Raw genomic sequence first — 113290 nt, forward strand, 5'->3', positions numbered from 1 at the left:
CCGATCCGATTGCGCAAAGGTCGAAGCCTGGGCGTCCAACACTCGCTGGAACTCGGAATACCCCTCCTGGTAGCGCCGCGAGGCAATCGCCAGGGAACGCTCGGCCGCTGTCAGAGATTGATCCAGAATCGCCTGGCTGGTCCTGGTTTGCGCGATCCTGTTGGCGGCGTCCTCAATCTGCCGAGCAGCGTTCAGTACCGTGCTGCGATAGGCCTCCAGAGCCTGCTGCAGGCGCGCGTCCTGCACCCGCACATTGTTTTTCAGGCGACCATAGTTGAACAGATTCCAACTCAGCGCAGGCCCCACTGCCAGACTGGTAACGTTGTTGGCCGTGCCCAGGCTGTTACCCGACCAGCCCAGCGAACCAAACAGCGATATGGCCGGATACAGATCAGCTTCTGCCACGCCGATCTGTGCTGACTGGGCAGCGGCGGTCCAGGCTGCCGTGCGCACATCCGGGCGTCGCAACAACAAATTGGCAGGGACATCCTGCAACCCGGTCACCGGCATCTCCGGTAGCGTGCTGTCGACACCGCTTAGCTCCGGCACATCGTTGGGCGCGCGCCCCAACAGAGCACTCAAGGCATTGCGCTGCTGCTGCAATGCCAGGCGCAAACCGGGGATGGTCGCCTGGGTGGCCAGGTATTGGGATTTGGCCTGCTGCAGGTCGAGTTCGGAATCCTGCCCCTCGTTAAACAGGCGCTCGGTAATATCGAAGCTGCGCTTTTGCAGCGCAACGTTGTTTTCCGCGATCTCGATGCGCTGCAAGGTGGTCTTGTAGCCGTAGTACAGCGTGGCCACCTGGGCGGCGAGTAACACCTGTACATCCTGCTGATTGGTTAGCGAAGCAAAATAGGCTGCGTCGGCGCTTTCCAGGCCGCGCCGAAAGCGCCCCCAGAAATCCAGCTCCCAGCCCAGATCGAAAGAAATATCGCCGGTTTCAACACTTTGACTACTACCACCGCTGCGCTGCTGTACATAAGCTCCGGTCGCATTCAGCTGCTGTACTTGCGGATAGTTCAGACCCGCGGCGATCCCCTGCAGCGCGCGGCTCTCCAGAATACGGAGGCCGGCGACCCGCAGACCCGGATTTTCCTCCCTTGCCTTGCGCATCAGATCACTCAGCACCGGGTCATTGAAGCGAGTCCACCAAACCTCCAGCGGCGCGGCGCGGCGGTCAGCGCCTGCCTGGCCTTGCATATCCGGCTGCCAGGTCGCCACCCAGTCCGGCTCCGGCTCCTTAAATTCCGGCCCTAGCGGAGCGCAGGCGGTGACTGCCACCGTAGCCAGCACCAATGCGCCGCGCAGCAGGTCATACCGACGATGACACTTCACTCGAGCGGAGAGTCCTTGCCTGTTGCTGGCTCACTCTCGTACACCCAGGCAACAAACACCTGATAACCCACCGCCAGAATGACCGCGCCCACGAACAGGCCTACCAGGCCACTGGTGACCATTCCGCCTAGCGCGCCCAATAGAATGACTGGCATTGGAACGGCCAAACCACGGCCTAACAACAAGGGTTTTAAAACGTTGTCGACCAGTCCGGCTGCCAGCAGATAAACACTGAGCACAATGTTGGCAACCACCCCCCCATCACCCGCCATCCACAACCAGGCTATTGCCGGGATCACAAAGATGGCTGCAGGTAACTGCATTATGCCCAACACCAGCACACCCAGCGCCAGCAAGCCGGCCGCCGGAATGCCGGCGATCAAGAAACCAACGCCGAGCAATACCGACTGGATAAAGGCCACACCCACCACACCCACGGCCACCGAACGGATAGTGGCGACCGACAAGGCGTGCAGTTCCGGGCCCACCTGCGGCCCACAAATACGGCTGAAAATGCGTCGTGTGCTATCTGCGCCGGGCTGCGCATACGCCAGCATGATGCCGCCCACGATGAAGGCCGCGAGAAAACTCAACATGGTTTTGACCGCGCCACCCAGCGCCGCCACTGCGCGACGGGAGAATTCACGTAACTGTTCTTCGTGTTGCGAGGCAAACAGCATGGCGTTGTCCGAGGCAGCGCGCCAGGTAGCATCCACCCGCTCGCCAACGAGCGGCCAGTTGGCCACGTTTGGGCCCGGGCCACGAATGGTCAAGGTGCCGTTCTGCAGAGCTTGGTAACTGCTCATTGCGTGATCAACCAGCGACAGGGTCAACAGCACAGTGGGCACGCCCAATACCAGCAAAATACAGAGCACCAGTAGCGTCGCTGCCCGACCGCTACGCCCGCCCATGCGCTTGACCAGCTTAGCGTTCAGGGGATAAAGCGACACAGCCAGTATCACCGCCCATGCCATCAGACCAAGAAAAGGCGAAAAAACCCGCATGGCCAGATAGACCAGAAACGCGATCACACCCAAGCGAATGGCAATATCGATTATCGGCGTAGTAGGCGCGGGGTTACCCGGTTTGAGTTCGTCCATCGGCTTTCGAATCCTTTTCCATGGGCCACGGCCAGTTACGCTGGCCAGCTGAAGTCATACTTGAGCAAGTTACGACTATTTGCTTCAGCGCCAAGCAATGCCAGCGACCTTAAATATAGACCACTTCCAAAAGGTGGGATGGGCAATTCGGCGCAAATGTTCAGCCTTGTGTGATCGCTATTCGCCCTTTCGGTGGGCGCATGCTTATGACCGTAAAAGCTCCATCCGGAGACGTCCTAGACTAAAGTACGATGCCGCTCGGTCGTCGGCAGTGCGGCACCTGCGAAGGGTCAAGATCAGGCCTTCTACCCGCAACGTCCGGCCCAGCCACATGACGTTTTGATGACGGTAATACTATCGTCGTAAGGCCGCTTCACTGATCGCATGCTTTATTGAGTGCGCGCCATCGCAGCGCACCGACTCACATCAGGAGAACAACAATGAAGCATGTGAAACCCCACGCCCTGGCTGGGGCTGTCGCCCTGGCACTGGGCGCCACCACGGCCGGGCAAGTCCAGGCCAGCGGCTTTGCCGACGATGCCAGCGCCAACCTGCAGCTACGCAACTTCTATTTCAACCGAGACTTCCGCGACCCGGGAGCCCAGTCCAAGGCAGAGGAATGGGCACAGGGCTTTATCTTCAAGGCAGAATCCGGCTTTACCGAGGGGTTTATCGGGTTTGGCCTGGATGTGTACGCTGGCCTGGGCGTAAAGCTCGACTCAGCCGATGAACGCGCAGGCAGCGGTCTGCTACCCAACAGCTTTGGCGATGAAGGCCCAGGCAGCTACAGCGAAGCGACGGCCGCCGCAAAAGTGCGCCTGTCGCAGAGCGTGCTGAAAGTCGGCGGGCTGATGCCCAAGCTGCCGATCGCCTCATCCGGCGACCTGCGCCTGCTGCCGCAGGAGTTCACTGGCGCCAGTCTGGCGGTCAACGAAATCGACAACCTTGACCTGCAAGCGGGTCAATTGCGTGAAGTGAACTACCGTAATAGCACCAACTCCGAGGATATTCGCGCCACTGTGGGCGGCAGTGCTGACCGCTTCAACTATCTGGGGGGCAGCTACGCCTTCAACAGTGACAATACCAAGATTGGACTCTGGGGCGCCGAGTTGGATGACGTCTACGAGCAGACGCTGATCAACCTGATACACAATCAACCCGTAGGTGATTGGGTGCTCGGTGCCAATCTGGCCTACTTTGATACCGGTGATGCCGGCAGCCAGCCGCTGGATATCGATCACAAGATGAAGTCCCTGATGCTTTCGGCGGCCACCGGCGCGCATACCTTCCGCCTGGGTTATCAGCACAGTGATGGCGACACCGCCTTCCCCTATCTCGCCGAGACCGATCCTTACATCGCCAACTACGTGCAGATACTGGATTTCACCCGGGCAGATGAAAAGTCCTGGCAGGCGCGCTACGACATCAACTTCGCGACGCTCGGCGTACCCGGACTGAGCGCCTTTACCCGCTACGTGCAAGGTGACAACTTTACAGTCGGCACTAGCGAGGGCAGCGAATGGGAACGTGACATCGACATCAGCTATACCCTGCAAAGCGAGCCGCTGAAAAACCTGTCGGTGCGCTGGCGCAACGCCATGGTGCGCTCCAACGCTACCCGCGATATCGACGAGAACCGCTTGATCCTGAACTATTCGTTCGCGCTCAAATAGGCTGCTCCCGACCGACTTCAAGCCCCCCTCTGCACCAGAAGCCGGTCGTGCTTTGCGGTGACCCTGGTCACCGCATTTTTTTGCTTTACCTGCAGGTCAACTCTTGCCGTCTGCCGAACCCGCCAGCACGATCGCCGCCCATTAAAAAACGCGCCGAAGCGCGTTTTTTTACAGCAAGACAACTCGTCAGAAACGTTCAATCTCGGCGTCAGTGCGCAATTGCTCCTGCGCAGCGCTGAAATCCTGCTGACCAGACTGACCGGCGATGAACTGCTGATACTGTGAACCGGCACCGTCCTCCGCCTGCACATCCTCTGCGGTCGCTACGCCACGTAGCGCCACCAACCAGTACCCACCAGCGGGCTGCTTGATACGCGCAAACACCGGTTGCTCTGCGGTCGGCTTGGGCAAGCCAAACACGTTACGCAACAGGGGCGTGGGGATTTCGCTGGAAGAGCGCCCTACCGCTTCATATTGTTGCCATTCGGCTTCCTGCTGCTCGGCAACCGCTTCGACGGACAGGTCACCCGACCTCAGGCTGGCGATGAATTGATCGGCCTGCTCCGCCGCAGCCTGCTCGGCCTTGTCGTAGGCGATCAGCTCACTGATCTCCTGCTTGACGTCGTCCAGCGGGCGCTGCTCCGGTTTCATATGCTGTTTTACCCGCACCACCGCCACAGTATCGGCATCCAGCTCGATCAACTCACTGTTGTAGCCGTTCTTCAGCACGTCGTCACTGAAGGCAGCATTCATCACCTTGGGATTGCTCGCCAGACCTTCACCACCCAAACGCTCTACCGGGCCGAGGGTTTCGATCTTCAGGTCAAGTGCCGCGGCCGGCTCAGCCAGGTCAGACGCTTCGTGTGCCAGATTCGCCAACTCCTGCGACGCATCAACAAACTCGCGTTCGACCTGCTCCGACTTCAACTCCTGTACCAACTGTTCGCGCATTGATTCCAGCGTGGGGACTTCTGGCGCCTTGAGGTCGGTCAGTTTGATCAGGTGATAACCGTAGCTGGTACGCAACGGAGCAGACACTTCGCCCTGTTGCAGAGCAAAGAGCGCGTCATCGAAGGATTGATCAAAACTCCCTTTGATCACATAGCCCAGATCACCGCCCTCACGCGCACTGCCGCTATCGTCGGAGACGTCAGCAGCAACTGCGGCAAAGTCCTCGCCTGCGCTGATGCGCTCGGCGGCGGCCTCGATACGCGCCTTGGCGTCGGCGTCATCCGCCTCGTCAGGCACTTCGACCAGGATATGCGATGCGCGGCGTTGTTCTGCCAGATTGCCGATCTCACGCTGGTACAGCTCGTTCACGGCGTCTTCGCTAACATCAACCCGGTCAAAGAAGTCAGCCCGCGACAGCGTCAGCGTATCCAGTACTACCTGCTCAGGCGTCATGAACTGCTGCGCGTTACTGGCGTAGTATTGTTCGATTTCCTCATCCGACACAGCCACGCTGGAAGCGTCACCCACCGGCACATCGATCACCGAAAAATCACGCGTCTGGTTTTCCAGGTCAGCCAGTTGCTTGCGCTCGGCAGGCGTGGCGAAGGCCGTTGCTTCATAGCCGTTGCGGTACTGAGTGATCAGCAACTGCTGACGCACCAGATCACGGAACGCCAAACGTGAGGGCATGCCCATATTGCGGATGACGATATCGAAACGGTCGCTGTCGAACTTGCCGTCAACCTGGAAGTCCGGCGTAGACAGAATCAATTGATCGATCATCTGGTCGGACACATCAAAGCCAGCTTCTTCAGCGCCCTGGATCAATACCGCCCGCTCAATCAGACCATCCAGCACACTGGTGCGCAGGAAGCGCTCATCAATCATGCTGGGATCAAAGTTGTTGTTGCCCATCTGCTGCAATTGCTGAATCAATTGACGGCGTTGCAAGGCGACGGCCTGTTCCAGCTCCAGCTTGGAGACCACTTCTCCGTTTACCTCAGCAGCCTTCTCAGCGTCGCTGGAGAAACGACTGATCGACTCCCAGCCCGTCAACGCGAAAATCAGCACAATGACGCCGACGATCACCTTAGCGACCCAGCTTTGCGCATTGTCCCTCATGTTTTGCAGCATCATGCCCCCGAATTCTGTTTAACCTGTGCGCTCAGCATCAGGTCTTTGCCGCTCAAACCTTGAGTGGCCTTTCTCGCTTTCCAACAAAAAAGGCGCATCCGGTAGATGCGCCTTTCTGGTAACTGACGGAGTCATCTGTGTGACGTTATCGGCCTGATGGCCTGTGCGTCCTGATGACCCCGTAGCATGCCTTGGCCCTGGGGAGTCGGCATGTCACATCAGATCAGGGACGCAATTAGTTCACAGCGTCCTTGAGTGCCTTACCTGCTTTGAAACCAGGAATCTTGGCAGCGCTGATTTCAATCGGCTGACCAGTCTGCGGGTTACGGCCGGTGCGTGCAGCACGCTCCTTAACAGCGAATGTACCAAATCCTACCAATACAACCGAATCACCATCCTTCAGCGCACCAGTAACGGACTCAATGACGGCGTCCAGAGCACGACCGGCAGCAGCTTTAGGAATATCGGCGGATGCGGCGATAGCATCAATCAGTTCAGACTTGTTCACTCTAAGTCCCCTTATTTAATTCAATGAATTGTTAGTCATTATGTAAGCTTGTGGTCTTAGCAAAGCTGTGGCCAGTCAGCATACCTGCTTAGGTCGAAGCACGCTTTATAGCAAGCGGTCAAAAACCGTGTCAAGGAATGCCTGAGGTAATCCGGGACCGGTTAGCAAAACGCTTTCACACTGGACGCGCTTCACTCACCGGACCCTAATCGCCTCAGTGAGTACTGATGCGTCCTTTCTCATCAGTCTCGCGATTGTCATCCTTTGCAACCATCTCTTCAACCCCTTCTTTCAAGGGCTCCGGCATGTATTGCAGCGCAATCTGCAACACCTCGTCAATCCATTTCACAGGTTTGACGTCAATATCCTGTTTGATCCGGTCAGGAATTTCCTTCAGATCACGCACGTTGTCGTGCGGGATGATGACGGTTTTGATCCCGCCACGGTGTGCCGCCAGCAGCTTCTCTTTCAGGCCGCCAATCGGCAATACCTGGCCACGCAGGGTGATCTCACCGGTCATGGCGACATCGGCTCGCACCGGAATTTTGGTCAGCGATGACACCAGTGCAGTACACATGCCAATACCCGCACTGGGGCCATCCTTGGGCGTCGCGCCTTCCGGCACGTGAATGTGTATGTCATTGTTTTCATGGAAGTCTGCCTTGATCCCAAGGCTGGCTGCACGACTGCGAACCACGGTCAGCGCGGCGCTGATCGACTCCTGCATGACATCACCCAGCGAGCCGGTCTTGATCTGCCGTCCCTTGCCTGGCACCACTACAGCTTCCAGGCTCAGCAACTCGCCGCCAACCTGGGTCCAGGCCAGTCCGGTTACCTGCCCTACCTGGTCGGCCTCTTCCGCCAGACCGTACTTGAACTTGCGTACTCCCAGGTAATGCTCAAGCATGGTTTCATCCAGGGCCACGGGCTTGGGCTTTCGCTCCCCAGCCTGCTCCTTCACCACCTTGCGGCAGACTTTGGCGATCTGACGCTCCAGCCCGCGCACACCGGCTTCGCGGGTGTAATAACGCACCAGGTCCCGCAGCGACGCTTCACTGAAGGTCAGCTCATCCTTTTTCAAGCCGTTATTCTTGACCTGCTTGGGCACCAGATAACGCTGCGCGATGTTGATTTTCTCGTCTTCGGTGTAACCCGGAATACGGATGATTTCCATGCGATCGAGCAGCGGTGCCGGAATGTTCATCGAGTTGGAGGTACAGATGAACATCACATCCGAGAGATCGTAATCCACCTCCAGGTAGTGATCGTTGAAGGCGTGATTCTGCTCTGGGTCAAGAACCTCAAGCAGCGCGGAAGACGGATCGCCGCGCATGTCCTGCCCCATCTTGTCGATCTCATCGAGCAGAAACAGCGGGTTCTTGACGCCGGCCTTGGTCATTTTCTGAATCAATTTACCGGGCAACGAGCCAATGTAGGTGCGCCGATGACCGCGGATTTCTGCCTCATCACGTACGCCGCCCAGCGCCATACGCACAAACTCGCGATTGGTTGCTCTCGCAAGGGATTCACCCAGCGAGGTCTTGCCCACACCGGGAGGCCCAACCAGACAGAGCACAGGGCCCTTCAGCTTGCGCACACGCTTCTGTACGGCAAGGTACTCAAGGATACGCTCCTTGACCTCCTCCAGGCCGTAGTGGTCTGCCTCAAGCACTTTCTCGGCACGTTGAATGTCATGACGCACCTTGCTGGATTTCTTCCAGGGCACGGCAGTCAACCAGTCGATATAGGAGCGCACTACAGTCGCTTCTGCGGACATCGGCGACATCATTTTCAGTTTGTTGAACTCGGCATTGGCTTTGCTCAGCGCCTCTTCCGATAAGCCCGCGTCATCGATCTTCTTGCGCAGGTCGTCAAACTCGCTGTGCCCTTCATCCAGGTTACCCATTTCCTTCTGGATGGCTTTCATCTGTTCGTTCAGATAGTACTCGCGCTGGCTGCGCTCCATCTGCTTCTTGACCCGACCGCGGATGCGCTTCTCGACCTGCAGCAGATCAATTTCGCCATCCAGCACACCCAGCACATGCTCTACCCTCTCACGCAGCGGCAGAATCTCGAGAATCGCCTGCTTCTCTTCCAGCTTCAACGACAGGTGCGCCGCCATGGTATCGACCAAACGGCCCGGCTGATCAATGCTGGAGAGCGATGAGACCACCTCGGAGGGGACTTTCTTGCCTAACTGCACAAACTGCTCGAACTGGCTCATCAAGCTGCGGGTGAGAACTTCCGCCTCACGCTCGTCGAGCTCGCTTTCGCTTAGCAGCTCCACCTCGGCACTCTGGTAACCCTCAACCTCGTCGAGGGAGTCGATGCGTGCGCGCTGCTCACCCTCCACCAGCACCTTGACGGTGCCGTCAGGCAACTTCAGTAACTGCAGGATGGTGGCGACGGTGCCCATGTCGTAAAGCCCGTCGCGCGCAGGATCATCCTCAGCCGGGTCGCACTGGGCTATCAGCAATACCTGCTTGCCGCCTGACATTGCCTGCTCGAGCGCCTGAATGGATTTGTCACGCCCGACAAACAGCGGGATGACCATATGGGGATACACCACCACATCGCGTAATGGCAGTAGCGGGAATTCGCTAAGAGTCGTCATGGCTGAGGCTCACTCGCTGAGGGGCGCTTGCGTAACACTGCGCCGGAAGAAAAAAAGTCCATGAATTCAAGATGGGGGCTGGGAAACGAAAAAACAAGCGGAAAGACGGTAATAATATTGCCGCATTTTGCCTGCAGCAAAAACGACTGCGCCGCCAAAGTGGCGGCGCAATCAACAGCTTGCAGATCAATCCTCAGGCATTGCCTTCGGTGGCTGCTCCGGCGTTTCGTAAATCAGCAATGGTTTGGCTTCACCACTGATCACGTTTTCGTCGATTACCACCTTACTGACATGCTCGGCTGACGGAATCTCATACATGGTTTCCAGCAGCACACTTTCCAAGATCGAGCGCAAACCACGGGCACCGGTCTTGCGCTCCAGCGCACGGGACGAAATCGCCTTGAGTGCGTCGGTGCGGAACTCCAGCTCTACCCCTTCCATGTCGAACAGACGCGCATATTGTTTGGTCAGCGCATTCTTCGGCTCGGTCAGAATCTGGATCAAGGCTTCTTCATCCAGTTCGTTAAGAGTCGCAATAACCGGTAGACGACCAACAAATTCCGGAATCAGGCCGAACCGCACCAGATCATCCGGCTCGACGTCCTTCAAGGTGTCACCTACCTTCTTGCCGCCGTCCTTGCTGCGCACGGTGGCGTTGAAGCCAATGCCGCTGCGCTCGGAACGGTCACGGATAACCTTCTCAAGCCCAGCAAAAGCGCCGCCACAGATGAACAGGATATTGCGCGTATCCACCTGCAGAAATTCCTGCTGCGGATGCTTGCGACCACCCTGCGGCGGTACCGAGGCAACGGTACCCTCGATCAATTTCAACAGCGCCTGCTGCACGCCCTCACCCGATACGTCGCGGGTAATTGAGGGGTTGTCCGACTTGCGCGAGATTTTGTCGATCTCGTCGATATAGACAATACCCATCTGGGCCTTCTCTACATCGTAGTCGCACTTCTGCAGCAACTTCTGAATAATGTTTTCTACGTCTTCACCTACATAACCCGCTTCAGTAAGCGTGGTTGCGTCGGCGATGGTAAAAGGCACATTGAGCAGGCGTGCCAGGGTTTCTGCAAGAAGAGTCTTGCCCGAACCGGTAGGGCCGATCAGCAGGATGTTGCTCTTGCCCAGCTCGACTTCATCTTTACCCTGACGCTGATTCAACCGTTTGTAGTGGTTGTACACCGCCACAGACAACACTTTCTTGGCGCGCTGCTGACCAATGACGTACTGATCCAGAATGGAACAGATTTCCACCGGCGTCGGCAGCTTCTGATTGCTGTTCTCAGCCTGACTTTCCTGAACTTCTTCGCGAATGATGTCGTTGCACAGATCAACGCACTCATCGCAGATAAACACGGAGGGGCCGGCAATCAGCTTGCGCACTTCATGCTGGCTCTTGCCGCAGAAGGAGCAATACAGCAGCTTGCCGTTGTCGTCACCCTTCCCAGTCATATCGGTCATCGAAAACCCCTACTCTTGAATCGCTCTTGAATATAAAGATGGGGGCAATGTGCCCACATTGCAAGTGCGACCCGATCAACATGCACCAGACAAACCCCACTGCTGACCACGCGCTTGCGCGTGGTCAGCAGCATCATCAGCTGATTCGGGGGTTGTTGGCGTGAAACAAATAGTTACTCAGCGCTTGGACGCGATTCGAGCATCTGGTCGATCAGACCGTACTCTACCGCCTCGGAGCCACTCATGAAGCGGTCACGATCGGTATCACGCTCAATCACATCAAGCGGCTGCCCCGTGTGGTCAGCCAGCACCTTGTTCAGACGCTCACGGATGAACAGGATCTCGCGCGCATGAATCTCGATATCCGAGGCTTGACCCTGAAAGCCGCCCAGCGGCTGGTGGATCATCATCCGCGCATGCGGCAGGCAATAGCGTTTGCCCGGCGCACCGCCAGCCAGCAACAGAGCACCCATGCTGCAAGCCTGGCCAATACACAAAGTGCTGACGTTGGGCTTGATGAACTGCATGGTGTCGTAGATCGCCATGCCCGCGGTGACAGAGCCGCCAGGCGAGTTGATATACAGGTGAATATCCTTGTCCGGGTTCTCCGACTCAAGGAACAGCAGCTGCGCGACAACCAGATTGGCCATGTAGTCTTCTACCTGACCCACCAGGAAGATGACCCGCTCTTTCAACAGCCGGGAATAGATGTCGTAGGAGCGCTCACCACGGGCGGATTGTTCGATAACCATTGGTACCAGACCGCCGGCGGCCTGCACGTCCGGTGGAAACTGCGTAAAGCTGTTATGGGTCATGGATTCCTGTCACTCCAAATATGCATGTCGCGAAAACACGAGAGCCAGCCCGAAGGCTGGCTCTAGTTAGCGAAAAACGGCAACGAGATTACTCGTCTGCGCTGTTCTCTTCCGCTTCGCCGGCTTCAACCTGTGCAGGCTGCGCAGGCTTAACGGCTTCCTCGTAAGCTACCTTCTTGTCGGTAACCTGCGCCTTCTGCAGCACAGTATCCACCACTTGTTCTTCCAGCACAACCGACTGGATCTCGCCCAGCTGTTGCTCATTCTGGTAGTACCAGTTGATTACCTGCTCAGGCTCCTGATAGGCAGCAGCGAGCTCTTCGATCATGGCGCGAACGCGATCGTTGTCGGGCTTGATATCGTTCTGCTTGACCACTTCAGCGACAACCAGACCCAGGCTGACGCGACGCTTGGCCTGCTCTTCGAACAACTCAGCCGGCAGCTGGCTAGCCTGGATGTTGGCACCACCAAACTGCTGCACAGCTTGCTCGCGCAGACGGTCGATTTCGTTGGCAACCAGCGCCTTGGGCACGTCAACGGTGTTGATTTCCAGCAAACCGTCCATGACCTGAGCCTTGACCTTGGTCTTGATCGCTTGCTTCAGCTCACGCTCCATGTTCTTGCGAACTTCAGCGCGGAAACCTTCGATACCACCCTCGGTAACGCCAAACTGGGCGAAGAACTCCTCGTCCAGCGCTGGCAGTGCAGGTTCTGCCACGGCTTGCACGGTTACGTCGAACTCGGCAGCCTTACCGGCCAGATCCAGGTTCTGGTAATCTTCGGGGAAGGTCACGTTCAGGGTCAGGTTGTCACCCGCCTTGGCGCCAACCAGGCCTTCTTCAAAGCCGGGAATCATGCGACCAGAGCCCAGTACGATGTTGCTGCCATTGGCAGTACCACCCTGGAACGCTTCGCCATCAACCTTACCGACGAAGTCGATGGTCAGTTGGTCGTCATTCTGCGCCGCGCGCTCAACAGCCTCAAAGCGGGTGTTCTGCTTGCGCAGGGTTTCCAGCATGGTATCCAGGTCGGCGTCGGTCACTTCGGACTCAAGGCGCTCAACACTGATGCTACCGAAATCAGCCAGGGCGACTTCAGGGTAAACTTCAAAAGTGGCGATGTATTCGAAGTCCTTGCCCTCTTCCATGCTCTTGGGCTCAACACTCGGCGCACCGGCCGGGTTCAGCTTTTCCTGCATGATGGCTTCATAAAAGGAAGACTGGATCACTTCACCGATCACTTCCTGATGAGCAGAAGCACCGAAGCGCTTGCGGATGACGCTCATCGGCACCTTACCAGGACGGAAACCATCTACACGGGCGCGCTGCGCGGTCTGCTGCAGACGCTTTTTGACCTCGTTTTCAATACGATCGGCAGGAATGCCAACGGTCATGCGGCGCTCGAGGCCGGAGGTGGTTTCAACCGAAACTTGCATGGAGAGTCCTCGTTGAACGATCAAATTAAATTAGTGATTTAGTAAAAGCCGGGTAGTCTAATCGCTTAAGCAATAGAAGTCATCACCAGCTTGGCAGGCGAGCAATAACCTGATTCTTATCCAACATGATGGGCCTGCAAAAGCTCTTCGAACTCGAGGATAGGCATCGGCCGAATGGGGTTCTACCCCGTTACTGCGGACATTTCTGAAAAGAGGCGCAATGTGCCGAAGGAGTGTTCATGACCAAACGCAGAAAATACAGCCCCGAATTCAAGCGCGAAGCCATCGCGCTATCTCGCCAACCAGGCACAAGCTGCCGACAGGTAGCTTTGGAAATAGGCGTTAATCCCAACATGTTGACCCGATGGGTACGTGAAGCGAATGAAGAGCCGAGCAAGGCCTTCAAGGGCTCTGGGGCGGCCCGTGATGAGGAGCTTGCCAACCTGAAGCGGGAACTGGCGCAGGTAAAAAAGGAGCGCGATTTTTTGCGCGAAGCGGCAGTGTTCTTTGCAAAGGAGTCGTCCTGAGGTATCAGGCGATTCAGCACTGTCGCGACCAGTTCCCCATACGCCTTATGTGTCGCTGTCTGAGGGTTTCTGCCAGCGGCTATTACGCCTGGGTATCTCGACCGCTCTCCAGCAGAGCAAAGGCTAACCAGCGTCTGCTGAGGCGGATCAGAGAGATTCATGATGACAGTGGCGGAATGCTTGGGTCGCCCCGTATGCACGAAGACTTAGCTGCTGAAGGCGTTGCAGCCAGCCTGAATCGGGTTGCAAGGCTAATGGCTAAGCACGGCATTCAGGGTTGGCCCCGCAGGAAGCGAGGACGTCTCGGACGTGCATCGAATCGGCCACAAGGTATTCGAAATCACCTTGAACGGGATTTCTCCGCATTGGAACCTGATACCAAATGGGTCACTGACATTACGGAGATCTCCACCCAGGAAGGAAAGCTATTTCTCTGCGTGGTTCTGGATCTGTTCAGCAAGCTGATCGTCGGCTGGTCTATGCACCACCGGCAGGATCGACAGATGGTAATTAGAGCCGTGCAAATGGCTGTGTGGCAACGTCAGGGCGAAACACCTGTGATATTGCATTCTGACCGCGGCAGCCAGTTCACCAGCGGCGATTACCAGCGTTATCTTGGCAGTAACCATTTGGTTAGCAGTATGAGCGTGGTTGGCCATTGCGGAGACAACGCAGCCTGTGAAGGGTTCTTCGGCATGCTGAAACGTGAGCGAGTACACCATCGGCGTTACCGAACGCAGGACGAGGCAAGAGCTGATCTGTTTGAATACATCGAGCGGCTCCATAACCCCAGGATGCGACGTAGAGTTGCTGCTCAGGATCGGAAGCTCACAGCCGTTTTATAACCGTCCGTGGAAACGGGGTAGAACCCATGGAATAAATAGCCTTGAAAAACCTTACACCCTTTATCGAGCAACCAGTCGAGCTCGGCGACCGTTTCCACCCCTTCGGCAATACATAGCAGATCCAGCTGGCTAGCTAATTTGAGGATCACCTCAACGATGGCAGCGTCTCGCGCGGAAAGCGTTATATCTCGCACAAAGCTCTGATCAATTTTGAGCTTATCAATAGGCATTTTTTTCAAATAACCCAGAGAACAGTACCCGGTGCCGAAATCACCCAGGGAGAGCCTTACGCCCATTTCGCGCAACTCGAAGAATACCTGCTGCGCATGCACCAGATTATCGATAAGAGCGCCTTCAGTAATTTCCAGCTCGATCCTGTCTGGCGTAAGGTCTTAACTTGCAAGGGGCTCTACCCCGTTACTGTAAAATCAAGGTGCGCTGGCAAAGGACAGATCAAATACCACGTAAAAACAAAAAAACAGGTGACCAGCAACGTTTCTATGAAGTCAGCCGCACGAACTCGCTCAGCGAGTCAGCTAGTCACCCACCCGCACTCCGACAAAAACCAGCGAAATCGCGGCTAGAAGGATTAGCATGCACGCAACCAACTACAGGGAAAGTACGTAATGAGATGGATAAGGTTCAAACCGTTTTTCGCAAGTGTTGGAGTCATGGGTTACGCCATTTTCGGGGCTTGGACCGGAAAACTGTTCGTCATACTCCCCAGCAGAACCCCTGGTGGCTTAGATATAGAAGGCGAAAACATAATTTGGGGTTTTGTCTTTTATTGCTGTATCTCAGCTGCCTTCTTGGTTTACAGCTTTCCATCCACAAAGCCGGGGAAACGCCTAATCAGCATAAGCTCCGACGAGGAAGGCATAGCACGGGCGTTTGGCGGCTTTTATAAACGAGCCCACCACCAGCTTGCACTAGGACTTGTTGTCATCGGCGCAGCGATCATGTTCGCCGGACTTTTTTATGCCGCGCATTGATGATGCTGTACTCTGCCAGCAAGGAATACACTTGCAAGCCCGCCCCGCTAGCAGTAATACGTCAATTGAAGCAAAAAAGCCGCCTGAAGAGGGCGGCTTTTGCTGACGCATTCCGATACACGTAAACCAAAGAAAAGATGGTGCGGACGGGGAGACTCGAACTCCCACACCTCGCGGCGCCAGAACCTAAATCTGGTGTGTCTACCAATTTCACCACGTCCGCATAACGCTGGAACAAAAATGCCAGACCGCAAGCCTGGCATTTTCGAAGAATAATGGGGTGGACGATGGGGATCGAACCCACGACAACAGGAGTCACAATCCTGTGCTCTACCAACTGAGCTACGCCCACCACTACTCACTTCAACACTCCACACCTTCGCGCAATGGCGCACCCGGCAGGACTCGAACCTGCGACCATCCGCTTAGAAGGCGGATGCTCTATCCAGCTGAGCTACGGGCGCCTGTTGCACACACTAGATGATGAAGCATCATCGGCATGTCCGACTGACCTTTTGTGACGATCATTCGGTGGAGCCTGGTCGCCTTCCAAACCGGTATCGCTGTGTTTGTGAAGCGGGGCGAATAATACTGAGCGCACTGCCCCACGTCAACGCCGGAGACTGATTTTTTTAATCAGAAGAGGAGCTTAACGCTAATCGACGGCGCAATTGCGCAGCCGCTGCCGGGCATTTGCGGCAATTGCACGACGGATTCGTGATCGCCCTTTTGCCTGCAGCCCCCGCCGTGCGACAATGCCGCCAATTTTATCTGCGTCAGGAACCCCATGAACGCCCAGCTCATTGATGGCAAGCAGATTGCTGCCAACCTCCGTAAGGACATCGCCGCCAAAGTAGCCGAACGCCAAGACCGCGGTCTGCGCCTGCCAGGCCTGGCCGTGATTCTGGTCGGCAGTGACCCGGCCTCCCAGGTCTACGTTTCCCACAAGCGCAAGGACTGCGAGGAAGTCGGCTTTATCTCGCGCTCGCACGACCTGCCCGCCAGCACCCAGCAGAATGAGTTGCTGGACTTGATCGACGCGCTGAACGACGACCCGGAGATTGACGGCATCCTGGTACAGCTGCCGCTGCCCGCGCACCTCGAAGCATCACAACTGCTGGAGCGTATTCGCCCCGACAAGGATGTGGATGGCTTTCACCCCTATAACATCGGCCGCCTGGCCCAGCGCATGCCGTTGCTGCGTCCATGCACCCCGATGGGCATCATCCGTCTGCTGAACAGCACTGGTGTTGACCTGTACGGCCTGGACGCCACCGTGGTCGGCGCTTCAAACATCGTGGGCCGTCCGATGGCGTTGGAGCTGCTGCTGGCTGGTTGCACCACCACCGTTACCCACCGCTTCACCAAGAGTCTGGAAGATCATGTGCGCCGCTCGGATTTGGTGGTGGTCGCCGCTGGCAAGCCAGGACTGGTGAAAGGTGAGTGGATCAAACCCGGCGCCATAGTGGTCGACGTGGGTATCAACCGCATGGAGGACGGCCGCCTGGTCGGCGATGTGGAATTTGCTGCAGCTGCCGAGCGAGCGAGCTGGATCACACCGGTGCCCGGTGGCGTTGGCCCGATGACCCGCGCCTGCCTGCTTGAGAACACCCTGCACGCCTGTGCCCATCTGCACGACTGATTTGCAACCTCGCAAGCTGAAACGCCCAGCCAGAGTGCTGGGCGTTTTGCGTTAGAGGTTACCGGTCTTGCCGCCATCGACCGGCAGATTGATTCCGGTGATGTACGCCGCCGCAGGCGATGCCAGAAACCCCACCGCATTGGCAAACTCCTGCGGCTCGGCAAAACGCTGCACCGGGATGCTCGCCGCCATTGCCTGGGTGACCTGCTCCACCGTCTTGCCGCTGCTCTTAGCGCTATGCTCAATCAGGCTATCGAGGCGCGGGGTGCGCGTCAGGCCAGGCAACACGTTATTGACGGTAATGCCGTCTGCCGCCAGCTCTCCGGCCAGCGTCTTGGCCCAGTTACCCATAGCTGCGCGCACCGTGTTGGAGACACCCAGATTGGGGATCACCTGCTTAACCGAGGTAGACAGCACATTCAGGATGCGCCCGTAGCCCGCCGCGCGCATGCCCGGTAACAGTAGCTGTAACAGCACCTGCGCGCTGACCATGTGCTGCATAAAGGCATCGGCGTAGGCTTGCGGGTCAGCCGTATTGGCCGGGCCCGGTGCCGGGCCGCCGGTGTTATTAACCCATATGTGCAGATCACCTCCCTGCTCCAGCTCGTAACCCACCACCTCGGAGAGAGTGGCGCGATCATGCGCGTCTACCGCGAGAAAACCGTGCTCCTGGCCATGCTCTGCTGGCAGGCGCGAACACAGCGCCTGGAGCTTGTCAGCCGAGCGCGCCAGCAGCACCACCTCCGCGCCCTGCTGCGCCAGTTGTAGCGCACAAGCCTCACCCAACCCCTGACTGGCGCCGCATACCAGCGCCCGCTTGCCTGACAGATCCAGATTCATGACGAATTCCCTATCGAATGAGAAATAAAAAACCAGACTAGCACGCCGCACATACCGCGCCAGCTGGCGCTGCTGCATGAACGATGAGCTATTCACCGCGTGCATCAGACTTGGCCAGGCACGACCCATAACCGACAAAAACAACCCGGCGCTCAGCCGGGTTGTGATGAAGAGAACGGGCCGTTTAGAAGGTATCAGCCGGCACCCGCACCCAGCCTTCCATCAAAATACGCGCACTGCGGCTCATGATGGCCTTGGTCACCTGCCAGTCACCCGCCACCTGTTGCGCTTCAGCGCCCACCCGCAGCGCTCCTGAGGGGTGACCAAAGGTCACCGCCGTGCGCTCGCCACCACCTGCGGCCAGATTCACCAAAGTGCCCGGAATGGCGGCCGCAGTGCCAATCGCCACCGCGCAAGTGCCCATCATGGCGTGATGCAGCTTGCCCATCGACAGCGCGCGTACCAGCAGGTCGACGTCGCTCGCATTGACTTCTTTACCGCTGGACGCCTTGTAGCTCTTGGGCGGCGAGACGAAGGCGATCTTGGGCGTATGCTGCCGCTTGATGGCGTCTTCTGGCGTGCTGATCAACCCCATACGCAGCGCACCGGCAATGCGAATCTGCTCGAAACGAGCAAGCTGCACCGGATCACTATTGATGTCTTCGCGCAGCTCGGTGCCCTGATAGCCGATATCCTCGGCATTGACGAACACAGTCGGAATACCCGCAGTGATCATGGTGGCCTTGAAGTTACCAATACCCGGGACGTCCAACTCGTCGACCAAGTTGCCGGTGGGGAACATCGAGCCACCCTCCTCACCCTCGTCGGAGGGATCAAGAAACTCCAGCACGATTTCTGCCGCAGGAAAGGTCACACCGTCCAATTCGAAATCACCGGTTTCCTGTACCTGCCCATTGCTGATCGGCACGTGGGCGATGATGGTTTTCTGAATATTGGCCTGCCAGATACGTACGGCACAAACGCCATTTTCCGGAATGCGCGACTGGTCTACCAACCCGGCATGGATGGCAAAGGCACCTGCACCGGTCGAAAGATTGCCGCAATTGCCACTCCAGTCGACAAAGGCGCTGTCGATGGAGACCTGACCATACAGATAATCGACGTCGTGATCCGGCTGGCTGCTGGCCGACAGAATCACGCACTTGCTGGTGCTGGAGGTGGCGCCGCCCATGCCATCAATATGCGCGCTATAGGGGTCGGGGCTGCCAATGATGCGCATAAAGAGCTTATCGCGGGCCGCGCCTGGAACCTGACAGGGTTCGGGCAGGTCTTGCAGGCGGAAGAAGACGCCTTTGCTGGTGCCGCCGCGCAGGTAGGTGGCGGGAATGCGGATTTGGGGGGCATTGGACATGCTGTTTGCTCCTGGCGCTTTTTACAGGCGGCGCGATGACAACTCATGCCGCTCGTGTGTTGTTCAATATCGGTTTCGCCTTTATGGCGAGTCGGGGGAAATGCTTGTCCATTTCCCCCAACACCCCCTAGGACACCCCAACTACGCGGCCCTGCGGGTTCGCTGCGTTGCTCGATCCATCGGGCGCACCTGGAAACTCGCTTCGCTCAAACAGTCCAGGCACCTTAATCCCGATGGCTCTGCGCTACTCGCCCGCGTAGACGGGGACTTGAGGTCCGTGCATAACATTTGAGCTCTTTGCTCGTTTACCTAGAACCAAACCTGGAATTTAAAAAAGCCCCGGCTTGGGCCGGGGCTTTCGATTACACCGCTTCGGCCAACAGGTCCTTGGCGAATTTTTGCAGAATGCCACCGCTGGAGTAGACCGAGAGTTCTTCGGCGGTATCCAGGCGGCAGAGGACCGGCACGCGGGTGACCTTGCCGTTCTGGTGGGTGATCACCAGGGTCAGCGGGGTGCGCGGTGCCGGGGTGCCTTCCACGTCGAAGAGCTCGGTACCGGTCAGCCCCAGGGTCTTGCGCGTGGTGCCTTCCTCGAACTGCAGCGGCATTACGCCCATGCCGATGAGGTTGGTGCGGTGAATGCGCTCGAAGCCTTCGGCAACAATTACCTCTACCCCTGCCAGCGCAACGCCCTTGGCTGCCCAGTCACGGGATGAGCCCTGGCCGTAGTCGGCGCCGGCAATAATGATCAGCGGTTGCTTGCGCTCCATGTAGGTTTCAATCGCTTCCCACATGCGCATCACTTGGCCTTCCGGCTCGACCCGCGCCAGCGAGCCCTGGATCGGCTTGCCCAACTCGTCAGTGACCATCTCGTTCCACAGCTTGGGATTGGCCAGGGTGGCGCGCTGCGCTGTCAGGTGGTCGCCGCGGTGAGTGGCGTAGGAGTTGAAGTCCTCTTCCGGCAGGCCCATTTTATGCAAATACTCACCGGCGGCGCTATCCAGCAAAATGGCGTTGGAAGGCGACAGGTGATCGGTGGTGATGTTATCCGGCAGGATCGCCAGCGGCCGCATGCCCTTCATCGCGCGCTGACCGGCCATATTGCCCTCCCAGTAAGGCGGACGGCGAATGTAGGTGCTTTGCGGGCGCCAGTCATACAGCGGTGGCGTCTTTGCCTCGGTCTCGCGAGTGATGTCGAACATCGGGATGTAGACCTCGCGGAACTGCGAGGGCTTGACCGCTGATTTGACGATAGCGTCGATCTCTTCATCCGCCGGCCAGATATCTTTCAGGGTAATCGGATTGCCTTGCTGGTCGTGGCCCAACACATCCTTTTCGATATCAAACCGAATGGTGCCGGCAATCGCGTAGGCCACTACCAACGGCGGCGAAGCCAGAAAGGCCTGCTTGGCGTAGGGGTGAATGCGACCGTCAAAATTGCGGTTACCCGAGAGCACTGCTGTGGCATACAGGTCACGCTCGATCACTTCCTGCTGAATCACCGGGTCCAGCGCACCGGACATGCCGTTACAGGTAGTGCAGGCAAAGGCGACCACATCAAAACCCAGCTGCTGCAACTCGGGCAGCAATCCAGATTCTTCCAGATACATTTTCACGGTCTTGGAACCCGGCGCCAGTGAGCTCTTGACCCAGGGCTTGCGGATCAGACCCAGGCGGTTGGCGTTGCGCGCCAGCAACCCCGCGCCAATGATGTTGCGCGGGTTGGAGGTATTGGTGCAACTGGTGATGGCCGCGATGATCACCGCACCATCGGGCATCAAGCCCTCTTCGTTTTCCCACTGGCGCGCGATGCCGCGATTGCCCAACTCGGAGACCGGCAGCAAGGCATGCGGGTTGGAGGGGCCGGCCATGTTGCGGGTAACCGTGGACAGGTCAAACCGCAGGACCCGCTCGTAATCCACCTCTTGCAGGGTATCTGCCCAGAAACCGGCTTCCTTGGCGTACTGCTCGACCAGAGCGACCTGCTCGTCTTCACGGCCAGTCAGCTTGAGGTATTCAATGGTCTGCTCGTCAATAAAGAACATGCCCGCACTGGCGCCATATTCAGGCGTCATGTTGGCGATGGTGGCGCGATCGCCCAGCGACAGGCTGTTGGCGCCAGCACCGAAGAACTCCAGGTAGGCACCCACGACGCGCTCGCGGCGCAAAAACTCGGTGAGCGCCAGCACCAGATCGGTACCGGTAATACCGGGCTTGAGCTTGCCAGTCAGCTCTACGCCGACGATGTCGGGCAGGCGCATCATGGACGGATTGCCCAGCATCACGTTCTCGGCCTCCAGCCCGCCCACGCCCACGGAAATCACGCCCAGCGCGTCCACCATGGGCGTATGGCTGTCAGTGCCCACACAGGTGTCGGGGAAAGCCACACCGTCACGTACCTGCACCACCGGCGACATCTTTTCCAGGTTGATCTGGTGCATGATGCCGTTGCCCGGCGGAATCACATCCACGTTATCAAACGCGGTCTTAGTCCAGTTGATGAAATGAAAGCGATCTTCGTTGCGGCGATCCTCTACCGCACGGTTTTTCTCGAAGGCGTTTTCCTCAAAACCGGGGTGCTCCACGGCCAGCGAGTGGTCAACGATCAACTGGGTCGGCACTACCGGATTAACCTTGCTCGGATCGCCGCCCTGCTCGGCAATAATGTCGCGCAGCCCGGCCAGATCAACCAGTGCGGTCTGCCCCAGGATGTCGTGACAGACCACGCGGGCCGGATACCAGGGAAAGTCCAGCGTGCGCTGACGATCGATCAGTTGCTTGAGTGACGCCGTCAGATCTTCCGGCGCGCAGCGGCGTACCAGTTGCTCGGCCAGCACGCGCGAGGTGTAGGGCAGTTTTGCCCAGGCGTCTTGTTTGATCGAGTCAACCGCTTCGCGAGTATCGAAGTAGTCCAGCGCCGTACCCGGCAGTGGCTTGCGGTATTGGCTGTTCATTACTTGCGATCCTTGAGCGGCACAAAGGCCACGTCTTCAGGGCCTACATAATTGGCGCTGGGGCGAATGATCTTGCCGTCAATGCGCTGCTCGATAACGTGACTGGACCAGCCGGCGGTGCGCGCAATCACAAACAGCGGCGTGAACATCGCCGTGGGAACACCCATCATGTGATAGCTCACGGCGCTGAACCAGTCGAGATTGGGGAACATTTTCTTGATTTCCCACATCACGCTTTCCAGGCGCTCGGCGATGTCGTACATCTTGGTGTTGCTCTGCTCTGCCGAGAGCTCACGTGCCACATCCTTGATCACCTTGTTGCGCGGATCAGAGACGGTGTAGACCGGGTGGCCAAAGCCGATGACCACTTCCTTCTTCACGACGCGGGCTCGGATATCGGCTTCGGCCTCATCCGGGGTGTCGTAGCGTTTCTGAATCTCGAAAGCGACCTCGTTGGCGCCGCCATGCTTGGGCCCGCGCAATGCGCCAATGCCGCCAGCAATGCACGAGTGCATATCCGAACCCGTGCCGGCGATCACCCGACTGGTAAAGGTGGAGGCATTGAATTCGTGCTCCGCGTACAAAATCAGACTGGTGTGCATCGCACGCACCCAGGATTCGCGCGGCGCCTCACCGTGCAGCAGATGCAGGAAATGACCACCAATCGAGTCGTCATCGGTTTCCACATCAATACGCTTGCCGTTGTGGCTGAAGTGATACCAGTACAGCAGCATGGAACCGAAAGACGCCATCAGCTTGTCGGCAATGTCGCGGGCGCCGGGATGATTGTGATCATCCTTCTCGGGTGACACACAGCCCAGCACAGAGACGCCGGTGCGCATGACATCCATCGGATGCGCCGATGGCGGCAGCTGCTCCAGTGACGCCTTGAGTGCGGCGGGCAGACCGCGCAATGCGCGCAATTTTGCCTTATAGGAGGCCAGCTCCGCAGCGGTCGGCAACTTGCCGTGCACCAGCAGATGGGCGATCTCTTCAAACTCGCAGGTGTTGGCGATATCCAGAATATCGTAGCCGCGGTAGTGCAGGTCGTTGCCGCTGCGGCCTACGGTGCACAGTGCGGTATTGCCGGCGGCGGTGCCGCTCAGGGCAACAGATTTTTTTGGCTTGAAGGTCGGATTCGGATTCTCGGGGGTGGCGCTCATTATCAGGTCTCCTCTCGGATCATTCTTGTCTTGTTGCGCAGGCCCAATGGCCTGCACCTACATAACAGCGCCGCGAGCGCGGCGCTGCCTGATGAATTACTTCTTGCCGGCGGCGAAGAGCGCGTCCAGCTTCTGCTCGAACGCGTGATAACCAATCCGGTCGTAAAGCTCGGCGCGGGTCTGCATGCTATCGACCACCGCTTTCTGATGGCCTTCGCTGCGGATCGCGGTATACACGTTCTCTGCCGCCTTGTTGGCCGCCCGGAACGCCGATAGCGGGTACAGCTGAATGGCCACGCCAACCGAGGCCAACTCGTCGCGGGTAAACAATGGGGTGGCGCCAAATTCGGTGATGTTGGCCAGTACCGGCACGTTCAGTTCCTTGACGAAGCGCTCGTAGGTCGGCAGATCGTAGGCGGCCTCGGCGAATATGCCGTCGGCACCCGCCTCGACGTAGGCCTTGCAGCGCTCAATGGCGGCATCCACGCCTTCTGCCTGAATGGCGTCGGTACGCGCAATCAGGAAGAAATCGGGGTCGGTCTTGGCATCCACCGCCGCCTTGATACGGTTGACCATCTCTTCGGTCGAGACAATCTCTTTGCCTGGGCGGTGGCCGCAGCGCTTGGCGCCCACCTGATCCTCGATATGCGCCGCAGCGGCGCCGGCCTTGATCAGGCTTTTGACCGTGCGCTCAATGTTGAAGGCACTGGGGCCGAAACCGGTGTCGATATCCACCAGAAGCGGCAGATCGCAGACATCAGTAATACGGCGTACGTCGATCAGCACATCTTCCAGGGTGTTGATCCCCAAGTCCGGCAAGCCGAGCGAGCCGGCAGCCACGCCGCCGCCCGACAGGTAGATAGCCTTGAAACCAGCACGCTTGGCCAGCAGTGCGTGGTTGGCGTTGATCGCACCAATAACCTGCAACGGACTTTCGGCAGCCAGTGCCTCGCGAAAACGTTTACCCGGGGTGTTCGACATCAGACTTTCCCTCCTGAGGAAGTGGAGGCCTCGCCCTGCTCCTGCAGGCGACGCTCAATATTGCGACGTGAGGCACTGATATGGCGGCGCATCAGCATTTCCGCCAGCTCGCCATCACGATCAGCAATGGCTTGAATAAGATTATGGTGCTCGGCAAAGGCCTGTTGCGGCCGCTTGGGCGTGGTCGAAAAACGGTAGCGGTACATGCGCACCAGGTGATACAGCTCATCACAGAGCATGTTGCTCAGCGTGCGATTCTTGCTGCCCTGCACGATCAGATAATGAATATCCAGATCACCTTCCTGCTGATAGTAGGATTTGTTTGCCTTAAGACCGCTGTGCTGCTCGTGCATGGCCAGCACATCACGCAGCCCCTGTATTTCTTCATCGGTCATGTTCTGCGCGGCCAAGCGGCAGGCCATGCCTTCCAGCGCTTCGCGCACGTGGTACAGCTCAATCAACTCTGCATAGCTGAGCGACACCACCCGCACGCCGGCGTGCGGAATGCGCACGACCAGCCGACGCCCCTCAAGGCGGCGAATTGCTTCGCGCAGCGGGCCACGGCCAATGCCGAACGTAGTAGAGAGATATTGCTCGCTGATACGCGTGCCAGGGGCAATATCACCCTTGACGATAGCCGCCTGAATCTGGCGGAAGGCACCGTCAGACAGTGTTTTGGTGGGTTCTTCCAGTTCAATATCTGTCAATTGTAGACAATCCATAATTGAGATTTGGAAAACACGCGAATTTTGCGCCCTCACCCCCACTATTGTCAACAATGCAGACTGTGATTCCTGGTCTATGCTGCTCTATAAGGGCCGCCGGAATGGAACTTGAGCAGGCAACGGCCGTCGGATTGTCGACAATCTGCAACCACACCCTGCGTGCTCATAGCTACACAGAACCTGTACCCAGCCTCTACGAGGCGGCGCAGGGTCATGCTAAGATGCCGCCAGCGTGCCGCGCCTGCTGCCAGCTTTTCAGGGCAACGCCGACTTAAAACAGACGTTGAGAAAACTATGCATTCAATAAATCTGCACCTGAAAATCCTGATTGCCGTGCTCGTTAGCCTAGGTGTGCTCATCACCGGATACCAAATCTACCTCCTCGATATCCCGGTCACCGAGGACGAAACAGATGACATCTGGAGTCTGGATGCCAAGGTTGAATTCAGAGCCACCCCTGGCACCCCAATCAAGGCGCAGTTTTATATTCCCCCGTTGAATCAGGACTACGTCAGCCTCAACGAAAGCTTCATCTCCAACAACTATGGCGTCAGCGTCAACAGCCAGAATGGCAACCGTCGCGTTACCTGGTCATCGCGCCGTGCCAGTGGCACCCAGACCCTTTATTACCGCCTGGTGCTGACCCAACGCTACAGCGAAGAGCAGCTTGCTGCCGCGCCGCCGCCACCGCGCCAACCGATTCCGCTGGAAGGTCCTGAGCAGATCGCAGCCGATGCGCTGATTAACCCGATCCGCCAGCATTCGGCCGACATCGAAACCTTCATCAGCGAAACCATTCGCCGCGTCAACGATATTACCGACGACAACGTCAAGCTCCTGCTCAACGGCGGCACCAGCGCCATGGACAAGGCACGGGTCATCGATTTGCTGCTGTCCAACGCGCGTATCCCGCTGGAAATGGTGCACACCATCCGCCTGGAGAACACCGAAGCGCAGAGCCCGGAGCTCTGGCTGCGCAGCTACAATGGCGAACGCTGGCTGTACTTCCATCCGGAAACCGGCCAACAGGGCATGCCCGACAACCGTCTGGTCTGGTGGACTGGCCCCGAGCCGCTGCTGGCGATGGAAGGTGGCCGCCAGAGCAGCGTGTCATTGACCGTAACCAACAGTGAAATGAATGCCCTGCGCCTGGCCAAACTGACTACCGAGAACCGCGCCTCGGCGCTGCTCGACTATTCGCTGTATGGTCTGCCACTGCAGGCACAGCGGGTTTACCAGGTGATGATCATGATCCCCATCGGCGTACTGGTGATCCTGATCCTGCGTAACCTGATCGGCATGCAGACCCTGGGAACCTTTACCCCGGTACTGATTGCACTGGCGTTCCGTGAAACCGAGGTTGGTTGGGGTATCGCGCTGTTTACCTTGATCACCGCCCTGGGTCTGTCGCTGCGCTCTTACCTTGAACACCTCAAGTTGCAGATGCTGCCGCGCTTGTCCGTGGTACTGACCTTTGTGGTCCTGGTGATCGCGGCCATCAGCCTGTTCAGCCATAAACTGGGCATGGAGAAGGCACTGGCGGTGTCGCTGTTCCCGATGGTGATTCTGACCATGACCATTGAACGCCTGTCGATCACCTGGGAAGAGCGCGGCGGTATCCAGTCGCTCAAGACCGCCCTGGGCACCCTGATCGCCGCGACTTTGGCACACCTGCTGATGACCATTCCGGAGTTGACCTATTTCGTCTTCACCTTCCCTGCCGTGCTGTTGATCCTGGTTGGCTTCATGCTCGCCATGGGCCGCTACCGTGGCTACCGCCTGACCGAACTGATGCGCTTCAAGGCGCTGACCAAGGGCTGAGGAGTCGACATGTTCTGGAAAACCTGGAAGGCACTGGCTGCCAATGGCGTAATGGGCATCAACCGCCGCAACGCGGATTACGTGCTCAAGTACAACAAGCGCCATTTGTATCCGGTGGTGGATGACAAGATCCTGACCAAGGAACGGGCCATGGCGGCTGGCATTCACGTGCCGGAGATGTATGGCGTAATCGAGACCGAAAAGGACTTCGATACCTTCGACGGCATCGTCGCCAACTACCGCGACTTCGTTATCAAACCGGCGCAGGGCGCAGGCGGTGATGGCATTATCGTAATTGCCGACCGCTTTGAGGGTATGTTCAAGACCGTCTCAGGCAAGATCATCAGCCGCGACGAGATTGGCCATCACATCTCCAGCATTCTGTCCGGTCTGTATTCGCTGGGCGGTCACCGCGACCGCGTACTGATCGAATACCGGGTAACCCCCGACCAGATCTTCAAAAGCATCAGTTACGAAGGTGTGCCGGACATCCGCATTATTTGTCTGATGGGCTACCCGGTCATGGCCATGCTGCGTCTGCCCACGCGGCAATCGGGCGGCAAGGCGAACCTGCACCAGGGCGCGATTGGCGTTGGCGTCGACCTGGCCTCCGGTGTGACCCTCAAGGGTACCTGGCTGAACAAGATCATCAGCAAGCATCCGGACACCACCAACCCGGTCGACGGCGTGCAACTGCCCGACTGGAATGGCTTCATGAATCTGGCCGCCTCCTGCTACGAGCTGTCCGGGTTGGGCTATATCGGCGTGGATCTGGTGCTTGATCAAGACCAGGGCCCTCTAATTCTTGAGCTCAATGCGCGCCCCGGCCTGAACATCCAGATTGCCAACGATGCAGGCCTGACCGCCCGTTGCCATAAGGTCGAGCATCATCTGGCCGAACTGAAAAAGGCCGGCAAGACCGAAACCGCAGAAGAGCGCGTGGCTTTCTCGCAGCTGCATTTCGGCATGCCGACCAGCGCCGAACCCTCCGAGCCGCAGCCCGACCCTGCCACCGCGTAAGGTCAGGCGCGTCCGGCCATGCCTGAATACCAGTTAACCGAAGTAAGCTACCAGGCTGATCCGCTCCCGCGGCTGATCAGCCTGCGCGGGCTTGGCCATCCGGTGCTGCTCGATTCGGCAGACAACCGCTCGCACCTGGGACGTTACAGCGTGCTTGCCGCGGCGCCCTCTACGGTAGTTTCCAGCCGCAACACACCCGATGCCCTTAGCGAGGTTCGTGCTCGATTGCAGGTCCTGGGCCCGGCGCGCTGGCCAGCCGGCCAGGCGTTGCCCTTTGGCGCGGGCGCGTTGGGTTACCTCAGTTATGACCTGGCGCGCGAACTCGAAAACCTTCCCAGCCTGGCGGCTGACGACATCGCCCTGCCCTGCATTCAGCTGGGTATCTACCGCTGGAGCCTGGTAAGTGATCATCTGCAACAGCGCTGCTGGCTGGTGTGTCACCCAAGCCTGCCTGAGGCCGAACGCGACAAGGTGCTCGCCCGCCTACAGCAGGCGCCTTCTGAGCCAGCGGAATTTCAGCTGGACGCGCCCTTTCACGCCGAGCAAAGCAAAGCGCAGTACGCCCAGGCGTTTGCGCGCATCCAGCATTACATCCAGGCCGGCGACTGTTACCAGATAAACCTGGCGCAACGCTTCTCCAGCCGTTACGCGGGTGACCCTCTTGAAGCCTACCGATTACTGCGCAGCGCCAGTCCGACGCCCTTCTCCGCCTACCTGGAAACGCCCGACGCCTGCCTGCTCAGCCTCTCGCCGGAACGCTTTCTGCAGGTTCATGACGCGCAGGTTGAGGCCCGACCGATCAAGGGCACCCGTGCCCGTGGCAAGACACTAGCAGAAGACCAGGCACTTGCCAGCGAGCTGCAGCATTGCCTGAAGGATCGCGCCGAGAACCTGATGATTGTCGACCTGCTGCGCAACGACCTTGGCCGTAGCTGTGTGCCGGGCAGTATTCGCGTGCCGGAGCTGTTCAGCCTGGAAAGCTATCCTAACGTGCATCATCTGGTCAGCAGTGTGACCGGCACCCTGCGCACCGACTGCGATGCAATCGAACTGCTACGCAGCTCATTCCCCGGCGGCTCCATTACCGGAGCGCCGAAGATACGCGCCATGCAGATCATCGAGGAGCTCGAGCCGGTACGCCGTAGCCTGTATTGCGGCGGCGTGGGCTATATCGGCTGCGAAGGGCAAATGGATTTCAATATCGCCATTCGCAGCCTGGTTTGCGCCAATCAGCAGGTTTACTGCTGGGGCGGCGGCGGCATTGTCGCCGACTCTGACATTGATGCCGAGTACCAGGAAACCCTGACCAAGGTGGGCAACCTGCTGAACGCCCTGCCCATCAAACCTGATTACTAATGTCATTTGGCCTTTGATCGCGACCACGCCGGTGCCTACGTTCCGCGCCTCGCCTGGTCAGTTTCCCGGCAGCAACGCGGTTCGTAATGAAACCTCAGCAGACCCTAGCCAGCAGCCAACAAAAGCCCGCTGTCAGCGAGACTGACAGCGGGCTTTTGTTGGTACCGCAAAGTGGGCGAAGGCAGCGCCAATTTAGACCGAAGCGGCGGTGCCGACTTCGGGGCTAGCGCCCTCCTCGTCCAGCACCTGCGCATCATGGGCCATCGAGGCTTCCATCTTCTGCCGATCTGCGACAAAACTACGCGAGGCCACGATCAACGCCGCCATCGCCAGCAGCAGCGCAACCGGTATCAACAGCATGGCATCATGCAGGCCCTGCGCCTTGAACGCTTCGCTCATCTCTGCCGCCCCGGCCGCCGCTTGCGCCGCCTCGGCGAAGTGATCCGACAGCAGCCCTACTACCAGCGGCCCCATGCCGCCGCCGAACAGATACAGACCCGCGAAGAACAGCGCCACGGCGGTCGCTCGCAGACGCGGCTCGATCACATCCTGAATCGCGGTATACACACTGGTGAAGTAGTTGTAGGAAAACAGCCAGCCAAAGGCGAAAACGCCGACAAATACGCCAATCGCAATCTCGCCTGCCAGCAAGGCATAGCCAGTGGCCAGGGCCGAAATCAGCATACTGATGGCACCAAACCAGAGGCGACCCGTAGCCCAGCGCTGGTGCACCTTGTCGGCCACCCAGCCGCCAAGGGTCAGACCAAACAGACCGGTCACACCGACAATAACGCCAGTGGCCACCGCCGCTTGCTGCAGCGGCATATCGAAGTAGCGTTGCAACATCGGCACCATGAAGGTGTTGCAGGCGTAGGAGGCAAAGTTGTAGGCCAGCCCCGCCATGGTTAGCCACCAGAAAGTGCGCACGGCGAAAATTTTGCGAATCGGATTGGCCACCGGCGCCGAGCTGGTCTTGACCACTTCAGCTGCGCCGCGAGCCGGTTCTTTGATAAAGAAGATGAATATCGCCAATATCAAACCCGGCACCGCAGCAATATAGAAAGGTGCCCGCCAGCTGCCGAACGCCTCAACCATGGCGCCCACGGTGAAAAAGGCCAGCAGCAGCCCCAACGGTAAACCGAGCATGAAGATACCCATCGCCCGCGCGCGCTTGTGGGCCGGAAACAGATCGCCCAACAGGGAGTTAGCCGCTGGCGCGTAGCTCGCTTCGCCAATGCCCACGCCCATACGAATCAGCAGGAAGCTCCAGAAGTTCCAGGCTGCGCCGGTCAAGGCGGTGAAGCCACTCCAGGCCACCAGGCCCCAGCCCATGATCTTGCGCCTTGAGCCAATATCCGCCATGCGCCCCAACTGAATACCGGCCAGCGCGTAGACCACGGTAAACACGGTACCGCCCAAGCCAAGCTGGAAGTCACTCAGATCCCACTCCATCCGCAAGGGTTCGATGATGATGGCCGGAATGGTGCGATCGAAAAAATTGAACATGTTAGCGAGAAAAAGCAGGAAGAGGACCCGCCACGCATTCTTGGCTTGCTGGGACTGCTGCATGGTAGCTACCTTTTATTTTTTGGTCTGAAACGCGTTACCCAAAGCCCTTAGCGCCGGAGCAGCACGGGGTCTGAAAGGCAACATCAGTCGATCATCAATAGCATTGCAGGCAGTCTGGACTATCCCCGCAGCCCCCGGAAGCAATCCGCAGCCACATGATATACAGATCATCAACTGGGTGAATGGCAACGATACCTGGAATCCGCCATAGAGCCTCTGGCTTGTGTGCGCCAAGGTCTGAACTAAACTCTCAGAGCGCACGCACAAACCGGACGTCGCCGCCATCGGCTTTACATCAACAGGACACTGCACATGACTCGTTCTTTCCGCGCCAGCACCCGCACCGCTCTCGCACTTGCCTTACCCGCTCTGGGCATCAGCTCTGCGGGTATGGCAGATACAGACAGCGCCGACCTCGCCAAATCGCTGTCCAACCCGGTTGCCGACCTCATCAGCGTGCCATTCCAATACAATTACGATCAGAATATCGGCCCGGATGACGACGGCCATCGCTCTACACTGAACATTCAGCCAGTCATACCCTTCTCGCTCAGCGACGACTGGAACCTTATTTCGCGGACTATTCTGCCCATCATCAGCCAGAGCGACGTTGCGCCCGGTGCGGGCAGCCAAAGCGGCACCGGAGATGTGGTGCAGAGTCTGTTCTTCTCGCCCAAAGAACCCACAGCCAATGGCTGGATTTGGGGGGTTGGCCCCGTATTTCTGCTGCCTACCGGCTCGAAGGACGAGTTGACAGCAGACAAATGGGGCGCTGGCCCCACCGGTGTCGTACTGCGGCAGCAAGGCCCTTGGACCTATGGTGGGCTGTTCAACCACATTGTCGACTTCGCCGGCGACGACGACCGCGGCGATATCAGCAGCACCTTCCTGCAGCCCTTCATGACCTACACCACGGCCGACGCTGTCAGCTATACGCTGAACTCGGAAAGCACCATCGACTGGGAACACCACGACAGCGCAGTGCCGATCAACGCCATTATCAGCAAGGTTGTTCCCATCGGCGGCCATCCGTTCAGCTTTGGCGGTGGTCTACGCTACTGGACCAAGAGTACTGACAACGGCCCTGAGGGGCTGGGCCTCCGGTTCCAGATAGTTGCGCTGTTTCCCAAATAGCCGTTATAGCGCCCCTGCCTCCCAGCTGATGCCCGGGCGCAGCTGTTTGCGTCATCTACCGAGGTGACGGCCTTGCCCGAAGCCGTGCCCAGCAGCCAATGAAGTAAACCGCACACGGGCAAAGGCAACGGGTTTCCTGATAAACTCGCCCTCCCGGCACAACCTTCACGCTCCCCTACACCATGTCGCATGCATCCCTGAACAAACCAGCCGCACTGTCACGCCGCTTCTCCGTCGCGCCCATGATGGACTGGACGGACCGTCACTACCGCTATTTTGCGCGCCTGATCACTCGTCGTGCCTTGCTGTACACAGAGATGGTCACCACCGGCGCTGTGCTGCACGGTGATCGCCAACGCTTTCTTGGCTACAACGCCGAGGAGCAGCCGCTGGCGCTGCAGCTCGGCGGCAGCAACGCGGGCGAGTTGGGGCAATGTGCATCGCTAGCCGAGCAAGCCGGGTTTGCCGAGGTGAACCTGAATGTCGGCTGCCCGAGCGATCGAGTGCAAAACAACCTGATTGGCGCCTGCCTGATGGCGCATCCGCAACTGGTGGCTGATGCCGTCAAGGCGATGCGCGATGCTTGCACCATTCCGGTGACCGTCAAACACCGCATCGGCATTAACGGTCGCGACAGCTATGCCGAGCTTTGCGATTTTGTCGGCCAGGTACACGAGGCCGGCTGCACTACCTTCGCCGTACACGCCCGCATTGCCATTCTTGAAGGTCTGTCACCCAAGGAGAATCGTGACATTCCGCCGCTGAAATACGAGGTGGTACACCAGTTGAAAAGCGACTTTCCGCAGTTGGAAATCCTGCTCAATGGCGGGCTTACCGATCTGCACATCATGCAGCAGCATCTAGAGGACCTGGATGGCGTGATGGTCGGGCGCGAGGCCTATCACAATCCCTACATGATGGCCCAGGTAGATCAACGTTTTTATGGCGACGACACCCCAGCCCTGTCGCGCCTTGAAGTCATGGCACAGATGCGTCTCTACATCGCCCGTCATATCGAACAGGGTGGCGTCATGCACCACGTCACCCGGCACATGCTTGGGCTTTTCCAGGGCCTACCCGGCGCCCGCCACTTCCGCCGCCAATTGAGCACCGCCATTCATCAGACCGATCAACCACTGGCGTTGTACGACCAGTTGCTGAGCGAGATGGTGCAGCGGCTGCAGCCGCGCGATTGCGGGCCAGAACCTGCATGAGGTAAGGTCAGGGCATACCTTCTACGCCGATGGAATGCCATGAGTTCAAAACTGCAAAGCCTCAAGCAACACACCCTGATCGTTGCCGACACCGGCGACATCGAAGCCATCCGCAATTTGCAACCCGTTGATGCCACCACCAACCCCTCGCTATTGCTGAAAGCCGCCGAGCAGGAAAGCTACAGCCCTCTGCTGGACCAGGTCATCGCCGAGTCAGCCAGCAGCGCCGCCCCTATCACCGAGGCTTGCGATCGCTTTGCGGTCGCCGTTGGCAGCGAAATCATCAAGCTGATTCCCGGCCGCATCTCCACCGAGGTGGACGCACGCCTGTCGTTTGACCGCCCCGCCACGCTGAAGAAAGCCGTCGAGCTGATCGAACGCTACGAGCGTGCCGGCGTCACTCGCGACCGCGTGTTGATCAAAATCGCCTCGACCTGGGAAGGCATTCAGGCCGCCGCCGAACTGGAACGTGAAGGTATTCAGTGCAACCTCACCCTGCTGTTCTCATTCGCCCAGGCCAAAGCCTGTGCCGACGCCGGTGTATTCCTGATTTCACCCTTCGTGGGGCGCATTTACGACTGGTATAAAAAACAGGAGGCGCGTGATTTCAGCGGTCTGGAAGATCCAGGCGTGCAGTCGGTTGCGCGCATTTACCGCTATTACAAGCAGCACATGTACAACACAGTGGTCATGGGCGCGAGCTTTCGCAACAGCGGGCAGATCGAAGCGCTGACCGGTTGCGACCGACTGACCATCAGCCCGGCGTTACTGCAAAGCCTTAAAGATGAGCAAGGTGAGCTGAACATCTCACCGCTGCTGAGTAGCGACTCCAGCGATGAACGCGAGGTGCTTAACGAGGAGCGTTTTCGCTGGCAGCACAATGAAGACGCGATGGCCACAGAGAAGCTCGCCGAGGGCATACGCGCCTTTGCGGCAGATCAATTGAAACTGGAGAAACTGATTAAGGCGCGGGCCGCACGGTCAGGCGTCTGACTCCAGGGCACTGACGAGGTCACGGAAGGCCTCGCGGTTGCTGTCATTCAACTGCATCAGAATATGGTGCGCTTCCAGCACCTTTTTCTTCACCTTGTCTTCAGACAACATCTGCCCCGGCAAATCCTGCAGTTCAGCGCAGGTTGGCGTGGTTTCCGGCACTATATTGAACACTTGATCAAACCCCATGCTCTGCAGGAGGCGGTTCATGTCGTCGTGATTGGACACCAGCGTGGGTAGAAAACCGACTTTCTGCTTCGACAGGATCGACAGCTTGGCCAACAGGCCAAGAGAGGTACTGTCGATCCCCTCGGTTTCGGTCAAATCGATCACGATCGACTCGAAACTCAGCACACTGAAGATTTTTTCGATATAGGCGTCCAGCGCCGCACACAGCGTCAGCCGGACGTCACCAATGAACTTGAGTACAAAGGTGCCCTGCGATTCCGCAAACTGGATCTTGCCAGTAGTCATCATTATGCGTTCCTGCCTAACACCAAAACGGAAATGTCATCCGGCATGGTCTTGTTGGGATCAAGCCCCAGACCTGCCAACAGGCCGCGCAATTCACCGTTGGACTCGGCAAACAACTGCGGCAAACGTGCTTCCTTCTCTTTCAGGGTAGTCCCTGACAGGCAATCCAGCACGCCATCCGAGCATAAAGCCAGGCTGAACTGGTCAGGCAACTCAATGACCTCGTTGTGATACTCGGCGTCTTCGAACAGCCCGACCGGCCGCCCCTTGCCCTGCAGATAATGTGCTTCACCGCCGGTAAACATGACCGGCAGCGGCAGATGCCCACCAATACTGTAGGTCAGCGTCTTTTTCTGCTCATCAATCACGCCGCCCAGCATGGTCACGTGCTTGCCCAGCTTACAACTGATCAAACTGCGATTGATGTGCCCCAGGACATCCGAGGGCTTGAACTCGATGCGCGCGGCATTATCGGCCTTACGCTGCTCATACATCAACCGGGTCGTCATGAATTTCAGCAGCACGGTCACGAACGCCGAAGACGAGCCGTGACCAGACACGTCAGCCAGGTAGAACGCCAGCTGGCTGTCAGAAACACGGAAGTAATCGACAAAATCGCCAGAAAGATAAAGAGAAGGAATCAAGCGATGTTCAAAACGGTACTCGCCACTGCTCCAGGGCGTCGCCGGGAGCATGTTGAGCTGCACCTGGTGACCCGCAGCCTGGTCGTCACGCAGCTCCTTGAGGTGATTTTCCAGCTCGCGGTTGGCGCGCTCCAGGCGTTCGCGAATACGCTGGTTCTCAATGCGCAGACGGGAGCGGTCCAGTGAACGACGCACCGCGTGCTCCAGCACCACAAGGTCGTCCAGCGGTTTGATCAGGTAATCACTGGCGCCCAGGCGCAGCGCCTCGACCACGTCCGCCATGATGCCATCGGCAGACACCACTATCACCGAGGTGTCCGGGTCGCTTTCGGTAATCTGACGCACCAGCTCGAACCCACGACTATTGCCCAGGTGCAAATCACAGAGCACCAGCGCCGGGCGCTGGGTCGTGAACACGGCGAGTCCTTCGCTGGCATCACGGGCCTGCAGGACGTCATACCCACCACGTTCCAAATGCGCTGAAATGCGCTGCCGAACGTGATCATCGTCGTCAATCACCAGCAGTGTCGTGCCTGGAAGCTGCATAGAGTCCCTACGTCAATGTCATGGAGCGCGGCTGGAGCCATGACCACAGGGTTGAGTACCAGATCAGGAGAAACCTGATGTTTTCAAGGGGCAAACAGTACTCCCATCCGATGCAGCAAGCAACCGTTAGCCATGGCGCCCGGAATGCTTGTCTCCGGGCACACTCGGCACTAGGATGTTGCAAAAAGAACAATCGGGATTCTGTTTCGCCCAAGCCGGAGTAGACCATGTCATTTCACGACCAGCAGTACAGCGAAAAGCGTGACTTCATGCGGATGAAGATGGAGACCACCGCGACGCTGACGGTTCTCGCCGACAACCTGACCCATTCGGTTCAGTGTCAGGACCTGTCCAATCAGGGGGCCCAGGTGCTCTGTCCTGAAGGCGTGAGCGAGGGCGCTGCGGTGGAGCTGAACATCCCCTCTCCCACACCGGGAATGAAAGGACTGCAAGCCAAAGGTGTGGTAGTGCGCTGCCAGGCCGAGGAATCCGGCGGCCACGTTATTGGCGTTAAATTCGACAGCCTCGACTGAGGCTGTCCACATACCAGAGGCACGCGCAGCAAAAGCGCCATGCCAGCTCGGGGTCAGAACTCGTCCGGTACGTTGCCGTCTTTGACTTTATATTCGCGATTCTGCAGGTAGGCGTTGCGAATAAAGGTATAACGATCCCCGCGAATCAAGCGCTCCTGCTCCAGAAAGGACGCCCGCTTGTCGATCATCTCCAGCCCGAACAACTGGTTACGCACGCGGATATCGTTCATGTAACCGGTGTAGGTGTAATTGAAGAAGTTTTCCGGAAATTTTGAACTGAAATCGCGCAGTGTGCTTGGCCCGATAAAGGGCACCATCAAATAAGGGCCGCTGTCGACGCCCCAAGCGCCCAGCGTTTGCCCCAGATCTTCATCGTTACGCTGCAAACCCATGCGAGTCGCCACATCGACTGTACCCAACCCCCCTAGCAGGCTGTTGAACAGAAAACGGGACATATCCACACCCGCCTCGCGAAACTTGCCTTGCAAGCCATTATTGACGAAGTTCATCGGCTCGGTGAGGTTGTTGAAAAAATTGCTCACCCCATCGCTCAGAAACTCAGGCATGACGGCATCGTAGCCCTTGGCGACCGGTTTGACCGCATAGCGATCCAGAGTGTCGTTGAAAGCGAAGCTGATGCGATTGGCTTTTTCCCATGGATCGGGATTAGGGTATTCAGCCTCGTAATCATCGTAGGAATCGTCGGCAAAAACAGGTGTAATACCGGTTAGCGTCACTAGCGACAGCAATACCGCACCAGCACCTGTACTGGAAAATCTCATCAGCACGTCTCCGTTTTCAGCTCTGAACAACCGACAGCGTCCTGATGCCGCCAGCCGGGCGTGCCAGTGTAATGCAAAATAACCGTATAAATCAGCGATTTTACTATGACCGAAGACAACAAGCCTGTGCTCTACCGCTGTGAACTACCCGTACGCTACGGCGATATGGACAGCAACCAGCACGTCAACAACACCCGTTACTACCAGTATCTGGAAGAAGCCCGCATCCTCTGGCTGGATGGTCTTGGCGCGCAGCGCCGCGAAATTGGGCAGGGCCTGGTGTTGCTCAGCTGCACACACTACTTTCTGCGGCCAGTGGTCCACCCCTCCATCGTGGTGGTCGAATTGATCGCCGGCGATGTGGGTAGAACCAGTCTGACGCTGGAACACCGCCTTTATGTCAAAGGGCAACCCGAACTGGTCGGCTATGGCGACGTTAAAATGGTCTGGATTGATGTGGCCACCCAACGCCCCATTCCGGTGCCCGACAGCGTTCGCGTGTCCATAGGTAAGGCGCCGCTGGCGGAGAGCTGAAACAGCCTGTCATCAAGGCGCAACAAAACTGTCAGATCATAACGGGTCACATTGCAGCGCTGCGGGCATGCCGGCAACCACTGCAACCGTCAAGGCGTTGCCAGACAAGGACATGGCCCATGCCCCACCCTCAGATCGAGGCAGTAATCTTTGATGTCGCCGGCACCCTGCTGCCGTGCGATGCCCATCGCACCACCAGCACCAGTCTGTTGCCCGAAGCGGCAGAGCTGCTCAGCCACCTCAGCGCCAACCAGCAGCGCATTGGCCTGCTGACCCAGCAGCCCCTGCAGCTACCCTCTGCCCTTGATCATTATCCTTGCCTCTCGACGGAACAAACACGGCGTGGGGCACCTGCTCCGGATCTTCCTGTGCTCGCGGCCATCGCACTGGAGAGCCACGCCTTGCGCCAGTGTGTACTGGTCAGCGGCTCCGCCGCCGGCATAACGGCCGGGTTGAATGCCGGTATGTGGACCGTCGGCACAGCGCTGAGCGGCAGTCTTGAGCACGCCACCATGGCTGACTGGCAGGCCATGCCCGCCGCTGAACGCGACCAGCTGCGCATGCAAGCCACTATTACCCTGCTCAACGCCGGTGCACATTATGTCATTGACGCTGTAGACGAGTTGGCGCATTGCCTGACCGACATCGCCCAGCGCTTGCACAAGGGTGAGCGGGCTTAATTCGGGCGGACGCGGAGCCGCGCACAGGTTATAGTGTGAAAAACCGCAACTGGAGTAAGCCATGCCCACACAGCGTCTGAAAGCCCAACTGGAATCGCTGCAGGATACGCTCAACGACCCGAACGCCGAGCTGACCGCCGAAGAGCGCGAAGCCCTGCAGAACATGGCAAATAATATTTATGCCCGACTGCTCACCAAGGAAAGTGAAGACCAGCCCGAGGAAGATCCTACCCTGGTTGACGGGGTAAACCTGATGGCCGAACAATTCGCCGTGCGCCACCCTACCCTCGCCGGCACCCTGCGCAGTGTGATGCAGACACTCTCGGACATGGGCATCTGAGCCCGTAGCCAGGCAGCCCAACGAACAACGCCGGCAGAATTGCCGGCGTTGTAGTTTCAGCTACACTGGTTAACGCATGATGCCTACTGCCGCGCCAGCCGCAGATTTTCCGGCACACCGGCACGCGTGGAACGATAGGGGTTGATGTCCAGCCCACCACGGCGCACATAACGCGCATAAACCGTCAGCTCCCCTTCGCCGAGCACCCTGCGCAGATCAAGGAAAATCCGCTCAACGCATTGCTCGTGAAAGTCCGCGTGCTGGCGGAACGAAATCAGATAGCGCAACAGCGCTGCACGATTCAGCTGGGGTCCGCGATAACTGATCTGCAGGCTGCCCCAATCGGGTTGCCCGGTCACCGGACAATTGGACTTGAGCAAGTGGCTGTGCAGCTGCTCGGACACCTCGACCTGCGGCAGGTTCAGCGCCAGCAACGAGCGATCGTATTCGTAACAGTCCACCGTCACATCCAGGTCATCAATACAGTCGCCCGCCAGCGGCAGCATGCCGCCCTGGTGTAACTGCTGCATACTGAGCAAACGCACCATGACCGGCCCCTGCGCTGCCACCGAGAGGTCGGTTTCCAGCGTTTGCTGCACTTCCTGCCGATCACGGAACACCGTCTGGTTGAACGAGTTCAGGTACAGCTTGAACGACTTGGACTCGACAATCCGCGCCGCCTTGATCGGAAATACGAACTCCGCTGCGGCGACCTCGGGCTTGCCCGACGGCGTCAGCCAGGACAACTCATAGCAATTCCAGATATCCACCCCGTGAAACGGCAGCCTGGCCGCGTCCAGTCCCAGCTCCTGCCACTTGGGCTGGCGCGCAATCGGGAACAGCAATGAAGGCGTGTATACGCTGACATAGGCGCTGGACTTGCCAAGCGGGGACAATTCCGCCGGGTGTTCTGACATGCTCAAGGTCTCCAGAGTATTAACCCGCTGGCAAGGCACCAGCGGGCAGGTCGCTTATTGTCGCATGCCGGTACCGCGCACCAGCAACCAGTAACTCAGACTGTACAGCGCCACGGTAAACACGGCCATGATGATCAGCGCAGTAGCAATCGGAATATCCGACACACCCAGAATGCCGTACCGGAAAGCATTGACCATGTGCAGAATCGGGTTGGCCATCGACAACCCCTGCCAGAACGGCGACAACAGGTGAATCGAGTAGAACACCCCGCCCAGGTACGTCAGCGGAGTCAGCACGAAGGTCGGTACGATGGATATGTCATCGAAGGTGCGCGCGAACACCGAATTGATGAAGCCGCCAAGGGAAAACACCAGCGAGGTAAAGAACACCACACAAATGGTCAACCCGATGTGATGAATCTGCAGGCGGGTAAAGAACATCGACATCAGCGTAACGATCAAACCCACTGCCAGCCCGCGTGCCACACCACCAAAGGTGTAACCCAGCAAGATCACGTGCGGTGAGACCGGCGCCACCATCAGCTCCTCGATCGAGCGCTGAAACTTGGTGCTGAAGAAGCTGGAGGCCACGTTCGAATAACTGTTGGTAATCACCGACATCATAATCAGCCCCGGCACGATGTAATCAATGTAGGCAAAGCCGTCCATCTCGCCGATGCGCGAGCCAATCATCTTGCCGAAAATCACGAAATACAGCGCCATGACGATACCCGGCGGCAGTAGCGTCTGCGGCCAGATACGGGTAAAGCGCTTGATTTCCTTGAACAGAATGGTGGTAAAGGCCACCCAACTACTACGCCAATGCGTCATCTCACGCGACCCCTTTCTTGTCAGCGTTCTCATCTACCAGCATCAGGAATAGCTCTTCCAGGCGGTTACTTCTATTGCGCAGGCTCTGTACCTTGATGTCCAGCCGGCTCAGCTCGGCAAACAGCGCATTCAAACCCTGCTCCTTATCCACTTGCACCGCCAGCGTGTGCTCATCCACCAGCTCACAGGGGTAACCGGCGAGCTCGGGGGCCGATTCAAAGCAACTGGTGCAGTCGAGCAGAAAGGTCTCGACATGCAGCTCGCTCAGCAATTTGCGCATGCTGGTGTTGTGAATGATCTGCCCCTGATCGATGATCGCGATGTTCTTGCACAGCTGCTCGGCTTCTTCCAGATAATGCGTGGTCAGCACTATGGTGATGCCCTGTGCATTGATCTCCTGCAGAAACTGCCACATGGAACGGCGAATCTCGATATCCACACCGGCGGTGGGCTCATCCAGAATCAGCAGTTTCGGCTCATGGATCAGTGCCCGGGCAATCATCAGGCGACGCTTCATCCCGCCCGAGAGCATGCGTGAAGGTACATCACGCTTGTCCCACAGCCCCAGTCGCTTGAGATACTGCTCGGCGCGCTGCGTTGCCTCGCGGTGAGGGATACCGTAATACCCGGCTTGATTCACCAGAATATCGATGGTCTTTTCAAACTGACTGAAGTTGAACTCCTGCGGCACCACGCCGATGCAGCGTTTGGCCGCCAGCAGATCGGTATCAATGCTGTTGCCGAAGATGCTGACCTCACCGGCAGATTTGTTCACCAGTGAAGAGAGAATGCCGATGGTTGTCGACTTGCCCGCGCCGTTGGGGCCCAGCAGCGCAAAGAAATCGCCTTCGCGCACCTCCAGGTCGATGCCCTTGAGCGCGCGCATGCCGTTGGAATAGGTTTTTTCCAGCCCGCTGATACGAATAGCTGCAGTCATGCAGATGCCTTAAGCCAGTGAAGTGGTGATCTGACTATGGGGGCAAAGCGCGCGGAATCAACCCCACAAAGCGCCGCGCGCCAGGGTTTTTGCAATACCCTGAAACACTTACAAATTTGCTACAAATGTGACCGAGCGGTCGATTGTGGCTCACAGGGAGACATCGTATCCTCGCCGGCACAACAACAAGCAACCCCGGAGACTCCCATGGCCACTACGCCGGATACCCCGGTTGAGGCGACCGATACAGCCAGTCGCATCACCCCAGCCTATCGCCGTTACGCACTGATCCTTCTGGTGCTGGCGTACACCTCCAGCCACATCGACCGCAACATCGTGGGCATCCTGATCGAACCGATCAAGGCCGACCTGATGCTGTCGGATACCCAGATGGGCTTTTTGTCAGGCATCGCCTTCGCGCTGTTCTACGCCACCCTGGGCATTCCGATTGCCGTTTTCGCCGACCGTTCCAACCGCCGCAACATCATTGCCTGGTCCATTGCGATTTGGAGTGCCATGACCGCCGTCTGCGGCACCGCACAGAGCTTCTGGCAACTGGCTATCGCCCGCGTCGGCGTCGGTATTGGCGAGGCCGGTTCCGGCCCCTCCTCCCACTCGATGATCGCTGACCTCTACCCCAAGGAAAAGCGCTCCAGCGCCATGTCGATCTACGCCCTGGGCGTTTACTTCGGCATCATGCTGGGCTTTTTGATTGGTGGCTTTGTCGCTGAGTGGTGGGGCTGGCGTGCCGCGTTCTTTATTGTCGGCGCTCCCGGACTACTGATCGCCCTGCTGGTGCGCTACACCATGATAGAACCGCCACGCGGCTTTGCCGATGGCGTCAAACCGCCGCCGCTGGGCAAGGTAAACGTACGCGCCGGCTTTGCCTCGCTGTGGCGAGTCCGTACTACCCGCCACGTGGTCTGCGGCGTAACCCTGACCGCACTGGTAGGCTACGGCACCATCGTCTGGGCACCGGCCTTCCTGATTCGCAGCCACGGCATGACGCCGAGCGAAGTCGGCATGTTCCTCGGCCCGGTCTTGGGCATCGTCGGCGGCCTGGGCGCCTACATCGGCGGCATGCTGGCTGACCACCTGGCCGCCAAGGATGCGCGCTGGAATGCCTGGATTGTGGGTATCGCCAAGATGCTGTCCATCCCCTTCATCTGCGCCTTCTATCTGGTCGACAACACCTATCTGGCGCTGGCGTTCTATATGCCTGCAGCTTTCCTCGGTGCCTTCTATCTCGGGCCCAGCTTCGGCATGATTCAGAGCCTGACACCGCTGCGCAGCCGCGCGCTGGCGTCGGCCATCATGCTGTTTATCCTCAACCTGTTTGGCTTGGGCTTTGGTCCGCAGCTGATTGGTATTGCCAGCGACGTCATGCGCGCCTGGTTCGAAAGTGAGAGCCTGCGTTATGCGCTGTTGGCCGCCACCTTCGTCAACGTCTGGGCCTCGGCGCACTACTACCTGGCCGGTAAAACCCTGAAGCAGGATACCGACAACCTGGTCGGCTGATCCGCAAGCACCTCCTGGCGGTTGCGCATGGCAATCGGAACCGCCGGGCCTCTTCCCTGTCCATTGGTATAACGTCTGTCAGCACCGGCGCCTGCAGTGAAAGCGTCTATGCTGACAGCTGGACCTCCGGAAGAAGGAAAACTTCATGCTGACTCTGCTTTGGCTGCTCGGCCTGGTGCTGTGCATTGCCGCCCTCGCCTACGTCCGAACCTCGCTGTTGAACGCCTGCCTGGGTGTAGGTGCCTACCTGCTCGCGATGACCCTGTTGGGACCGGCCCCCTGGGTCATTGACCTGGTGCTCTGGGTCGTCTTTTTGGCGATTGCGATCCCGCTGAACATCCCCGATGTGCGCCGCAATCAGATCTCCGCCCCCCTGTTCAGCTGGTTCAAGAAAGTACTACCACCGCTGTCCGACACTGAACAGGAAGCCCTTGATGCCGGTACCGTCTGGTGGGACGGCGAGCTATTCAGCGGCCGCCCTGATTGGGGCAAACTGCACAGCTTCCCCATCCCACGCCTGAGCGCCGAAGAGCAGGCCTTTCTCGACGGCCCGGTGGAAGAGCTTTGCCGCATGACCAACGAGTGGGAGGTCACCACCGAGCGGCAGGACCTGTCGCCTGAAACCTGGTCCTACATCAAGGACAACGGCTTCTTCGGCTTGATCATCCCCAAGGAATACAACGGCAAGGGCTTCTCCGCCTACGCCCACTCGCAGATCGCCATGAAGCTGGCCAGCCGCAGCGGTGACCTGGGCTCCACCGTCATGGTGCCCAACTCGCTTGGCCCGGCCGAGCTGCTGATGCATTACGGCACCGAAGAACAGAAGCAGCATTACCTGCCGCGCCTGGCCGCCGGACAGGAAATCCCCTGTTTTGCCCTCACCGCGCCAGAAGCTGGCTCTGACGCCGGCTCAATGACCGACAAGGGCATCATCTGCAAGGGCCAATGGGAAGGCGAAGAAGTGATCGGCCTGCGGGTCACCTGGGAGAAGCGCTATATCACCCTCGGCCCGGTCGCTACCGTGCTTGGCCTGGCCTTCAAGGCCTACGACCCCGACCACCTGCTGGGCGATGAGGAATCGCTGGGGATTACCCTGGCACTGATCCCCACCGATACCGAGGGCGTCAAGATCGGGCGTCGCCACTTCCCGCTCAATGCCGCCTTCATGAACGGCCCCAACTCAGGCAAGGACGTGTTCATTCCCATGAGCTACCTGATCGGTGGCCAGGAGCGGATCGGCCAGGGCTGGATGATGCTGATGAACTGCCTGTCCGTCGGGCGTTCCATTTCGCTGCCTGCCGGCGGCACAGGCGCTGCCAAGATGGCCAGCATGACCACCGGCGCCTACGCCAGCATCCGCCGCCAGTTCAACCTGCCAATTGGTGAGTTCGAGGGTATTCAGGAAGCGCTCGCCCGCATTGGCGGCAACACCTACGTGATGAACGCCACCCGCACCATGACCGCCGGCGCTGTCGATCTGGGTGAGAAACCTTCGGTACTCTCGGCTGTGGTCAAGTACCACGTGACCGAACGCATGCGCCAAACCGTCAGCGACGCCATGGACGTGCACGGCGGCAAGGGTATCTGTATGGGGCCGAGCAACTACCTGGGCCGCGCCTATCAGTCGGTGCCCATTTCCATCACCGTGGAAGGCGCCAATATTCTCACCCGTAGCATGATGATCTTCGGTCAGGGCGCCATTCGCTGCCATCCCTTTGTACTCAAGGAGATGCAGGCCACTCAGAATGAGGATCAGAACGCGGCGTTGACCGAGTTCGACGACCTGCTGTTCCGTCATATCGGTTTTTCGCTGAGCAACGCCTCTGCCAGCCTGCTGCTGGGGCTGACCGGCGGCCGTCTGGCCGACACGCCGGACTACCCCGCCACGCAAGCCTACTACCGCCAACTGTCGCGCTTGGCAGCTGCCTTTGCCACCGTCACCGACTGCACCATGCTGATGCTGGGCGGCGAGCTGAAACGCCGTGAGCGCATTTCTGCACGGCTCGGCGACGTGTTGAGCTATCTGTACCTGGCCAGCGCTACGCTCAAGCATTTTGACGATCAGGGTCGCCACGAAGAGGATCTACCCTTTGTCCAGTGGGGCGTAGAAGACCTGCTGTTCAAGATCGAGCAAAGCCTGCACGAGGTGCTGCTCAACTTCCCTGATCCACGCATGGGTTGCCTGCTGCGCGTCGTGGTCTTCCCGCTCGGCCGCCGCCTCACACCACCTGCAGATGCGGTGGGCGCGGAAGTCGCCAGACGCTTGATGACGCCCGGCGCCGCGCGTGACCGTCTGCTGGATGGCTGCTATCAGAGCACCGACCCGAATGACGTCACCGGCCTGGTCAACACCACTCTGGAAAAGGTGCTGCTCGCCGACCCCATCGAAGCGCGCCTTGCCAAGGCCATTCACAAGGGCGAACTGGAGCACGACAGCGATGCGGACATGCTCAACGTGGCAGCCGAATCCGGCGTGATCAGTCCCGACGAAGCCGAGCTGGTGCGCGAGGCCCGCATCGCCCGCCGCGCCGTGATCGACGTGGATGACTTCTCCAAGGAAGAAATGGACCCCACAGCGCGCCAAGCAAGCGCCAGCCCGGCGAAAACGCGCAAATCGGCCAAGAAAGCTGACAATAACCCGGCAAAAACCGCACCCTCAGAGCAGGAAGCGATGCTTGAGAACCAACCCTTCCCGCCACCGGAAGATAAAGCCTGAGCCAATGTTCTGGCGTGTCGGCAGCAGCCACGCGCCAGACCATGCTTTCTGTTAGACTCCCGCGCCAGAGTAATCAGGAGTCCCGCCATGACCACCCCGCTTAGCTACCACGCCTATCACCTTGCCCTGCTACAAAGCCTGTACGACACGCTGCGCGCGCAATCGGCCCTGCTGGAACAGGTGCCGGAAGAGAGCAACGAGCTGTTTATGGAACGCTTCAACGAGCTGCTGGAACAGCTGGAGCAAGGCGATCACGACAGCCTGTACCTGGGCCAGGACATTCTCTGCCAGATCATCAGCCGCTACCCGCAAATCGCCCACCTGATCCCCCGCGACCTGCTCTGGTATTTTGGTGGCGACTGCCTGCACTTCATGCCCGACGAAGAAATCGCCCAGTACCAACTGCTGGATGAGCACCGTGCCGACGCTGAGGCGCGCGGTGAAGCTTTCGATTGGCAACAAGCCCGGCAACTGATTCAAAGCAACTGAGGCTCGCACCATCCCAACGCCTGCGGCGAGCCGCGCCCGGTCAGCTCGAGTTTCACCTTGACCGGCATCGGTGCGACGCCGCTAGCCGGGATGGTACCCAGCCCTTCCAGATAGCCACCTCAAAGCCTCGCACCGGCTAGCCGCCAGCCGGCAACGCCGAGCTCCGTCTCGACCCGCAACCTCAAGCGCACCGGCACAGCCCGAGCAAGAACCCAGCCTCTCTGACATACCAGCAAGCGGCAACGGCCAGGCAGGTAGTTTTCTTCAGGCACAAAAAAAGCCGCTACATGAGCGGCTTTTTTGTTATTTCTGGGGGGGGGGAAGCGAGACGCGAACTCGCGAGGCTACGCGCCCCGCCCCGACCACGGCAATGCCGTGCTCTACCACTGAGACCTGCGCCAGCGAGCAAATCTCAGGCACAAAAAAGCCGCTACGTGAGCGGCTGTTTTGTTACTTCTGGGGGGAAGCGAGACGCGAACTCGCGAGGCTACGCGCCTCGCCCCGACCTCGGCAATGCCGTGCTCTACCACTGAGACCTGCGCCAGCGACCAAATCGCAGGCACAAAAAAGCCGCTACGTGAGCGGCTGTTTTGTTACTTCTGGAGCGGGAAACGAGACTCGAACTCGCGACCCCGACCTTGGCAAGGTCGTGCTCTACCAACTGAGCTATTCCCGCAAAACTGACGCCGTGATGGCGTCCCCTAGGGGACTCGAACCCCTGTTACCGCCGTGAAAGGGCGGTGTCCTAGGCCACTAGACGAAGGGGACGTATCCGGACTTCTCTGTGCCGAGGTGTTAACCCTGGCTACTTGCTGCGTGTTGTTCGCTGCAAGTGGCGCGCATTTTATGCATGGTCTGAAATATCGTCAACCCCTCAACCCAATCTTTTTTCAGGTTTTTTTCATCTTCGTCAGCAACGAGCCACCCCACCGCTCGTCAAGCGCTTGTGTAATGAGGGCTGGACCCAAAAACCGGGCCCTGCACAACAAGCCGACCAGCGGCGGAAAAAAGCTTGTCGCCTCAAGCTGTCTCAGCCATGATGCTAAAGTGATAGTTCACTGACTGTGCGACCATTGTTTCAAATAGGTTGGCAGTCTTGTAAACGGAGCATTGCGACCCGTAGCCACAGGCAAGGTTGCATTGGCTCAGGACGTTTAGGCACACAAGAAGAGAGACAAACACGTGTCCCCACTCCTAATTGGCGGTTTATTGGCTGCCGGACTTCTGGTTCTGGTCAGCATCGGCTTTATCAGTCACGGGCTTGAGCGCGCGCGGCTGGAGCGCGCCAGACAATCTGCCGAGGTGTCCGCGCGCATCAAGATCGGCAACAGCGTCATGGCCTCCCTGCCCGGCCAGTTTCTGCCGGCGGAGCTGGGCACCTTGCTACTGCAGATTGAAGTGCAACTATTGGAAAAGCTGGCTCGCATCAACAAGAACGCCGGCGACGTCAGTCAGCGCCTGGCCGCCTCGCGCGCGCAACTTGAGCAGAACCAGGTGCCCAGCAACGCTCCCGTTACCCTGGACTCCGAAGCCAAGGGCAAGGAAGCGCGCATCCAGCTGGAGAATCTCTACAAGCAGCTGCAGCAGGCGCAGGCTGACGGCCTGATCGACAAGGCCACGCTGACGCACTGGTCCAGCCAGATTCGCCGCTTTCTGGTCGCCGCCAACCTGGACACCTTCAACGCCACCGCCAAGCAAGGCATGCAGCAGGGCAAGCCGCGGGTCGCCAAGCTGCAATATGAGCGTGCCATCGCCTACCTGACCAAACTGAACAACCCGGCCTTTAGCGAGCACCTGAAGCAATACAAGGCTCTTCTGCAACGCGCCGAGGCTGCCGTTGTAGCGCAAGATCAGTCAGCCAGCGGCCAGCCGAGTGAACTGGATGCAGGCCTGCAGCAAATGGAAAGCGCCGACGACCAGTGGAAGAAAAACGCCGTCTACGACGATTAGAACCAAGACGCCCCGTGGCCAGCTAGTGCTGGCCACTCCTCCCGATAACGACCCCATATGGAATTCCAATGGCCCTGACCCTCTACGGCGCCATACTGTCGCCCTACGTACGCAAGATTCGGATCCAGCTCGCAGAGCAGCAGATCGAGTACCAGCACAAGCACATCCCGCCACGCGACAAACCGGATTGGTATACCGATATCAGCCCGCTTGGGCGCATTCCCGCGATCCAGGATGGCGACTTCAAGCTGGCCGACTCCGCCGTCATCGCGCAATACCTGCATGAAAGCCGCGGCGGCCAACCGCTGTACGGCACATCACCCGAGCAGGCGGCCCGGGTTCGCTGGCTGGAAAAATATGCCGATTATGAGCTGGCCCCCTACAGCACCTTTGCGCTGTTCTTTCAGCGTGTGGTGGCGCCAAACTATGGTGAACAGCCTGATCAAGCCATGATTCAGGCCGCGCTCGACCATCATCTGCCACCTCTGCTCAACTACCTGGAAGCAGAGCTCGGCAACGCGCCCTTCTTTCTCGGCCAACAGTTCAGCCTGGCAGATATTGCCGTGTGCACGCAGCTGATCAACATGGCCCATGCCGGCGAATTGATTGACGAGTACCGCTGGCCCGGCCTGTCTTCGCTGCTTAGCCGCGTCACTTCGCGGGCCAGCGTTTCGGCCATTCTGCCAACCGAGCACCAGCAGGTTGCCAAGCTGACCGGCCGCCTCTGAAGCGGTAAGCTACCGGGCGGCGCGGCCATCTGCGCAGCCGGGCCCGGTAGCACTTCAGCGCCGTCAAAAACGCCAATACGTTGCTGCCACCCAACCCGCGTAACCGTGCGACAATGCACCGCCTCGGCTGAGCGATCCGCGCTGTTACGGCATGCTGTCACCCTGATGGCGATAGTGCGCTAAGCTTTTGCCAAGAGATTGCCGATAAGGATCGCAGCAACCCATATGGATATCCGCCTCACCAACCGCCTGTCCTTCAAGCAAACCCGCATGGGCGTGCTGGGCGCTTTCATTCTTGGCACCCTGCTGGGCCTGATTCAGGTGACCGTTGATTACCATTCCGAAGATGCCGCCATCGATGAAGCGGTGCAGGCCCAGATCAACGTCAGCCTCGGCCCCGCCTCGCGTATTGCGTACAACATTGATGCTGAACTTGCCCTGGAACTGGTTAACGGCTTGCTGCAGGCGCCGCCGGTGATCCGCGCGGAAATCATCGATAACAACGGCATCGCCCTGGCCAGCGTCAGCCGCCCCATGGCCACCAGCCGTTACCGCGTGGTCAGCGATGCGCTGTTCAAGCGCCGCCGCGACTACTCACATCCGCTCTATGTAGAACACGCACCCAATGAGCTGCTGGGCCACCTGGTGATCGAAGTGGATACCTTCCACCAAGGGGCAAGCTTCCTGCGCCGCGCCGGCCTGACCATGTTGTCGGGCTTTATTCTCAGCCTGGTCCTGTCGCTGATTCTGATGGTGCTGTTCTACGGCATGCTGACCAAGCCCCTGGTGCGCCTGATCAACGACCTGCTGAACATGAAGACCGAGGGCGAACGCAGCCGCCTGCCCTGCCCTGATGGTCACGAGCGCGACGAAATCGGCGCTTTGGTAGAGGTAATCAACCGTCAGCTGCAGAGCATCGACGTCAACATGCGCCAGAAGCTGCGCGCCGAAGAGCGTCTGCGCAAATACCTCGAAGAACTCGAAAGCATCGTCGAGTCTCGCACCAATGAGCTGCAGGAAACCAACGCCCAGTTACGCCGCTCGAACCAAGACCTGGAGTACTCGCGCGAAGAAGCGCTCGATATGGCCCGCGCGCGCTCGGCCTTTCTGGCCAACATGAGCCACGAGATTCGCACCCCCATCAATGGCCTGCTCGGCATGATCGGCCTGACGCTCGACAGCCCGCTGAACAACGAGCAAAAGCAGCAGCTCTCCATAGCCTACGACTCTGGCAAAGTGCTGGTGGCCCTGCTGAACGACATTCTCGACCTGTCCAAGTTTGAAGCCGGCAAGTTGCAGCTAGAGCGCATCCCCTTCGATCTGGGCGCACTGCTCGAAGAAACTGCCAGCCTGCTGTCACAGAATGCCGGCAAGCAGGATATCGAACTGACCTGTCGTATAGATCCACGCCTCCCGGGCATGCTGCTCGGCGACCCCACGCGTATCCGCCAGATCGTCAGCAACCTGCTGTCCAACGCGCTCAAGTTCACCGAGCAGGGCCATGTGGCCCTTACTCTGAACCTTGAGCGTGGTGGCAGTGCCGATCAGCAGGTGCGTATCAGCGTGTCGGACAGCGGCATTGGCATCGCCGAAGAGGCGCTGGAAAGCATCTTCTCGCCCTTCACCCAGGCCGACGCGCATATCTCCCGTCGTTTTGGCGGCACCGGGCTGGGTCTTGCGCTGTGCCGCAGCCTGACTGACGCCATGGGCGGCGTGCTGACCGTCACCTCGACCCTCGGCCAGGGCAGCAGCTTCAGCGTGTTGATCCCACTCGCCAGCCACGACCAGCAACCCGTTTTTCCCAAGCCCGCAGCACGTTCGGTACTGATCTGGAATCAAAGTGGCCACCTGCAGGGCCAGGTGCTCAACGAACTGCTGCGCAGCTGGGGTATGGATTGCACGGTCATGGATTACCAACTGCTCAGCCCCTTGCCTCAGGTACCGGACGGCAAAGACTTCTGGCTGCTCGACAGCCCGACCCTCGCGCAACGACTACAAGGGCTGGAACCCGAGACGCCGCGACTGCTGGTGTGCAGCTACAGCCGACTGCTCTCAGCCGAGAAAGCACACAAACTGGGTATTCTGCAGCAGGTCGCGGCGCCGCCGGCCCGCCGCCGCCTGGCGCAGGCGATAGACGAGCTGTTCGGCATTGTGCGAGAAAGCCAGCCCACCACTGAAAATATCGCCTTGCCGGCCGGCCAAAGGCTGCTGCTGGTGGAAGACAACGCGGTGAACCAGATGGTTGCCAAGGGCATGCTCAGCCGCCTGGGCTATGAAGCGGATCTGGCCGAACATGGCGAGATCGCATTGCATCTGCTGGAGGAAAACGACTACGCGCTGGTGCTGATGGATTGCAACATGCCAGTTCTCGACGGCTACGAGACCAGCCGGCGCATGCGCGCCGACCCGCGCTGGCAGAATCTGCCGATCATCGCCCTCACCGCCAACGCGTTGCACGAAGACCGCCAGCGCTGCCAAGAGGCCGGCATGAGTGACTACCTGGCCAAACCTTTCAAGCGTGAAGACCTGCAGGCCATACTGCAGCGCTGGCTTAGCAACCCTTCAGCCGATTGAGCGGCTGAAGAGTGCCTAAGGCCTAGCCGAGCAGCGCCTCAATATCCGCCCGCAGATCTTCCGGCTTGGTGGTTGGGGCGTAACGCTTGACGACTTTGCCCTGCGCATCGACCAGAAACTTGGTGAAGTTCCACTTGATGCCCTTACTGCCCAGCAACCCTGGCGCCTGCGACTTGAGCTGCACAAACAGCGGGTGCGCGCTGTCGCCGTTGACGTCAACCTTCTTGAACAGTGGGAAGCTGACGCCGTAGTTCAGCTCGCAAAACTCGGAGATCTGCCCCTCATCACCCGGCTCCTGCGCCCCAAACTGATTGCACGGAAATCCGGCTACGCGCAGCCCCTTGGCCTGATAATCCTGCCACAGCGCCTCAAGCCCCTTGTACTGCGGGGTGAAGCCGCATTTGCTCGCGGTGTTGACCACCAGATACGCCTTGCCATCCAGCTCTGCCAGGCTGCTTTCACGGTTATCGATGGTGGTACAGGGGATCTGCAGCAGTTGTTCAGCCATGACGACAATACTCCTTGGGTTATTCGCGTTAAGTGAGCACAGCTTAGCGCATATTAATTTGCATGCAATTTATTTGCGCGCAATTAAAAAAAGCACGACGATATTCGCACCGGTAAAGTCATGGGTACGGCCTGAGGGGCAACTACCGCTTTTGGAGGTAACCGCCAGCACACCAGTACAGCTACACATTTTCTGCATTTTCCCCACCCGGAATCCGCAACACAGGCTTTCACAGTGAGCCACGCAAGACGTATGATGGTCGTTTTACAATCGCTCAGGGATGACAGAACATCACCTCCCTCCCTGACATGCTCATCAGCCCTGGATCCACAAGGTAAGCACCATGCAGGTTAGCAAGTCCAACAAATTGGCCAACGTCTGCTACGACATTCGCGGCCCCGTGCTGCGCCACGCCAAGCGCCTCGAAGAAGAAGGCCACCGCATTCTCAAGCTGAACATCGGCAACCCCGCGCCCTTTGGTTTTGAAGCGCCGGAAGAGATCCTGCAGGACGTTATCCTCAACCTGTCTACCGCGCAGGGCTACAGTGATTCGCGTGGTCTTTTCTCCGCCCGCAAGGCGGTGATGCATTACACCCAGACCAAGAACATCCCCAATGTCGGCATCGACGACATCTACCTCGGCAACGGCGTTTCCGAGCTGATCGTCATGGCCATGCAAGGCCTGCTGAACAACGGCGATGAGGTCTTGATCCCGGCGCCCGACTATCCGCTGTGGACCGCCTCTGTCAGCCTCTCGGGCGGCAAGCCGGTGCATTACCTGTGCGACGAGCAGTCGGACTGGTACCCCGATATTGAAGACATTCGCAGCAAGATCACCAGCAACACCAAGGCCATGGTAATCATCAACCCCAACAACCCCACTGGTGCGGTGTACCCGCGCGAGGTGCTGGAGCAGTTGGCGCAGGTGGCTCGCGAGAACAACCTGATCCTGTTTGCCGATGAAATCTACGACAAGATCCTGTACGACGGCGTTGAGCACGAGTCCGTGGCTGCCGTGGCGCCCGATGTCCTGTGCCTGACCTTCAACGGCCTGTCCAAGTCTTACCGGGTCGCGGGCTTCCGCTCTGGCTGGATGATCATCAGCGGGCCCAAGCAGCACGCCAAGAGCTACCTGGAAGGTCTGGAGATTCTCGCCTCCATGCGTCTTTGCGCCAACGTGCCGGCGCAGCACGCCATCCAGACCGCGCTGGGTGGCTATCAGAGCATCAACGACCTGATCCTGCCGGGCGGCCGCCTGTTGGAACAGCGCGATACCGCCTGGGAGCTGCTCAACGAAATCCCCGGCGTCAGCTGCACCAAGCCCAAGGGCGCGCTCTACCTGTTCCCGCGGCTCGACCCCAAGGTCTACCCGATCCATAACGACGAGAAAATGGTGCTCGACCTGCTGCTGCAGGAAAAGATCCTGATCGTGCAGGGCACGGCCTTCAACTGGCCGTGGCCGGATCACTTCCGTATTGTCTCGCTGCCGCGCAAGGATGATCTGGAAATGGCCATCGGCCGCATCGCCAACTTCCTCAAGACCTACAAACAGTAAGGCGCTGCGTGGCTGACCTGCATATCGAAGACTTCCACCAGGATGTAGCCCGCATCCTGGTGGCGCTGTATAACCGCTTCCCGCAGCCCGCCGCACTCTTTGTCAGTGATTTGATTGGTGAGCACGAGCCCGATGCCTTCGGCGTGCCTGCGCCGCGCCATCTCGCCTGCTTCAGCGCCATGCTATGGCTCGCCGATGAAGGCTTTCTGCGCTATGGCGACACCATTCGCCAGGAAGCCATCGATCAGGCCTGCCTTAGCGAACGTGCCTTTGTACTGCTCTCCAAGGCCGACAGCGCGCAACGTGACCCTGAGCTGCCTGCCAGCATTGCCCGCCAACGCGCCACGCTCGCTCAGCGCCTGCGTGATGCTCTCAAAAGCGGCTCCAGCAGCCAGCTCTACGACACCGTGCAACTCTGCTTTTTACCCCGCGACAAATAACCACAGTCGCTACCCGCCCCTGCACGCAACCTGACTGTGAAACCTTTTGTCATAGAGTCAGCATTGAAAGCCCACCCCGCTCGCCCAATATAAGCTCAGAATAGAGCCTCGCAGCGCAACGCCGCGCGAGCTGATTGATCTCTACACAGGAAATACCCAAACCATGATGCGAATACTGCTGTTTCTGGCAACCAACATTGCGGTCGTGCTGGTCGCCAGCATTACCCTGAGCCTGCTGGGCGTCGGCAACATCCATGACGGCCAGGGCGGCATGAACCTGCAGGCGCTGCTGATCTTCTGCGCCGTGATCGGCTTTGCCGGCTCCTTTATCTCGCTGTTTCTATCCAAATGGATGGCCAAGCGCAGCACCGGTGCCCGCGTGATCGAGCAGCCGCAGACCCAGCAGGAAAAGTGGCTGGTCAGCACCGTGGAAGAACTGGCCCGCACCGCTGGCATCGGCATGCCGGAAGTGGCCATCTTCCCGTCCCGCGCGCCCAACGCCTTTGCCACCGGCTGGAACAAGAACGCCTCGCTGGTCGCCGTTTCCGAAGGCATGCTGCAGCGTTTCAGCCCGGCGGAAGTCAAAGCCGTCATGGCCCACGAGATTGGCCACGTCGCCAACGGCGACATGATCACCCTCACCCTGATTCAGGGCGTGGTGAACACCTTCGTGATGTTCTTTGCGCGCATCATCGGCAACTTTGTCGACCGCGCCGTATTCAAGAACGAAGGCAGCGGCCCGGGCATTGGCTATTTTGTCGCGACCATCTTTGCCGAGCTGGTATTGGGCATTCTGGCCAGCATCATCGTCATGTGGTTCTCCCGCCAGCGTGAGTTCCGCGCCGATGCAGCGAGCGCGCAACTGGTGGGCGCCGGCGCCATGATCGCCGCGCTGGAACACCTGAAAGCCGAACAGGGCATTCCGGTGGAACTGCCCGGCGAGATGACCGCATTCGGCATCAACGGCAGCCTCAAGCACGGTCTCGCCGGCCTGCTGATGAGCCACCCGCCACTGGATGAGCGCATTGCCGCGCTGCGGGCCGGAAACTATCGGTAACTAGCTGCAAGCAATTGGAGCGGAATCGGGCTTAGCCTGGTTCCGCTTTTTTGTTGCTTTCCATCTGGCTGATTTAAGCAAGTGCATAAGTTTGAACGTGCCGGCTTACATCAAATTCCAAAACGCTTCGACCAACGGGTTTTTCAGGTTCTTTTTCAGGGTGAACAACCCGATGTCGTAGGGTTCCAGCTCCGGGGTGACATCCAGCACGCGGATACGCTCGCGCAGCGGACTGTTGTCGAGCACAATCTTGGGCACTACGCCAATGCCAAAGCCAAGGCTGACCATGCTGACAATCGCCTCGTTACCCGTGACCTGGGCATAAATGCGCGGCGCGATATCCTGCTGGCGGAACCACTCGTCAACCCGGGTTCGGGAGACGCCGCTTTCCGAGAGAATCAGCGGTATGCTCTCCCAGGCCTGCGGCGTAGTGGGCGTCTCGATGGGCACGTTGGGAACCTGCTGCTCCAGCGGCGCTATAAACAGCAGGGGCGAAATGGCGATGGGTTTGAACGCCAAGCCGCGTGGCAGGCTGGCGGGCTGCGCCGCGATGCTGATGTCTTCCTTGCCATCCAGCACATGCGCGATGGCGTGCTCCGGATCGCCGGTGCGCAGTTTGATTTCAATCGCCGGATACGCCACCCGGAAACGGCGCAGCAGCTCATACAAAAAGCTGTAACTGGCGGTAACCGAGCCGTACAGACTAACCTCACCGCTGAGCTGATCCGAATTGTCGGTGAGTTCGTGGCGAATCAGGTTCCACTGGCTGCTGGTATCACGCGCGTAGTTGAGAAATTTTTGCCCCTCGCGGGTCAGCGCGACCGTACGATTGTCGCGATTGAATAGCGCCACCCCCAGTTCGTCTTCCAACTGGCGTATGTTGCGCGACAAGGCAGAGATGCTGATGTGGCACTCATCGCTGGCGCGGCCAAAGTGCAGTGTTTCCGCCAACGCGAGAAACTGCTTGAGCGTTTTGATGTTCATGCTGGGATGATAACGGATGTTTGCAGAAAACGGGACGTCTTGTTGCAAATATATCAATTTAAGAAATGGTCAGTTTTCTATAAATTGACCGCACTCACAGATTACTGGCGCCTATCGTTGGTGGCTGTGTCCCTTATCAAGATCGGCGTGCGGTTGTCGCCGATCACTTCACCATACACTCAGGGTGTTAAAAAATGGCTAATTACTTCAATACCTTACCGCTGCGCGAGCAACTGGCAGAGCTGGCCAAGTGCCGCTTCATGCACAACGCTGAATTCGCCGATGGCGTCGACGCGCTGAAAGGCAAAAAAATGGTCGTTATCGGTTGTGGCGCACAGGGCCTGAACCAGGGCTTGAACCTGCGCGACAGCGGCCTGGACGTTTCCTACGCCCTGCGCCCTGAGGCCATTGAGCAGAAGCGCCAATCCTGGAAGAACGCCACTGAAAACGGCTTCACCGTTGGCACTTATGAAGAGCTGATCCCCACCGCCGACGTAGTACTGAACCTGACTCCAGACAAGCAGCACACCGCCGTTGTAAACGCTGTCATGCCGCTGATGAAGCAAGGCGCCTGCCTGTCTTACTCGCACGGTTTCAACATCGTTGAAGAAGGCATGAAAATCCGTGACGACCTGACCGTCATCATGGTTGCTCCCAAGTGCCCAGGTTCTGAAGTGCGCGCTGAATACGTTCGCGGCTTTGGCGTACCTACCCTGATCGCCGTTCACGAAGACAACGATCCTAAAGGCGAAGGCCTGGCACTGGCCAAGGCCTATGCAGTCGGTACTGGCGGTCACAAGGCCGGCGTACTGATGTCGTCCTTCATCGCTGAAGTTAAATCCGACCTGATGGGCGAGCAGACCATTCTGTGCGGCATGCTGCAGACCGGCTCCATCCTGTGCTTCGACAAAATGGTTGAAGAAGGCATCGACGCTGGCTACGCCTCGCGCCTGATCCAGTACGGCTGGGAAACCATCACCGAAGCCCTGAAATACGGCGGCGTGACCAACATGCTGGACCGCCTGTCCAACCCGGCCAAGATCAAGGCCTTTGACCTGGCCGAAGAGCTGAAGCAGATCATGCGTCCGCTGTACAACAAGCACCAGGACGACATCATCAGCGGTCACTTCTCCAAGACCATGATGGAAGACTGGGCCAACGACGACAAGAACCTGCTGCAATGGCGTGCAGATACCGCTGAAACCAACTTCGAGAAGACCCCTGCCGGCGACGTAAAAATCTCCGAACAGGAATTCTTCGACAACGGCATCCTGATGGTTGCCATGGTTAAAGCCGGCGTTGAGCTGGCGTTCGAGACCATGACTGCTGCCGGCATCATCGCCGAGTCTGCGTACTACGAGTCGCTGCACGAAACCCCGCTGATTGCCAACACCATCGCGCGCAAGAAGCTGTATGAAATGAACGCCACCATTTCCGACACTGCAGAATATGGTTGCTACCTGTACAACCACGCCTGTGTGCCGCTGCTGGCCGACTTCATGAAAGGCATCAAGACCGACGTTATCGGCAAAGGCCTGGACCTGGAAGACAACGGCGTAGACAACGCTCGCCTGATCGAAGTGAACGCCGCGCTGCGCTCACACCCGGTCGAAGCCGTAGGCACAGTGCTCCGTGGCTACATGGCTGACATGAAGAAAATCGTTTAATCGATTAATTCATCGTTAGCCGCCAAGCCGGGTTTCCGACCAGAAACCCGGCTTTTTTGTCTCTGTTGTTTGCAGCACCTGTTATTCCCGGCTCCGTTGTTCGTAACTCAAAAAGGCACGCCCCAATGAACGCATCAACCCAGCTCGCTCCCATTCAATTGAACAACGCGACGGTCAACTTTGATGATCGCTTCACCCTGAACGAAATTGACTGGAGCATCTCGCCAGACCAGCACTGGGTCATTACCGGCACCAACGGCGCCGGCAAGTCCGCTCTGGCGGCGGTGCTGGCCGGGATGGGCGAAGTCACCGCTGGCAGCGTACAGGGTCTGCCCGCACGCGTGGGCCTGGTCTCGTTTGAAGCCCAGGCGGAGCTGATCGCCAGAGAACTGAAAAAAGACGATGCCGACATCATGGACGTGATTTCACTTGGCACGCCGGTGCATGAAATCATCTTCGAGAACTGCCAGGACCCGGCATTGGCTCAATCGCTGGTGGAGAAGTTCGGCCTTAGCAAACTGCTCGACCGCGCGTTTCGCAAACTTTCCACCGGTGAAACCCGCAAGGTCATGCTGATTCGCGCCCTCTCCAGCAAGCCGGATCTGCTGATCCTCGATGAGCCCTTTGATGGCCTGGATGCAGACACCCTCGCCATGCTGCAAGCGCACCTGGCCTCTATCATCAACACCGTCCCTATGGTCATGGTGCTGAACCGCTTTGATGAGATGCCTGACTTCATCACCCATGTTGCTTACATGGATAAAGACAGCTCAGACCCAAAGAACCCGAATCAGGGCCGCCTGACCCTGACCGTCGATAGAAGCGACGAAGGCGCCTTCAACGAGCTGTATCAACTGCTGCACCTGAAAACCACCGACCTGCACGTACCCGGTGCCGACCCCGGCAATAAACTGCCCGCGCTTGATCCAGGCCAATCGCTGGTGCGGCTGAAAGACGCGACCATCAAGTACGGCGATACCGTCATCGTAAACAAGCTGAACTGGACCATAGAGCCCGGCCAGCACTGGCAGCTCAGCGGCCCCAACGGCAGCGGCAAAACCGGGGTGTTGTCGCTGATCACCGGCGATCACCCGCAGTGCTATACCAACGACATTTATGTCTTCGGCTTTCAGCGCGGCAACGGTGAAAGCATCTGGCAGATCAAGCAGTTTATCGGTTACGTCTCCACTACCCTGCAGTGGGAATACCGAGTCAGCACCAGTTGCAAGAACGTGATCATCTCCGGCTTTCACGACAGCATCGGCCTGTATAGCAAGTCGTCAGACAACCAGAAAAAGATCGCAGACCAGTGGCTGGCGCTGCTCGGCATGACCTCGCGCGCCGACCAACCATTCAACAAACTCTCCTACGGCGATCAGCGCCTGCTACTTATCGCCCGCGCCATGGTCAAACACCCGCCCCTGTTGATCCTCGACGAGCCCTGCCTGGGCCTCGACGATATGAATCGGCAGCTCGTGCTCGCGTTGATCGAGAAGATCTGCCAAAGGTCGGAGACCACGGTGTTGTATGTGAATCATCATGCGGAAGATCGGATAGCGGGGATCGAGCGGTATTTGAAGTTGGAGAAAAACAGCTAGGTTTTACAAGGAGCAAAAAATCAGGCGCCGCACCGCAGTGCGTTGAACCCGGTCCCACCAGCACGCTGCGTGCCTCGCTCTGGTACCGCAAAAATCCCGTCAGTATCATAGGTCAGCGCCGGACGCACTGGCCCTGGGCTGCAAAAACCACAGTGGCAACAGTATGAGCACGACCACCGGGGTGTTGATCCACAAATGGCTGTACATTCCGTTGGCCGCCGACACGCCGCTATCCAGGCAAAACCAGACGAGCACCGCCACCATGAGGGCCAGCTTGATTGCTGCAGTGCCCTGCGCCACATAGTGATAAATCGCCAGACAGAACAGCAAACCCCAGCTGGCGACCGTAGGCCCAAACAGCTGCAACAGGCTGCGCATCAGTTGGTCTACATTGGCCTCGAAACCCACATCAAAGGCAGCGTAAAGGCCGGCCACGTAGGGCGTCATCAGGCTTGTCTTGGCGAGAACTATAAACACCAGCCCGAGCACAAAGTGGCCCAGCCCCACCAGCATCAACCAGTAATACAAAACCTTTTGCATGCAGCACCGTCTTTTTAAAAAAGGAACATGGAGCGCAGGCTCCGTACTGACAGAGCCTGCTGAATCGTCATCAGGCCATTCGCTCACAGTAGTGCTTCAGGCCCCGCAGCCTGGCTACAACAGCCCTGCGAAAATACAGTGTCGCGAGGTACTCGGAAACCGGCGGCAAAGCCCAGGCTTTGGTTTTGATCGCATAGCGGAAAGTGGCTTGAGTAGAACTGGCATCAATGGGCTTGAAAACCCAACTGCCCGCGAAACTCTTGATAAAGACCGGCCCCTTGGTCATCACAATGGCCGCCCTGACAGGCGGCGCCAACTGGACAAACTCAACGTCCATCCGCAAGCCGGATTTGGCTATTACACGGGTTCTGACCCCAACCGCCAACTCGGTTGCGCCATCCAGCAGCTCGATTTTCTCAGGGAATGGATCCCACTCATAGCGCACTGCATAGTCTTGTGATGCGGAGTACACAACGGCCTGGGGTGCATTAATGGTAAGTTTGTGCTGGACTATGGCCATGACAGCATCTGTTTCTGCGTCAGTGTACCGGCCTTAAGCTGCGGGCGTTCGGTGCAACCCCAGCTTGGCATCAAGCAGCTATTGCGCATTGACGGTGCGGCCATTTGCCAACTCGTTTGCATCCGGCACCTCGTATCGCGGCTCCATAAACTCGAACATGAAGTCGGTCACCTCAAAGGCGTAAACGTTGGGGTCCTTTTCGGCATTTCGTTTTTCTACACGCTGTTTACGCACCGCTGTCGGCGCATTCAGATAGTGAACTTCGGCCTGCACTCCCAACGTCTTTGCCAACTCAGAGAAACGTGCCCTCTGTTCCTTGGTGGTGAACCCCAGGTCCAGAACCACATTGCCGTTCAACTGCAGAATCTGCTCGCAAACCTGCCAGATTTGTATGTAACAGCGATTCACCCGCTCGATCATCCAAGCGTAGTCGAGGGAGGTCATGTCCTTGGAAAACAGATTCTGCATCCAAGGATCGATAGAAAAGCGCACTGCGCCAATCTCCTTGGAGAAAGACAGGGAGTACGTGGTTTTTCCGACACCGGTAGGGCCGGTAACGATGATTAGCCTAGCCATAGCTTACGAGCCTCTGCTAATGCATAGCGCAATGCGCGCGGGTAATTTATCTCACAGAGTGTGCAAGATAGCCCTTCAAAACCGAGAGCCTGTTCTTTTGGATCGTCACTCAGCTTGTCTCACCTGATAGTGCCTTTGCACATTCGCCGCGACCCTGCCCCATTCGGACGAGCTGACACTGATAATTGGGGCCAATGTGGATTAACACACCGTGAAGAAAGTCATTCTTCCTGGATTATGAAAGATATCTTCACTGATCCGGATGGCTTGCTCAAAAACCTCAGGGCTTTTCTACCGCCTCAACGCCCCAACATAACCACGTCGGCCCCTGGCACTAAGCGCGCCGCTTGCGAGCCAGAAACCGACGAAGCAGGAACACAAGCCCTGCAACGACAAAGGACACCACGCATAGAACGCCCAAGGCCAGCGGGGCGGATTCATGGGTAACTACTACACCATCGAAGTACCGGCCCTCGCTGTTGTACGGGAGCCGCGCCAGACGAACACACAAGACGCCGAACAACACCCCGGCAGCAAAAGCTAACGCCAGAACGCCATTAACCAGCAGGGAAAGAATGTTCATTTCTTTCAGGCCCAACGTAGAGCTTTGCGGCAATTTTGTAGCCGTGAAGCGATGGAGAAATTGTCCGGCAAGAGCGATTTGTTAAATGGCATCACGCGGCCAAGCTCAGCATTTTCCTAGATATAGTGCGAGCCTTAAGAATCAAGATTGCTGAAACAAGCAACTCCACTATCGTCGAAAGCATATTCGCTTTGTTTTCTTGGCTAAGATTCAGCGGCGCAAAAGCACCCTGACTACGCTCCGACATTTGCCAAAGGGTAGCCCAATATACGGCGTCGATTATTGCGAAATAGAGGTAATAGGTAGCTACAGCCAGTAACAAAACAGTCAGGCAGGACGGCGCATTCATTGGCTCGACCGGCTGGTCTATTTCTGGCTTCAAGATGGTTTTTGCCACCTTCATGGGGAAATACCACAAGAAAATTGCTACGAGAATCGGGATCACCACTGAAGAAATAGCAAAGGCCATAGACACGGTTAAGCCGCTTAGCTGCCCGGTCATAAGCCCTAACAAGAAAGAGGATTGTCGAAGAGCGAACAGAATCAACAGAACGGAAAAAATTCGAACGAGGATTGCGAGGTAGTGCGTAGGCTTCATGCCTTATGTCCTTTTAACGAGGCTGTAGAAAAACTCCCGAGCCTCTTTCAATTGGTGCGCCTACGCGAAATTTCAGAAGTTTTCCGATGACGAACGCTTCAGATTTCGAAAATAGGCGCTATTTTTAGTTCGTTTTTTGACCAAAATTGACCAGTATAAAACCGTCGACCTTTTTCTACAGCCTCAACGCTAGGTTCAGCGGTGAGCGAAGCGAATCCGCTGCAACCTATTGTTAGTTTTTTCAGTGAATATTAAGGAATTCTCGGTATGCGATGTGGACTGACCAAGTGATTTTATCATCCATATTCTCATTACTTCGAAATAAGTCGGGGTCATCTGTAAAATGGGTGAAGTTTTTACCGTTATCGTGAATCCTAGAAATCAGCCCAATCTTATACGAGAACTCCCCTAAATCATTCGGAGATACATACACCTTTCCATCAATGTCGGCAATAGAATCTACAGACCGCCCCCTTATGAAATCTGTATCAAACATTTCAGCAAGCGTTGAGCAGGTATATGTCTTACTATTCGCTCGAAAAGAGTCTATAAGCTTATCAAGCTCAGGAAATTGGTGCTGATGTTCTTTTATCAGGTCATTTTTACGGTTTTTACCGTATTTCTCTAAAATTTGATTTATATAATCTAAATCGATTTTTTTGTTGTACGGACTGTTCTTCTTAGTCTGAATTGCGGCCATTCTGCAAAGCTGTCCCATCCACCGTGGTCGCTTGTTTGAGAATGAGTAAATAGCATCAAAAATTGAAGCTTGATCATCATTTTTCCACCTAATTGGCGTGTTGAATGCAAGCCCAAAGATCTGATTGTAGTCTCTACTTATTTTTAACTGTGATTCTTTAGACTCAGGGTGCTTTCTTTGAACATATGCCAAAATTCGGTTTGCGAGCATGTCTCGAAGTTGCTTTTTCGTCCAAAATATTTCAACTACATACTGCTCCCACTTATCAAGATCCTCTAAGTGCCTTAGATTTGCCCATACATCTGATCGAACACTGGCTCTAATATTCAAATTATTCATATCAAATGATAGTGATCTTATGGCGCTAAAAAAGGAGCCAACTCTAGCTTGATACTCTTCTGTGTCTTTGTACTTTGCATCAATATCATCAATCAGTATCCAGACGCTAGATGCCTGATGTGTATCCTGATAGTTTTGCAATAGACTCTGTAAATTTTCGGGAAACGACCTTTTAAGCTCAGCATTAACTAAAGGTAGTTTTCCTTTAACCCTGGAAATCAATCCACCAATAATGTTTTTGCTTTTCATTCCTTCTAATTCGGAGATTTCTACCATTGAAATTTCATCACTAGTGAGCGCAAAACCAATAGACTTTCCAATCTCCAGAATAATTTTTTTACATATGATCTGCTTCCAGTAATTCTCTAAGTATGCTTGGTCCTGATCTTGAAAATCTCCAAGGCCTAATAATGAATTTCCAGTAACTCGAATAATTAGCGCGCCGTCATCTTCTTTAAGGTTATAGGCCATTCGAGAAATCATTGCAGATTTACCCATACCTTTTCTTGCACTCACTACGTTTAGCCGAACAGATCGATCAAAGAAATCTTCAAAATCTGGGTTATCTATGTAGTAAGAGTTCAGCACTTCAATATTTTCATCTTCGCCAGCATCATTTCCAAATAGGTCTTTGTCTTTTATATCTATATGAATCATGGTTTATTACTCAGAATACGGATGTAAAACTAACGCCTCAAACACCGGCGCAGCTTCGCTGCGTCCGAGTGCTTTGATTTGTTAGGCATTTCTCTAGAATATTCAAAGTTTGCTTTACATTTAGCTGAGCCTCGTGAATCCACCCACCATCACGACTCAAATATTCATCAAACCTTCTGAGCAATGCAACTAGCTCATCGATATTGTCTAACCCAACCGTTACTTTATCAGCAGCGTTCTTGATCTTTCTAGTCGATAACGCCCCTTTCGGAGGAATCTCGACTTCCAAAAAGTGGTAGCCATTCACAAGTTCAATTGCGGATAAAACCGCAACATCTATTAGGTGTTGAGGATCAGCGGCCACGCCGATTTTGCCACGAAATATCGAAGCTATTCGTGGTTGTAGGTATTCAATATATGAAACATGCTGGCTAGAATCATTTTGGTGTGGAGGTGCACCGCTTCCATCATTATATGGAAGAGATCGAAAGTAAGCTTCCGTAACCAATGACAAGGCCATCAAGCACTCCTCATCTAAAAACAACTGATGCTGATATATCAATCCTTCAAATTCTCTACGCCCGCTTGAAGGAACAGGTTCATATAAGCCTTCATCAGGATCGTAGTGAGCCGCCCACTCTGTATTGATTTGGGCTATTTTTGTTATTAGCGCTGCGAATGCATTTCGTTGATGATCAAAAAACAGAGAGGTGCGAAGTTGTGAAACCTGATTTTCGTGCTTAATTCCTTCGATCTTAGAATTCAATTCAGTCTTATAGCTTTCTAATTTTTCAGCATATTCATGCTGAATAGATTGTTTCAATCTCTCTGAAATCCATCCTTTGGCAAGCCAGACTAAAGTTGCTCCACTAATTCCGCCAGACAATATGCTGAGTAGATATTCCATTCTCTCTCCTGATGCCTAACAGCTAAGTGGAACGCTGGCTTTATGATTACATATCAGTGACTTCCGCATATCAACACTCCTCGCCGCCGGCATCCAATAAAAAATAGATTTAAATTCATGTAGTTGAACGCCATACCCCAACCCCAGACGTATTCGCGTGACTTCCACATTTCGTGAATCCAATCAACCTGTATGGCATGCCAGTCAACATATTCAAGCGGGCAAGCCGACACCCGCCAGCGCTTAAAGCCAGGCAGGATAAGTATTTTTTGATTGCGGACTGGAAACGGATTAAACCATAAACAGCGCACGCGCGAAGAAGCATCAGACCCGTTAAGGCTGAAGCTGTGCTTTGGCAATTAAGTATTGAGGTAGTGTTGCGCGCCATCCTTGGGCTCCTGCTTAGTGGCTTACTGCCGTGAAGCCAAAATAGCGCTATGACGATGTGCGGTAAAGCAAATCTTCATAGCGCAACATCTCTCGCCCTACTCCGCCTTCCAACTTACCGGATACAGCATCTCTTCCCGATAACCGCTGAGCACCCGCCGCAGGCCGGTGAGTTGCTGGTCCAGCTCGGCGTCGCCGCTATCAACCAGGAAGGGTCGGCCATTCAGGGTGGTGAGTTTGGTTTTGGTCGCGACAACCATGAGGTTATCGAGCCCTACAGCGCGGACGATGCGGGGGGAGAGTTGTTGGTTGCCACGGCCAAGGATGTGGCCCTGGCCGCCGATGGCGGTGACCAGTATGCGCCAGTCGCCGCCTTGCTCCAGCAGCGTCCAGAGTTGCTGTTCTGTGGCGTCCTGCAGGATGAGTTCACCGTGGCGCAGTACGTCTACGCCCAGCAGTGTGCCGTGCAGGCCCATGGCTTCGAGCAGGCCGAGGTTGGTGGAACCGGGGCCGAGTATCCAGCCGGTCTCTTCATCCTGTTCTTCCTGCAGCCAGGCGGCGATGTCGTCCAGCACCAGGGTTTCGACTTCTCTTCCGCCCTGCTTCACCTGCTGCACAAAGCGGCCTTCTTCGGGCACCGAGAGTTCGCCGTAATGGCGGGTTTTGACCTGGCCCTGGCGGAAGGCGGTTTCGTCGATGTCACGCACGTCGGCTTCTCTCAGGCGTACCAGATCGCCCTTGACTAGCAGTGCGACCAGTTCACCGGCGGCGCGCGGATTGACGGCGTAGACGCCGGAGTGGATTTTTACCCCGGCGGGAATGCCCAGCACCAGTTGGTTGGCGCGTATCTGGTTACAGATGTTGCGGGCGGTGCCGTCGCCGCCGGCGAACAGCAGCAGGTCTACGCCGGTTTGTTGCAGGGCGGCGGCGCAGCGTTCGGTGTCTTCGGCGCTGGTCTGGTTGGCATCGCCCAGCTCGCCAATCACCTCGTGATCAAAGCCCAGCTCAGTGAGCAGGTCACTGCCCATGGGACCGGGAGCGGCAAAGATCTGCAGCTGTTCGCGCAGGGGTAACAGCTGTTCCAGCGCGATGGCGACGCGGCGCTGTGCCTGTGGCAGCACGCCTTGCGCCAGCGCCTGCTCGGCAACGCCATCGGAGCCCTTGAGGGCAGCCTGCCCGCCCACGCCGGCCAGTGGGTTGATGATGAGCCCGAGTCTAAAAGCTGCCTGCATTACGTTTGTCCGTTCCTGTTTGTTGCGGGTGGGTTGTCACAAAGTCGTCACGCGGTTGCCATATCCTGCCCTCAGCTGGTCAGCGGGAGGGTTGGCCAGCGCTCAGCGAGACGATTCAGCGACACCACACTGGGAGAAAACCATGAGTGTACATGCCTTGCAGACTTGCCGTGACAGTGCCGAAATCCTGATTCACCCCGCGTCCTGCTCGGGCGGTTATCTGGTCGATGAGAGCGGCCGAGAAATTGCCATTACCGAGCAAATGATTCAACACGCCTGCAATGAACTGGAGCGCCAGTGGGTACCCGCTCCTAGCCGCACGGGTAACTGAAACCCGCTGCGGTCCAAGCGGCCGGCGGCGTTTTGTCGCCAAGCCAGTCCAGTTGCAGATGTGAGCACTCCCGGCGTAGCGGGTAGTGCTTGCGCAGCAGATCAAAAGCCTGCGGGATCTGCTCTTGCTGTGCCCCCTGCATCGCCGCGCGAAAACGCGCATCATCGTCCCTTACGTCATAAACCAGCCGTAGCGCGCGCGCCAGCGCCCAATCTGCTGGTGTCTGTTCGTCCACCGCCAAATGCGCCAGGCCCGATGTCGGTGCCAGGTCGCTCAGCTTCAGCGCGGCTGATTGCTGAAAGTGCGCGCAAAACGCCTGATAAATCTGTTCGGTACCGCGCAATTTGCCGTCCAGGCTGTAACCGGCGATATGTGGCGTGGCCAGGGCGCACAGCTGCGCCAGCGCCAGATCGACCTGCGGTTCCTGCTCCCACACGTCCAATGCCACCTGCAGGTCTGGCCGTTGCGGCAGCAAGCTGGCCAGCGCCTGATTGTCGACCACAGGGCCACGGCTGCTGTTGATCAGCCAGGTGCCTGGGGCTAGCTTGGCCAATCGTTCGGCATTCAAAAGGTGCTGCGTGGCGTGCGGGCCTTGCTTGTTGAGCGGTACATGGCAAGTGATGACACCGGCTTGCGCCAGCAGCGCATCCAGGCTTACAAAGCCGCTCTCGCCACGCTGGGCGCGCGGCGGGTCGCACAGCAGGCAGTCAACGCCCAGGGCGGTCAGCGTAGCGGCCAGGCGGCCACCCACCTCACCGACCCCGATGATGCCAACGCGGCGCGTACTCCATGCCGCGCCGGTGCGTTCAGCCAGGGTGAGCAGGCAGCTGAGGACATACTCCACCACCCCGCGTGCGTTGCACCCGGGCGCGCTGACCACCTGAATACCGGCGGCGACCAGGCCTGCCAAATCCAGGTGATCCGTGCCAATGGTGCAGGTGCCGACAAACCGCACCGGCGTGCCCGCCAACAGCGCGGCATCCACCTTGGTAACGGAACGCACCAGCAGGGCATCGGCCTGCATAAGGTGTTCACGCCGAATTTCGCGGCCGGGATAGGTGACAATCTCGCCCTGGTCGGCAAAAAAGGCGTTTAACAGAGGGATATTTTCGTCGGCGACAATACGCATACAGCGGCTTCCGAGTACAGGGTGTGGGGGCATTGTCAGCGGTGCCCGGCGGGCTGTCCAGCCGCTGCGCTGCCGGCAGTAAAGAAACTGCAAGAATGAGCTTGCACCTATTCCGCGCCGCTGCTTTACTGAACGCAACAAGTCCGAATGTGACTTGATGGTCAAAACATTATTCTAAGCGTTTCCCGAGGGGTAACTACCTCTCTTTGCAGGACCTGCCTGAGTCAAAGAGCAATTCGCGCAATGCCCACTGCGCTGGCCCTGAGACTGTCCTCTCCACCCTGTCGCCATAACCACAAGCAAAGTTGTCTGCACCGGACGATGCCTTGGCGCGTTTAGTTTCTTTGCGGCTTTTTGCCAATCACTGCCCTGTATGACGTGGCTCTTTGCCGCGTCCAGCCAAGACCGGAGACAGGGAATATGAAGCCAGAACACGAAGTGGTAGAAACACTGGGGCTATTTCGCATTCAAACGCATTACTATGCCAGCCCGGCGCCGCAGGGGACCATTATTCTGGTCAACGGCTCACTGGCGACCATGGCGGCCTTTGCCCAGACCGTGCGTTTTCTCCAGCCACATTTCAATGTTGTGCTATTTGATGAGCCCTACTCTGGCGAGTCCAAGCGCTACAACGCCAACCAGCGCCCGATCACCAAGGAGCAGGAAGCAGGTATTCTGCTGGAGTTGATCGCGCACTTTCAGGCCGACCACATGTTGTCCTTCTCATGGGGCGGCGCTTCTGCCTTGTTGGCATTGGCGCAGCGCCCACCGAGTATTCGCAAGGCGGTGGTGATGGCCTTCTCGCCGCTGATCAACAGCGCCATGCGCGACTATCTGGAGAACGGCATTGATCTGCTGCTTAACTGCGAGCGACGCAAGCTGGGCATGCTGCTGAATGACACCATCGGCGAACACCTGCCGTCGCTGGTGAAGCGTTACAACTTCCGCCACATCATCAGCCTGGATGAGCACGAGTACCAACAGATGGCCTTCCATGTGAGCCAGGTACTGACCCAGGATACCCGCTGCTACCTGACCGGCAGTGCCAATATCGATGTGCCGCTGCTGTTTATCAATGGCGATCTGGACCGTTACACCAGCCCGCAGGACGCGCGCCATTTCAGCCGCCATATGCGTGATTGCTCCTACGCCACGGTGACCGGCGCCGGACATTTTCTGGATATGGAAAACAAGGAGGCCTGGCAGCAGACCCGCGATGCGGTGCTCGGCTTTATTGCCGACAGCCTACCACAGCAAGGTCAGGCGCAGCTGACCGTGGCGCCGCGACAGGTAGTGGGGCTCAAGCAGAATCAGCTGGGCCTGGTCTGAAGCTCTGAACTCTCTGGGTCTGCGCCGGGCAACGGCGTTCGGCCAGACTCAGGAAAGCTGTCTGCACTCAGGGTCGCGCCCGGCCGGTAGAACGCCAGCAAGGCCTCGACAAAACGCGCCGGGCGCTCCTTCAGCCCGGCCTCCAGATAGCTCAGTACCTGTGCGCGTACCTTGGCGCGGAAGGGCTCGGGATCGGTCGCCTCTCCGCTGAGGTTGTCCGTGCTCACATCAAAGCGGTGGCCGGCGGCAACGCAGAACAGCCACTCCAACGCCTGCGGCTTGACCTCTACCTGCTCGAACGCCTGCTGCTGGCCGGCCGTTCGCCCATCTGGCGCATACCAGTAACCAAAATCCGGCAACAACCGCCGTTCGGCGCCAGCCACGCACCAGTGCGCCACTTCATGCAGTGCGCTACGAAAATAATCGCGGGTGAAGTGAATGCGATGACTGGGCGACACTACGTCCGCGGGCAGGTATTCCGGCTCGGCAAAACCGCCACGCAGGCGGGTATTGAAGTCACCGGCAAAACAGCGGTCAAACAGGGTTACAAGGTCATCGCAATGGTGCTGCATCGGCTGGTAGACAATATCTGGCAAGTTGATAGGATGAAGCGCTTTTTTCAAGGCACACTCGGTAATGAGCAGCAGACCTACTCGCTTCAACGGGCCGCGCATTGTAGCAGAACTGCGCGCGCTGATTATTCTGGTTCTGCCGATCGTCGCGGCGCAGCTGTCGCACACCCTGCTAGGCTTTGTCGATACCGCCATGGCCGGCCGCGTCAGCGCCGAAGCCCTCGCCGCGGTGGCACTGGGCAACTCGTTCTGGATCCCTACCCTGTTGTTTCTCACCGGCGTGATGATGATCGTCACCTCCAAAGTGGCCGCCTGCAATGGGGCTAATCGCCTGGCCGAAACCGGCCCGCTGGTGCGTCAGGGCGCCTGGCTGGGCTTGTTCATTGGCTTGCTGTGCATGCTGTTTCTCAATCTGACGCGCCCGATACTCGTCTGGATGCAGATCGGCGAATCGCTGATCCCGGTTACCCTGGATTACCTGCTGGCGATTTCGCTCGGCTTTCCGGCGGTGGGCATCATGCTTGCCCTGCGCGGTTTGTCCGACGGCCTGTCGCGCACTAAACCGGCGATGCTGGTGGGCTTTATTGGCTTGCTTATCAACATTCCTGCCAACTACGTGCTGGTTTACGGCAAGCTCGGCTTTCCGGCCATGGGTGCGGTCGGCTGCGGTGTGGCTACCGCACTGGTGATGTGGTCGATGCTGGCCTGCCTGTTGATCTACCTGAAACGTTCGCCGCTGTACCGCGAGTGCGGCCTGTTCGCGCGTTTCGACTGGCCGGTGGCACGCACCCAGGGCGAACTCTTTGGTCTGGGTTTTCCGATCGGCATCGCGCTGTTTGCCGAGACCAGCATGTTCTGCGTGATTGCCCTGTTGATCGGCGGCATGGGCGCCGTGGTGGTCGCCAGCCATCAGGTAGCCATCAACTTTTCCTCGCTGGCCTTCATGGTGCCCTTTAGCCTGGGCCTGGCGATTACCGTGCGTGTGGGCCACAACCTGGGCCGGGCTGGCGCCCGCGCGGCGCTGTTTTCCGCCAAGGTGGGTACGGTCGTGGCGCTGGGCGCTGCCGCCGTCGCGGCTGCCGGCATGTACTTTTTTGCCGGGCAGATTCCGCGCCTGTATACCCAGGATGCACAGGTAATCGAACTGGCTGCCAGCCTGTTCGTACTAGCCGCGCTGTATCAATTTTCCGATGCCATTCAGGTGGCATGCGCCGGCGCCCTGCGTGGCTTTCAGGACACCCGGCTGCCGATGCTGCTGACCATGATCGCCTACTGGCTGATCGGCCTGCCGGCGGGATATCTGCTGGGCATCAGCGACCTGCTTGGTCCGCCACGCGGGCCGGCCGGGTTCTGGATGGGGCTGATCGTAGGCCTGAGCAGCGCTGCGCTGTTTCTGGGCATTCGGCTGTCGATAGTCGGGAAACGCGAAAAGCTGCGTCCGCCGGCACCTCCCAGCGGCGCGCCGTTCAGCGCAACACACTGATCCGGCTCCAGCCGCAGGCGTGGCATACTGCGGCCATGAGCACCCTTCTGCGGATTATTCCCATCGCCCTGCTGCTGACGCTGTGCGGCTGCCAACGCCCACCCGAGGCGCAGCGGCAGATGGCCAACTACCTTGATCGGGTCAGCCGGGTGCTGCAACAGGACTGGCAGCCCTTCCAACCCGAGAGCCTGTCTGCCTACCGATTCGGGCCACGCCGCGAGCGCGTGCTCAGCATTGCGCCGCTGCGTATCAGCCTGCTTGATCTGATCGTCGATACCAATGACTGCCGTGAGCTGCAACAACGCATCAGCGAGCGCAACACGGTGCTGGGTAAGGTCATGCCCTGGAGTCATCGGCTCGCCTATGACGGCGAGCTGCTGCGCGCACTGCAGCACTGCACGGCGCTGCTGGCCGAGCGGGATGATAAGCAAGCGCTGCAAGAGCAGCTGTCCGCCATCGCCGCCAGCAAAACCAGCAGCCTACCCGCCACCTTCTGGAATGCACTGAACAGCAGCGAGGAGTTTGAGCAATACCTGCGCTTCGCCGACCAGCCCCTACCGGTAAGCAGCCAACCGCTCACCGATCAGGCCGCAATTGAGGCACTGCGCGAACTGGCCAACGTGGGCGCGGAGTTGCCGCACAGGCTGCCACCCGAGCGCGCCTCACTGGACGCGCTATTGCGCACCCTGCAACTCAGCCAGCATGGCGGCCAGTTGATCACCAGCCTGGCGCAAACGACCCATGGCCTGCAGCAGGCAACACAAATGCTGCAGGCCACTGAGGCGCGCCTGCTATGCCCGATGCAGGCGCCTTCTGAACGCTCGAAAATTCTGCTGAATGTGTTTGTGCTTTTTTACGCTGGCGAGATTCAACCCTACCTCGCGCAGCTACAGCGGCTGGGGCAACCCTGGGCCGCCGCCATCGGCGAGTTGCGCGCCCTGCCGGGGATACCAGCGGCCACCGCACAGGCGCTGGACCGGCTGGCGGGCACGGAAGCTTCCCTGTGGGAGCGTTACCAGGCGGCCGTGGCGGCGCACACCCAGGCTTGGCAGGATCTGTTGGGAGCTTGTCAGTCGCGGCCGGGGCAAAGCGGATGGCAGGGCCGCACAGAACAGTAACGGCTACTGCTACTGCTATTGCCACGGGCCACGAACGGAGCAGCTGGTGGCGGCAAAAAACAGACAAAAAAAAAGCCGGCATAAATGCCGGCTTTGTAAAATGGTGGAGCTAAGCGGGATCGAACCGCTGACCTCCTGCATGCCATGCAGGCGCTCTCCCAGCTGAGCTATAGCCCCAGGTCTTGCGACCCTGACACACTCTCGCGTGTCGGTAAAAATGGCGTCCCCTAGGGGACTCGAACCCCTGTTACCGCCGTGAAAGGGCGGTGTCCTAGGCCACTAGACGAAGGGGACGCAAACCCTTCTCTAAACAGGCTGGAATCTGTTTAGCAGTGATAAAACAGGCCGACGCGAACGTCGACCAAAAAACTTGGTGGAGCTAAGCGGGATCGAACCGCTGACCTCCTGCATGCCATGCAGGCGCTCTCCCAGCTGAGCTATAGCCCCGTCGCTATGACGGGGCGCATATTAAGTACGACGCCCCGCCCTGTCAACAGAATTTTACGTAAAACAGCGACTTAACTCAGCGGCAAGCTTCAAGCGGCAAGCCACACGTTGATTGATGCGGCGGCGGTTGGCGGCGCAAAGCTGAAACCCTGCGCCGCTTTTTGCTGTTGCTTCTAGCTTACGACTTGCCGCTGGAGACTAGATAGCCTCCAGTTCCTTCTGCCAAGCCTTGTTCTCTTTCTTCGAGGTGCCACCCAGCAGCTCCAGCGCCTGACGCAGGCGGAAGCGCGTCAGATCCGGGCCCAGGTGCGCCATGGCATCCAACACCGAGACCGAGCTGGCCTGGCCGGTAATCGCCGGGAACAGCAGCGGCATCAGATCACGCAGCTTCAGCTCCTGGCTGGCAGCCACGGCATTGATGGTCGCCATGATGCCGTCCTTGTTCCAGTCGCGCAGCGCTTCCAGCTTCCACAGCAGCAGTTGCATGACCTTGCGTACTTCATCGGCGGACAGCTTCTTGTGCTCGAACAGCTCAGGCGCAGGGTTTACCTTGCCGGCCATGAAGAAGCCGAGCAGATCAGGCAGATCGCTGAAGGTCTCGACGCGGCTCTGCGCCAGGCTGATCATCGGTTTGAGGTACGCCGGGTTCAGCGCCCAGGTCTGCACGGCAGCGGCAAAGTCGTCTTCCGACAGCTCACGAATCCACTGGCCGTTCAGCCAAGACAGCTTCTCTACATCAAAGATTGGGCCGCCCAGCGATACCCGCTGAATGTCAAAGTGCTCGACCATTTCGGCGAGGGTGAATTTCTCGCTTTCATCCGGCATCGACCAGCCCATGCGGCCCAGGTAGTTCAGCAACGCTTCCGGCAGATAACCCATGCGCTCATAAAAGGTAATGCTGGTCGGATTCTTGCGCTTGGACAGTTTGCTCTTGTCGGGGTTACGCAGCAGCGGCATGTGGCACAGCTGCGGCATATCCCAGCCAAAGTACTGATACAGCAGAATGTGCTTGGGCGCGGAGTTGATCCACTCCTCACCGCGCAATACGTGGGTGATGCCCATCAGGTGGTCATCCACCACGTTGGCCAGGTGGTAGGTGGGCAGGCCGTCGGCCTTCATCAGCACCTGCATGTCGACCTGTTCCCACGGGATATCGATTTCGCCGCGCAGCATGTCTTGCACCTGGCAGATGCCTTCACTCGGCACCTTCATGCGCACCACGTGGGGCTCGCCCGCTGCCACGCGCTTGGCCACCTCATCTGCGCTCAAATGCAGGCAGTGGCCGTCGTAACCGGGGGTCTGCTTGTTGGCCATCTGTTCTGCGCGCAGGGCATCTAGTCGCTCGCTGCTGCAGAAGCAGCGGAAGGCATGGCCGGCGCTGATCAGCTGTTCACTGTGCTCGTGGTAGATGGCGCTGCGTTCGCTCTGGCGGTAAGGGCCGTGCGGGCCGCCCACATCCGGACCTTCATCCCAGTCCAGACCCAGCCAGCGGAGGGAATCAAGAATCTGCTGTTCCGATTCGGCACTGGAGCGCACCTGATCCGTGTCTTCAATTCGCAGGATGAACTGGCCACCGTGCTGGCGAGCAAAACACTGGTTAAACAGGGCGATGTAGGCAGTGCCCACATGCGGATCGCCAGTTGGCGAGGGGGCGATACGAGTACGAACGGTCATGGGGTCTCTCAGTCAGACTGCCGAGCAGGCGCTCGGCATGGCAGTAATGGGTTACGGGCATTGCATGGCGAGCGATTTTATCAGGCCTCGACCTCGACTTGCACATCCTGGCGCGCTTCCAGATTTTCAATCACAAAGTCGATGAAGGCCTTGACCTTCATTGCCTGAAAGCGCCGCGACGGATAGAGCGCGTATAGCTCGCTGGATGGCAGGGTAACGTCTTCCAGCACCCGCACCAGCGTGCCCTCGGCGACGCAGGGCTCGGCAATAAAGGCCGGCACATTGATGATACCCGCGCTGGCCAGCGCTGCTTCACGGGCGAAGGTAATGTTGTTGACCACCAGCACCGGGTTGATCGGCACGCTCATGTGCGGCTGCAGGAAGTGCCACTTGCGGCTGCCATCGACCAGGGCATGAATGCAGCGGTGCTGGCTGAGCTCTTCCGCCAGTTTGGGCATGCCGTATTTGGCGATGTAGCCCGGACTGGCATAAAGCTGCCGCGGGCTGGACATCAACGGCCGCGCCACCAGGCTGGAATCCTGCGGGCGTCCAAGGTGCACGACAATATCAACGCCCTCTTCCACCGGGTCAACCGTGCGGGTGGTCAGTTCCACTTCAACCTGAATGGCCGGGTAACGGCGCATGAACTCGCCCACCACGCCGCCCAGAAACAGTTGGCCAAACTCGATTGGCGAGCTGACGCGCAGCAGGCCCGTGGGCTCGCGCTGCAACTGCATGATCGCCTGCTCGGCTTCGGCAAACTCCTGCATGATCTGCCGACAGCGCTCGTAATACGCCTGCCCTACTTCAGTCAGGCGCAGCTTGCGGGTGGTGCGATTGAGCAAGCGCACCCCCAGCCGCTCCTCCAGTTGGGCGATGCGTCGGCTCACCGTCGACTTCTGCATGTTCAGGGTCGCTGCCGCACTGGTAAAGCTGTGACACTCCACGACTCGGGTAAAAATCAGCGCGTCATCCAATCCCATCGATTACTGTTCCCGTATTGCAACAAAGTTTCCAGATTCTAGCGCCTCTGGCGCCGAGCGGAACAGTGTTAGAGTGCGTCGGATAATAAAAATTGGGGAAGTTCATGTCTGCCCGCGTTCGCGTACGTCTGTTTGCCTTCTTACTGCTTTGCGCCCTGATTGGAGCCGCTGCCGCAGCACATTGGTGGCTTGTTGGCCGTCATTACGAAGAAACGGACAACGCCTACGTGCAGGGCGACATCACCCTGATTTCCAGCCAGCTGGCCGCGCAGGTGACCGAGGTGCTGGTGGATGACAACGAGTTGGTACAGGCGGGTGACCCGCTGGTGCGGCTGGACGCCCGCGACTTTGAGGTCGCCCTCGCCCACGCCCGCGCCAACCTTGCGACCCGCCGCGCCGAACAGCAACAGGCCCGCTCCAAGCTGACCCAACAGGACAGCCTGATTCTCGCCGCCCAAGCCAGCCTGCTGGCAACCCAGGCCGAGCAACGCCGCATCGAACTGGACATCAAACGCATCGAACCGCTGCAGCGCTCTGGCTATGCCTCCGAGGAACAACTGAGCAACTTCCGCGCGCAGCTTGAAGTGGCCAAGGCGCAGGTCAAGAAAGCCGATGCCGACGTGCAGACACAAAAGCTGAGCAAAGACACGCTCTACGCCGACATCGAGCGCCTCGCCGCACAGATTCAAGCCGCCGAAGCCGATATCAGCCAGGCCGAACTGGCGCTTGAGCGCACGGTAGTGCGCGCTCCCTTGGCGGGCCGGATTGGTCAGCGCACCGCCCGGGTTGGTCAGAACGTGCAGCCGGGCAGCCATCTGATGGCCGTGGTGCCTGACAGCCAGCTGTGGATCAAGGCCAACTTCAAGGAAACCCAGATCCAGGGCATGCATGACGGCCAGCGCGCCGAACTGGTGTTCGATGCCTTCCCGGACGACGTAGTACCGGGCCAGATCCAGAGCCTGTTTCCCGCCTCTGGCGCCCAGTTCAGCCTGCTGCCGCCCGACAACGCCACCGGCAACTTCACCAAGGTGGTGCAGCGCATACCGGTGAAACTGGTGATCGATGCAGAGCATCCCCTGAGTGAGCGTATTCGCCCCGGCATGTCGGTTCACGTGAAGGTAGATCTGCGTGGCTGAGGCCGCGATCCCCGAACAGGAGATTCCGCCACCCGGCAGACGCGACTGGATCGCCCTGCTGAGCGCGATTCTGGGCGCCTTCATGGCGATTCTGGACATTCAGATCATCAACTCGTCGCTGAAGGATATTCAGGGCGCGCTCTCGGCCACCATCGAAGAAGGTTCGTGGATTTCCACCTCGTATCTGGTCGCCGAGATCATCATCATCCCCCTGGCTGCCTGGCTGACCACCATATTTTCGCCACGGCGTTTTGCCGTGGGTATCTCGACCCTGTTCGTGATTGCCTCCCTGCTCTGCTCCATGGCCTGGAACCTGGAAAGCATGATCGCGTTCCGCGCTCTGCAGGGCCTCGCCGGCGGCGCGCTGATTCCCTTTGCCTTTACCCTGATTCTGACCAAGCTGCCGCCGGCTTCGCGCCCCAAGGGCATGGCCATGTTCGCGATTACCGCGACCTTCGCCCCCTCCATCGGCCCCACCATTGGTGGCTGGCTGACCGAGAACTTCGGCTGGGAATACATCTTCTACATCAATATCGTGCCCGGCATCCTGATGGCCAGCGGCCTGATGTATGGCCTGGACAAGGCAGCGCCGCGCTGGGAATTGCTGCGCCAGGGTGATTACTGGGGCATCGCCACCATGGCGGCCGGTCTGGGTTGCCTGCAAGTGTTCCTTGAAGAAGGCCACCGCGAAGACTGGTTCGAGTCCAGCAGCATGGTTACCCTGGCGGTGATCTCCTTTATCAGCCTGGTGTGCTTTATCATCCTGCAGCTGTCGCGGCCAAATCCTTTGGTGAACCTGCGGCTGCTGAAAGAGCGCAACTTCCTGTTTGGCAGCCTGGCCAACATCGGCCTGGGTGTGGGCCTGTACGGCACGGTGTTCGTGTTGCCGGTGTACCTGGCGCAGATTCAGCAGTACAACGCCCTGCAGATTGGTCAGGTGATCATGTGGATGGGCTTTCCGCAGCTGCTGATCATTCCGCTGGTGCCGATTCTGATGAAGTTTGTCGATGCGCGATTTATCTGCGCGACCGGCTTTTTCCTGTTCGCCTTCGCCAGTTTTTTCAGCGGTAGCCTGAATCTCGATTTTGCCGGCGATCAGTTTATCGCCATCCAGATTTTCCGTGCCTTCGGCCAGCCGATGGTGCTGGTGCCCATGTCGATCCTGGCCACGGCGATGATTCCGCCCTCGCAGGCCGGTTCTGCGTCCAGTCTCTACAACATTCTGCGCAACCTGGGCGGCGCCATCGGCATCGCGGCGCTGGCAACCATTCTGGATAGCCGGGCCAAGCATTACTACGAGATATTGCGCGAGAACATAACCCCCGGTAACCCGGCATTCAGCGAGCGTATGAGCGCGCTGACGGCGCGTCTGGGCAACGAACAAAGCGCCTTCCAGATGCTCAGCAATCAGGTACATCAGCAAGCCAGCATCATGGCCTTCAACGATGCCTTCCACCTTATCGCCATCATGCTGGGCTGCTCCATGGTGTTTGTCTTGCTGACTCGCGCCATTCCCAAACCGGTTGCGGCCAAACCCGCCGGCGACAGCCCCGACAGCGTCGAACCGGCTCATCCCTGACTGTCATTTTTTTTGATCACCCTCTGGAATTAGTCCACTCCAGGGGGTAGCATCGGCTTGAAATGTAAAATATTTTCAACAACCACTTTTCAGCAGGTGCATCATGGTCGAAACCCAGCACACATCTTCCTATTACGCCGCATCCGCCAATGCGACGCCCGAGCGTCCGTCGTTGCAGGGGCGTCATGAAACCGATGTGTGCGTGATCGGCGCCGGTTATACCGGCATCTCGACTGCCCTGTTCCTGCTGGAGCAAGGTTTCAAGGTGACGGTGTTGGAGGCGGTGAAGGTCGGTTTTGGCGCCTCGGGCCGCAATGGCGGGCAGATAGTCAACAGCTACAGCCGCGACATTGATGTCATCGAGCGCACCGCCGGTGCCAAGCAAGCCCGACTGATGGGCGAGATGGCCTTTGAAGGTGGCCGCATCATTCGCGAGCGAGTCGCCAAGTACAACATCCAATGTGACCTCAAGGATGGCGGCGTATTTGCTGCCTTCAACGACAAGCAGATGGGTCACCTCGAAGCCCAGAAGAAGCTCTGGGAACGTTACGGACATACGCAATTGGAGATGCTGGATCAAACCCGTATCAACCAGGTGGTAAACACCGACCGCTACGTCGGCGGCATGCTCGACATGAGTGGCGGTCACATTCACCCGCTCAACCTGGTGTTGGGTGAAGCTGCAGCGGTCGAATCGCTGGGTGGCGTGATTCATGAGCATTCGCGAGTTACCAAGGTAGACCAGGGCGCCAAGCCGGTGGTGCACACCGACCAGGGTCAGGTGGTCGCCAACTATGTGGTGGTCGCCGGCAACGCCTATCTGGGCAACCTGCTGCCGCAGCTGGCGGCTAAATCCATGCCCTGCGGCACTCAGGTGATCACCACCGAGCCCCTGGGTGATGATCTGGCGCACTCACTGCTGCCGCAGGATTATTGCGTGGAAGATTGCGCCTACCTGCTGGATTACTATCGTCTGTCCGGCGACAAGCGCATGATATTCGGCGGTGGCGTGGTATACGGCGCGCGCGACCCGGCGGATGTAGAAGCCCTGGTGCGCCCCAATCTGATCAAGACCTTCCCGCAGCTCAAGGACGTCAAGATAGACTACGCCTGGACCGGTAACTTCCTGTTGACCCTCTCGCGCCTGCCCCAAGTTGGCCGGATTGGCGACAACATCTATTACTCACAGGGTTGCAGCGGCCACGGCGTTACCTACACCCACCTGGCCGGCAAGATTCTGGCCGAGGCTTTGCGTGGCCAGGCCGAGCGCTTTGATGCCTTCGCCAGCTTGCCGCATTACCCCTTCCCCGGCGGGCGCCTGCTGCGCGTGCCCTTTACGGCAATGGGCGCCTGGTATTACCAGATGCGCGACAAGCTGGGCTTCTGACTACCCGCCAGGCAGCGCACCGGCGCTGCCCGCATTCGCGTTTGCCGCCGGCAGGCAGACAAATTCGGTGAACCTGATCACATCAGTGATAGCACTTCGGAACTGCTCCCGCCTTCCTTAGTCTTAGGCTTTGTGTCCCGCGCGCGTATTACGCGCCGGCACCCGCAGGCAGCCGCCCGCAAGCACAGCTTCCAAGCAAGGAAGCCAAGACCAAGAATGAGGAGTAACCCAATGACTTTCATGCAATCCAGCAAGCGTTACCTATCCGTCGTTTTCGCCGCTCTGTTCATGCTTACCTCGCTGATCAGCGTTCAGGCCCAGGCTGCCATGGTTGGCACTAACGAGGTTATCGCTCAGCAACAGCTGACCGTTGACCGGGCTGAGTTGAAAGGCATGCTGCAGGATGAAGCCGTGCAGGAAAAGCTCGCCAGCATGGGCGTTTCGCCCGATCAGGTTGACCAGCGTATCGACAGCCTGACTGCCGATGAGTTGGCCTACTTCAACACCCAGCTGGATGAAGCGCCTGCCGGTGCCGGCGTGGTGGGTGTGATCGTACTGTTTCTGGTGATCTTCATCATCACCGACATGCTCTGTGCAACCGACATCTTCAGCTTCATCCACTGCATCAATCGCTAACGGATGCGCTCTCTTCGCATCCTTGCTGCGCTCGGGCTGACAGCTTTGCTGTCAGCCTGTGCCGGCACTCAGACTATTCCCGACTCCGCGCAATTGCCGCCTGACATTCAACCGCAGCAACGCCTCGATGACGTCCCCTTTTTCGCCCAGGATGAGTACCAATGCGGCCCCGCCGCGCTAGCCATGGTGCTCAACCAGCGGCATGTCGATATAACCCCCGCCGCGCTCAAGGAGCGCGTGTACATCCCGGAGCGCAAGGGCAGCCTACAGGTCGAGATGGTGGCTGCCGCGCGCGATCAGGGCATGCTGGTGTACCCGCTGGAGCCTGACCTGCAGGCCATACTGAGCGAGGTAGATGCCGGTAACGCCGTGCTGGTCATGCAAAACCTGGGGTTGAGCTGGTTTCCCCAATGGCACTACGCGGTGGTGGTCGGCTACGACCTCAACGCGCAGGAGCTGATCCTGCACAGCGGCCTCCAGGAAGCGCAACGCGAACCCTTCAAGCTGTTTCTGCGTACCTGGGAGCGAGCCGATAACTGGGCGCGAGTTGTATTACCCGCAGACCAGCTGCCCGCGACCGCAGCGCCCCTGCCCTACCTGCGCGCCGCCAGCGATCTGGAACAGACCGATAAGCTAGACAGCGCCAAGGACGCCTATCAAACAGCGTTGATTCGCTGGCCGGACCAGCCCGCTGCGCGTCTGGGGCTGGGTAACGTCGCTTGGCAGCAGGGCGACAAGCGCATCGCGGTAGCGCATTTCAGCGAATTGACCCGCCAGTTTCCCACGCTGGACGCCGGCTGGAATAACCTGATCACCGGCCTCAATGACATGGGCTGCGAGCAGGCCGCCAAGGTGGCGCAGCAATGCTTTGAACAGCGCAGCCAAGGCGGTGCCGAGAATGACCGGAATGCCGCTTGCCCCTTGCCGGTCTGCCCCTGATGATGACTCTTTCTGCGATCAAAGGAGCAGCCAGGCATGCTGAGTGCGCACCAGGTTCAACAGCTGATACGTCAAGGCGTGCCGCAGGCCGACGACCTTGATCTGCGGATTGAAGAAGTCAGCGAACAGCACAGCCTCGCGCGGGTACCTTTCCACAGCCGGCTGATTCGCCCCGGCGGCACCCTTTCTGGGCCGACACTGATGGCGCTGGGCGACGCGGCCATGTATGCATTGGTGCTCGGCAGGCTGGGACCAGCTGAAATGGCGGTGACGTCCAATCTCAACATCAACTTTCTATCACGCCCGCAACCCGTTGATTTAATGGCGAAAGCAACTTTACTCCGGATGACTCGAAGGCAAGCGGTGTGCGAGGTTGGGCTCTACAGCGCGGGCCGGCCCGATGAGCTGGTCGCGCACGTTACCGGTACCTATGCGCTGCCGCAGTGATCCGCAGAAATACACGGCCTCTCCAAAGTCGTATTGCCCGCGCGCTTGGCTTGGGCTGCGATAGGCAGCCCAGTCTTGTTCAAGGATAACAACGTGACACTGCGCGCCATCACCCTCACCCTGCTCGCCATGCTGGCCTTTGCCGGCAACTCGATTCTCTGCCGCCTGGCGCTCAAAGAGACCGAGATTGACCCTGCCAGCTTCACCGCAATTCGCCTGGCTGCCGGAGCGCTGACCTTGTGGCTGATCGTCAGGCTGCGCCGCAGCAATGCGGCCGGCGCGGGCAACTGGTGGTCTGCCCTGGCGCTTTTTGCCTACGCAGCCGCCTTCTCTCTCGCCTATGTGCAACTGTCTGCCGCTACCGGGGCGCTGCTGCTTTTTGGCGCCGTGCAGACCAGCATGATCGGTTATGGCCTGGCGCGCGGCGAGCGGCTTGGCCCATTGCAGTGGCTAGGCGTGGCCGTGGCAGTTGCCGGCCTGGTGGTACTGCTGTTACCCGGCCTGTCCGCGCCGCCGCTGGGTGCGGCCTTGTGGATGCTGATCGCAGGTGTGGCCTGGGCGGTGTACTCACTGCGTGGCCGTAGCGCCGGTGACCCAACGCGCGTGACCGCGGGCAACTTCATCCGCGCACTGCTCTTCGCAGCGCTGTTGTGCCTGCTGCTTTGGCCGTCTCGCTCACTTGATCAGCCCGGAGTGCTCTATGCGCTGCTGTCCGGCGCGCTGGCCTCCGGCGTCGGCTACGGCCTGTGGTACGCCGCGCTGCCGCTGCTGGCGACCAGCACCGCCGCCACGGTACAGCTGAGCGTACCTGTGATTACCGCCATCGGTGGTATTGTGCTGCTCAATGAAGCGCTGACCCTGCCACTGCTGATCGCCTGCGCCAGCATCCTGGGGGGAATCGCCCTGGTGGTGCTCAATCATCGAAAACCTGCCTGAGAAACCGACCCTCAATGACTGCGAAATACCTTCATCTGCGCTACCTGCTGATTCTGACGCTGTTGTTTTCGTTACTCTTTGCCGTTCTGGCAATCCACCCGCACGACCGCAGTGATTGGGCGCTGGAGAATCTACTGGTACTGGCCTTCGCCGTCGCACTGGGCCTCAGCTACCGCGCCTTCCCACTCTCACGCTTGTCCTACACGCTGATCTTTCTGTTTCTCTGTTTGCATGAGGTGGGCGCGCATTACACCTACTCCAAGGTGCCCTACGATGCCTGGATGACCAGTGCCTTCGGCGTCAGCCTCAACGAGATGCTCGGTTGGCAGCGCAACAACTTCGATCGCGTGGTGCATTTTCTGTTCGGCGCGCTGCTGGTCTACCCCATCCGTGAGCTTTACTGCCGCGTCGCCAACGCCCGCGGCTTCTGGGGCTACTTCTTTCCGCTGGAACTGGCGATGGCCGCGTCCATGTTGTACGAGCTGTTCGAGTGGGCGGCCGCCAGTCTGTTTGGCGGCGACCTGGGCGTTGCCTATCTGGGTACTCAGGGCGACATCTGGGACGCCCACAAGGACATGGCGCTGGCCAGCTTAGGTGCGCTTATCACCCTGTTGCTGGTACTGCTGACCAACCTCTGGTTAAACCCGAATTTCGGTCGGGAATGGCGCGACAGTTTGCGAGTAAAGCGGCACCGGCCCATGGGCGAGGATGAACTGGAGCATCTGCTGCAAGACACTGATCAGGTGACCGACAAGTCATCGCAAAAGTAAAAGGCAAGCTGCTGTTTTGCGTGCAAAATGTTAAAGTCCCAGGCGCAGAAGCGGTCTGGGGCCGCGCTGCAGTCAGCGAAGTCGAAGCGCCCTGGGCAAACCGACAACACAGAGAAAACCAGTCTTGAAGGAAGCTCCATGGCGCGTGTGTCGGGCATCAGCAAAGTTAAACTGAGCGTATTGATTCTCCTGGTGGCCGGTCTGTTTATCGCCTGCAGCCAGATACCGGAATATCCGGTAGAGGAGCCCATCGCGGCGCGCGTACAAAGCTATGATTACCAGCGCGACATCCGCCCCATCTTTGAACACAAGTGCATGGCCTGCCATGGCTGCTACGACGCCCCCTGCCAGCTGAAACTGACCAGCGCTGAAGGCCTCGAGCGCGGCGCCTCCATCCTGCCGGTATACGATGGCGCGCGCCTCGAAGACATGCTGCCGACGCGCCTGGGTGTGGATGCCAACTCGACCGCGGAGTGGCGTGAAAAGGGCTTTTTCTCGGTGCTGCACGGCGCTGAAGATGGCCAACTGAGCGGGCTCGACGCTTCCGTGCTGTATAAAATGATTGAGCTTGGCCATAGCCAGCCGGTGACCCCGAACAGCCGTCTGCCCGCCAGCATAAGCCTGGGTACCGCGCGCACCAACAGCTGTCCCAGCATCGACCGCTTTGCCGAGTACGCCGATGACTTTCCGCATGGCGGCATGCCCTATGGCGCCACCGGTCTCAGCGACGAGGAGTTTACCCGCCTGACCCAGTGGATCAGCGAGGGCGCGGTGGTCACGCCGGCGCTCTATACGCCCGGTGAAGCCGAGCAGGCAATGACCACGAAGTGGGAGCAGTTCCTCAACCAGACTGGCAAGCGTGAACAATTGGTGGCCCGTTACCTGTTTGAGCACCTGTTCGCCGCGCACCTGTATTTCCCGGATATCGACGGCAGCCATTTCTATGAACTGGTGCGCTCCAGCACCCCACCCGGCCAGCCGGTTCGCGCGCTGCGTACGGTACGCCCGAACGATGACCCCGAAGGCCCGTACTTTTACCGCCTGCAGCCGCTGCGGCAGGCTATTGTGGAAAAAACGCATATTGTCTACGCCCTGGGTGACACGCGCATGCAGCGTTTTAAGTCGCTGTTCTTGCAGCCGGATTGGGATGTGGTCAATCTGCCCGACTACAGCTACGAGGCGCGCGCCAACCCCTTCGTTACCTTCGCCGCCATCCCGGCGAAAGCGCGCTACCAGTTCCTGCTGGACGACGCCGAGTATTTCGTACGCAACTTTATTCGCGGCCCGGTGTGCCGCGGTCAGATTGCAACCGATGTAATCCGCGATCAGTTCTGGACAGTATTTGAAGATCCAGAGCAGGAGGCCTACGTCAACGACGCCGAGTACCGTGCGCAAGCCAGCCCGTTACTAGGCCTGCCGGGTCAGAAAAGTGACCTGCTGGCGCTCGGCCCTGAGTGGCTGGAGTACAACGAAAAACGCAACGACTATCTGAAACTGCGCGGCCAGTACTACGCCGAGCGCAAGCCCGACGGCGCGACTGCAGACGAGCTGTGGGACGGTGACAATTGGAACCGGGACGCGCTGCTGACCATCTTCCGCCACTACGACAGCGCCTCGGTGCGCCGCGGGCTGCATGGCCGCGTGCCACGCACCATCTGGGTCATGGACTACCCGCTGCTCGAACGTACCTATTACGAGCTGGTCGCCAACTTCAACGTGTTCGGCAGCGTCTCGCACCAGGGCCAGACCCGGCTGTATTTCGACCTGATCCGCAATGGTGCCGAACACAACATGCTGCGTTTCGTGCCGGCAAAGCAGCGTGAACCCCTGTACGCGCACTGGTATCAGGGCAGCGCCAAAATCAAGCACGCATTGACCTATACCGGCCTGGATACCACTACCCCGGTAGCCATGAACTACACCGGAGCCGAGGGCAACGACGCCGTCATGCAGCGCTTCAGCCAACTGTTGATGGATCGCACCGCCGCCGTCAGCGGCCCGCCAGATACGCTGAATCGCTGCCCGCAGAACAATTGTCAGCGCGCCAGCATCAGCGCCGCTCAGCAGCAGGTGGAAGCGACCCTGCAGCCGCTGGCGCGGGCCAATGGCGCCAGCTTGCCGGTGATCAGCCTGCTGCCGGAGGTCACTTTCCTGCGCGTTACCCAGGGCGAGCAGCGCTGGGTATACACGCTGGTACACAACCGCGCGCACTCTAGTGTTGCCTTCATGTTTGGTGAACAATCACGCCTGCTGCCCAAGGAAGACACCCTGACCCTGATCGAAGGCACGCTCGGCAGTTATCCCAACTTCAGCTTCAACGTGCCGCTGGAGGAGCTGCCGAGCTTTGTCGACAGCCTGTCGGCTATTCAGCAACAGGCCGGTTTGCATAGCCTGGCGGATCGGTGGGGCGTGCGCCGCACGCATCCGCAGTTCTGGGACATCATGGCCGACTTCAAGCGCAGCACAGAGGAAAGCACGCCGGAGCAAGCCGGCATACTGGATGTCAATCGCTACGAAAACCTCTAGGTACCACCGCGCGCCCTACGGCTAGACCACGAGCAGCCGTAGGGCGCGCCGGCTGTCATCAGCGCGCAAGGGCTGACGCTCAGCCTGCCACCACCTCACTGATCAGCAGCTCCGGAGCGATGTCGGTGTAATTGGCAACATCCCCCTGAATTTCCTTTGCGTGCGGCGCAAAGGCAGCCTGAAAGCTCTCCACTGAATCAAAAAACAGGTGCCCCATGGCCACAAAGGCCGCCGGCGCACCGGGGGCGCCACCCGCCAGACCGCGATCAATGCCAAACGACAGGCAGGCATCACCCACCAGACGCTTGACCATCGGCATGTGCTGTTCACGGTAGTAATCATGGTCAAAATGGCTGCCGGCCACGTTGGGGTACAAGACGCTGACTTTAATCATCTGACGGACTCCGGAGATTGTGTTTAGGCTGATACCGCTACCCCTGCAGTCTGCACCGATTTAGCCACGCAACAGTAGCGCATCAAGCTGACGAATATCCTGCCAGCAATCAGAGCGAAGCCCCGCCGGCACCGAGCAATGCGCGCGGTAGCGGCTATGCTCTAAGGGCACAGCGTGAGCGGCACGCTGGCATGGCAGCAATCTGTGCGAATTTCAAGGAGCCTGAATGCGGTTTTCGTTAAGCGCCCTGGGGGGGCTTGCAGTGGCATTACTGAGCGCGCCGGCAATGGCATCGCTGTATCACGATTACTCGGCGGCGCCGGAAGACGCCGAGGTCGATACCGGAAACTTCCTTGATCGCTGGTCGCTGCCGTTTATTCCCGTACCCAAGATCATCACGGAACCTGCGGTCGGCACTGGGCTGGCGTTGGGGCTGGTGTTTTTTGAGGAATCCGAAGAGCAGAAGGCCGAACGTTCCGACGGCAGCCTGGTGCCGGAAAACATCACCATCGGCGGTCTGGCCTTTACCTCCAACGGCAGCCGTGGCTATGGCGTGGGGCATCTGGGTTTCTGGAAAGACGACACCATCCGTTACAAGGGCTTCCTCGCCTATTCCGACTTCAACATTGATTTCTACTCGCTGGCCGGCATGCCGATCAACCGCCCCATCGGCTTCAATATCAAGGGCCCGGCGGTCATCCAGGAGTTGCAGATGCGCATCAGCGACAGCCGCTGGCTGATCGGCGCCAAGCAGGTGTATCGCAAGGTCAAACTCACTCTCACCGATGACCTAAGCCTGCCCAATGCGGCGCTGGCTGATCCGATCAATCGCTATCTCGATAATCACCTGGGCGACAGCGCGGTGACGTCGGGCCTGGGTATCACCGCCGAATTCGACTCGCTGGACACCCCCATCGACCCGCAGGAAGGTTACAACTACAGCGTGCGCTATCTGGTTTACGACAAGACCATCGGCAGCGATTACGACTACGCCAGCTATCAGCTCAAGGGCACCAATTACTGGAAGCTGACGCCAGCATGGGATCTGGGTGTGCGCCTGCAGTATGACGGCATCGCAGTGGACGACGAGACCGTGCTGCCGGCCTATATCGCACCCTCCATTGATCTGCGCGGCATCCCCGCCGCGCGCTATCAGGGCAATGCCGTGGCCGTGGCCGAGGCGGAGCTGACCTGGAAAATCACCCCGCGCTGGCGCGTCAAGACCTTTGCCGGTGCTGGCCGCGCCGCCGACCAGTTCAACGAGCTGGGCGATGCCGAGGCCGCCAACAGCCTAGGCGGGGGTTTTCGCTATATGGTCGCGGAGCGTTACGGCTTCAATATGGGTATTGATGTGGCCCGCGGGCCGGAGGAATCCGCGGTGTATATTCAGGCCGGCTCGACCTGGTAGCCGCGACGGCACTTTGCGTTACACTCAATGCCAGCAATGGAAACAGTCGGCCTGAGCCGCTAATAATCGGGAGCGCTGCATGCACAAAACTACCTTTCCACTACTGTTTATCGGTATTGCCGGCGTACTCGCCGCGGGTTGCGGCACAACCGCAAGCACAGACAGCAATGAAGCGCAGGAAGAACAGGCCGCGCCTAGCACCGAGCAGGTCACCGGCCAGATCAGCTACCGTGAGCGCATCGCGCTGCCCGACGGCAGTGTGGCGCACATCAAGCTGAGCGATGTCTCGCGCGCCGATGCCTCGGCCACGGTGCTGGCCGAACAGAACACCACGCTGTTCGGCAAGGCGGTGCCTATCCCCTTCTCGCTCAAGGTCGAACCCGCGATGTTCGATCATCGCATGCGCTATTCGGTTTCCGCGCAGATTCGCAGCAGTGACGGTCAACTGCTATGGACTACCGACAGCGCCAACCTGATCGACGTCAGCCAGCCGGTAGTGGATCTGGGCACTATCATGATGATCAAGGTCAACGGCGCCGTCGCCAACGATGCCGAGATCGTCGATGTGAATGCCTTTCTGCCCTTCGCCGCCCGCGGCAACGAGCCCGGCTGGACGCTGAAGGTCGACAGCGAGCGCATGAGCCTGAGCCGCCAGAACGACCCCACCACCATTCTTACGCCCACGCCGACCACCACGCGTGAAGAGGACAGCTACCGCTTCAACGCGAGCACGGAGGCCAACTCGGTCATCGTCGATGTTACCCCTCAGCTATGCCGCGACAGCATGACCGGTATGCCCTACCCCTACGAGGTCAGCGTCAAAGTGAATGGCGAGACACTCACCGGCTGCGGCGGCGCTGCGCAGTCACTGCTCACCGGACGGGAGTGGATAGTCGAGGATGTCGACAGCAAGGGGGTGATCGACAACACCCAGATGAGCCTGAATTTCACCAACGAGGGCCTGCTCGGCGGCCGTGCCGCGTGCAACCAGTACACCACCAGCTATCAGCTCGGTGGCGAAGGCCTGACTACCCAGGCCATCGCCTCCACGCAAAAAGCCTGCGCACCGGCACTGATGAACCAGGACGAGCACTTTCTTGAGGTGCTCGGTGACGTGGCACGCTTTGAGATCGACGACACCGGTGCGTTGATACTGATCACCACTGACAACCGCACGATCAAGGCGCGCGCTGCAGACGCTGACAGCGGCAGCCAACCATGATCAGCGGTGGTTGCCTGTGTGGCGGCGTTCGCTACCGCATCAGCGGGGAACTTGCGCCCATTCAGCTGTGTCACTGTCAGCAATGCCGCAAGGCGCAGGGCACGCCCTTTGCCAGCAATATTCCGTTGCTGCGCAGTCAGTTTGAACTGCTCAGCGGCGCGGAGCTGCTCAAGGCCTACGCTTCCTCTGCGGGCAAGGAACGCGTGTTCTGCAGCCACTGCGGTTCACCGCTGTACAGTCAGCGCAGCAGCGCTCCGGAGGCCATACGACTGCGTGCCGGTAGTCTCGATCAGGCGCTGACCGTGCGCCCGGCGTTTCATGCCTACACGGCTTCTGCCGCTAACTGGTGGCCGATTGACGACGCGCTGCCACAGTATCCGCAAGGTGCGCCACCAGAGCCCGAGGCGTAAGGCCGTTAGGTTTCCCGACACCGCGAGGTAATGCATGACGGATAGAGCCACAGACCAACAGGACAATCCACTGACCCTGCCACTGGGCAACGAGCAGCTGGTCATTCGCCGCCGCTATGAAGTGCTCAGCATCATCAACGACTTTTTTATCGCCATCTGGTTTCTGCTCGGCAGCATCCTGTTTCTGTTTCCCGAGTACGAAAAAGCCGCCATCGTCTTGTTCATTATCGGCAGCGCGCAGTTTCTCGTGCGACCCAGCATTCGCCTACTCAGCCACCTCCATTTGCAACGACGCGGCAGCGAAAGTGCCAGCACCTGGGAAAGCTGAGCCACGACATCAATTGCAATGATCTGGCGGTGTAAACACTTGTACACACTGCCGACCTGAACAATACTCAGCCGCGTAAATCTGCACCTTACAAAACAACAATATCAGGTGAGCACCATGGCGCTGAGCCGCACAACCAAACTGGCCTACGGGCTAGGCCAAATTGCCGAAACCACGAAAAGCACCGGTTTCAACATCTTCCTGTTTTTCTTTTTCACTCAGGTTCTCGGGCTGTCCGGCACCCTGGCTGGACTGGCGGTGATGATTGCCCTGGTATTTGATGCCGTCACCGATCCTCTGGCCGGCTATCTGTCGGACCGCAGCCGCTCGCGCTTTGGCCGCAGACACCCATTCATGCTGGCGGCAGCACTACCTTTGGCACTCACCTGGTACCTGTTGTTCACGCCACCCCCCGGGCTTGATCAAACCGGGCTTTTTCTCTGGCTGACCGGTTTCGCGGTGCTGGTACGCGGCGCCATTACACTCTACTACGTACCCTATCTCGGGCTGGGTGCCGAGCTGACTACGGACTACCACGAGCGCACCTCGGTCGCTGCCTGGCGGGGTTTCTGTGGGGTCTGTGGCGCCGCCCTGGTGGTGCTGCTGGGCGTGCCCGTGTTTTTCCCTGAATCGGCCGCCTTTGAGAACGGCCTGTTGAACCCCGCCGGCTACCCGTTGGTGGCGATCAGTGGCGCAGTATTAATGGCAATCAGCATAGTAGTGTCGGTCTGGGGTACCCGCGCCAATGCGCGCATGGGCGTCAATCCGCAGCAACAGGCCACCCTAGGCATGTTGAAGAACCTGCAGCATATCTGGGGCAACTCTTCATTTCGCGCACTCTTTCTAGGGACGCTGCTGGTGTCTGTCTCGATTGGTATTACGCAGACCTTGAACATGCATTTGAACGTGTACTTCTGGGGGCTGACCAGCAACAACATAGCTCTTTTGGGCGCCGGTGTGCTGCTTGGTTGGCCCGCCGGCATTTTATTGGCTCGACCGCTACACCGGCGCTTCGACAAGAAGCCCAGTATCGTCGGGGCGGCCCTGGTAGCAGCGCTGGCCGGCAATATTGCCGTGGTACTGGAGCTGCTGGAACTGTTTCCCGCGGCGCAAAGCGCCGCCTTCGTCCCTTCGATTCTGCTGTTGTTGTTTATCGGCGGTGCGGCCTCCGGTCTGGCCATGATCTCGGGCGCATCCATGATGGCCGATGTCGCACAGCAGCACGCGGACGCAAGCGGACAACAACAGGAAGGTTTTTTCTTCAGCGCCATTTCCTTCACCGGCAAGATTGCGGCTGCGGCCGGCTATCTGGTTGCCGGGGTAGGACTGGATCTGATTGGCTTTCCGTTACAAGCCAGCCCCAGTACTGTGGCGAGCGAACAAATTGATCATTTGGCGCTGCTCAGTCTGTCTGCCGGCGTCTTTGCCTTGGCCTCAGCCTGCACCTACAGCCGTTACCAACTACGCCAACCCACCAACCCAGCACTGGCGATCTAGCCCCGCTGACATGGACAGAGCCGCGCACATACGGCATCATGCGCGGCCTAAAACCCTGCCTACTGCATGGTTATATCTATCGAAAAAGGCGACCCGATGAGCGAACTGCCCTCCTGCCCCAGCTGCGACTCGGCATTTACCTACGAAGACGGCCTGATGTTCGTCTGCCCGGAATGCGCCCACGAGTGGCCGCAGCAGGCCGATGAAGCAGACACTGGCAGCGGTATCACCGACGCCAACGGCAACCCGCTGGTCGATGGCGACTCGGTCACCGTGATCAAGGACCTGAAGGTCAAGGGCTCTTCGCTGGTGGTCAAGGTGGGCACCAAGGTGAAGAACATCCGCTTGGTCGAGGGCGATCACGATATCGACTGCAAGATCGACGGCATCGGCGCCATGAAGCTGAAATCCGAGTTCGTGAAAAAGTCCTGATCTCCGGCCGGGCGGCCAACTGCTTTACTTCCCCCGATACCGCCCGGCCTGCTCGCTGTGGAGTACTCCCTTCAACGCTTGAATGCGACGTACTGACGATGCGGGTTAGGCCCGCGCCAGATGAACCCTTCGTAGTAATAGTGCAGGAAAGACACTGTCAGTATGGTGATGTTGACCCACGGGTAATGCTGATGGCTGGTCAGTGCGTAGGCGATCAATAAGGAGGTCAGCGGCAGCACGATAAATGGTGACCAGGCACTGGCATGGGTCAGCCGATAGCACAGGCTGCCAGCACCACTACGATTACGGTTGCGGTCGTGGGTGATATACACGCTGTAGGCAGTCAGGTCGTGGATAACCCGTGGAATCAGAATCACGAACAGGGTGTAACCGATCTCGTTGATCAGCAGCGCAGACACCAGCATGGCCGCGTTGGCCCACAGGTACCAACGGCCTATGCCGCGCGGCGCCCGGCGGGCCAGCCGCCACGACAGCACGACTACCGCGGCGCAGAGCGCAGCCGCCAAGGCCGACATGAGCTGATAGCCATTGATGCCGGCGACCGCCCATTGGCCCAGAAAGCGCGTCCCGTAGACGTTGATGTAGATCGCGAAGCCAGCCAGTATCGCCAGCCACTTCCAGCAGTTGTATAACCGATCAGGGCGCGCCCCTAGCATCATCAGGGTCAATCCCAGTTGCTGCGCGAGCACGTGGTAGATGGTGTAAAAGGCGAGAAAGACAAACAGCAGACTGTAACTCAGCGGCTGCGGGCCAAAATGGCCGGCAACGGCAATCAGCAGAAACAAACAGAGTGGCGGCAACAGACTGCGGCGGTAGTGCGCCAGATACTCAGCATTGGCCATGGTCAGCATGCTGGCGATGATGTGCGGCAGGCCGAACAGGACTGCCCAGAGCGGCCAATCGTTGGGGTCGCCGGGCAGCACATCGGCAGCCAACCAGCCATCCCAGAGCAACAGGTCCAGGCCAACCAGCAACGCCGATAGCGGGATTACCGCATACAACGCCAGCAACCAGCGGCAATCAATACTGTGCAGAGGGTGTTCCATAACGAGGCCAACATCTTGTTATTGTGGCCCCTACTTGAGCACACGCCAGAGGGTGCGCCCATCACCCGTATCAGTGACCAGGACTGCACATCTTAGAACACCCGCCCAACCGCCAACCAGGCAACCATCAGGCTCAGCACCACCAGAATACTCAGAGGTTTGCGCAGCGCCGGATACCAGACCGGCGCCAGCCCATGGCGTACCGCCCACACATCAGCAAAGTACAGGGTCGCAAAGGCAGTGAAAAACACCGGCAAGGCCAGATTGATCGGCAAACTCAGGCCGACCCAGCCCAGCAGCGGCGGTATGACGGACAGCGCCAGTTGAACCGGCGCCTGGCTGCTCTCCTCACCCGCGCGCATTGCCAGTCCCCAGTGAATGGCGCCCATGAACGCCAGCACAATAGCCGCGTAGGCCAGCAACTCTTCCAGCACCCGTTCCCGCCAGGCCTCAGGTGTAACCCACAGGCCCAGGGCGCCGCTGACAAAGGGGATCAGCCCAACCAGTCCCAGCCCCAAGGCCAGTTTCGGGGGGCGTGTCGCGCTGAATGGATGCATACCTACTCCAGAATCAAGGTTGCCGCGCCGCCGCCGACGCGCTCGGCAATTATAAGGGCTTGGTTGATGACGACAACTCGCCATCGCGCAGCAATACGCTGGCCGCCGCTGGGCGCTTGCGTGGCAAGCTGCGCAGCAGCGCACGCAGCACCTTTTGCAAGCGCTGCTGATCCTCCCGCGACTCCGCTGCTGCGGCATAGGACTGACGCACAAATTCGTCGAAAAACGCCTGCAGGCCTGGCTGCTGAGCGGGCAAGGCCATTTCCAGACGGTGCTGCCAATCACGCGGCCCCTCGCCGGGCAACGCTTGCAGCCGCAACCGCCTCAAGCGTTGATCCAGGCGAGCCCAGGCGCGCTGCTGAGCCGTGCCGCTTTGCCGCTGCGGGCGAAGCCACCAGAGTCCCTGCAACAGCATGACACCGCCCGCCAGCGCCAGCACCACCAGACCAATGCGCTGCCAATCCGCAGTACCAAGCCAGCGGCGGAACAGCCCCATCTGCTCCTCACCCTTGAAGTTGAGTACGCGCAACTGCCACTGGTAGTTGATGTTATCCCAGGCCAGGCGCGCTTCGTTCAGCCAGGTCACACCGCGATAGCGGGAGGCTGACAGATAATCGTCCTGCAGAAAGCTGCCTTCCCCGCGCACCGCTTCCTCCAGCCCACGCTCGATACGTTCGGGCGCCACCTGAAAGGTCGGATCAACCGTTACCCAACCCTGACCCGGTAGCCAGGCCTCGACCCAGGCGTGGGCATCAAACTGATGCACCAGCACATAGCCGCCCCGTGTATTCACCTCACCACCCTGATAACCCGCTACGACGCGCGCCGGAATTCCCGCCGCGCGCAGCACGAAGGTCATGGCTCCCGCGTAGTGCTCACAGAAGCCACGCCGCGTATCGAACAGAAACTCGTCATTGCTGTGCTGGCCGAGTGGCGTGGGGTTGAGCGTGTAATAAAACGGCTCGCGATTGAAGTAACCCAGCAACGCCTGCACCAACGCGGCATCGTCCGGATACTGCTGGCGCAACTCCGCAGCCCAGGCGCGAGCACGCGGATCACCCTGCTCCGGCAGTTCGGTCTGCCGGTTGTGCTCCAATCTGCTCAACGGCTCGGTCTGCAACAGCGCCTCAGGATAGGAGGTCGCAGTGTAGCCAAAGGTGCTGTTGAGCGGCGTGATGGATTGCAGATTGAAATCATGCATGCGCCGCAGATAAGGGTCTTGCGAGGTCGCGCCGCGCAGGCTGTAAACCCAGTGCTGACCACTGGCGCCGGCCACCACCTGATATTCCACGGCCTTGCCGTCGGTTGCCAGCGACAGCGCCGGCAGGTTGCTCAGCCAGCGATCCTGCGACCAGCTGCGACCATCAAAGCGGCTGAGGGTCAGCGCCCGCCAGTAGAGCGTCGGCAAGGGCGGAATCTCACCGGCAAAGCTGGCCCGGAAGGCCAGTTCCGGCGAACGCGCCAGGTTGGCTATATCCGCCGGTGACATGTTGTCAGAGAGGCCGGTCTTGGCGCTGCCGCCAGGCATATTGACCGACCACAGCGGCTCCAGCCGCGGGAAAAAGATAAACAGCACCAGCAGCAAGGGAATCGCCTGCAACAGCATGACGCCGGCGCTACGCAGAGCACGCAGCGGGTCGTTTCGTCCAGCGCTCTGCTGCAAGCCCACCAGGGCGGCTACCAGTATCAGCAGGGACAGGCACTGATACAACGTCAGGGGTATCCCCTGATCAAACAGAAACGCGGTGGCCAGCACGAAAAAGCCCAGGTAGATCACCACCAGGGCATCACGCGGCGTGCGCATTTCCAGCAGCTTGAGCATGAACAACATGAGCAGCCACATCACGGTTGCATCCAGGCCGATCAGCGTGCCCTGGGTGAGAAATACGCCAATAAGGATCAGCACCAGCGCGGTTGCTTTCAACACGATGCCCGGATAACCCCAGCGCATGCGCTGAATCTGCACCCGCCACAGGGCGCAGCCAATCCACAGCAGCGCTACCCACCAGGGCAGACGCGGCAAATGTGGCAGCAACACCACCACCTGTGCGGTCAGCAGCCAGGCCAGGCTGTTACGCGGGATCAGGCCGGCGGCGCTCATGCGCTCTCACCCAGACCATAGAGCGCCAGTGCGCGCAGACAGGCATCGCGGTGCGCTTCGCCCAGTGCCGGCGCCTGACGCAAGTTGCCCAAGGCCAGGCCGTAGGGCCGGCCGGCCGCTTCCAGCGCCAGCACCCAGCCGGTCAGCATGCCCAGGCGCTGTTCAAGATCGGCGCCCGTGGTCTGCTCCAGATCAAGCCACTGACTCTGTTGCTGCGGCTCGGCAAACACCTTGCTGTGCAGCCCCTGTCCGCGCGAATAGGCGCGCCAGTCCAGCCGCCGTCGCGAGTCGCCGGGGCGGTAGTGACGCAGCCCCTGAAAATCATCCACGCCTTCGGCCAGCTGCGCCTGGGGAGCTTCATCCTGACCACTGCCGCTGCGCTGCAGCGGCAGTGGTGCCTTGATCGGGCGTGGATACACCAGCACCCGCCAGTTCAGGTCCAGCAGACTCCAGGCCGCAAACCAGCCGAGCGGAAAGCGCGTTTCAATGCGCAGGCGCTCTGGTTCAAGCCAGCCGCGGCCTTGACTCGGGTAATACAGCTTGGTGCTCGTTTCGCCATCAGCCGGTACATCCAACTGCTGCGGCGCCACGCCAGGCCAGCTCAACCTGAGCGCCTGGCGCTCGCGTGCCGGGCTCAGCAGCACCAGGCCAAGCGGCACCTGCTCACCGGCAAACACCGGACGCCCGCCAGTCGCGCGCAGGCTGATGCCCGCCAGATTGCGGTAGCTGTGATGCAAGGCCACCCAGAACAGACTGAGCAGCAGGAAGGTCAACCCGTAGACCAGGCTGTTTTCGTAATTGATGGCGCCTACCAAGAGGATTGCCAGCAGCAACAGGAAGGCCATACCCGCCCGGCTGGGCAGGATGAAAATACGCCGGTGGTCCAGGGTTATCTGCTGCGCTGCCGGAATGCGCCGCTTGAGCCAGCGTTGGTGCAGCGCACGGCCACGAGCCCGCCAGCCGGTGCTCACACCGCGGGCACTTCGTTGAGCAGCCATAGGGCAAGACTCTCGCCACCATGGCCGGCGGGGTCGTTGGCGGCACGCAACCGGTGACTCACAACGGCCGGCAAGACCGCCTGCACGTCTTCAGGGATCACATAGCTGCGCTGCTCCAGCAACGCCCAGGCACGCGCGGCAGCAAGCAAGCCGAGACTGGCGCGCGGCGATAGGCCCCAGGCGCAGAGGTCACTGTTACGGGTGTGATTGACCAGCCGCAAGATGTAGTTCACCAAGGCTTCGCTGGCATTGATCTGCGGCACCAGCGCCTGCAGCCGGCTGAGCTCCTCGCGGTTGAGCAACGGTTCTACCCGGTCCAGTCTCGCCCGGCGGTCGTCACCCAGCAGCAGACTGCGTTCGGCCTGCTCGCTCGGGTAGCCCAGTGACAGGCGCATCAGAAAACGGTCGAGCTGCGATTCAGGTAACGCAAATGTGCCACCCTGGGACACCGGGTTCTGGGTGGCGATGACAAAGAAGGGATCAGCCAAGGGCCGGGTGGCACCGTCTACGGTTACCTGCCCTTCTTCCATGGCCTCCAGCAGCGCACTCTGACTCTTGGGCGTAGCGCGATTGATCTCATCGGCGAGAATCAGCTCGGCAAAGATTGGCCCCGGATGAAACACGAACTGGCCGCTGTTACGGTCGAATACCGAGGTACCCAGAATGTCGCCCGGCAACAGATCACTGGTGAACTGAATGCGCTGGTAGCTCATGCCCAATACCGAGGCCAGCGCCTGCGACAGGGTGGTCTTGCCCATGCCGGGCAGGTCTTCTATCAGCAGGTGCCCCTTGGCCAGAATGCAGGTCAGCGCCAGTTTGACGGCGCGGGACTTGCCCAGCAGCACCTTGTCTATCGCGTCCTGCGCCGCACTCAACGCATCCTTCATGCTCACCTCTTCTCCGGGTTACCATGCCATGGTAGGTGCAAGCGCTGCTGCGCGAAAGGCAAATGCAATGGCTTGTAACAGCTTGCGCTCTTTACTCACCCCGTACCCGAGGACGGCCCATGCCGCTGCTACGCACCCTGTCGCTACTGATGACTACCCTACTCAGCGGTTGCTCAGCCCTCGCCCCGGTCAACTGGCTGGTGCCAAACCATGGCTATGAAAAGCTCGGCAGCCTGCGCTACGGCGACCTGCCGCGCCAGCAAATGGATGTTTACCTGCCAGCTGAACTGAAACCCAATGCGCCGGTGGTGGTGTTCTACTACGGAGGAAGCTGGCGTAGCGGCGAGCGTGGCAACTACCGTTTCGTGGGCCAGGCACTGGCGAGTCGCGGCATTATCGCGGTGATTCCCGATTATCGACTGTACCCCGAGGTGCGCTACCCCGATTTTTTACGCGATAGCGCCAAGGCCCTGGCCTGGACACGAGCACACCAGGCGGACTGGCAGAGCCCGCAGGGCCCCCTGTTCGTCATGGGCCACAGCGCCGGCGCCTACAACGCCGCCATGCTCGCGCTCGATTCGCGCTGGTTGGATCAGGAGCAGCTCAGCCCCGACATACTCAGCGGCTGGATCGGCCTGGCCGGTCCTTACGACTTTCTACCGATAATCAACCCCGATGTGCAGCCGGTTTTCTATCACCCCGATACCCCGGTCGACTCCCAGCCGCTGGTACATGCCAGCGCTGCCAGCCCACCCGCGTTACTGTTGGCCGGCGCCGAGGACGACCTGGTCGACCCGCAACGCAACACCCGGCAGCTGGCCGAGGCACTGACCACGCAGGGCGTGGCGACCAAGAGTGCGGTGATGGATGACTTGGGACACATCAAAATTCTGTTGACTCTGGCAGCGCCCTTCCAGCACTGGGCGCCGGTGATTGATCAGGTCACCTGCTTTATCAGCCAGCACGGCGTAAGCAAGACTGATGATCAGGCCAACGACGGTTTCTCTCCGCCCTCCTCCTCGGCCTGCAAGGATTCCAAACGGTAGATCATGTAGCGAACGTGCAGGTGCAGGCTGTACAGCTCATGGGCATAGGAAAGTGGTACGTCCACATGATTCAGTTCGGTTTCCAGTTCCTTCAGCCCCTGAATTTCCTGCGTGTATTGCTGTTTGATCTTGCCACTGTAAATCAGCTTGTCGATGCGCCGCAGGTGCTCATACCAGCGGTATACCCGCGCTCGTACGCGCCAGCGGTACAACGGCCCCATAGTCTTGAGTAACGGAAACATGATGGCAATGAAGGGAATAACCAGCACGACGTAACGATCAATTGCCGACGCCACCTGGAACGGCAGATACCGCTGCAGAAAGGGCACGCCCTGGCGATGGTAGTAATCAGCCTCCTTGCTCAGCTCCAGCCCCATCGGCTCACCGGCCGGGAAACGTCCGGGCTTGTCGAGCAGGTTGCCATCGCGCAGCACCTTGCGTGCAGCCTCCAATACCACGGCGGTCAGAGCTGGATGAAAGCTCTGATTGCCCACCAGCATCGCCACCGGTGACAGTACCTTGGTATCTTGCGGTGGCATGCTGGCGGCGATATTCAACAGCCCCTTGGGCACGTCCAGCGCCTCCAGAAAATGCAGCCGCGCGGCAAAGGCATCGGCCTGCGAGAGGTTGATCAGGGTCATATCCGGGTTGGCCGCCAAACGCGTCACCAGGCGGTTGTCGGCCGGCAACACCAGAAAGGCAGCATCCAGCTCGCCCGCTACCAGCGCATCGACGGCGGCCGAGCTACCCATCTTGCGCCACAGTCCGTTGTTCAACAGCTCCAGCCGGGAAACCTCGTTGCGCTCTTCAAACAGCCCCTTGAGCACTGCCCAGGTACCGCTGCCCTCGCTGCCCACTGCGACGCGCTTGTCCTCCAGGTCAGATAACCGGGTGATATTCGCGCCCTTGCGCTGAAACAGCCACAGGGGTTCGTGGTAGAGCGCGGCCAGGCCGACCAGACGGCTGCGCTGCGCCGGTTCCAGCAACAGCTCGGTACCGCTTTGAATCAAGCCGATCTGCGCCTCACCGGTGCCATCGGTGAGCAGCTGCAGGTTATCCAACGAGCCACGGCTGGTGCGCAGCCGCAGCTCCAGATCCTGCTTGGCCAGTTCCTTTTGCATGGCCAGACCAAACTGGTGGTAACTACCGGTTTCGCTACCCGTGGTCATCACCAGCACCTTGGGCGGCGCCGGATCAAGCAAGCGAAACAACAGCCACACCAGCACCAGCGCCAACGGGATAATCCACAGGTTGGTACGAATGAAGAGCCCTATCTGCTTCAGGTTATGCATCCTGCCACTCCGAACACGAATCTTCCCTGCAGTCTAAACGGCTTGCGCCGGTCCTGCGAAAAAAGCCTGGCGCGTTACTCTTGGGTAACGAAACCGGCGGGTTGATAGGCCTTGGTACCCCACAGCGGCACGGTCGACAGACTGTGCTTGAAGCTGCCGGACGTCTCCTTGGTGGAATACGACAGGTACATCAGCGTCTGATTCTGCGGATCAAAGATGCGCCTTACCTTCATGGTCTTGAAGAATACGCTTTTGGATTTACGGAACACGATCTCACCCGAATCGCTGGTGTCGATCTGGGCAATCATCTCCGGCGTGATCTCGCCGGTCTGCCGGCAGGAAATGGCACTGTCGCTGGGATCGGATAAACTCAGGTTCGCCTCGACCGACGCGATATGACAGGTAACACCGGGCACCTGCGGATCTACCAGCGAGTTCAACTTGATGTCCTTGAGGGTGAATACCCCCAAAGAAACATCGCCCACCTCATTGTCTGAACAACCGGCAAGCACACCAATGAGTCCTGCCGCTACCAATAATTTCTTCATTTTCACTCCCTGCGTTACTTTCAAACCCGATCTCAATTGCTTGAAAAGTAATGTTTTTGTGGTCACATCTCCGCTTTGACAGCATAACCCCGCCGGATGCTCCGCAGCTTGCTTGCTTAACCTGCATTAACCGGCGGCTTGCGCGGATCCGCGCTGGTGCCGCCCTTGGCCAGCAAGCATTACGGCCACAAAAAAGCCGCGCCTGGCAGGGCCAGAGCGCGGCTTTTTACTGCCTGCGCCGCCTTACATGCTCAGCGCCATGCTCACGCCGGCCATGCTGATCAGCGCGCCCAATACTGAGACAGCACGCTGCCAGTGCCGTGCCTGCAGCCATTGGCCGCCGACCAGCCCGAGCCCGTGCAACCCGGCGGTTGCTACGGCAAAACCGAAGGCGTAGGCCGCCGCACCCGCTGCCGCGGGCATCTCGGCGCCATGGGCGTACCCGTGGAACAGCGCGAAACCGCTGACCAGCACCGCTGCCGGAATGGTGGCACCGCTGCGCGCGAACATCAGCAGCACGCCCAGTACGATCACCGAGGCCACGATACCCAGCTCAACACCCGGCAGATGCATGCCGGCCATGGCCAGACCACCGCCCAGTACCATCACGCCGACAAAAAGCACCGGCAGCAACCAGCGTGCGACCCCGCCGAGCTTGGCTGCACACAAGCCGACCGCCACCATGGCCAGCAGGTGATCCAGACCAAACAGCGGGTGACTCAGGCCGCTGACCAGGCCGGACGTACCGTGGCCGGGGTGGGCATAGGCCATGGCTGGCATCAGAGTAAGGCCAGCGGCCAGCAGAAGGTGTTTGCGAAGGTGGTTCATGTCAGGCTCCTTGTTGAGATTGTTCAGTGCTGGGCAGCGCCTTGAGCATGCCCTGACGTACGATGAAATTGATGATGTCTTCCACGCCCTGCCCGCTCTTGAGGTTGGAAAACACGAAAGGGCGCTCGCCGCGCATTTTCTTGGCGTCGCGATCCATCACGCCCAGATCGGCGCCCACCAGCGGAGCCAGGTCGGTCTTGTTGATGATCAGCAGGTCGGAGCGGGTAATACCCGGCCCACCCTTGCGCGGTATCTTGTCGCCAGCGGACACATCGATCACGTAGAGCGTGAGGTCAGACAGCTCGGGGCTGAAGGTCGCGGCAAGGTTGTCGCCGCCGCTCTCCACCAGCACCAGCTCCATTTCCGGGTGACGCTCCTGCAGCTCGGCCACGGCGGCCAGATTCATCGAAGCGTCCTCGCGGATGGCGGTGTGCGGGCAGCCGCCGGTTTCGACGCCCAGGATGCGGTCTTCCGGCAACGCATCGTGGCGCAGCAGAAAGTCGGCATCCTCGCGGGTATAGATATCATTGGTGATCACACCCAGGTTGTAGTGCGGGTACAGGCGCTCGCAGAGGGTGCGCACCAGTGCAGTCTTGCCGGAACCCACAGGTCCGCCAATGCCCACTCGCAATGCAGGTCTGGTAGTCATATGTCAGTGCTCCTTAAGATCGAAACAGTCGGGTGTATTGATGTTCGTGCCGGGCGCTGGCGAACGCCAGGCCAGGCAACCCCGCGCCGAGTTCGTCGCCAGGCAGCTGCCGCGCTGTCTCCACGACGCCCGGCAGGCTGGGCAAAATACGGTCAAGCAGGCGCTGAGCATCGGTCTGGCCCAGCGGTATCAGTTTGGTCGCGGCGCCCACCTGGTTCTCCAGCCAGCTCCAGAGTGCCCCGAGTGCCAGCGCATGTGCGCCGGTGCTCCAGTGCTGGCCGGCCATGGCCAGCGCGGTGACCAGCGCCAGAGGCTCGCCGCTAGGCCACTCCTGTGCACTGGGTACACCGAGCGAGCACAGCAGCCGCAACAAGGCGCCGCCCTGCTGGCTGTCCTCCAGATACAACTCGGCGGTTTCGCGGTTGGCCAGCAGCCAGTCATTCCAGGAGAACAGCGCTCCGTCATCGGCGCGTTCCAGCGCCTCGTACTGCCGCAGCAGAATGGGTATATCCAGCCGCGCGGCGGAGTGCTCAAGCAAACCACCAAGCCAACCGGCGGCACTGTCGATATCCGTCACCCAAGCCTGCTCGATGGCGTACTCCAGGCCTTGCGAATAGGCATAGCCACCAATCGGCAGTGCCGGGCTGGCCAGCTGCAATACGCGCAGCAGCGCCAGATCGGTCATTACTCTGGCTTCCACCCTCGCCTCAGCCACGATCATGCCCGGCCAGCCGCAGAAAAGGTGCCGCCGGGGTGGCAACGCTGTGGCTGTGGTTATGGTAGGCACCGGACTCAGGATTGAAAGGCGCGGTAATCTGCTCTACCTCCAGCCCAAAGCCGCGCAGCATGGCATCCAGCACGTGATCGCACAGGTAACGCAGCTCGCCGGCGCGCACCTCGAGTGCGACGTGACGGTTGCCCATGTGATAGGCCGCCCGCGCCAGCAGCAGCGCGTCACTGCACTGCACACGCGACAGTTGCTCCGGTGCGGCACTGATCATCAGCACGCTGCCGTCAGTGCACTGCAGGCGTTCGCCCTGGGCCAACACGCGACCACGTGGTAGAAACAGGCCGACGTCCAACCCACCCTCGGTGACCGCACGCAGACGGCTACGGGTGCGAAGCTCATAGGTCAGCTCGAGCACGTGGTCGTGACCGCCCTCGCCCTCCAGCCATTCATGACATTCCAGCATTGGGTCTTTCCCTCTCAAAACAGGTCATTCAACACAAATCGTTCAAAGCCACTTAGAACAGGTAGTAACGCTGGGCCAGCGGCAATTCGGTGGCCGGCTCGCAGAGCAGCTCAACACCGTCGGCCTTGACCACATAGGTCTGCGGATCAACGCTGATGTCGGGCATGTAATCGTTCAGCTTCATGTCCGCCTTGCCGATGGTGCGGGTATTGCGTACCGCTTCCAGCCGGCGATTCAGGCCAAGCTTGTCGGCAATACCGGCGTCCAGCGCTGCCTTGGAGACAAAGGTCACACAGGTGCTATCCATACCCTTGCCAAAGGCGCCGAACATCGGCCGGTAGTGCACTGGCTGCGGCGTCGGAATCGAGGCGTTCGGATCGCCCATCGGCGCCGCAGCGATGGCACCGCCCTTGAGAATCAGGCTGGGCTTGGTGCCAAAGAACGCCGGCTTCCACAGCACCAGATCTGCCAGTTTGCCGACCTCGATCGAGCCGACCACATCGGCCAGGCCCATGGTGATGGCCGGGTTGATGGTGTACTTGGCGATGTAGCGTTTGGCGCGTGCGTTGTCGGACCACTCATCGTCGCCCTCCAGCGGGCCGCGCTGCACTTTCATCTTGTGCGCGGTTTGCCAAGTGCGAGTGACCACTTCACCCACGCGGCCCATGGCCTGGGAGTCTGACGAGATCATGCAGAAGGCGCCCAGGTCGTGCAGGATGTCTTCGGCGGCGATGGTCTCGCGGCGGATGCGCGAGTCAGCAAAGGCTACGTCTTCGGCGATGGCCGGATCCAGGTGATGGCAAACCATCAGCATGTCCAGGTGCTCATCCACAGTGTTGACCGTGTAAGGCCGCGTCGGGTTGGTCGAGGACGGCAGCACGTTGGCTTCACCGCAGGCCTTGATGATATCCGGCGCGTGGCCACCACCAGCGCCCTCGGTGTGATAGGTGTGAATCACCCGGCCATTGATCGCGGCCAGGGTGTCTTCCACAAAACCGGATTCATTCAGGGTATCGGTGTGGATCGCCACCTGCACATCGTAGGCATCGGCCACACTCAGGCAGCAGTCAATAGCCGCCGGCGTAGTGCCCCAGTCTTCGTGCAGTTTGAGGCCCATCGCGCCAGCCTCGATCTGCTCTTCCAATGCGTCCGGCAGGCTGGCGTTACCCTTGCCGAGAAAGCCGAGGTTCATCGGAAAACACTCGGCGGATTGGAGCATCTTGCCCAGGTGCCAGGCACCCGGTGTGCAGGTGGTGGCATTGGTGCCGGTGGCCGGGCCGGTGCCGCCACCAATCATGGTGGTGACGCCCGACATCAGCGCCTCATCAATCTGCTGCGGGCAGATGAAATGAATGTGCGCATCAATGCCGCCGGCAGTCAGAATCATGCCTTCGCCGGCAATCACCTCGGTACAGGGCCCGATGATGATATCGATACCCGGTTGTATATCCGGGTTGCCAGCCTTGCCGATCGCCTGGATGTTGCCATCCTTGAGCGCCACGTCGGCCTTGATCACGCCCCACCAGTCGAGGATCAGCGCATTGGTGATCACGGTATCCGGGGTTTCGGTACGGGTGCGCTGGCTTTGCCCCATGCCGTCGCGGATTACCTTGCCGCCACCAAATTTCACTTCCTCGCCGTAGCGGGTCAGGTCCTTCTCTACGCTGATCCACAGCTCGGTGTCGCCAAGACGCACGCGGTCGCCGGTGGTTGGGCCATACATTTCGGCGTAGGCCTGTCTGCTGATTTCCATTATTCGCTCCTGATCTGCTCAGAGACTGCCCATGACGTCGCCACGGAAGCCATACACCTTGCGCTCACCGGCCAAGGCCACCAGTTCCACCTCGCGGCTCTGCCCCGGCTCGAAACGCACTGCCGTGCCAGCGGCAATGTTCAGCCGAAAGCCACGCGCCGCAGCACGGTCGAACTGCAGCGCCGGGTTGGTTTCAGCAAAGTGGTAATGAGAGCCCACCTGCACCGGGCGGTCGCCACTGTTGGCCACGCTGATCATCAGCGTCTCGCGCCCCTCGTTGAGTTGCAGCGAGCCCTCGCGGGTCTGTATTTCTCCTGGAATCATGGCGCTCTCCTCAGGGAATCGGGTTATGCACGGTGACCAGTTTGGTGCCGTCGGGGAAAGTTGCTTCCACCTGCACCTCGGCCAGCAGTTCGGGAATGCCATCCATCACCTGATCGCGACTTAGCAAGGTGCGACCGTAGCTCATCATCTCGGCCACGCTGCGCCCATCTCGCGCACCTTCCATGATCGCAGCGCTGATGTAGGCCATGGCTTCCGGATAATTCAGCTTTACCCCGCGGGCCAACCGGCGCTCGGCCAGCAGCGCTGCGGTGAATAGCAGAAGTTTGTCTTTTTCGCGCGGTGTCAGCTCCATGAAACGGGCTCCATTCAGGTATTCCAGATACGGGGTGAGCAGGCAGCGCGACCGTTGATCAGGGGTCGCAGGTGCTGCCACAAACGAATAAAGGTATTGCGCGCATGTTCGGCCTCATGACCAAGATAACGGCCAATCAGCAAGCCGTTGCGCTGCGTCAGCGCCAACTGCGGGTAGTCTGCAAAGGTCTCACGCAGGTCATCGAGCTGTTGGCGATCCAGTTGCAGTGTAGCCAACCAGGTGCCACTGACACCGGCTCCGGCCAACCCCCAGCGCGCATCCAGCAGCGCTTCACCACCCACAAAGCAGTTGCGCTCGATGTAAATCGGCCGGCCATCGCGCCACACGTCCAGGCGCTGCTCCACCGCGCCGTGGGTAAAGCCTTCGTCCGCCGCCGGTCGGCCAAGGCAGAGCAGATCCCAGGCGCAGCAACGAGCATCGCCGTTCAAATCAATACGGGTAATGAATTTGGCGTTGCAGCCTTCAAAGGCGATTGTGTCTTGCGGCAGATATTCCAGACTGCTGCCAGCGGCCAGGGTGAAGCGGTTGTGTTGCACCTGAAAGGTGCCGTTGTCGCGCGCGCGATAGCATTTGCCCGAGGATGGCGTGGTCAGCAACGCTTGGGCACCCGCTTGCATGTCGGCTTGCAGGCGAAGGGTATCGCCACTGACCAGCCCACCAGGCGGGTGCAGAATGTAGAGGTGCGGGCAATCGGTCCCTTCCGGAAAGAAGGGACGTTGAATGCGCAGGGGGCCGCGGTGGCTGGTGTGCGCCAACTGGGTGCGTTCTCCGCTGCGGGCGAACCCCAGGCTTAAGCCGGCTTGCCAGTTCAGCGCGCTATCATGCTGTTCAAGGTGCCAAGCGAGGGTCATAGGGCGTATCCAACCGTTAACGATGGCCAATTACAGAGCAAGTGCCATGCCACCCTGACGCGCCGATATTCCGCGGCGTGCCCGACAACAGGTCACGGCGCGACGCACCATAAACGAACACTGACCATTTGGACAGCATTTCAAGGCACCATAAAAGGGCATAATTGGATACACCTTGACGGTTGTAACCGCTGCCCAATCTGGTAACGTCGGCTGACCAGCGTCCTGCTGGGCAATGCCTTTAATTACCCAAAACTGTTGAACTCAACTCTAATCAAGGAGTAGTGCCGCTCGCCATGAACAAATCCCCCGCCATCGTAATGACCCGTCTGGATGTGCAGCGCCTGGAGAAAGTGCTCGATAACATGCAGGCGCCACTGGATCTGCTGGAAGCGCTGGAAGACGAGGTGCTGCGCGCCCGCGTGGTCAGCCACAAGCGCATTGCCAGCGACGTGGTCACCATGAATTCGACAGTGCGGTTTAGTGATGAGGCGAGCGAACGCGAGTTCGTGCTGACACTGGTTTATCCAGAGCAGGCCGGACGACCCGGCACCATCTCGATTCTGGCGCCAGTGGGTATCGCCCTGCTCGGTTTGAAGGTCGGTCAGAGCATCAACTGGCAAGGCCCGCAGGGACGCCCGCTGAAGCTCAAAATCATGGATATTCTGTATCAGCCAGAAGCCAGCGGTGACTATCACCTCTGACACCAGCTGTTAGCCCCAGCGCCCCGAGCTCGCCTCGGGCGCTGGTTGCCGCTGACCGCTATTGCGCCGGATCGGGGCTGTCATGGCCTAGCTCCAGAGCCGCGCGCTCGGTCCACTCCTCGCCCAATTCTGCTTTAACAGATACGCCCAACTCTTTGAAATCGTTAACCTGTTTAACCAGGTTGGCGCGCCCGCCAAGCAGTTGATCCTTGGCTTTGCGGTAGGCATCCGATGCCTTGTCCAGGCTCTTCTCGATATTGTCCATACTACCCAGGAAGGTACGCAGCTTGTCGTGAATCTTGGCCGCGCGTTCGGCCAGCTCGGCAGTGTGGCGGTTCTGGTCTTCAAAGCGCCACAGCTGCCGCACTATGTTCAGGCTGGTCAACAAGGTGGTGGGCGTGGCCACCAGTACATTCTGTTCGATGGCCTTCTGAAACAGGGTTTCATCGGCCTTCAGCGCCTCAACAAAGGCTGACTCGATGGGGATGAACATGAACACCATCTCGGGCGCGTTAAGGCCCGGCAGATCAAAGTAGTTGCGGTCCGACAGTTCGCGAATGCGCTGTCCGATGGCCTGCACGTGCTCAGCCAGGGCCACCCGCCGCTCGGTGTCATCCTCGCTGTTGATGTAGCGGGTATAAGCGTTGAGCGACACCTTGGCGTCGATGATCAGGTGCTTGTCCTGCGGCAGATAGACCAAGACGTCTGGCCGCTGACGCTGCCCTTCGCTGTTGGTCATGCTGACTTCGCGCTTGAAATCGGTGCCCGCACGCAGACCGGAGCGTTCCAGCACGTTTTCCAGTATCAGCTCTCCCCAGTTGCCCTGTGTCTTTTTCTGCCCGCGCAGGGCAGTGCTCAGATCATGCGCTTCCTGGGTAATCTGCAGGTTCAGGTCTTTCAGATGCTTGAGCTCAGCCGCCAGGGTAGCCTGCTGCTGGGTGTCCTTGTGATGGATGTCTTCAACCTTGCTGCGGAACTGGTCGATCTGCTCGCGGAACGGCTTGAGTAGTGCATCCAGCGATTGCTGATTCTGTTGCGAGAAGGCCTGGCCCTTGGCCTCGAAGATCTTGCCGGCCAGTTGTTCGAATTCCATTTTCAGCTGGTCGCGGCTGTCTTTCAGCAGTTGTTGCTGCTCACTGAAATGCTGCTGACGCTGCTCTAAACTGCTTTGCAGCGTGGAGTGCTCCACCTTGAGCTGCTCATGCTCGTGCTGCAGCGTATCCAGCCGCGTACGCAGTTGGTCACGCTCAGCGCGCAGCTCCTCGACCTGCCTGCCCTGCTCACGGCTCAGCGTTTGCGCACGCTCGGCCTGCAGCTGCCACTCCTGACCCTGTGCCTGCGCGCTGCTCAGGCGCTCAGCCTGCTGCAGCTGCTGTTGGCGCAGCTCCTGCTGGGTTTCTTGCAGGTGCTCGATACGCGTTTGCAGTCCGCTGTGCTGCGCGTGTTGCTGATGCAGCTCCAGCTGTGCTGTTTGCAGCTCGTCGCGCAATTGCGCCTGCTGTTGCTGCGCTTGCGCCAACTCCTCGCGCAGCGCGCTCTGACGGCGCAGCAGCAAGGTGGCAGTCAGCCCCCAGCCGGCCAGCAGGGCAAGACAGATAACGGGATAGAGTTGGGTAAGATCAGACAGGGGCATGCACTTCTCCTTGGGCTCGCCGTATTATCCATGCGCTGCGTACCCATTAAAACGATTGTTAACCGCAGAGCGCTAGCCGAGCAAAGAATCGGCAGGCTGGGGCGAAGCTCAATGGCCGGACAAGCTACCTGACGGCAGCACTGGAACAGGGCGGGACTTTAGCGCTCGGCAGCAGGCGTTAGCTAGAGCGTGCCAACAGCCGTCTTCTGGCCGGGAACCCGGCTCAATCCGCCTTGCGGATCAGATAACGGAACACGCCATCACGCTCTTGCTGCTCGACCAATTCATGCCCCAGAAAGGCACAGAACTTGGGAATATCGCGCTGGGTGGACGGGTCAGTTGCCAGCACCTGCAACAGGTCGCCTACTGCCATGTCGCGCACAGCGTTATGCAGCAACATAACCGGTTCCGGGCACATCAGTCCCTGGGTATCCAGGGTCGATGGTGAGGTGGGTTCGCTCATTATCAGGGCCTGCTTCAAAAAAAGCCGATTATCCAGAATTAACCGAGTGCTTGCCAGACGCGCTCGCAGCGCCAACACTTAGGCAAGCGGTACATGACAAGTCGAAAAGACGATACACCAACACCCGGCCACAACAAGGGATGATTCATGATCAAAGTGTTGATTGAACGTGTTATTGCAGAGGGGCTGGAACAGCCTTACGAAGAGGTTGCCCGGCAGGTGCTGTCAGCCGCCATTCAATCGCCCGGTTTCATTTCCGGGGAGTCCTTTCGCAATCTGGAGCAGCCGAACCACCGTATCATCACCGTGACCTGGCAGAACCGGCACTCCTGGGAGCGCTGGGAAAACTCCGATGCGCGCAAGGACAGCATTGGCGCCTTCGCGCCCATTTTGCTGGAACAGGAGCGGATCACCCTGCTTGAGCCGCTCTAGCGGTTCATCAGGGTCTAACCGGAGCCCGCCTCAGTAGCCACGTGAGATGGCGCGCACGTGGCACGTTACCTCTTCGCGATCGGTGTACAGCTGCTTGCAGGCGATTTCTGCCTTGACGCCCGCCTCGTCGAGCGCATCCTGAATGTGCTCCAGACATTGCATCACTTCCTGATAGCGGCGCTTCATCGGCAACTTGAAGTTGATGATGACTTCGCGGCACAGGCGTTGACCAATCCACTTGGACACCAGCGCGCTGCTGCGCGCGGGCTTGTCGACAATATCGCAGACCATCCAGTCGACCGTGTACTTGGGCTTGTACAGGTAGCCGTCGGCCTGCACGTGCTCCACTTGCCCGCTGTCCATCAGCTTGCGGTCCATTGGGCCGTTATCCACCGCGATGACGTTCATCAGCCGGTTGACCAGTTGCCAGGTCCAGCCGCCGGGGGCTGCGCCCAAGTCGACCGCCGTCATGCCGGCTTTCAGGCGGCTATCCCAATCATCGCGCGGAATAAAGTGGTGCCAGGCTTCTTCCAGCTTCAAGGTAGAGCGGCTGGGCGCATCCTTGGGTACGCGCAGGCGCGGAATACCCATGGGCCAGGGCGCGGCGTTATCTGCCCAGGACCAGCCAACGAACACCCGCTGACCACTCTCAAAGCACAGATGCAGGCGCGGCAGTTCGGGTTTGTTCGGGCGCACGAAGCGGGTCTTGGTAAGCGAGCGTTCGAGCGGTGCGCGCAATTTCTTGGTCAGCGCGGCCATTGATTTACCGTCGTTAGTATCGGCCGTCTCCAGCCACAGCTGCGACGCGATGGGCCCCTGTGCGCAGGCGGTGATAATCGGGGTAATGCGATCTTCCGGATCGACGTCCAACCAGCTGCCTACTGCCCATTGGCGAGCGAAGATCAGATGACTGAAGGGAATGACTTGCATCAGTTGCTCAGCGTCGCCTGCCTGCGGGCAGACGAAGCGCACCAAGGCTGCGCCGTCCTGCGCTACGGCATAACCGGCGATGCCCTGCTCGGCTGCCAGCTCCTGCATTTCTGCAGCGGCTTCCCCTTCAAAACCTGGACGACAATGTAGCAACAGTTCCTGCATGACACGCTCCCGCTCGATGACCGGCCGCTACTCTACAGGCTGCCGAGGCCTGGTTGAAGTGCCGCCGGACTGATTCACGCGCCATTATGAATACCCGCCTGCGTGGCCCGTCCTGCGCAGGACGAAAAACCCCCATGAATACTTCTAATGTTTCTTTGAAAATAGTTCACTTTTTCTCAAGTTAATCCTCTACCTACAATGCATACCGTCCCTAGCCGCTGACCCAGTTGGCTAGCCCGCGTGACTGTGAAGCAGCGTCACGCGACACCTAAAACATCAGGACACTCGAGAGCGATGAACACTGACTTTACCTTTGCCATCAAACACCTGCGCTTCGACGAGGATTATTGTCCCGCCGATAACACGCGTATCACCACCAATTTTGCCAACCTGGCCAGAGGCGAAAGCCGTCAGCAAAACCTGCGCAATACGCTCGCGATGATCAACAACCGTTTCAACGCGCTGGCCCAGTGGGACAACCCCACGGCCGACCGTTACGCGGTCGAGCTTGAAATCATTTCCGTCGAGCTGCTGCTGGACGCCAGCGGCCGTGGCAATAGCTTCCCGGCCATTGAAGTACTCAAAACCTATATTGTTGACCGCAAAACCAACCAGCGCATTGACGGCATCGTCGGCAATAACTTTTCCTCCTACGTGCGGGACTATGATTTCAGCGTGCTGCTGCTCGATCACAACAAGGGTCTGCCTGCGTTCAGCGTTCCAGACAACTTCGGCGAGCTGCACGGCCAACTGTTCCAGCACTTCATCAACTCGGCGACCTACAAACAGCATTTCAGCAAGCCACCGGTGGTCTGTCTCAGCGTGTCGGACAACAAGGTTTACCAGCGCACAGACAACCAGCACCCGGTGCTGGGCTTTGAGTATCAGCCTAACGAGTCGTCCTTGACGGAGCAGTATTTCAAGAAAATGGGGCTCCAGGTTCGCTACTTCATGCCGCCGGGTAGTGCCGCCCCGCTGGCTTTCTATTTCTTCGGCGACCTGCTGAATGACTACACCAATCTTGAGCTGATCAGCACCATCAGCACGATGGAGACGTTCCAAAAGATCTATCGGCCCGAGATTTACAACGCCAACGCGCCGGCCGGGCCATGCTACCAGCCCAACCTGAAAAACCAGGATCACTCACTGACGCAGATCGTCTATGACCGAACAGAGCGTAGCCAGCTGGCTATTGAGCAGGGGCGCTTTGCCGAGGAACAGTTCATCAAGCCGTACCAGCACGTGCTTGAGCAATGGTCTGCCAGCCACGCCAACTAAAACCGATACGAGCCTTTATCATGAGAAAACTGCTACCAACCTCGACAGCCGGCAGCCTGCCGAAACCGGCCTGGCTGGCTGAGCCCGAAACGCTATGGTCACCCTGGAAGCTGCAGGGCGAGGCATTGCTTGAAGGTAAGCAAGACGCCTTGCGCGTCTCACTGCAGGAACAGCTGCAGGCCGGCATCGACATCGTCAGCGACGGCGAGCAAACGCGCCAGCACTTTGTCACGACCTTTATCGAGCATCTCGATGGGGTTGATTTCGAGCAACGCGAAACAGTCAGAATCCGCGATCGCTACGACGCCAGCGTGCCCACGGTGGTCGGCGCTGTAGCACGACAGAAGCCGGTCTTTGTTGAAGACGCGAAGTTCATGCGCCAGCAAACCAGCCAGCCGATCAAGTGGGCCCTGCCAGGGCCGATGACGATGATCGACACCCTGTACGACGCGCACTACAAAAGCCGCGAAAAACTTGCCTGGGAATTTGCCCAGATTCTCAATCAGGAGGCCCGAGAGCTGGAAGCGGCGGGCGTGGATATCATCCAGTTTGATGAGCCGGCCTTTAATGTGTTCTTCGATGAGGTCAACGATTGGGGCGTTGCGACCCTGGAGCGGGCCATCGAAGGCCTGAAATGCGAGACCGCCGTGCATATCTGCTACGGCTACGGCATTAAGGCCAACACCGATTGGAAAAAGACCCTCGGCGCCGAGTGGCGCCAGTATGAAGAGGCGTTCCCCAAGCTGCAGCAATCCAAGATCGGCATGGTCTCGCTGGAATGCCACAACGCCCACGTACCCATGGAGCTGATCGAGCTGATTCGCGGCAAGAAAGTCATGGTCGGCGCCATTGATGTGGCTAACCATGCGGTCGAGACGCCCGAGGAAGTCGCCAACACCCTGCGCAAGGCGCTGCAGTTTGTGGATGCCGACAAACTCTATCCCTGCACCAATTGCGGCATGGCGCCGCTGCCGCGTGCGGTTGCCCGCGGCAAGCTGAATGCGCTGGCCGCCGGAGCCGAGATCGTCCGCCAGGAACTGCTGGCCTGACGAAGGGCAGCGCCGCGCGTTCAGGCGCCGCCTTCCACCCACGCCGGCAGGCTGCCGGTCGCAGTATGCTACAGGATCGACTATGACCCGCCCCACCTCGGTAATTGAACCGCTGAGCTTTCGCGAAGCCCTTGGGCATTACGCCTCCGGCATCACCGTGATCACTTCACAGGTCGACGGCGAACCGCTTGGTTTCACCTGCCAGTCGTTCTATAGCGTCTCAATGAGCCCGCCGCTGGTCTCATTCAGCGTCATGGCCAACGCCTACAGCTACCCAAAGATTCGGCGCGCTGGCCGCTTTGCAGTGAATGTGCTGTCCGGCGAGCAGGCGCATATCTCGAACCAGTTTGCCAGCCGGGGTAGTGACAAATGGCACGCTGTTGACTGGCAGACCTCACCCCTGGGTAATCCCGTCATAACTGGCAGCCTGCACTGGTTTGATTGCGAGATTCACGCCGAGCACGCCGCCGGTGACCACCTGATCGTGGTTGGTGAGGTGAAAGCCTTGAGCCGGCAGAGCCCGGCCGTGACGCAGCCGCTGCTGTATTTCAAAGGTCGTTATTGCAACCTGGCGGCGCACCAGCCGATCTGACGTACCGGCTGCTCACCTGCTAACGTAACGGGCCAGCACCTGAATCAGGCTCATCTGCTGCATGCTATAGTTCAACTTTCCTCATACAGCCGGGCCTGCCATGCTTGAAATCCGCCACCTGCGCACCCTCAGCACCCTGCGCGACGCCGAAAGCCTGGTCGAGGCTGCCGAGCGCTTGCATCTCACCCAGTCGGCCCTGTCGCATCAACTGAAGGATCTGGAAGAGAAGCTCGGTATGAGCCTGTTTGTGCGCAAAAGCAAACCGGTGCGCTTCACCAG

General features: G+C 59.0%; 106 protein-coding genes and 8 tRNA genes (2 of these 114 only partly in view). 51 read left to right on the plus strand and 63 right to left on the minus strand.

What is annotated here, in order from left to right:
• Nucleotides 1-1335: the 5' portion of an efflux transporter outer membrane subunit gene (locus BLU26_RS04310; protein ID WP_197674531.1), read on the minus strand. 195 nt of this gene lie to the left of the window's left edge; only the first 1335 of its 1530 coding nucleotides appear in the window; its start codon is at nt 1333-1335; its stop codon lies beyond the left edge, outside the window.
• Nucleotides 1332-2435, minus strand: coding sequence for an AI-2E family transporter (locus BLU26_RS04315; protein WP_092284190.1), 1104 nt, complete (start codon nt 2433-2435; stop codon nt 1332-1334). Before BLU26_RS04315 ends, BLU26_RS04310 begins: the two co-directional genes overlap by 4 nt.
• 440 nt (nt 2436-2875) lie before the next feature.
• Between BLU26_RS04315 and BLU26_RS04320 the strand changes: the two genes are divergently transcribed.
• Complete coding sequence (locus BLU26_RS04320; RefSeq protein ID WP_092284192.1) at nt 2876-4108, plus strand: OprD family porin; 1233 nt, start codon at nt 2876-2878, stop codon at nt 4106-4108.
• 186 nt (nt 4109-4294) lie between these two features.
• Here BLU26_RS04320 and BLU26_RS04325 read toward each other — a convergent pair whose 3' ends face one another.
• The 6 genes from BLU26_RS04325 to tig all read right to left on the minus strand — a co-directional run bounded on the left by BLU26_RS04325 (nt 4295) and on the right by tig (nt 13035).
• Nucleotides 4295-6196, minus strand: coding sequence for a SurA N-terminal domain-containing protein (locus BLU26_RS04325; protein ID WP_231702002.1), 1902 nt, complete (start codon nt 6194-6196; stop codon nt 4295-4297).
• Between the two features lie 232 nt (nt 6197-6428).
• On the minus strand, nt 6429-6701 hold the full coding sequence (hupB, locus tag BLU26_RS04330; protein ID WP_092284196.1) for a nucleoid-associated protein HU-beta: 273 nt from the start codon (nt 6699-6701) through the stop codon (nt 6429-6431).
• Nucleotides 6702-6915: 214 nt separating this feature from the next.
• Nucleotides 6916-9315, minus strand: coding sequence for an endopeptidase La (gene lon / locus BLU26_RS04335; protein ID WP_092284198.1), 2400 nt, complete (start codon nt 9313-9315; stop codon nt 6916-6918).
• Between the two features lie 186 nt (nt 9316-9501).
• Nucleotides 9502-10785, minus strand: coding sequence for an ATP-dependent Clp protease ATP-binding subunit ClpX (clpX, locus tag BLU26_RS04340; protein ID WP_092284200.1), 1284 nt, complete (start codon nt 10783-10785; stop codon nt 9502-9504).
• A 173-nt stretch (nt 10786-10958) separates the two neighbouring features.
• Nucleotides 10959-11600, minus strand: coding sequence for an ATP-dependent Clp endopeptidase proteolytic subunit ClpP (clpP, locus tag BLU26_RS04345; RefSeq protein WP_092284202.1), 642 nt, complete (start codon nt 11598-11600; stop codon nt 10959-10961).
• 88 nt (nt 11601-11688) lie between these two features.
• Nucleotides 11689-13035, minus strand: coding sequence for a trigger factor (tig, locus tag BLU26_RS04350; RefSeq protein WP_092284203.1), 1347 nt, complete (start codon nt 13033-13035; stop codon nt 11689-11691).
• A 239-nt stretch (nt 13036-13274) separates the two neighbouring features.
• Here tig and BLU26_RS04355 point away from each other — a divergent pair.
• Nucleotides 13275-14407, plus strand: a protein-coding gene (locus tag BLU26_RS04355) for an IS3 family transposase (RefSeq protein WP_092284205.1) whose coding sequence is annotated in 2 segments (ribosomal slippage) — nt 13275-13515 and nt 13515-14407 — 1134 coding nt in all. Because the reading frame shifts where the segments join, the coding sequence is not laid out codon by codon here.
• On the opposite strand, the gene BLU26_RS04360 is transcribed toward BLU26_RS04355, so the two are convergent.
• On the minus strand, nt 14377-14739 hold the full coding sequence (locus BLU26_RS04360; RefSeq protein WP_231702003.1) for an EAL domain-containing protein: 363 nt from the start codon (nt 14737-14739) through the stop codon (nt 14377-14379). The genes BLU26_RS04355 and BLU26_RS04360 overlap by 31 nt on opposite strands.
• A gap of 339 nt (nt 14740-15078) precedes the next feature.
• Between BLU26_RS04360 and BLU26_RS04365 the strand changes: the two genes are divergently transcribed.
• Nucleotides 15079-15399: a hypothetical protein gene (locus tag BLU26_RS04365; protein ID WP_157719299.1), complete on the plus strand. Its 321-nt coding sequence runs from the start codon at nt 15079-15081 to the stop codon at nt 15397-15399.
• 138 nt (nt 15400-15537) lie between these two features.
• On the opposite strand, the gene BLU26_RS04370 is transcribed toward BLU26_RS04365, so the two are convergent.
• From BLU26_RS04370 to BLU26_RS04380, 3 genes are all read right to left on the minus strand, one after another.
• Nucleotides 15538-15622, minus strand: a tRNA-Leu gene (locus BLU26_RS04370).
• A 53-nt stretch (nt 15623-15675) separates the two neighbouring features.
• Nucleotides 15676-15751, minus strand: a tRNA-His gene (locus BLU26_RS04375).
• Between the two features lie 35 nt (nt 15752-15786).
• Nucleotides 15787-15863: transfer RNA gene (locus BLU26_RS04380), tRNA-Arg, on the minus strand.
• Nucleotides 15864-16186: 323 nt separating this feature from the next.
• Between BLU26_RS04380 and folD the strand changes: the two genes are divergently transcribed.
• Complete coding sequence (folD, locus tag BLU26_RS04385; RefSeq protein ID WP_092284211.1) at nt 16187-17041, plus strand: bifunctional methylenetetrahydrofolate dehydrogenase/methenyltetrahydrofolate cyclohydrolase FolD; 855 nt, start codon at nt 16187-16189, stop codon at nt 17039-17041.
• A gap of 51 nt (nt 17042-17092) precedes the next feature.
• Here folD and BLU26_RS04390 read toward each other — a convergent pair whose 3' ends face one another.
• The 6 genes from BLU26_RS04390 to BLU26_RS04415 form a co-directional block, all read right to left on the minus strand.
• Entirely contained in the window at nt 17093-17881 is a 789-nt protein-coding gene (locus BLU26_RS04390) for an SDR family oxidoreductase (RefSeq protein WP_092284213.1), read from the minus strand.
• 184 nt (nt 17882-18065) lie between these two features.
• On the minus strand, nt 18066-19253 hold the full coding sequence (gene prpF / locus BLU26_RS04395) for a 2-methylaconitate cis-trans isomerase PrpF (RefSeq protein ID WP_092284215.1): 1188 nt from the start codon (nt 19251-19253) through the stop codon (nt 18066-18068).
• A 362-nt stretch (nt 19254-19615) separates the two neighbouring features.
• The gene (gene acnD, locus BLU26_RS04400; protein ID WP_092284217.1) at nt 19616-22207 is read right to left on the minus strand and encodes a Fe/S-dependent 2-methylisocitrate dehydratase AcnD; all 2592 of its coding nucleotides are present in this window, start codon (nt 22205-22207) and stop codon (nt 19616-19618) included.
• Nucleotides 22207-23370, minus strand: coding sequence for a bifunctional 2-methylcitrate synthase/citrate synthase (gene prpC, locus BLU26_RS04405; protein WP_092284219.1), 1164 nt, complete (start codon nt 23368-23370; stop codon nt 22207-22209). The genes acnD and prpC overlap by 1 nt, the downstream gene beginning before the upstream one ends.
• A gap of 96 nt (nt 23371-23466) precedes the next feature.
• Nucleotides 23467-24351 (minus strand): methylisocitrate lyase, encoded by an 885-nt coding sequence (gene prpB / locus BLU26_RS04410; protein ID WP_092284221.1) that lies wholly within the window; start codon nt 24349-24351, stop codon nt 23467-23469.
• Nucleotides 24351-25058 carry a GntR family transcriptional regulator gene (locus tag BLU26_RS04415; RefSeq protein WP_407920338.1) on the minus strand — a complete coding sequence of 236 codons (708 nt, stop codon included), beginning with the start codon at nt 25056-25058 and terminating at the stop codon, nt 24351-24353. Before BLU26_RS04415 ends, prpB begins: the two co-directional genes overlap by 1 nt.
• Before the next feature lie 312 nt (nt 25059-25370).
• Between BLU26_RS04415 and rloB the strand changes: the two genes are divergently transcribed.
• From rloB to pabB, 3 genes are read left to right on the plus strand one after another with little or no spacing between them, the layout of a single operon-like run.
• The gene (gene rloB, locus BLU26_RS04420) at nt 25371-26897 is read left to right on the plus strand and encodes an osmotic stress tolerance membrane protein RloB (RefSeq protein WP_092284225.1); all 1527 of its coding nucleotides are present in this window, start codon (nt 25371-25373) and stop codon (nt 26895-26897) included.
• Between the two features lie 9 nt (nt 26898-26906).
• The gene (locus tag BLU26_RS04425; protein ID WP_092284227.1) at nt 26907-27917 is read left to right on the plus strand and encodes an alpha-L-glutamate ligase-like protein; all 1011 of its coding nucleotides are present in this window, start codon (nt 26907-26909) and stop codon (nt 27915-27917) included.
• Between the two features lie 18 nt (nt 27918-27935).
• Nucleotides 27936-29273, plus strand: a complete 1338-nt coding sequence (gene pabB / locus BLU26_RS04430; RefSeq protein WP_092284229.1) for an aminodeoxychorismate synthase component I — start codon at nt 27936-27938, stop codon at nt 29271-29273.
• A 192-nt stretch (nt 29274-29465) separates the two neighbouring features.
• Here the strand turns inward: pabB and BLU26_RS04435 are convergent, their stop codons facing one another.
• A complete protein-coding gene (locus BLU26_RS04435; RefSeq protein ID WP_092284231.1) occupies nt 29466-30842 on the minus strand; it encodes a spinster family MFS transporter in 1377 nt (458 codons plus the stop codon).
• Nucleotides 30843-31154: 312 nt separating this feature from the next.
• Here BLU26_RS04435 and BLU26_RS04440 point away from each other — a divergent pair, with 312 nt between their 5' ends.
• The 3 genes from BLU26_RS04440 (at nt 31155) to tal (ending at nt 34183) form a co-directional block, all read left to right on the plus strand.
• Nucleotides 31155-31976, plus strand: a complete 822-nt coding sequence (locus BLU26_RS04440) for a hypothetical protein (protein ID WP_092284233.1) — start codon at nt 31155-31157, stop codon at nt 31974-31976.
• Between the two features lie 182 nt (nt 31977-32158).
• Complete coding sequence (gene dusA / locus BLU26_RS04445) at nt 32159-33190, plus strand: tRNA dihydrouridine(20/20a) synthase DusA (RefSeq protein WP_092284235.1); 1032 nt, start codon at nt 32159-32161, stop codon at nt 33188-33190.
• A gap of 39 nt (nt 33191-33229) precedes the next feature.
• Entirely contained in the window at nt 33230-34183 is a 954-nt protein-coding gene (gene tal / locus BLU26_RS04450) for a transaldolase (protein ID WP_092284237.1), read from the plus strand.
• Here the strand turns inward: tal and rssC are convergent.
• Together rssC and BLU26_RS04460 are read right to left on the minus strand one after the other, a co-directional pair.
• Entirely contained in the window at nt 34172-34657 is a 486-nt protein-coding gene (gene rssC, locus BLU26_RS04455; protein ID WP_092288360.1) for an anti-sigma factor antagonist RssC, read from the minus strand. The genes tal and rssC overlap by 12 nt on opposite strands.
• A 2-nt stretch (nt 34658-34659) precedes the next feature.
• A complete protein-coding gene (locus tag BLU26_RS04460; protein ID WP_092284239.1) occupies nt 34660-35847 on the minus strand; it encodes a PP2C family protein-serine/threonine phosphatase in 1188 nt (395 codons plus the stop codon).
• Nucleotides 35848-36074: 227 nt separating this feature from the next.
• On the opposite strand from BLU26_RS04460, the gene BLU26_RS04465 reads away from it, so the two are divergent.
• Complete coding sequence (locus tag BLU26_RS04465; protein ID WP_092284241.1) at nt 36075-36380, plus strand: PilZ domain-containing protein; 306 nt, start codon at nt 36075-36077, stop codon at nt 36378-36380.
• Between the two features lie 53 nt (nt 36381-36433).
• Here BLU26_RS04465 and BLU26_RS04470 read toward each other — a convergent pair whose 3' ends face one another.
• Nucleotides 36434-37162 (minus strand): MlaA family lipoprotein, encoded by a 729-nt coding sequence (locus tag BLU26_RS04470; protein WP_092284243.1) that lies wholly within the window; start codon nt 37160-37162, stop codon nt 36434-36436.
• Between the two features lie 105 nt (nt 37163-37267).
• Between BLU26_RS04470 and BLU26_RS04475 the strand changes: the two genes are divergently transcribed.
• The 3 genes from BLU26_RS04475 (at nt 37268) to BLU26_RS04485 (ending at nt 38716) form a co-directional block, all read left to right on the plus strand.
• Nucleotides 37268-37696 carry an acyl-CoA thioesterase gene (locus BLU26_RS04475; protein ID WP_092284245.1) on the plus strand — a complete coding sequence of 143 codons (429 nt, stop codon included), beginning with the start codon at nt 37268-37270 and terminating at the stop codon, nt 37694-37696.
• A 119-nt stretch (nt 37697-37815) separates the two neighbouring features.
• Nucleotides 37816-38376 carry a hypothetical protein gene (locus BLU26_RS04480; protein WP_092284247.1) on the plus strand — a complete coding sequence of 187 codons (561 nt, stop codon included), beginning with the start codon at nt 37816-37818 and terminating at the stop codon, nt 38374-38376.
• Nucleotides 38377-38437: 61 nt separating this feature from the next.
• Nucleotides 38438-38716, plus strand: coding sequence for a DUF4404 family protein (locus tag BLU26_RS04485; RefSeq protein ID WP_092284249.1), 279 nt, complete (start codon nt 38438-38440; stop codon nt 38714-38716).
• Between the two features lie 83 nt (nt 38717-38799).
• Here BLU26_RS04485 and queF read toward each other — a convergent pair whose 3' ends face one another.
• From queF to BLU26_RS04500, 3 genes are read right to left on the minus strand one after another with little or no spacing between them, the layout of a single operon-like run.
• Nucleotides 38800-39633: an NADPH-dependent 7-cyano-7-deazaguanine reductase QueF gene (gene queF, locus BLU26_RS04490; protein ID WP_092284251.1), complete on the minus strand. Its 834-nt coding sequence runs from the start codon at nt 39631-39633 to the stop codon at nt 38800-38802.
• A 54-nt stretch (nt 39634-39687) separates the two neighbouring features.
• Entirely contained in the window at nt 39688-40464 is a 777-nt protein-coding gene (locus BLU26_RS04495) for an ABC transporter permease (RefSeq protein ID WP_092284253.1), read from the minus strand.
• Nucleotide 40465: 1 nt separating this feature from the next.
• Entirely contained in the window at nt 40466-41401 is a 936-nt protein-coding gene (locus BLU26_RS04500) for an ABC transporter ATP-binding protein (protein WP_092284255.1), read from the minus strand.
• A 207-nt stretch (nt 41402-41608) separates the two neighbouring features.
• Between BLU26_RS04500 and BLU26_RS04505 the strand changes: the two genes are divergently transcribed.
• The 3 genes from BLU26_RS04505 to BLU26_RS04515 all read left to right on the plus strand — a co-directional run bounded on the left by BLU26_RS04505 (nt 41609) and on the right by BLU26_RS04515 (nt 46124).
• Entirely contained in the window at nt 41609-42919 is a 1311-nt protein-coding gene (locus BLU26_RS04505; protein WP_092284257.1) for a spinster family MFS transporter, read from the plus strand.
• A gap of 148 nt (nt 42920-43067) precedes the next feature.
• The gene (locus BLU26_RS04510) at nt 43068-45635 is read left to right on the plus strand and encodes an acyl-CoA dehydrogenase (RefSeq protein ID WP_092288361.1); all 2568 of its coding nucleotides are present in this window, start codon (nt 43068-43070) and stop codon (nt 45633-45635) included.
• 87 nt (nt 45636-45722) lie between these two features.
• Nucleotides 45723-46124 carry a PA2817 family protein gene (locus BLU26_RS04515; protein ID WP_092284259.1) on the plus strand — a complete coding sequence of 134 codons (402 nt, stop codon included), beginning with the start codon at nt 45723-45725 and terminating at the stop codon, nt 46122-46124.
• A 600-nt stretch (nt 46125-46724) separates the two neighbouring features.
• Here BLU26_RS04515 and BLU26_RS04525 read toward each other — a convergent pair.
• Together BLU26_RS04525 and BLU26_RS04530 are read right to left on the minus strand one after the other, a co-directional pair.
• A tRNA-Gly gene (locus BLU26_RS04525) sits at nt 46725-46800 on the minus strand.
• A gap of 16 nt (nt 46801-46816) precedes the next feature.
• Nucleotides 46817-46892, minus strand: a tRNA-Glu gene (locus BLU26_RS04530).
• Nucleotides 46893-47306: 414 nt separating this feature from the next.
• Between BLU26_RS04530 and BLU26_RS04535 the strand changes: the two genes are divergently transcribed.
• From BLU26_RS04535 to BLU26_RS04545, 3 genes are all read left to right on the plus strand, one after another.
• Nucleotides 47307-48074 carry a hypothetical protein gene (locus BLU26_RS04535; protein ID WP_157719300.1) on the plus strand — a complete coding sequence of 256 codons (768 nt, stop codon included), beginning with the start codon at nt 47307-47309 and terminating at the stop codon, nt 48072-48074.
• 68 nt (nt 48075-48142) lie between these two features.
• Entirely contained in the window at nt 48143-48802 is a 660-nt protein-coding gene (locus BLU26_RS04540; RefSeq protein WP_092284263.1) for a glutathione S-transferase family protein, read from the plus strand.
• A gap of 225 nt (nt 48803-49027) precedes the next feature.
• A complete protein-coding gene (locus tag BLU26_RS04545) occupies nt 49028-51376 on the plus strand; it encodes an ATP-binding protein (protein WP_092284264.1) in 2349 nt (782 codons plus the stop codon).
• Nucleotides 51377-51398: 22 nt separating this feature from the next.
• On the opposite strand, the gene BLU26_RS04550 is transcribed toward BLU26_RS04545, so the two are convergent.
• Entirely contained in the window at nt 51399-51884 is a 486-nt protein-coding gene (locus BLU26_RS04550) for a glutathione peroxidase (RefSeq protein WP_092284265.1), read from the minus strand.
• A gap of 343 nt (nt 51885-52227) precedes the next feature.
• Here BLU26_RS04550 and BLU26_RS04555 point away from each other — a divergent pair, with 343 nt between their 5' ends.
• The 3 genes from BLU26_RS04555 (at nt 52228) to htpX (ending at nt 54936) form a co-directional block, all read left to right on the plus strand.
• Nucleotides 52228-53439, plus strand: coding sequence for a pyridoxal phosphate-dependent aminotransferase (locus BLU26_RS04555; RefSeq protein WP_092284267.1), 1212 nt, complete (start codon nt 52228-52230; stop codon nt 53437-53439).
• Nucleotides 53440-53447: 8 nt separating this feature from the next.
• Nucleotides 53448-53879, plus strand: coding sequence for a hypothetical protein (locus tag BLU26_RS04560; protein WP_092284269.1), 432 nt, complete (start codon nt 53448-53450; stop codon nt 53877-53879).
• 163 nt (nt 53880-54042) lie between these two features.
• Nucleotides 54043-54936 (plus strand): protease HtpX, encoded by an 894-nt coding sequence (htpX, locus tag BLU26_RS04565; protein WP_092284271.1) that lies wholly within the window; start codon nt 54043-54045, stop codon nt 54934-54936.
• Between the two features lie 105 nt (nt 54937-55041).
• Here htpX and ilvY read toward each other — a convergent pair whose 3' ends face one another.
• Nucleotides 55042-55920 carry an HTH-type transcriptional activator IlvY gene (ilvY, locus tag BLU26_RS04570; RefSeq protein ID WP_092284273.1) on the minus strand — a complete coding sequence of 293 codons (879 nt, stop codon included), beginning with the start codon at nt 55918-55920 and terminating at the stop codon, nt 55042-55044.
• 194 nt (nt 55921-56114) lie between these two features.
• On the opposite strand from ilvY, the gene ilvC reads away from it, so the two are divergent.
• Complete coding sequence (ilvC, locus tag BLU26_RS04575) at nt 56115-57587, plus strand: ketol-acid reductoisomerase (RefSeq protein ID WP_092284275.1); 1473 nt, start codon at nt 56115-56117, stop codon at nt 57585-57587.
• A 125-nt stretch (nt 57588-57712) separates the two neighbouring features.
• A complete protein-coding gene (modF, locus tag BLU26_RS04580; protein WP_092284277.1) occupies nt 57713-59185 on the plus strand; it encodes a molybdate ABC transporter ATP-binding protein ModF in 1473 nt (490 codons plus the stop codon).
• A gap of 105 nt (nt 59186-59290) precedes the next feature.
• Here modF and BLU26_RS04585 read toward each other — a convergent pair whose 3' ends face one another.
• The 8 genes from BLU26_RS04585 to BLU26_RS04620 all read right to left on the minus strand — a co-directional run bounded on the left by BLU26_RS04585 (nt 59291) and on the right by BLU26_RS04620 (nt 66224).
• Entirely contained in the window at nt 59291-59725 is a 435-nt protein-coding gene (locus BLU26_RS04585) for a hypothetical protein (RefSeq protein WP_092284279.1), read from the minus strand.
• Between the two features lie 70 nt (nt 59726-59795).
• A complete protein-coding gene (locus BLU26_RS04590; RefSeq protein WP_092284281.1) occupies nt 59796-60245 on the minus strand; it encodes an SRPBCC family protein in 450 nt (149 codons plus the stop codon).
• A 78-nt stretch (nt 60246-60323) separates the two neighbouring features.
• The gene (locus tag BLU26_RS04595) at nt 60324-60821 is read right to left on the minus strand and encodes an AAA family ATPase (protein ID WP_092284283.1); all 498 of its coding nucleotides are present in this window, start codon (nt 60819-60821) and stop codon (nt 60324-60326) included.
• A gap of 334 nt (nt 60822-61155) precedes the next feature.
• Nucleotides 61156-61419, minus strand: coding sequence for a hypothetical protein (locus tag BLU26_RS04600; RefSeq protein WP_157719301.1), 264 nt, complete (start codon nt 61417-61419; stop codon nt 61156-61158).
• A gap of 76 nt (nt 61420-61495) precedes the next feature.
• Entirely contained in the window at nt 61496-62002 is a 507-nt protein-coding gene (locus BLU26_RS04605) for a hypothetical protein (protein WP_092284287.1), read from the minus strand.
• Nucleotides 62003-62243: 241 nt separating this feature from the next.
• Nucleotides 62244-63698: a P-loop ATPase, Sll1717 family gene (locus tag BLU26_RS04610; RefSeq protein ID WP_092284289.1), complete on the minus strand. Its 1455-nt coding sequence runs from the start codon at nt 63696-63698 to the stop codon at nt 62244-62246.
• Nucleotides 63699-63735: 37 nt separating this feature from the next.
• Complete coding sequence (locus BLU26_RS04615; protein ID WP_092284291.1) at nt 63736-64605, minus strand: hypothetical protein; 870 nt, start codon at nt 64603-64605, stop codon at nt 63736-63738.
• 485 nt (nt 64606-65090) lie between these two features.
• Entirely contained in the window at nt 65091-66224 is a 1134-nt protein-coding gene (locus BLU26_RS04620; protein ID WP_092284293.1) for an ATP-NAD kinase family protein, read from the minus strand.
• 142 nt (nt 66225-66366) lie between these two features.
• Here BLU26_RS04620 and BLU26_RS04625 point away from each other — a divergent pair, with 142 nt between their 5' ends.
• Nucleotides 66367-66555 (plus strand): PA1571 family protein, encoded by a 189-nt coding sequence (locus tag BLU26_RS04625; protein ID WP_092284295.1) that lies wholly within the window; start codon nt 66367-66369, stop codon nt 66553-66555.
• Here BLU26_RS04625 and pdxB read toward each other — a convergent pair.
• Nucleotides 66536-67684: a 4-phosphoerythronate dehydrogenase PdxB gene (pdxB, locus tag BLU26_RS04630; RefSeq protein WP_092284297.1), complete on the minus strand. Its 1149-nt coding sequence runs from the start codon at nt 67682-67684 to the stop codon at nt 66536-66538. The two genes, BLU26_RS04625 and pdxB, sit on opposite strands and share 20 nt — an antisense overlap.
• A gap of 420 nt (nt 67685-68104) precedes the next feature.
• Between pdxB and BLU26_RS04635 the strand changes: the two genes are divergently transcribed.
• On the plus strand, nt 68105-69013 hold the full coding sequence (locus BLU26_RS04635; RefSeq protein WP_092284299.1) for an alpha/beta fold hydrolase: 909 nt from the start codon (nt 68105-68107) through the stop codon (nt 69011-69013).
• Here BLU26_RS04635 and BLU26_RS04640 read toward each other — a convergent pair.
• Entirely contained in the window at nt 68995-69636 is a 642-nt protein-coding gene (locus BLU26_RS04640; protein ID WP_269433963.1) for an elongation factor P hydroxylase, read from the minus strand. The genes BLU26_RS04635 and BLU26_RS04640 overlap by 19 nt on opposite strands.
• 13 nt (nt 69637-69649) lie before the next feature.
• On the opposite strand from BLU26_RS04640, the gene BLU26_RS04645 reads away from it, so the two are divergent.
• Together BLU26_RS04645 and BLU26_RS04650 are read left to right on the plus strand one after the other, a co-directional pair.
• Complete coding sequence (locus tag BLU26_RS04645) at nt 69650-71068, plus strand: MATE family efflux transporter (protein WP_092284301.1); 1419 nt, start codon at nt 69650-69652, stop codon at nt 71066-71068.
• A gap of 35 nt (nt 71069-71103) precedes the next feature.
• On the plus strand, nt 71104-72186 hold the full coding sequence (locus BLU26_RS04650) for a DUF3080 family protein (RefSeq protein ID WP_092284303.1): 1083 nt from the start codon (nt 71104-71106) through the stop codon (nt 72184-72186).
• 101 nt (nt 72187-72287) lie between these two features.
• Here BLU26_RS04650 and BLU26_RS04655 read toward each other — a convergent pair.
• The 5 genes from BLU26_RS04655 to BLU26_RS04675 all read right to left on the minus strand — a co-directional run bounded on the left by BLU26_RS04655 (nt 72288) and on the right by BLU26_RS04675 (nt 75290).
• Nucleotides 72288-72363 (minus strand) — tRNA-Ala (locus BLU26_RS04655).
• A gap of 41 nt (nt 72364-72404) precedes the next feature.
• A tRNA-Glu gene (locus BLU26_RS04660) sits at nt 72405-72480 on the minus strand.
• Between the two features lie 77 nt (nt 72481-72557).
• Nucleotides 72558-72633 (minus strand) — tRNA-Ala (locus BLU26_RS04665).
• A gap of 198 nt (nt 72634-72831) precedes the next feature.
• Nucleotides 72832-74307: a glutamate--tRNA ligase gene (gene gltX, locus BLU26_RS04670; protein ID WP_092284305.1), complete on the minus strand. Its 1476-nt coding sequence runs from the start codon at nt 74305-74307 to the stop codon at nt 72832-72834.
• 80 nt (nt 74308-74387) lie between these two features.
• Nucleotides 74388-75290, minus strand: a complete 903-nt coding sequence (locus BLU26_RS04675) for a LysR family transcriptional regulator (RefSeq protein ID WP_092284307.1) — start codon at nt 75288-75290, stop codon at nt 74388-74390.
• Nucleotides 75291-75394: 104 nt separating this feature from the next.
• Between BLU26_RS04675 and BLU26_RS04680 the strand changes: the two genes are divergently transcribed.
• The 9 genes from BLU26_RS04680 to BLU26_RS04720 all read left to right on the plus strand — a co-directional run bounded on the left by BLU26_RS04680 (nt 75395) and on the right by BLU26_RS04720 (nt 85646).
• The gene (locus tag BLU26_RS04680; RefSeq protein WP_092284309.1) at nt 75395-76426 is read left to right on the plus strand and encodes an HlyD family secretion protein; all 1032 of its coding nucleotides are present in this window, start codon (nt 75395-75397) and stop codon (nt 76424-76426) included.
• Nucleotides 76419-78005 carry a DHA2 family efflux MFS transporter permease subunit gene (locus tag BLU26_RS04685; protein ID WP_231702004.1) on the plus strand — a complete coding sequence of 529 codons (1587 nt, stop codon included), beginning with the start codon at nt 76419-76421 and terminating at the stop codon, nt 78003-78005. Before BLU26_RS04680 ends, BLU26_RS04685 begins: the two co-directional genes overlap by 8 nt.
• A gap of 103 nt (nt 78006-78108) precedes the next feature.
• Entirely contained in the window at nt 78109-79392 is a 1284-nt protein-coding gene (locus BLU26_RS04690; RefSeq protein WP_092284311.1) for an NAD(P)/FAD-dependent oxidoreductase, read from the plus strand.
• Between the two features lie 231 nt (nt 79393-79623).
• On the plus strand, nt 79624-80028 hold the full coding sequence (locus BLU26_RS04695; RefSeq protein WP_331457188.1) for a PA2779 family protein: 405 nt from the start codon (nt 79624-79626) through the stop codon (nt 80026-80028).
• Between the two features lie 45 nt (nt 80029-80073).
• Nucleotides 80074-80967 (plus strand): PA2778 family cysteine peptidase, encoded by an 894-nt coding sequence (locus BLU26_RS04700; protein ID WP_157719302.1) that lies wholly within the window; start codon nt 80074-80076, stop codon nt 80965-80967.
• 39 nt (nt 80968-81006) lie between these two features.
• The gene (locus tag BLU26_RS04705; RefSeq protein WP_231702042.1) at nt 81007-81414 is read left to right on the plus strand and encodes a PaaI family thioesterase; all 408 of its coding nucleotides are present in this window, start codon (nt 81007-81009) and stop codon (nt 81412-81414) included.
• 93 nt (nt 81415-81507) lie between these two features.
• Entirely contained in the window at nt 81508-82350 is an 843-nt protein-coding gene (locus BLU26_RS04710; protein WP_197674532.1) for a DMT family transporter, read from the plus strand.
• 14 nt (nt 82351-82364) lie between these two features.
• The gene (locus tag BLU26_RS04715; protein ID WP_092284317.1) at nt 82365-83120 is read left to right on the plus strand and encodes a DUF2238 domain-containing protein; all 756 of its coding nucleotides are present in this window, start codon (nt 82365-82367) and stop codon (nt 83118-83120) included.
• A gap of 138 nt (nt 83121-83258) precedes the next feature.
• The gene (locus tag BLU26_RS04720; protein ID WP_092284319.1) at nt 83259-85646 is read left to right on the plus strand and encodes a fatty acid cis/trans isomerase; all 2388 of its coding nucleotides are present in this window, start codon (nt 83259-83261) and stop codon (nt 85644-85646) included.
• A gap of 79 nt (nt 85647-85725) precedes the next feature.
• Here the strand turns inward: BLU26_RS04720 and BLU26_RS04725 are convergent, their stop codons facing one another.
• The gene (locus BLU26_RS04725; protein WP_092284321.1) at nt 85726-86040 is read right to left on the minus strand and encodes an EthD family reductase; all 315 of its coding nucleotides are present in this window, start codon (nt 86038-86040) and stop codon (nt 85726-85728) included.
• Between the two features lie 226 nt (nt 86041-86266).
• Between BLU26_RS04725 and BLU26_RS04730 the strand changes: the two genes are divergently transcribed.
• The 6 genes from BLU26_RS04730 to BLU26_RS04755 all read left to right on the plus strand — a co-directional run bounded on the left by BLU26_RS04730 (nt 86267) and on the right by BLU26_RS04755 (nt 91337).
• Nucleotides 86267-87448 carry a BamA/TamA family outer membrane protein gene (locus BLU26_RS04730; protein WP_092284323.1) on the plus strand — a complete coding sequence of 394 codons (1182 nt, stop codon included), beginning with the start codon at nt 86267-86269 and terminating at the stop codon, nt 87446-87448.
• Nucleotides 87449-87527: 79 nt separating this feature from the next.
• Nucleotides 87528-88670 (plus strand): YbaY family lipoprotein, encoded by a 1143-nt coding sequence (locus BLU26_RS04735; RefSeq protein ID WP_092284325.1) that lies wholly within the window; start codon nt 87528-87530, stop codon nt 88668-88670.
• On the plus strand, nt 88667-89080 hold the full coding sequence (locus tag BLU26_RS04740) for a GFA family protein (protein WP_092284327.1): 414 nt from the start codon (nt 88667-88669) through the stop codon (nt 89078-89080). The genes BLU26_RS04735 and BLU26_RS04740 overlap by 4 nt, the downstream gene beginning before the upstream one ends.
• 34 nt (nt 89081-89114) lie before the next feature.
• Complete coding sequence (locus BLU26_RS04745; RefSeq protein ID WP_092284329.1) at nt 89115-89408, plus strand: YrhK family protein; 294 nt, start codon at nt 89115-89117, stop codon at nt 89406-89408.
• Between the two features lie 117 nt (nt 89409-89525).
• A complete protein-coding gene (locus BLU26_RS04750) occupies nt 89526-90905 on the plus strand; it encodes an MFS transporter (protein ID WP_092284331.1) in 1380 nt (459 codons plus the stop codon).
• Between the two features lie 96 nt (nt 90906-91001).
• Entirely contained in the window at nt 91002-91337 is a 336-nt protein-coding gene (locus BLU26_RS04755) for a zinc ribbon domain-containing protein YjdM (RefSeq protein ID WP_092284333.1), read from the plus strand.
• Nucleotides 91338-91408: 71 nt separating this feature from the next.
• Here BLU26_RS04755 and BLU26_RS04760 read toward each other — a convergent pair whose 3' ends face one another.
• The 5 genes from BLU26_RS04760 to BLU26_RS04780 form a co-directional block, all read right to left on the minus strand.
• Nucleotides 91409-92404: a hypothetical protein gene (locus BLU26_RS04760; protein WP_092284335.1), complete on the minus strand. Its 996-nt coding sequence runs from the start codon at nt 92402-92404 to the stop codon at nt 91409-91411.
• A 92-nt stretch (nt 92405-92496) separates the two neighbouring features.
• Nucleotides 92497-92961 carry a DUF3429 domain-containing protein gene (locus BLU26_RS04765; RefSeq protein ID WP_092284337.1) on the minus strand — a complete coding sequence of 155 codons (465 nt, stop codon included), beginning with the start codon at nt 92959-92961 and terminating at the stop codon, nt 92497-92499.
• A 49-nt stretch (nt 92962-93010) separates the two neighbouring features.
• Nucleotides 93011-95062, minus strand: coding sequence for a transglutaminase family protein (locus BLU26_RS04770; protein WP_092284339.1), 2052 nt, complete (start codon nt 95060-95062; stop codon nt 93011-93013).
• On the minus strand, nt 95059-96060 hold the full coding sequence (locus tag BLU26_RS04775) for a DUF58 domain-containing protein (protein WP_092284341.1): 1002 nt from the start codon (nt 96058-96060) through the stop codon (nt 95059-95061). The genes BLU26_RS04770 and BLU26_RS04775 overlap by 4 nt, the downstream gene beginning before the upstream one ends.
• Complete coding sequence (locus BLU26_RS04780) at nt 96030-96947, minus strand: AAA family ATPase (RefSeq protein WP_092284343.1); 918 nt, start codon at nt 96945-96947, stop codon at nt 96030-96032. Before BLU26_RS04780 ends, BLU26_RS04775 begins: the two co-directional genes overlap by 31 nt.
• Before the next feature lie 119 nt (nt 96948-97066).
• Between BLU26_RS04780 and BLU26_RS04785 the strand changes: the two genes are divergently transcribed.
• The gene (locus tag BLU26_RS04785) at nt 97067-97993 is read left to right on the plus strand and encodes an alpha/beta hydrolase (protein WP_092284345.1); all 927 of its coding nucleotides are present in this window, start codon (nt 97067-97069) and stop codon (nt 97991-97993) included.
• Here the strand turns inward: BLU26_RS04785 and BLU26_RS04790 are convergent.
• From BLU26_RS04790 to BLU26_RS04835, 10 genes are all read right to left on the minus strand, one after another.
• Nucleotides 97933-99285, minus strand: coding sequence for a TAXI family TRAP transporter solute-binding subunit (locus tag BLU26_RS04790; protein WP_092284346.1), 1353 nt, complete (start codon nt 99283-99285; stop codon nt 97933-97935). The two genes, BLU26_RS04785 and BLU26_RS04790, sit on opposite strands and share 61 nt — an antisense overlap.
• A gap of 74 nt (nt 99286-99359) precedes the next feature.
• Nucleotides 99360-99833 (minus strand): CreA family protein, encoded by a 474-nt coding sequence (locus BLU26_RS04795; protein WP_092284348.1) that lies wholly within the window; start codon nt 99831-99833, stop codon nt 99360-99362.
• 243 nt (nt 99834-100076) lie between these two features.
• Nucleotides 100077-100661, minus strand: coding sequence for a HupE/UreJ family protein (locus BLU26_RS04800; protein ID WP_092284350.1), 585 nt, complete (start codon nt 100659-100661; stop codon nt 100077-100079).
• Nucleotide 100662: 1 nt separating this feature from the next.
• Nucleotides 100663-101310 carry an urease accessory protein UreG gene (gene ureG, locus BLU26_RS04805; RefSeq protein WP_092284352.1) on the minus strand — a complete coding sequence of 216 codons (648 nt, stop codon included), beginning with the start codon at nt 101308-101310 and terminating at the stop codon, nt 100663-100665.
• Between the two features lie 13 nt (nt 101311-101323).
• The gene (locus tag BLU26_RS04810; protein WP_092284354.1) at nt 101324-101995 is read right to left on the minus strand and encodes an urease accessory protein UreF; all 672 of its coding nucleotides are present in this window, start codon (nt 101993-101995) and stop codon (nt 101324-101326) included.
• A 22-nt stretch (nt 101996-102017) separates the two neighbouring features.
• Nucleotides 102018-102503: an urease accessory protein UreE gene (ureE, locus tag BLU26_RS04815; RefSeq protein ID WP_092284356.1), complete on the minus strand. Its 486-nt coding sequence runs from the start codon at nt 102501-102503 to the stop codon at nt 102018-102020.
• Nucleotides 102504-102555: 52 nt separating this feature from the next.
• A complete protein-coding gene (gene ureC / locus BLU26_RS04820) occupies nt 102556-104256 on the minus strand; it encodes an urease subunit alpha (RefSeq protein ID WP_172830640.1) in 1701 nt (566 codons plus the stop codon).
• An 18-nt stretch (nt 104257-104274) separates the two neighbouring features.
• Nucleotides 104275-104580, minus strand: a complete 306-nt coding sequence (locus tag BLU26_RS04825) for an urease subunit beta (RefSeq protein ID WP_092284360.1) — start codon at nt 104578-104580, stop codon at nt 104275-104277.
• 10 nt (nt 104581-104590) lie between these two features.
• The gene (gene ureA / locus BLU26_RS04830) at nt 104591-104893 is read right to left on the minus strand and encodes an urease subunit gamma (protein ID WP_092284362.1); all 303 of its coding nucleotides are present in this window, start codon (nt 104891-104893) and stop codon (nt 104591-104593) included.
• Between the two features lie 14 nt (nt 104894-104907).
• Nucleotides 104908-105765 carry an urease accessory protein UreD gene (locus BLU26_RS04835; protein ID WP_092284364.1) on the minus strand — a complete coding sequence of 286 codons (858 nt, stop codon included), beginning with the start codon at nt 105763-105765 and terminating at the stop codon, nt 104908-104910.
• Nucleotides 105766-106061: 296 nt separating this feature from the next.
• Between BLU26_RS04835 and rnk the strand changes: the two genes are divergently transcribed.
• Nucleotides 106062-106469, plus strand: a complete 408-nt coding sequence (rnk, locus tag BLU26_RS04840; RefSeq protein ID WP_092284366.1) for a nucleoside diphosphate kinase regulator — start codon at nt 106062-106064, stop codon at nt 106467-106469.
• Between the two features lie 58 nt (nt 106470-106527).
• Here rnk and rmuC read toward each other — a convergent pair whose 3' ends face one another.
• Both rmuC and tusA read right to left on the minus strand, forming a co-directional pair.
• A complete protein-coding gene (gene rmuC / locus BLU26_RS04845; RefSeq protein WP_092284368.1) occupies nt 106528-108102 on the minus strand; it encodes a DNA recombination protein RmuC in 1575 nt (524 codons plus the stop codon).
• Between the two features lie 223 nt (nt 108103-108325).
• Nucleotides 108326-108565, minus strand: coding sequence for a sulfurtransferase TusA (gene tusA, locus BLU26_RS04850; RefSeq protein WP_092284370.1), 240 nt, complete (start codon nt 108563-108565; stop codon nt 108326-108328).
• Nucleotides 108566-108712: 147 nt separating this feature from the next.
• Between tusA and BLU26_RS04855 the strand changes: the two genes are divergently transcribed.
• Complete coding sequence (locus tag BLU26_RS04855; protein WP_092284373.1) at nt 108713-108997, plus strand: antibiotic biosynthesis monooxygenase family protein; 285 nt, start codon at nt 108713-108715, stop codon at nt 108995-108997.
• 30 nt (nt 108998-109027) lie between these two features.
• Here BLU26_RS04855 and rlmM read toward each other — a convergent pair whose 3' ends face one another.
• A complete protein-coding gene (gene rlmM / locus BLU26_RS04860) occupies nt 109028-110092 on the minus strand; it encodes a 23S rRNA (cytidine(2498)-2'-O)-methyltransferase RlmM (protein WP_092284375.1) in 1065 nt (354 codons plus the stop codon).
• A 294-nt stretch (nt 110093-110386) separates the two neighbouring features.
• Between rlmM and BLU26_RS04865 the strand changes: the two genes are divergently transcribed.
• The 4 genes from BLU26_RS04865 to BLU26_RS04880 form a co-directional block, all read left to right on the plus strand.
• Nucleotides 110387-111370 carry a DUF1852 domain-containing protein gene (locus tag BLU26_RS04865; protein WP_092284377.1) on the plus strand — a complete coding sequence of 328 codons (984 nt, stop codon included), beginning with the start codon at nt 110387-110389 and terminating at the stop codon, nt 111368-111370.
• A 20-nt stretch (nt 111371-111390) separates the two neighbouring features.
• The gene (locus BLU26_RS04870) at nt 111391-112419 is read left to right on the plus strand and encodes a methionine synthase (RefSeq protein WP_092284379.1); all 1029 of its coding nucleotides are present in this window, start codon (nt 111391-111393) and stop codon (nt 112417-112419) included.
• 82 nt (nt 112420-112501) lie between these two features.
• Entirely contained in the window at nt 112502-113011 is a 510-nt protein-coding gene (locus BLU26_RS04875; protein ID WP_092284381.1) for a flavin reductase family protein, read from the plus strand.
• A gap of 100 nt (nt 113012-113111) precedes the next feature.
• Nucleotides 113112-113290, plus strand: the 5' portion of a protein-coding gene (locus BLU26_RS04880; RefSeq protein WP_092284383.1) for a LysR family transcriptional regulator. Its footprint extends 745 nt past the window's final position; only the first 179 of its 924 coding nucleotides appear in the window; its start codon is at nt 113112-113114; its stop codon lies off the right edge, out of view.

It is taken from the genome of Halopseudomonas sabulinigri (genome assembly GCF_900105255.1).
GTDB classification, from domain to species: domain Bacteria; phylum Pseudomonadota; class Gammaproteobacteria; order Pseudomonadales; family Pseudomonadaceae; genus Halopseudomonas; species Halopseudomonas sabulinigri.

What these genes read in the sequence shown, in the direction of transcription:
- BLU26_RS04765 (WP_092284337.1), bottom strand. Translation starts at nt 92,961, where the DNA reads ATGCATCCATTCAGCGCGACACGCCCCCCGAAACTGGCCTTGGGGCTG.
- BLU26_RS04645 (WP_092284301.1), top strand. Translation starts at nt 69,650, where the DNA reads ATGAGCAGCAGACCTACTCGCTTCAACGGGCCGCGCATTGTAGCAGAA.
- rssC (WP_092288360.1), bottom strand. Translation starts at nt 34,657, where the DNA reads ATGACTACTGGCAAGATCCAGTTTGCGGAATCGCAGGGCACCTTTGTA.
- ureG (WP_092284352.1), bottom strand. Translation starts at nt 101,310, where the DNA reads ATGACTACCAGACCTGCATTGCGAGTGGGCATTGGCGGACCTGTGGGT.
- ureE (WP_092284356.1), bottom strand. Translation starts at nt 102,503, where the DNA reads ATGCTGGAATGTCATGAATGGCTGGAGGGCGAGGGCGGTCACGACCAC.
- BLU26_RS04810 (WP_092284354.1), bottom strand. Translation starts at nt 101,995, where the DNA reads ATGACCGATCTGGCGCTGCTGCGCGTATTGCAGCTGGCCAGCCCGGCA.
- lon (WP_092284198.1), bottom strand. Translation starts at nt 9,315, where the DNA reads ATGACGACTCTTAGCGAATTCCCGCTACTGCCATTACGCGATGTGGTG.
- clpX (WP_092284200.1), bottom strand. Translation starts at nt 10,785, where the DNA reads ATGACCGATATGACTGGGAAGGGTGACGACAACGGCAAGCTGCTGTAT.
- pabB (WP_092284229.1), top strand. Translation starts at nt 27,936, where the DNA reads ATGCCTGAATACCAGTTAACCGAAGTAAGCTACCAGGCTGATCCGCTC.
- BLU26_RS04475 (WP_092284245.1), top strand. Translation starts at nt 37,268, where the DNA reads ATGACCGAAGACAACAAGCCTGTGCTCTACCGCTGTGAACTACCCGTA.
- BLU26_RS04635 (WP_092284299.1), top strand. Translation starts at nt 68,105, where the DNA reads ATGAAGCCAGAACACGAAGTGGTAGAAACACTGGGGCTATTTCGCATT.
- BLU26_RS04590 (WP_092284281.1), bottom strand. Translation starts at nt 60,245, where the DNA reads ATGGCCATAGTCCAGCACAAACTTACCATTAATGCACCCCAGGCCGTT.
- BLU26_RS04785 (WP_092284345.1), top strand. Translation starts at nt 97,067, where the DNA reads ATGCCGCTGCTACGCACCCTGTCGCTACTGATGACTACCCTACTCAGC.
- BLU26_RS04755 (WP_092284333.1), top strand. Translation starts at nt 91,002, where the DNA reads ATGAGCGAACTGCCCTCCTGCCCCAGCTGCGACTCGGCATTTACCTAC.
- BLU26_RS04730 (WP_092284323.1), top strand. Translation starts at nt 86,267, where the DNA reads ATGCGGTTTTCGTTAAGCGCCCTGGGGGGGCTTGCAGTGGCATTACTG.
- BLU26_RS04470 (WP_092284243.1), bottom strand. Translation starts at nt 37,162, where the DNA reads ATGAGATTTTCCAGTACAGGTGCTGGTGCGGTATTGCTGTCGCTAGTG.
- BLU26_RS04695 (WP_331457188.1), top strand. Translation starts at nt 79,624, where the DNA reads ATGACTTTCATGCAATCCAGCAAGCGTTACCTATCCGTCGTTTTCGCC.
- BLU26_RS04745 (WP_092284329.1), top strand. Translation starts at nt 89,115, where the DNA reads ATGACGGATAGAGCCACAGACCAACAGGACAATCCACTGACCCTGCCA.
- htpX (WP_092284271.1), top strand. Translation starts at nt 54,043, where the DNA reads ATGATGCGAATACTGCTGTTTCTGGCAACCAACATTGCGGTCGTGCTG.
- ilvY (WP_092284273.1), bottom strand. Translation starts at nt 55,920, where the DNA reads ATGAACATCAAAACGCTCAAGCAGTTTCTCGCGTTGGCGGAAACACTG.
- prpB (WP_092284221.1), bottom strand. Translation starts at nt 24,351, where the DNA reads ATGTCGAACACCCCGGGTAAACGTTTTCGCGAGGCACTGGCTGCCGAA.
- BLU26_RS04790 (WP_092284346.1), bottom strand. Translation starts at nt 99,285, where the DNA reads ATGCATAACCTGAAGCAGATAGGGCTCTTCATTCGTACCAACCTGTGG.
- BLU26_RS04620 (WP_092284293.1), bottom strand. Translation starts at nt 66,224, where the DNA reads ATGCAGGCAGCTTTTAGACTCGGGCTCATCATCAACCCACTGGCCGGC.
- BLU26_RS04365 (WP_157719299.1), top strand. Translation starts at nt 15,079, where the DNA reads ATGGGTTACGCCATTTTCGGGGCTTGGACCGGAAAACTGTTCGTCATA.
- modF (WP_092284277.1), top strand. Translation starts at nt 57,713, where the DNA reads ATGAACGCATCAACCCAGCTCGCTCCCATTCAATTGAACAACGCGACG.
- BLU26_RS04610 (WP_092284289.1), bottom strand. Translation starts at nt 63,698, where the DNA reads ATGATTCATATAGATATAAAAGACAAAGACCTATTTGGAAATGATGCT.
- BLU26_RS04325 (WP_231702002.1), bottom strand. Translation starts at nt 6,196, where the DNA reads ATGATGCTGCAAAACATGAGGGACAATGCGCAAAGCTGGGTCGCTAAG.
- rlmM (WP_092284375.1), bottom strand. Translation starts at nt 110,092, where the DNA reads ATGCAGGAACTGTTGCTACATTGTCGTCCAGGTTTTGAAGGGGAAGCC.
- BLU26_RS04865 (WP_092284377.1), top strand. Translation starts at nt 110,387, where the DNA reads ATGAACACTGACTTTACCTTTGCCATCAAACACCTGCGCTTCGACGAG.
- BLU26_RS04625 (WP_092284295.1), top strand. Translation starts at nt 66,367, where the DNA reads ATGAGTGTACATGCCTTGCAGACTTGCCGTGACAGTGCCGAAATCCTG.
- BLU26_RS04505 (WP_092284257.1), top strand. Translation starts at nt 41,609, where the DNA reads ATGGCCACTACGCCGGATACCCCGGTTGAGGCGACCGATACAGCCAGT.
- rnk (WP_092284366.1), top strand. Translation starts at nt 106,062, where the DNA reads ATGAACAAATCCCCCGCCATCGTAATGACCCGTCTGGATGTGCAGCGC.
- BLU26_RS04585 (WP_092284279.1), bottom strand. Translation starts at nt 59,725, where the DNA reads ATGCAAAAGGTTTTGTATTACTGGTTGATGCTGGTGGGGCTGGGCCAC.
- BLU26_RS04605 (WP_092284287.1), bottom strand. Translation starts at nt 62,002, where the DNA reads ATGAAGCCTACGCACTACCTCGCAATCCTCGTTCGAATTTTTTCCGTT.
- BLU26_RS04515 (WP_092284259.1), top strand. Translation starts at nt 45,723, where the DNA reads ATGACCACCCCGCTTAGCTACCACGCCTATCACCTTGCCCTGCTACAA.
- rloB (WP_092284225.1), top strand. Translation starts at nt 25,371, where the DNA reads ATGCATTCAATAAATCTGCACCTGAAAATCCTGATTGCCGTGCTCGTT.
- BLU26_RS04735 (WP_092284325.1), top strand. Translation starts at nt 87,528, where the DNA reads ATGCACAAAACTACCTTTCCACTACTGTTTATCGGTATTGCCGGCGTA.
- BLU26_RS04835 (WP_092284364.1), bottom strand. Translation starts at nt 105,765, where the DNA reads ATGACCCTCGCTTGGCACCTTGAACAGCATGATAGCGCGCTGAACTGG.
- pdxB (WP_092284297.1), bottom strand. Translation starts at nt 67,684, where the DNA reads ATGCGTATTGTCGCCGACGAAAATATCCCTCTGTTAAACGCCTTTTTT.
- BLU26_RS04770 (WP_092284339.1), bottom strand. Translation starts at nt 95,062, where the DNA reads ATGAGCGCCGCCGGCCTGATCCCGCGTAACAGCCTGGCCTGGCTGCTG.
- tig (WP_092284203.1), bottom strand. Translation starts at nt 13,035, where the DNA reads ATGCAAGTTTCGGTTGAAACCACCTCCGGCCTCGAGCGCCGCATGACC.
- BLU26_RS04595 (WP_092284283.1), bottom strand. Translation starts at nt 60,821, where the DNA reads ATGGCTAGGCTAATCATCGTTACCGGCCCTACCGGTGTCGGAAAAACC.
- BLU26_RS04615 (WP_092284291.1), bottom strand. Translation starts at nt 64,605, where the DNA reads ATGGAATATCTACTCAGCATATTGTCTGGCGGAATTAGTGGAGCAACT.
- BLU26_RS04465 (WP_092284241.1), top strand. Translation starts at nt 36,075, where the DNA reads ATGTCATTTCACGACCAGCAGTACAGCGAAAAGCGTGACTTCATGCGG.
- BLU26_RS04740 (WP_092284327.1), top strand. Translation starts at nt 88,667, where the DNA reads ATGATCAGCGGTGGTTGCCTGTGTGGCGGCGTTCGCTACCGCATCAGC.
- BLU26_RS04855 (WP_092284373.1), top strand. Translation starts at nt 108,713, where the DNA reads ATGATCAAAGTGTTGATTGAACGTGTTATTGCAGAGGGGCTGGAACAG.
- BLU26_RS04425 (WP_092284227.1), top strand. Translation starts at nt 26,907, where the DNA reads ATGTTCTGGAAAACCTGGAAGGCACTGGCTGCCAATGGCGTAATGGGC.
- ilvC (WP_092284275.1), top strand. Translation starts at nt 56,115, where the DNA reads ATGGCTAATTACTTCAATACCTTACCGCTGCGCGAGCAACTGGCAGAG.
- BLU26_RS04555 (WP_092284267.1), top strand. Translation starts at nt 52,228, where the DNA reads ATGCAGGTTAGCAAGTCCAACAAATTGGCCAACGTCTGCTACGACATT.
- BLU26_RS04440 (WP_092284233.1), top strand. Translation starts at nt 31,155, where the DNA reads ATGACTCGTTCTTTCCGCGCCAGCACCCGCACCGCTCTCGCACTTGCC.
- BLU26_RS04485 (WP_092284249.1), top strand. Translation starts at nt 38,438, where the DNA reads ATGCCCACACAGCGTCTGAAAGCCCAACTGGAATCGCTGCAGGATACG.
- BLU26_RS04650 (WP_092284303.1), top strand. Translation starts at nt 71,104, where the DNA reads ATGAGCACCCTTCTGCGGATTATTCCCATCGCCCTGCTGCTGACGCTG.
- BLU26_RS04460 (WP_092284239.1), bottom strand. Translation starts at nt 35,847, where the DNA reads ATGCAGCTTCCAGGCACGACACTGCTGGTGATTGACGACGATGATCAC.
- BLU26_RS04480 (WP_092284247.1), top strand. Translation starts at nt 37,816, where the DNA reads ATGCCCCACCCTCAGATCGAGGCAGTAATCTTTGATGTCGCCGGCACC.
- BLU26_RS04540 (WP_092284263.1), top strand. Translation starts at nt 48,143, where the DNA reads ATGGCCCTGACCCTCTACGGCGCCATACTGTCGCCCTACGTACGCAAG.
- prpF (WP_092284215.1), bottom strand. Translation starts at nt 19,253, where the DNA reads ATGTCCAATGCCCCCCAAATCCGCATTCCCGCCACCTACCTGCGCGGC.
- BLU26_RS04680 (WP_092284309.1), top strand. Translation starts at nt 75,395, where the DNA reads ATGTCTGCCCGCGTTCGCGTACGTCTGTTTGCCTTCTTACTGCTTTGC.
- BLU26_RS04725 (WP_092284321.1), bottom strand. Translation starts at nt 86,040, where the DNA reads ATGATTAAAGTCAGCGTCTTGTACCCCAACGTGGCCGGCAGCCATTTT.
- BLU26_RS04760 (WP_092284335.1), bottom strand. Translation starts at nt 92,404, where the DNA reads ATGGAACACCCTCTGCACAGTATTGATTGCCGCTGGTTGCTGGCGTTG.
- folD (WP_092284211.1), top strand. Translation starts at nt 16,187, where the DNA reads ATGAACGCCCAGCTCATTGATGGCAAGCAGATTGCTGCCAACCTCCGT.
- BLU26_RS04780 (WP_092284343.1), bottom strand. Translation starts at nt 96,947, where the DNA reads ATGAAGGATGCGTTGAGTGCGGCGCAGGACGCGATAGACAAGGTGCTG.
- BLU26_RS04390 (WP_092284213.1), bottom strand. Translation starts at nt 17,881, where the DNA reads ATGAATCTGGATCTGTCAGGCAAGCGGGCGCTGGTATGCGGCGCCAGT.
- BLU26_RS04495 (WP_092284253.1), bottom strand. Translation starts at nt 40,464, where the DNA reads ATGACGCATTGGCGTAGTAGTTGGGTGGCCTTTACCACCATTCTGTTC.
- dusA (WP_092284235.1), top strand. Translation starts at nt 32,159, where the DNA reads ATGTCGCATGCATCCCTGAACAAACCAGCCGCACTGTCACGCCGCTTC.
- BLU26_RS04870 (WP_092284379.1), top strand. Translation starts at nt 111,391, where the DNA reads ATGAGAAAACTGCTACCAACCTCGACAGCCGGCAGCCTGCCGAAACCG.
- tusA (WP_092284370.1), bottom strand. Translation starts at nt 108,565, where the DNA reads ATGAGCGAACCCACCTCACCATCGACCCTGGATACCCAGGGACTGATG.
- prpC (WP_092284219.1), bottom strand. Translation starts at nt 23,370, where the DNA reads ATGAGCGCCACCCCCGAGAATCCGAATCCGACCTTCAAGCCAAAAAAA.
- BLU26_RS04775 (WP_092284341.1), bottom strand. Translation starts at nt 96,060, where the DNA reads ATGGCTGCTCAACGAAGTGCCCGCGGTGTGAGCACCGGCTGGCGGGCT.
- tal (WP_092284237.1), top strand. Translation starts at nt 33,230, where the DNA reads ATGAGTTCAAAACTGCAAAGCCTCAAGCAACACACCCTGATCGTTGCC.
- BLU26_RS04690 (WP_092284311.1), top strand. Translation starts at nt 78,109, where the DNA reads ATGGTCGAAACCCAGCACACATCTTCCTATTACGCCGCATCCGCCAAT.
- ureC (WP_172830640.1), bottom strand. Translation starts at nt 104,256, where the DNA reads ATGGAAATCAGCAGACAGGCCTACGCCGAAATGTATGGCCCAACCACC.
- BLU26_RS04675 (WP_092284307.1), bottom strand. Translation starts at nt 75,290, where the DNA reads ATGGGATTGGATGACGCGCTGATTTTTACCCGAGTCGTGGAGTGTCAC.
- BLU26_RS04750 (WP_092284331.1), top strand. Translation starts at nt 89,526, where the DNA reads ATGGCGCTGAGCCGCACAACCAAACTGGCCTACGGGCTAGGCCAAATT.
- ureA (WP_092284362.1), bottom strand. Translation starts at nt 104,893, where the DNA reads ATGGAGCTGACACCGCGCGAAAAAGACAAACTTCTGCTATTCACCGCA.
- BLU26_RS04550 (WP_092284265.1), bottom strand. Translation starts at nt 51,884, where the DNA reads ATGGCTGAACAACTGCTGCAGATCCCCTGTACCACCATCGATAACCGT.
- BLU26_RS04715 (WP_092284317.1), top strand. Translation starts at nt 82,365, where the DNA reads ATGACTGCGAAATACCTTCATCTGCGCTACCTGCTGATTCTGACGCTG.
- acnD (WP_092284217.1), bottom strand. Translation starts at nt 22,207, where the DNA reads ATGAACAGCCAATACCGCAAGCCACTGCCGGGTACGGCGCTGGACTAC.
- clpP (WP_092284202.1), bottom strand. Translation starts at nt 11,600, where the DNA reads ATGACCCATAACAGCTTTACGCAGTTTCCACCGGACGTGCAGGCCGCC.
- BLU26_RS04875 (WP_092284381.1), top strand. Translation starts at nt 112,502, where the DNA reads ATGACCCGCCCCACCTCGGTAATTGAACCGCTGAGCTTTCGCGAAGCC.
- rmuC (WP_092284368.1), bottom strand. Translation starts at nt 108,102, where the DNA reads ATGCCCCTGTCTGATCTTACCCAACTCTATCCCGTTATCTGTCTTGCC.
- BLU26_RS04800 (WP_092284350.1), bottom strand. Translation starts at nt 100,661, where the DNA reads ATGAACCACCTTCGCAAACACCTTCTGCTGGCCGCTGGCCTTACTCTG.
- BLU26_RS04545 (WP_092284264.1), top strand. Translation starts at nt 49,028, where the DNA reads ATGGATATCCGCCTCACCAACCGCCTGTCCTTCAAGCAAACCCGCATG.
- BLU26_RS04720 (WP_092284319.1), top strand. Translation starts at nt 83,259, where the DNA reads ATGGCGCGTGTGTCGGGCATCAGCAAAGTTAAACTGAGCGTATTGATT.
- BLU26_RS04795 (WP_092284348.1), bottom strand. Translation starts at nt 99,833, where the DNA reads ATGAAGAAATTATTGGTAGCGGCAGGACTCATTGGTGTGCTTGCCGGT.
- BLU26_RS04500 (WP_092284255.1), bottom strand. Translation starts at nt 41,401, where the DNA reads ATGACTGCAGCTATTCGTATCAGCGGGCTGGAAAAAACCTATTCCAAC.
- BLU26_RS04315 (WP_092284190.1), bottom strand. Translation starts at nt 2,435, where the DNA reads ATGGACGAACTCAAACCGGGTAACCCCGCGCCTACTACGCCGATAATC.
- BLU26_RS04320 (WP_092284192.1), top strand. Translation starts at nt 2,876, where the DNA reads ATGAAGCATGTGAAACCCCACGCCCTGGCTGGGGCTGTCGCCCTGGCA.
- BLU26_RS04825 (WP_092284360.1), bottom strand. Translation starts at nt 104,580, where the DNA reads ATGATTCCAGGAGAAATACAGACCCGCGAGGGCTCGCTGCAACTCAAC.
- gltX (WP_092284305.1), bottom strand. Translation starts at nt 74,307, where the DNA reads ATGACCGTTCGTACTCGTATCGCCCCCTCGCCAACTGGCGATCCGCAT.
- queF (WP_092284251.1), bottom strand. Translation starts at nt 39,633, where the DNA reads ATGTCAGAACACCCGGCGGAATTGTCCCCGCTTGGCAAGTCCAGCGCC.
- BLU26_RS04435 (WP_092284231.1), bottom strand. Translation starts at nt 30,842, where the DNA reads ATGCAGCAGTCCCAGCAAGCCAAGAATGCGTGGCGGGTCCTCTTCCTG.